The sequence below is a fragment of the Burkholderia sp. GW821-FHT14F03 genome (assembly GCF_058803765.1).
In genome coordinates, this window is record NZ_JBXAPG010000023.1 from 1 (window position 1) to 115,343 (window position 115,343).

The 115,343-nt window shown below is 67.8% G+C and carries 99 protein-coding genes and 1 pseudogene (1 of these 100 running past the window's edge); 64 read left to right on the forward strand and 36 right to left on the reverse strand.

Features of this window, described 5'->3' with window-relative positions; genetic code table 11:
• The 12 genes from AC1RQF_RS17085 to AC1RQF_RS17140 all read left to right on the forward strand — a co-directional run.
• Positions 1-840: ABC transporter permease (locus AC1RQF_RS17085; protein ID WP_492872563.1), on the forward strand; the 840-nt coding region annotated here is incomplete at its 5' end.
• Positions 841-883: 43 nt separating this feature from the next.
• Positions 884-1,654 (forward strand): outer membrane lipoprotein-sorting protein, encoded by a 771-nt coding sequence (locus AC1RQF_RS17090; RefSeq protein ID WP_443111489.1) that lies wholly within the window; start codon positions 884-886, stop codon positions 1,652-1,654.
• A 2-nt stretch (positions 1,655-1,656) separates the two neighbouring features.
• Positions 1,657-2,958 (forward strand): hypothetical protein, encoded by a 1,302-nt coding sequence (locus AC1RQF_RS17095; protein WP_443111470.1) that lies wholly within the window; start codon positions 1,657-1,659, stop codon positions 2,956-2,958.
• A 21-nt stretch (positions 2,959-2,979) separates the two neighbouring features.
• Positions 2,980-3,378, forward strand: a complete 399-nt coding sequence (locus AC1RQF_RS17100) for a DUF4345 domain-containing protein (RefSeq protein ID WP_273997199.1) — start codon at positions 2,980-2,982, stop codon at positions 3,376-3,378.
• Positions 3,379-3,477: 99 nt separating this feature from the next.
• Positions 3,478-4,200 carry a 4'-phosphopantetheinyl transferase family protein gene (locus tag AC1RQF_RS17105; RefSeq protein ID WP_273997200.1) on the forward strand — a complete coding sequence of 241 codons (723 nt, stop codon included), beginning with the start codon at positions 3,478-3,480 and terminating at the stop codon, positions 4,198-4,200.
• Between the two features lie 78 nt (positions 4,201-4,278).
• Complete coding sequence (locus tag AC1RQF_RS17110) at positions 4,279-5,382, forward strand: esterase/lipase family protein (protein ID WP_273997201.1); 1,104 nt, start codon at positions 4,279-4,281, stop codon at positions 5,380-5,382.
• 149 nt (positions 5,383-5,531) lie between these two features.
• A complete protein-coding gene (locus AC1RQF_RS17115) occupies positions 5,532-7,856 on the forward strand; it encodes a putative bifunctional diguanylate cyclase/phosphodiesterase (RefSeq protein ID WP_273998287.1) in 2,325 nt (774 codons plus the stop codon).
• 33 nt (positions 7,857-7,889) lie between these two features.
• Positions 7,890-8,630, forward strand: coding sequence for an iron-containing redox enzyme family protein (locus AC1RQF_RS17120; RefSeq protein ID WP_273997202.1), 741 nt, complete (start codon positions 7,890-7,892; stop codon positions 8,628-8,630).
• 400 nt (positions 8,631-9,030) lie between these two features.
• Complete coding sequence (locus AC1RQF_RS17125; protein WP_492872564.1) at positions 9,031-11,730, forward strand: type VI secretion system Vgr family protein; 2,700 nt, start codon at positions 9,031-9,033, stop codon at positions 11,728-11,730.
• Positions 11,723-12,721 (forward strand): hypothetical protein, encoded by a 999-nt coding sequence (locus tag AC1RQF_RS17130; RefSeq protein ID WP_492872565.1) that lies wholly within the window; start codon positions 11,723-11,725, stop codon positions 12,719-12,721. Before AC1RQF_RS17125 ends, AC1RQF_RS17130 begins: the two co-directional genes overlap by 8 nt.
• Positions 12,696-13,283, forward strand: coding sequence for a hypothetical protein (locus tag AC1RQF_RS17135; protein ID WP_273997204.1), 588 nt, complete (start codon positions 12,696-12,698; stop codon positions 13,281-13,283). The genes AC1RQF_RS17130 and AC1RQF_RS17135 overlap by 26 nt, the downstream gene beginning before the upstream one ends.
• A 420-nt stretch (positions 13,284-13,703) precedes the next feature.
• On the forward strand, positions 13,704-14,300 hold the full coding sequence (locus AC1RQF_RS17140; RefSeq protein ID WP_273997205.1) for an MlaC/ttg2D family ABC transporter substrate-binding protein: 597 nt from the start codon (positions 13,704-13,706) through the stop codon (positions 14,298-14,300).
• A 125-nt stretch (positions 14,301-14,425) separates the two neighbouring features.
• On the opposite strand, the gene AC1RQF_RS17145 is transcribed toward AC1RQF_RS17140, so the two are convergent.
• From AC1RQF_RS17145 to AC1RQF_RS17155, 3 genes are read right to left on the reverse strand one after another with little or no spacing between them, the layout of a single operon-like run.
• Positions 14,426-15,073 (reverse strand): response regulator, encoded by a 648-nt coding sequence (locus tag AC1RQF_RS17145; protein WP_273997206.1) that lies wholly within the window; start codon positions 15,071-15,073, stop codon positions 14,426-14,428.
• Positions 15,070-16,473 (reverse strand): cache domain-containing protein, encoded by a 1,404-nt coding sequence (locus AC1RQF_RS17150; protein ID WP_273997207.1) that lies wholly within the window; start codon positions 16,471-16,473, stop codon positions 15,070-15,072. Before AC1RQF_RS17150 ends, AC1RQF_RS17145 begins: the two co-directional genes overlap by 4 nt.
• Positions 16,470-17,888, reverse strand: coding sequence for an aminotransferase-like domain-containing protein (locus AC1RQF_RS17155; protein ID WP_492872566.1), 1,419 nt, complete (start codon positions 17,886-17,888; stop codon positions 16,470-16,472). The genes AC1RQF_RS17150 and AC1RQF_RS17155 overlap by 4 nt, the downstream gene beginning before the upstream one ends.
• A gap of 163 nt (positions 17,889-18,051) precedes the next feature.
• On the opposite strand from AC1RQF_RS17155, the gene AC1RQF_RS17160 reads away from it, so the two are divergent.
• The 3 genes from AC1RQF_RS17160 to AC1RQF_RS17170 are packed head-to-tail and all read left to right on the forward strand — an operon-like array spanning position 18,052 to position 19,781.
• Complete coding sequence (locus tag AC1RQF_RS17160; RefSeq protein WP_492872567.1) at positions 18,052-18,789, forward strand: AzlC family ABC transporter permease; 738 nt, start codon at positions 18,052-18,054, stop codon at positions 18,787-18,789.
• Positions 18,786-19,118, forward strand: coding sequence for a branched-chain amino acid transporter permease (locus tag AC1RQF_RS17165; RefSeq protein ID WP_273997210.1), 333 nt, complete (start codon positions 18,786-18,788; stop codon positions 19,116-19,118). Before AC1RQF_RS17160 ends, AC1RQF_RS17165 begins: the two co-directional genes overlap by 4 nt.
• Before the next feature lie 33 nt (positions 19,119-19,151).
• The gene (locus AC1RQF_RS17170; RefSeq protein ID WP_492872568.1) at positions 19,152-19,781 is read left to right on the forward strand and encodes a LysE family translocator; all 630 of its coding nucleotides are present in this window, start codon (positions 19,152-19,154) and stop codon (positions 19,779-19,781) included.
• Positions 19,782-19,803: 22 nt separating this feature from the next.
• Here the strand turns inward: AC1RQF_RS17170 and AC1RQF_RS17175 are convergent, their stop codons facing one another.
• The 4 genes from AC1RQF_RS17175 to AC1RQF_RS17190 all read right to left on the reverse strand — a co-directional run bounded on the left by AC1RQF_RS17175 (position 19,804) and on the right by AC1RQF_RS17190 (position 23,904).
• The gene (locus tag AC1RQF_RS17175; RefSeq protein WP_492872569.1) at positions 19,804-21,300 is read right to left on the reverse strand and encodes an MFS transporter; all 1,497 of its coding nucleotides are present in this window, start codon (positions 21,298-21,300) and stop codon (positions 19,804-19,806) included.
• A 115-nt stretch (positions 21,301-21,415) separates the two neighbouring features.
• Positions 21,416-22,576 carry a cysteine desulfurase family protein gene (locus AC1RQF_RS17180; RefSeq protein ID WP_443111490.1) on the reverse strand — a complete coding sequence of 387 codons (1,161 nt, stop codon included), beginning with the start codon at positions 22,574-22,576 and terminating at the stop codon, positions 21,416-21,418.
• A 14-nt stretch (positions 22,577-22,590) separates the two neighbouring features.
• Positions 22,591-23,355: a hypothetical protein gene (locus tag AC1RQF_RS17185; protein ID WP_273997214.1), complete on the reverse strand. Its 765-nt coding sequence runs from the start codon at positions 23,353-23,355 to the stop codon at positions 22,591-22,593.
• 207 nt (positions 23,356-23,562) lie between these two features.
• The gene (locus tag AC1RQF_RS17190; RefSeq protein WP_492872570.1) at positions 23,563-23,904 is read right to left on the reverse strand and encodes a hypothetical protein; all 342 of its coding nucleotides are present in this window, start codon (positions 23,902-23,904) and stop codon (positions 23,563-23,565) included.
• Positions 23,905-24,289: 385 nt separating this feature from the next.
• Between AC1RQF_RS17190 and AC1RQF_RS17195 the strand changes: the two genes are divergently transcribed.
• Positions 24,290-24,910 (forward strand): LysE family translocator, encoded by a 621-nt coding sequence (locus AC1RQF_RS17195; RefSeq protein WP_492872571.1) that lies wholly within the window; start codon positions 24,290-24,292, stop codon positions 24,908-24,910.
• 241 nt (positions 24,911-25,151) lie between these two features.
• Here AC1RQF_RS17195 and AC1RQF_RS17200 read toward each other — a convergent pair whose 3' ends face one another.
• Positions 25,152-25,697, reverse strand: coding sequence for an SLOG cluster 4 domain-containing protein (locus AC1RQF_RS17200; RefSeq protein WP_492872572.1), 546 nt, complete (start codon positions 25,695-25,697; stop codon positions 25,152-25,154).
• A gap of 204 nt (positions 25,698-25,901) precedes the next feature.
• The gene (locus AC1RQF_RS17205; RefSeq protein WP_492872573.1) at positions 25,902-27,092 is read right to left on the reverse strand and encodes an acyltransferase family protein; all 1,191 of its coding nucleotides are present in this window, start codon (positions 27,090-27,092) and stop codon (positions 25,902-25,904) included.
• Between the two features lie 1,389 nt (positions 27,093-28,481).
• Between AC1RQF_RS17205 and AC1RQF_RS17210 the strand changes: the two genes are divergently transcribed.
• From AC1RQF_RS17210 to AC1RQF_RS17320, 23 genes and pseudogenes are all read left to right on the forward strand, one after another.
• Positions 28,482-29,177, forward strand: coding sequence for an energy transducer TonB (locus AC1RQF_RS17210; protein WP_273997218.1), 696 nt, complete (start codon positions 28,482-28,484; stop codon positions 29,175-29,177).
• 75 nt (positions 29,178-29,252) lie between these two features.
• Positions 29,253-30,164, forward strand: a complete 912-nt coding sequence (locus tag AC1RQF_RS17215; protein WP_492872574.1) for a MotA/TolQ/ExbB proton channel family protein — start codon at positions 29,253-29,255, stop codon at positions 30,162-30,164.
• A gap of 12 nt (positions 30,165-30,176) precedes the next feature.
• Positions 30,177-30,599, forward strand: a complete 423-nt coding sequence (locus AC1RQF_RS17220) for an ExbD/TolR family protein (RefSeq protein ID WP_252984487.1) — start codon at positions 30,177-30,179, stop codon at positions 30,597-30,599.
• A 9-nt stretch (positions 30,600-30,608) separates the two neighbouring features.
• Entirely contained in the window at positions 30,609-31,040 is a 432-nt protein-coding gene (locus AC1RQF_RS17225) for an ExbD/TolR family protein (protein WP_273997219.1), read from the forward strand.
• Positions 31,041-31,060: 20 nt separating this feature from the next.
• Complete coding sequence (locus AC1RQF_RS17230) at positions 31,061-32,257, forward strand: tetratricopeptide repeat protein (RefSeq protein ID WP_492872575.1); 1,197 nt, start codon at positions 31,061-31,063, stop codon at positions 32,255-32,257.
• Between the two features lie 391 nt (positions 32,258-32,648).
• Positions 32,649-33,224, forward strand: a complete 576-nt coding sequence (locus tag AC1RQF_RS17235; RefSeq protein WP_252984498.1) for a helix-turn-helix domain-containing protein — start codon at positions 32,649-32,651, stop codon at positions 33,222-33,224.
• 178 nt (positions 33,225-33,402) lie between these two features.
• A complete protein-coding gene (locus AC1RQF_RS17240; RefSeq protein WP_273997221.1) occupies positions 33,403-33,531 on the forward strand; it encodes a hypothetical protein in 129 nt (42 codons plus the stop codon).
• Between the two features lie 64 nt (positions 33,532-33,595).
• The gene (locus AC1RQF_RS17245; protein ID WP_273997222.1) at positions 33,596-36,388 is read left to right on the forward strand and encodes a TonB-dependent receptor; all 2,793 of its coding nucleotides are present in this window, start codon (positions 33,596-33,598) and stop codon (positions 36,386-36,388) included.
• Positions 36,389-36,572: 184 nt separating this feature from the next.
• On the forward strand, positions 36,573-38,501 hold the full coding sequence (locus AC1RQF_RS17250) for an extracellular solute-binding protein (protein ID WP_492872576.1): 1,929 nt from the start codon (positions 36,573-36,575) through the stop codon (positions 38,499-38,501).
• 4 nt (positions 38,502-38,505) lie between these two features.
• Positions 38,506-39,558: a microcin C ABC transporter permease YejB gene (locus AC1RQF_RS17255; protein WP_273997224.1), complete on the forward strand. Its 1,053-nt coding sequence runs from the start codon at positions 38,506-38,508 to the stop codon at positions 39,556-39,558.
• A complete protein-coding gene (locus AC1RQF_RS17260) occupies positions 39,512-40,624 on the forward strand; it encodes an ABC transporter permease (RefSeq protein ID WP_273997225.1) in 1,113 nt (370 codons plus the stop codon). The genes AC1RQF_RS17255 and AC1RQF_RS17260 overlap by 47 nt, the downstream gene beginning before the upstream one ends.
• The gene (locus AC1RQF_RS17265) at positions 40,624-42,255 is read left to right on the forward strand and encodes an ABC transporter ATP-binding protein (protein ID WP_273997226.1); all 1,632 of its coding nucleotides are present in this window, start codon (positions 40,624-40,626) and stop codon (positions 42,253-42,255) included. The genes AC1RQF_RS17260 and AC1RQF_RS17265 overlap by 1 nt, the downstream gene beginning before the upstream one ends.
• Positions 42,252-43,685 (forward strand): TldD/PmbA family protein, encoded by a 1,434-nt coding sequence (locus AC1RQF_RS17270; protein ID WP_492872577.1) that lies wholly within the window; start codon positions 42,252-42,254, stop codon positions 43,683-43,685. Before AC1RQF_RS17265 ends, AC1RQF_RS17270 begins: the two co-directional genes overlap by 4 nt.
• On the forward strand, positions 43,685-45,046 hold the full coding sequence (locus tag AC1RQF_RS17275) for a metallopeptidase TldD-related protein (protein ID WP_273997228.1): 1,362 nt from the start codon (positions 43,685-43,687) through the stop codon (positions 45,044-45,046). Before AC1RQF_RS17270 ends, AC1RQF_RS17275 begins: the two co-directional genes overlap by 1 nt.
• A 12-nt stretch (positions 45,047-45,058) precedes the next feature.
• Positions 45,059-45,622, forward strand: coding sequence for a GNAT family N-acetyltransferase (locus AC1RQF_RS17280; RefSeq protein ID WP_492872578.1), 564 nt, complete (start codon positions 45,059-45,061; stop codon positions 45,620-45,622).
• Positions 45,612-46,163 carry a GNAT family N-acetyltransferase gene (locus AC1RQF_RS17285; protein ID WP_273997230.1) on the forward strand — a complete coding sequence of 184 codons (552 nt, stop codon included), beginning with the start codon at positions 45,612-45,614 and terminating at the stop codon, positions 46,161-46,163. The genes AC1RQF_RS17280 and AC1RQF_RS17285 overlap by 11 nt, the downstream gene beginning before the upstream one ends.
• 12 nt (positions 46,164-46,175) lie before the next feature.
• Positions 46,176-49,352: a multidrug efflux RND transporter permease subunit gene (locus tag AC1RQF_RS17290; protein WP_492872579.1), complete on the forward strand. Its 3,177-nt coding sequence runs from the start codon at positions 46,176-46,178 to the stop codon at positions 49,350-49,352.
• A 93-nt stretch (positions 49,353-49,445) separates the two neighbouring features.
• On the forward strand, positions 49,446-50,348 hold the full coding sequence (locus AC1RQF_RS17295; RefSeq protein ID WP_273997232.1) for a hypothetical protein: 903 nt from the start codon (positions 49,446-49,448) through the stop codon (positions 50,346-50,348).
• 69 nt (positions 50,349-50,417) lie between these two features.
• Positions 50,418-52,031, forward strand: a complete 1,614-nt coding sequence (locus AC1RQF_RS17300) for an amidase (protein WP_492872580.1) — start codon at positions 50,418-50,420, stop codon at positions 52,029-52,031.
• Positions 52,032-52,122: 91 nt separating this feature from the next.
• Complete coding sequence (locus AC1RQF_RS17305) at positions 52,123-53,298, forward strand: porin (RefSeq protein ID WP_273997234.1); 1,176 nt, start codon at positions 52,123-52,125, stop codon at positions 53,296-53,298.
• Between the two features lie 187 nt (positions 53,299-53,485).
• Positions 53,486-55,066, forward strand: a complete 1,581-nt coding sequence (locus tag AC1RQF_RS17310; protein WP_492872581.1) for a thioredoxin family protein — start codon at positions 53,486-53,488, stop codon at positions 55,064-55,066.
• Between the two features lie 292 nt (positions 55,067-55,358).
• Positions 55,359-55,789, forward strand: a pseudogene (locus AC1RQF_RS17315) (STM2901 family protein).
• Positions 55,789-56,142, forward strand: coding sequence for a DUF1493 family protein (locus AC1RQF_RS17320; RefSeq protein ID WP_492872582.1), 354 nt, complete (start codon positions 55,789-55,791; stop codon positions 56,140-56,142). Before AC1RQF_RS17315 ends, AC1RQF_RS17320 begins: the two are co-directional and overlap by 1 nt.
• Positions 56,143-56,194: 52 nt before the next feature.
• Here AC1RQF_RS17320 and AC1RQF_RS17325 read toward each other — a convergent pair whose 3' ends face one another.
• A complete protein-coding gene (locus AC1RQF_RS17325; RefSeq protein WP_492872583.1) occupies positions 56,195-57,019 on the reverse strand; it encodes a class I SAM-dependent methyltransferase in 825 nt (274 codons plus the stop codon).
• Positions 57,020-57,326: 307 nt separating this feature from the next.
• Between AC1RQF_RS17325 and AC1RQF_RS17330 the strand changes: the two genes are divergently transcribed.
• Entirely contained in the window at positions 57,327-59,774 is a 2,448-nt protein-coding gene (locus tag AC1RQF_RS17330; protein WP_273997239.1) for a penicillin-binding protein 1A, read from the forward strand.
• Between the two features lie 24 nt (positions 59,775-59,798).
• Here the strand turns inward: AC1RQF_RS17330 and AC1RQF_RS17335 are convergent, their stop codons facing one another.
• From AC1RQF_RS17335 to AC1RQF_RS17375, 9 genes are all read right to left on the reverse strand, one after another.
• Complete coding sequence (locus tag AC1RQF_RS17335) at positions 59,799-60,416, reverse strand: hypothetical protein (protein WP_273997240.1); 618 nt, start codon at positions 60,414-60,416, stop codon at positions 59,799-59,801.
• 59 nt (positions 60,417-60,475) lie between these two features.
• Positions 60,476-61,093 carry a cupredoxin domain-containing protein gene (locus AC1RQF_RS17340; protein WP_252982250.1) on the reverse strand — a complete coding sequence of 206 codons (618 nt, stop codon included), beginning with the start codon at positions 61,091-61,093 and terminating at the stop codon, positions 60,476-60,478.
• 106 nt (positions 61,094-61,199) lie between these two features.
• Positions 61,200-61,823 carry a hypothetical protein gene (locus AC1RQF_RS17345; RefSeq protein ID WP_273997241.1) on the reverse strand — a complete coding sequence of 208 codons (624 nt, stop codon included), beginning with the start codon at positions 61,821-61,823 and terminating at the stop codon, positions 61,200-61,202.
• Positions 61,820-62,362 carry a hypothetical protein gene (locus tag AC1RQF_RS17350; protein WP_273997242.1) on the reverse strand — a complete coding sequence of 181 codons (543 nt, stop codon included), beginning with the start codon at positions 62,360-62,362 and terminating at the stop codon, positions 61,820-61,822. Before AC1RQF_RS17350 ends, AC1RQF_RS17345 begins: the two co-directional genes overlap by 4 nt.
• A 34-nt stretch (positions 62,363-62,396) precedes the next feature.
• On the reverse strand, positions 62,397-63,500 hold the full coding sequence (locus tag AC1RQF_RS17355) for an extracellular catalytic domain type 2 short-chain-length polyhydroxyalkanoate depolymerase (protein ID WP_492872584.1): 1,104 nt from the start codon (positions 63,498-63,500) through the stop codon (positions 62,397-62,399).
• A gap of 603 nt (positions 63,501-64,103) precedes the next feature.
• Positions 64,104-64,613, reverse strand: coding sequence for a hypothetical protein (locus tag AC1RQF_RS17360; protein WP_492872585.1), 510 nt, complete (start codon positions 64,611-64,613; stop codon positions 64,104-64,106).
• Between the two features lie 20 nt (positions 64,614-64,633).
• Complete coding sequence (locus AC1RQF_RS17365; protein WP_492872586.1) at positions 64,634-65,080, reverse strand: lysozyme; 447 nt, start codon at positions 65,078-65,080, stop codon at positions 64,634-64,636.
• A complete protein-coding gene (locus AC1RQF_RS17370; protein ID WP_492872587.1) occupies positions 65,073-65,930 on the reverse strand; it encodes a DUF2589 domain-containing protein in 858 nt (285 codons plus the stop codon). The genes AC1RQF_RS17365 and AC1RQF_RS17370 overlap by 8 nt, the downstream gene beginning before the upstream one ends.
• A gap of 28 nt (positions 65,931-65,958) precedes the next feature.
• Entirely contained in the window at positions 65,959-66,654 is a 696-nt protein-coding gene (locus AC1RQF_RS17375) for a DUF2589 domain-containing protein (protein ID WP_273997247.1), read from the reverse strand.
• 275 nt (positions 66,655-66,929) lie between these two features.
• Between AC1RQF_RS17375 and AC1RQF_RS17380 the strand changes: the two genes are divergently transcribed.
• Positions 66,930-67,604, forward strand: a complete 675-nt coding sequence (locus AC1RQF_RS17380; protein WP_273997248.1) for a helix-turn-helix transcriptional regulator — start codon at positions 66,930-66,932, stop codon at positions 67,602-67,604.
• A gap of 270 nt (positions 67,605-67,874) precedes the next feature.
• On the opposite strand, the gene AC1RQF_RS17385 is transcribed toward AC1RQF_RS17380, so the two are convergent.
• From AC1RQF_RS17385 to AC1RQF_RS17395, 3 genes are all read right to left on the reverse strand, one after another.
• Complete coding sequence (locus AC1RQF_RS17385) at positions 67,875-68,864, reverse strand: hypothetical protein (RefSeq protein ID WP_492872601.1); 990 nt, start codon at positions 68,862-68,864, stop codon at positions 67,875-67,877.
• 87 nt (positions 68,865-68,951) lie between these two features.
• Complete coding sequence (locus tag AC1RQF_RS17390; RefSeq protein ID WP_492872588.1) at positions 68,952-69,539, reverse strand: ribosome-inactivating family protein; 588 nt, start codon at positions 69,537-69,539, stop codon at positions 68,952-68,954.
• Positions 69,540-69,699: 160 nt separating this feature from the next.
• Positions 69,700-70,242, reverse strand: coding sequence for a helix-turn-helix transcriptional regulator (locus AC1RQF_RS17395; RefSeq protein WP_273997250.1), 543 nt, complete (start codon positions 70,240-70,242; stop codon positions 69,700-69,702).
• A gap of 776 nt (positions 70,243-71,018) precedes the next feature.
• Between AC1RQF_RS17395 and AC1RQF_RS17400 the strand changes: the two genes are divergently transcribed.
• Positions 71,019-71,372, forward strand: coding sequence for a hypothetical protein (locus AC1RQF_RS17400; RefSeq protein ID WP_443111491.1), 354 nt, complete (start codon positions 71,019-71,021; stop codon positions 71,370-71,372).
• An 82-nt stretch (positions 71,373-71,454) separates the two neighbouring features.
• Here the strand turns inward: AC1RQF_RS17400 and AC1RQF_RS17405 are convergent, their stop codons facing one another.
• Positions 71,455-72,012: a GNAT family N-acetyltransferase gene (locus tag AC1RQF_RS17405; protein WP_492872589.1), complete on the reverse strand. Its 558-nt coding sequence runs from the start codon at positions 72,010-72,012 to the stop codon at positions 71,455-71,457.
• Positions 72,013-72,169: 157 nt separating this feature from the next.
• On the opposite strand from AC1RQF_RS17405, the gene ddlA reads away from it, so the two are divergent.
• The gene (ddlA, locus tag AC1RQF_RS17410) at positions 72,170-73,267 is read left to right on the forward strand and encodes a D-alanine--D-alanine ligase (protein WP_492872590.1); all 1,098 of its coding nucleotides are present in this window, start codon (positions 72,170-72,172) and stop codon (positions 73,265-73,267) included.
• 22 nt (positions 73,268-73,289) lie between these two features.
• Here the strand turns inward: ddlA and AC1RQF_RS17415 are convergent, their stop codons facing one another.
• Positions 73,290-74,009, reverse strand: coding sequence for a CDP-alcohol phosphatidyltransferase family protein (locus AC1RQF_RS17415; protein WP_492872591.1), 720 nt, complete (start codon positions 74,007-74,009; stop codon positions 73,290-73,292).
• A 606-nt stretch (positions 74,010-74,615) separates the two neighbouring features.
• Here AC1RQF_RS17415 and AC1RQF_RS17420 point away from each other — a divergent pair.
• Both AC1RQF_RS17420 and AC1RQF_RS17425 read left to right on the forward strand, forming a co-directional pair.
• A complete protein-coding gene (locus tag AC1RQF_RS17420; protein ID WP_273997255.1) occupies positions 74,616-75,665 on the forward strand; it encodes an aldo/keto reductase in 1,050 nt (349 codons plus the stop codon).
• Positions 75,666-75,982: 317 nt separating this feature from the next.
• Positions 75,983-78,136, forward strand: a complete 2,154-nt coding sequence (locus tag AC1RQF_RS17425) for a glucosidase family protein (RefSeq protein WP_492872592.1) — start codon at positions 75,983-75,985, stop codon at positions 78,134-78,136.
• 89 nt (positions 78,137-78,225) lie between these two features.
• Here AC1RQF_RS17425 and AC1RQF_RS17430 read toward each other — a convergent pair whose 3' ends face one another.
• Entirely contained in the window at positions 78,226-78,597 is a 372-nt protein-coding gene (locus AC1RQF_RS17430) for a hypothetical protein (protein WP_273997257.1), read from the reverse strand.
• A 329-nt stretch (positions 78,598-78,926) separates the two neighbouring features.
• Between AC1RQF_RS17430 and AC1RQF_RS17435 the strand changes: the two genes are divergently transcribed.
• The 9 genes from AC1RQF_RS17435 (at position 78,927) to AC1RQF_RS17475 (ending at position 91,294) form a co-directional block, all read left to right on the forward strand.
• The gene (locus AC1RQF_RS17435) at positions 78,927-79,781 is read left to right on the forward strand and encodes a mechanosensitive ion channel family protein (protein ID WP_273997258.1); all 855 of its coding nucleotides are present in this window, start codon (positions 78,927-78,929) and stop codon (positions 79,779-79,781) included.
• Positions 79,782-80,244: 463 nt separating this feature from the next.
• Positions 80,245-81,990, forward strand: coding sequence for a phospholipase D-like domain-containing protein (locus AC1RQF_RS17440; RefSeq protein WP_492872593.1), 1,746 nt, complete (start codon positions 80,245-80,247; stop codon positions 81,988-81,990).
• A 382-nt stretch (positions 81,991-82,372) separates the two neighbouring features.
• Positions 82,373-83,566: a porin gene (locus tag AC1RQF_RS17445; RefSeq protein ID WP_443111472.1), complete on the forward strand. Its 1,194-nt coding sequence runs from the start codon at positions 82,373-82,375 to the stop codon at positions 83,564-83,566.
• A 247-nt stretch (positions 83,567-83,813) separates the two neighbouring features.
• Positions 83,814-84,242 carry a PRC-barrel domain-containing protein gene (locus AC1RQF_RS17450; RefSeq protein ID WP_273997261.1) on the forward strand — a complete coding sequence of 143 codons (429 nt, stop codon included), beginning with the start codon at positions 83,814-83,816 and terminating at the stop codon, positions 84,240-84,242.
• A gap of 397 nt (positions 84,243-84,639) precedes the next feature.
• Complete coding sequence (locus AC1RQF_RS17455; protein WP_273997262.1) at positions 84,640-85,596, forward strand: queuosine precursor transporter; 957 nt, start codon at positions 84,640-84,642, stop codon at positions 85,594-85,596.
• 229 nt (positions 85,597-85,825) lie between these two features.
• Positions 85,826-87,904, forward strand: a complete 2,079-nt coding sequence (locus AC1RQF_RS17460) for a carbon starvation CstA family protein (RefSeq protein ID WP_273997263.1) — start codon at positions 85,826-85,828, stop codon at positions 87,902-87,904.
• Between the two features lie 13 nt (positions 87,905-87,917).
• Complete coding sequence (locus AC1RQF_RS17465; protein ID WP_273997264.1) at positions 87,918-88,124, forward strand: YbdD/YjiX family protein; 207 nt, start codon at positions 87,918-87,920, stop codon at positions 88,122-88,124.
• A gap of 353 nt (positions 88,125-88,477) precedes the next feature.
• Positions 88,478-89,032: a hypothetical protein gene (locus AC1RQF_RS17470; RefSeq protein WP_273997266.1), complete on the forward strand. Its 555-nt coding sequence runs from the start codon at positions 88,478-88,480 to the stop codon at positions 89,030-89,032.
• A 639-nt stretch (positions 89,033-89,671) separates the two neighbouring features.
• A complete protein-coding gene (locus AC1RQF_RS17475; RefSeq protein WP_273997267.1) occupies positions 89,672-91,294 on the forward strand; it encodes an NAD(P)/FAD-dependent oxidoreductase in 1,623 nt (540 codons plus the stop codon).
• Positions 91,295-91,481: 187 nt separating this feature from the next.
• On the opposite strand, the gene egtD is transcribed toward AC1RQF_RS17475, so the two are convergent.
• The 4 genes from egtD to AC1RQF_RS17495 all read right to left on the reverse strand — a co-directional run bounded on the left by egtD (position 91,482) and on the right by AC1RQF_RS17495 (position 97,188).
• Positions 91,482-92,492 (reverse strand): L-histidine N(alpha)-methyltransferase, encoded by a 1,011-nt coding sequence (gene egtD, locus AC1RQF_RS17480; protein WP_273998289.1) that lies wholly within the window; start codon positions 92,490-92,492, stop codon positions 91,482-91,484.
• Positions 92,485-93,705 carry an ergothioneine biosynthesis protein EgtB gene (egtB, locus tag AC1RQF_RS17485; protein WP_273997268.1) on the reverse strand — a complete coding sequence of 407 codons (1,221 nt, stop codon included), beginning with the start codon at positions 93,703-93,705 and terminating at the stop codon, positions 92,485-92,487. The genes egtD and egtB overlap by 8 nt, the downstream gene beginning before the upstream one ends.
• 409 nt (positions 93,706-94,114) lie before the next feature.
• Entirely contained in the window at positions 94,115-96,094 is a 1,980-nt protein-coding gene (locus AC1RQF_RS17490; RefSeq protein ID WP_492872594.1) for an acyltransferase family protein, read from the reverse strand.
• Between the two features lie 203 nt (positions 96,095-96,297).
• The gene (locus AC1RQF_RS17495) at positions 96,298-97,188 is read right to left on the reverse strand and encodes a prohibitin family protein (RefSeq protein WP_273997270.1); all 891 of its coding nucleotides are present in this window, start codon (positions 97,186-97,188) and stop codon (positions 96,298-96,300) included.
• A gap of 386 nt (positions 97,189-97,574) precedes the next feature.
• Here AC1RQF_RS17495 and AC1RQF_RS17500 point away from each other — a divergent pair, with 386 nt between their 5' ends.
• Positions 97,575-97,937 carry a hypothetical protein gene (locus AC1RQF_RS17500; RefSeq protein WP_273997271.1) on the forward strand — a complete coding sequence of 121 codons (363 nt, stop codon included), beginning with the start codon at positions 97,575-97,577 and terminating at the stop codon, positions 97,935-97,937.
• A 543-nt stretch (positions 97,938-98,480) separates the two neighbouring features.
• Here AC1RQF_RS17500 and AC1RQF_RS17505 read toward each other — a convergent pair.
• From AC1RQF_RS17505 to ispH, 3 genes are all read right to left on the reverse strand, one after another.
• Positions 98,481-98,834, reverse strand: a complete 354-nt coding sequence (locus AC1RQF_RS17505) for a DOPA 4,5-dioxygenase family protein (protein WP_273997273.1) — start codon at positions 98,832-98,834, stop codon at positions 98,481-98,483.
• A 174-nt stretch (positions 98,835-99,008) separates the two neighbouring features.
• Positions 99,009-100,169 (reverse strand): adenosyl-hopene transferase HpnH, encoded by a 1,161-nt coding sequence (hpnH, locus tag AC1RQF_RS17510; RefSeq protein WP_273997274.1) that lies wholly within the window; start codon positions 100,167-100,169, stop codon positions 99,009-99,011.
• Between the two features lie 12 nt (positions 100,170-100,181).
• The gene (ispH, locus tag AC1RQF_RS17515) at positions 100,182-101,123 is read right to left on the reverse strand and encodes a 4-hydroxy-3-methylbut-2-enyl diphosphate reductase (protein ID WP_273997275.1); all 942 of its coding nucleotides are present in this window, start codon (positions 101,121-101,123) and stop codon (positions 100,182-100,184) included.
• Between the two features lie 360 nt (positions 101,124-101,483).
• On the opposite strand from ispH, the gene AC1RQF_RS17520 reads away from it, so the two are divergent.
• Positions 101,484-102,671 (forward strand): glycosyltransferase, encoded by a 1,188-nt coding sequence (locus AC1RQF_RS17520; protein ID WP_273997276.1) that lies wholly within the window; start codon positions 101,484-101,486, stop codon positions 102,669-102,671.
• Between the two features lie 34 nt (positions 102,672-102,705).
• Here the strand turns inward: AC1RQF_RS17520 and AC1RQF_RS17525 are convergent, their stop codons facing one another.
• Both AC1RQF_RS17525 and hpnA read right to left on the reverse strand, forming a co-directional pair.
• Positions 102,706-104,133: a hypothetical protein gene (locus AC1RQF_RS17525; protein WP_492872595.1), complete on the reverse strand. Its 1,428-nt coding sequence runs from the start codon at positions 104,131-104,133 to the stop codon at positions 102,706-102,708.
• A gap of 104 nt (positions 104,134-104,237) precedes the next feature.
• The gene (hpnA, locus tag AC1RQF_RS17530) at positions 104,238-105,248 is read right to left on the reverse strand and encodes a hopanoid-associated sugar epimerase (RefSeq protein ID WP_492872596.1); all 1,011 of its coding nucleotides are present in this window, start codon (positions 105,246-105,248) and stop codon (positions 104,238-104,240) included.
• A gap of 160 nt (positions 105,249-105,408) precedes the next feature.
• Here hpnA and AC1RQF_RS17535 point away from each other — a divergent pair, with 160 nt between their 5' ends.
• Together AC1RQF_RS17535 and rarD are read left to right on the forward strand one after the other, a co-directional pair.
• On the forward strand, positions 105,409-105,705 hold the full coding sequence (locus tag AC1RQF_RS17535) for an acylphosphatase (RefSeq protein ID WP_492872597.1): 297 nt from the start codon (positions 105,409-105,411) through the stop codon (positions 105,703-105,705).
• A gap of 29 nt (positions 105,706-105,734) precedes the next feature.
• Positions 105,735-106,613 carry an EamA family transporter RarD gene (rarD, locus tag AC1RQF_RS17540; protein WP_273998290.1) on the forward strand — a complete coding sequence of 293 codons (879 nt, stop codon included), beginning with the start codon at positions 105,735-105,737 and terminating at the stop codon, positions 106,611-106,613.
• Between the two features lie 108 nt (positions 106,614-106,721).
• Here rarD and AC1RQF_RS17545 read toward each other — a convergent pair whose 3' ends face one another.
• A complete protein-coding gene (locus tag AC1RQF_RS17545; protein WP_273997281.1) occupies positions 106,722-106,928 on the reverse strand; it encodes a hypothetical protein in 207 nt (68 codons plus the stop codon).
• Between the two features lie 130 nt (positions 106,929-107,058).
• Positions 107,059-108,561, reverse strand: a complete 1,503-nt coding sequence (locus AC1RQF_RS17550; RefSeq protein ID WP_273997282.1) for a peptide MFS transporter — start codon at positions 108,559-108,561, stop codon at positions 107,059-107,061.
• Between the two features lie 700 nt (positions 108,562-109,261).
• Between AC1RQF_RS17550 and AC1RQF_RS17555 the strand changes: the two genes are divergently transcribed.
• The 6 genes from AC1RQF_RS17555 to AC1RQF_RS17580 form a co-directional block, all read left to right on the forward strand.
• On the forward strand, positions 109,262-109,843 hold the full coding sequence (locus tag AC1RQF_RS17555; RefSeq protein WP_252982212.1) for a cupin domain-containing protein: 582 nt from the start codon (positions 109,262-109,264) through the stop codon (positions 109,841-109,843).
• Positions 109,844-110,026: 183 nt separating this feature from the next.
• On the forward strand, positions 110,027-111,646 hold the full coding sequence (locus AC1RQF_RS17560; RefSeq protein WP_492872598.1) for a peptide ABC transporter substrate-binding protein: 1,620 nt from the start codon (positions 110,027-110,029) through the stop codon (positions 111,644-111,646).
• Between the two features lie 13 nt (positions 111,647-111,659).
• The gene (locus AC1RQF_RS17565) at positions 111,660-112,598 is read left to right on the forward strand and encodes an ABC transporter permease subunit (protein WP_273997285.1); all 939 of its coding nucleotides are present in this window, start codon (positions 111,660-111,662) and stop codon (positions 112,596-112,598) included.
• A gap of 10 nt (positions 112,599-112,608) precedes the next feature.
• Positions 112,609-113,511: an ABC transporter permease gene (locus AC1RQF_RS17570; RefSeq protein WP_492872599.1), complete on the forward strand. Its 903-nt coding sequence runs from the start codon at positions 112,609-112,611 to the stop codon at positions 113,509-113,511.
• Position 113,512: 1 nt separating this feature from the next.
• Positions 113,513-114,502 (forward strand): ABC transporter ATP-binding protein, encoded by a 990-nt coding sequence (locus AC1RQF_RS17575; protein WP_273997286.1) that lies wholly within the window; start codon positions 113,513-113,515, stop codon positions 114,500-114,502.
• On the forward strand, positions 114,499-115,343 hold the 5' portion of the coding sequence (locus tag AC1RQF_RS17580; RefSeq protein WP_273997288.1) for an ABC transporter ATP-binding protein. It continues 205 nt past the right edge of the window; the window shows 845 of its 1,050 coding nt (coding positions 1-845); its start codon is at positions 114,499-114,501; its stop codon lies beyond the right edge, outside the window. Before AC1RQF_RS17575 ends, AC1RQF_RS17580 begins: the two co-directional genes overlap by 4 nt.

Below are 115,343 nucleotides of genomic sequence, written 5' to 3' on the forward strand. Positions count from 1 at the left end.
AGCGCGGCGAGCGCGAGCGCGGCCGATGCGCCCGCCGACGTGCTCGCGCTCGCCGCCGACGAGGCGGCGGCGCAGCCCGCGCGCGCGGGCGCGACCCACCTCGAGGTGCTGGCCGCGAATGCCTACGGCGCGCCGAACGTCGGCGGCTTCACGGTGGTGAAAGCCGAGCAGCAGGGCGTGAAGGAACTCGACGACGTGTATCTGGCGCTGCACCTGGACCGCGCGCAGCGGCTCGTCTACGGCGGCGATACGCCGCGCGTGACGGCGATCGAACTGCAGCTGCGCCACAGCGCGCAGCTGCCGGCCGCGCGCGAGCGGATCGAACAGCTGCTGGGCGGCCGCTTCGAGGGGCAGCCGCTCGACCTGCTCGACTTCGCGGCGCTCAATCCGTTCTACGGCCAGACCAACCGCATGTTCTCGATGATCTTCGGGTTCGTGTTCGTGCTGATCGGCGCGATCGTGCTGTTCGTGATCAGCAACACGATGAGCACCGCGATTCTCGAACGCACCGTCGAGATCGGCACCTTGCGCGCGATGGGCGTGCGGCGCGGCGGGATCCAGGCGCTGTTCGTTTGCGAGGGCGCGCTGCTCGGCGTGGTGGGCGCGTCGCTCGGCGTGCTGGCGGCGCTGGCGCTCGCGTCCGCGATCAACCACAGCGGGCTTGCCTGGACCCCGCCCGCGCGCATCGATTCGGTCGCGCTCACGGTGCGGGTGTGGGGCGAGTGGCGCCTGATCGCGCTGACCTTCGTCGGGCTCGCGTGCGTCGCGGGGCTGTCCGCGTGGCTGCCGGCGCGCCATGCGGCGCGGCTGTCGATCGTCGACGCGCTGCGCTATGTGTGAGGACATTCGGATGAATACAACTGGGAGGTGGCGCGTGCGTCGGATGCTGGTGACGGGATGGATCGGCCTGTGCATGGCGGTGGGCGGCGCGTACGCGCAGACGCCGCCCGATCCGCAGAAGCTGCTGGCGGCGAGCGATGCGATCCGCACGCCGACCCGCTCGTTCGTGCTGACCGCATCGCTGACCGAGTACCGGGGCGGCAAGCAGGTCGACGGCAACACGCTGTCGATCTATTCGAAGCCGGACGCGCCGGGCGGCGCGTTCCGCACACTGGTGCGCTTTGTCGCGCCCGCGCGCGACACCGGCAAGCTGATGCTGAAGAACGGCAACGATCTGTGGTTCTACGACCCGGCCAACCAGGCGAGCATCCGCATCTCGCCGGACCAGCGCCTGCTCGGCCAGGCCGCGAACGGCGACGTGGTGACGGTCAATCTCGCGCACGACTACCAGGCCGAGCTGAAGGGCGAGGAAGACGTGACCGACGGCGATCGCCAGCCGCGTCATACGTACAAGCTGTCGCTGTCCGGCAAGGCGGCGGGCCTCACCTACCATCGCATCGAGATGTGGCTCGACGCGACCAGCAGCCGGCCCGTGAAGGCGAAGTTCTATTCGGAGAGCGAGCGGCTGCTGAAGACCGCCTACTACCGGCGCTACACGATGGAACTGGGCGTCGAGAGGCCGACCGAGACCGTCATCATCGACGGGCTCGACACGGCCTGGGTCACGGTGATGCGCTTTTCCGGCTACCAGTGGCAGGACATCCCGGATGCCTGGCTGCAGCGCGACTACCTGCCCCGCTTCCAGGCGCAATGAGGGTGGAGCGGGGCGGGTGGCGAAACGGCTCGCTCGCGTTGGCCGTTGCGTGGGCGTTGGCGTTGGCGCTGCCGGGTGGCGCGCGCGCGGCCGGGACGGACGATCCGGCCGCGGCCGCGCTCGACCTCGCCGACGCGACGCCCGTCACAGCGCCTGAAACCGCGCGTCCGTGGAAGTTCAGCGTGCAGGATGCAGTGCGCTACAGCGACTATCGCGACGCGGGCGCGTCGTGGCGCAACCAGCTGTCGCTCGAATTCCAGCTCGATCAGGCGCTGACGCCGTCATTCGCCGCGCATTTCTCGATGCGCTTCGACCGTTTCGATCCGTTGTCGACGGATGCGGCGTCGCATCGCGACGTGATGCTGGTGAAGGAAGCTTATGCGAGCTGGCGCGCGTCGCCGTACCTGATGATCGATGCGGGCCGGATCAACGAACGGGTCGGCGCGGCACTCGGCTACAACCCGACGGATTTCTTCAAGGCGGGCGCGGTCAGCCTCGACGTGCCGCCCGATCCCGACAGCCGGCATACCAACCGGCTCGGCACGGTCGCCGCGCGGGTGCAGCGGGTGTGGGACACCGGCTCGGTCGCGCTGATGCTGTCGCCGCGGCTCGCGAGCCGCAGCTTGCCCGGCGATCCGACGGCCGGCTCGGACCTGCAGCGCACCAACGGCGTCGATCGCTGGATGCTGGTCAGCAGCCAGCGCCTGAGCGATACGGTGCAGCCGCAGTGGGTGGTGTATGGTGAGAGCGGCCAATCGCCGCAATTCGGCCAGAATCTCAGCCTCCTGCTCGGCAACGCGGTGGTCGCGTATGGCGAGTGGGCGGGCGGCTACCGTCCGTCGCTGATCGGCCGCGCGACGGGCAGCAACGTCGACCGCGCGTTTCGAACGAGTTCGGCGTTCGGTGCGACCTGGACGCTGCCGATCGATCTGTCGCTGACGGCCGAGTTCCAGAGCAACAGCGGCGGCGCATCGGCGGGTGAATGGCGCGCGCTGCAGGCGGGCAATCCGCTCGCCTGGGGCGCGGCGGTGCGGACCTCGGTCGCCGCGCAGGAACTGCCGACCCGTCACGGGGTGTTCGCGATGGCGGTGTGGCGCAACGTCGGGGTCCGCCGGCTCGACCTGTCGGGCTTCGTGCAGGCCGATCTCGGCGCGGGGCGGCAATACTGGCTGGAATTGCGGCGGCGCTTCGACCGCTTCGACGTTGCCGTACAGTACCTGCGGCAGACCGGGCCGGCGTGGAGCCGCTTCGGTGCGATGCCGGAGTCGGGCAGCGTGCAGGTGCTGGGCATTTTTTATCGATAACGAAACGAAGGCTGACATTCCATGAGCAAACGCGCGCTGCAAGTCGCCACCGCGATCCTCGCGGCCGTTCCCACCATCACCGGCGTGCTGGGCATGCTGGGCGTCAACGATCCGCTCTATGCCTCGCTGGGCGTGCAGGTGCCCGCCGACGCGACGCTCGACAGCAACCTGCGCTTCTACGCCGGGGTGTGGCTGGGCCTCGGGCTCGCGGCTTTCTCGGTGATCCCCTCGATCGAACGGCAAGGCGCGTTGTTCCGTACCCTGTGGATCATGATCTTCATCGGCGGGATCGGCCGCCTGATCTCGCTCGCCGCGCTCGGGGCGCCGTTCCCGCCGTTCATCGGGTTCACCGCGCTCGAAATCCTCGGCGCGCCGCTGTTCATCGCGTGGCAGCGCAAGGTCGCGGCGGGCGCGGGCTGATCGCACGCCCTCGGAAGAGTCCGGTCGTCATTCAAACAATTGGCTCTACTGAGTAAGTAATCGATGTGTATTTGGCGGTAACAGAAATGGCAGGAAGTAATGAGTGAATGGGGTTTTACCGTGGCGCGCCCGTCGGCCGCCTTGATGCAGCGCGCGCTGGACGGCGAGGTACAGATCTGGCGTGCGCGTCTCGACGAGGCAGGCTCGTACCTGAAGCTCGACTGCCTGTCGATCAGCGAACGCGAGCGGGCGGCGCGGCTGCGGTGGCGCGCGCATCGCGAGCTGTTCATGTTTGCCCGAGGGATGCTGCGCGTGGTGCTCGGCGCGTATCTCGACGTCGATCCGGCGCGGCTCGTGTTCGACGTCGAGGCGGGCGGCAAGCCGGTGCTGTTCGGTCGCGAGCTGCAATTCAACGTGAGCCATGCGGCGGGCGGCGTGCTGCTGGCCATCGGCGGCCGGCAGCGGGTGGGCTGCGACCTGGAGTCGATGCAGCGTCGCATCGACCTCGACGCGCTCGCCGAGACCGCGCTGGTCGGTGCGGAGCGCGACGGTTTCGCCAGGATGCCGGCGGCGGCGCGCAAGGGCTGGCTGTTGCAGATGTGGACGCGCAAGGAGGCGGTGTTGAAGGCTCAGGGCATCGGTATTGCCCGCGATCGGCGCGAGCTGACGCTCGCGTGGCCGGTCGCGGCGACGCGCGGCGCGTGCGACGACCGGACGGGCCGCTGGACGGTCGCGGACATCGCGCTGGGACCGACCTGGCGGGCGGCGGTCGCGACCGAGCAGGCGGGTGCCGTGCTGCGGGGCTATTGCCTCGGCTGGTAAGCGCGGCGCAGGGAGGGCGGCGCGGCGCACGCGTCGGAATGCAACGCAATACGGACACCAAGAGGAAACCTGTCATCCATGTCGAAATTTTCCGGCGACCTGCCATTCCGACGCTGGGTCGCGCGCCGCTGCCGCGCCGTATTGGCCGCGGGCGCGACCGTACTCGCCGCGGCATCGTTCGCGCTCGCGCCCGTCGGCGGGGCGCGCGCGGCGCCGCCCGTCGACAACTACGCGGCGACCCGCTATCCGATCATCCTGGTGCACGGGCTCACCGGCACCGACGACTACCTCGGCGTGCTGCCTTACTGGTACGGCATGCAGCAGGATCTCGAACGGCACGGCGCGACGGTGTACGTGGCCAACCTGTCCGGTTTCCAGAGCGACCTGGGGCCGAACGGACGCGGCGAGCAGCTGCTCGCGTACGTGAAGCGGGTGCTGGCGCTCACCGGCGCGTCGAAGGTCAATCTGATCGGCCATAGCCAGGGCGGGCTGACCGCGCGCTACGTCGCGACCGTCGCGCCTGCGCAGGTCGCCTCGGTCACGACCATCGCGACCCCGCATCGCGGCTCCCAATTCGCCGACTTCGTGCTGGCCGCGTTGCGGCTCGACCCGACCGGATTGTCGACGCCGGTATTCGGCGCGCTGCTGAACGTGTTCGGGATTCTGACCAGCAGCTCGCACAACACGAACCAGGATGCGATCGCGGCCCTGCGCGCGCTCAGTACGGACGACGCGACGGGCTTCAACCAGCTGTTGCCGAGCGCGGGGCTGGGGCGCGCGGGCGCCTGCGCGACCGGCGCGGGCAGCGAGAGCGTCGCGGGCAACCGCCACCTGCTGTATTCGTGGACGGGCAGCGCGTATCAACCGGTGTCGCTGCTCGGTCTCGTCACGGGCGCGGTCGACACGAGCGTGATCCCGCTCATCGATCCGGCCAACGTGCTCGACCCGTCGACCCTCGTGTTCCTGATGGCCGGCAACATCATGGCCTTGCAGCACGCGGGCCCGAACGACGGCTTCACGTCGGTGTGCAGCTCGCTGTACGGCACCGTGGTGTCGACCGGCTACAAGTGGAACCACTTCGATGCGATCAACCAGCTGCTCGGCGTGCGCGGCGCGTACGCGGCCGATCCCGTCGCGGTGATGCGGACCCATGCGAATCGCCTGAAACTGCAAGGCACTTGACGGACGGGCCCCACGCCGCTCCGGCCTGGGGCCATTGTGGACGAAGGAAGAACGTGACTTCGAGCAAGCGCGATCAGGCGGACCACCGCCGTGGGGGGCGCGGCGCCGCGCGGCTGCGGCCCGCGCGTGACATCTGGCCGATCCTGCTGATGGTGACGGTGCTGGTGTGTGTCGTGATCATCACCCTCGCGGTGGTGTCGTTTCTGCGGGTGTACATCGGCGGCGAGAGCGCCTGGTCGAAATCGCAGAAGGACGCCGTGATCTATTTGAGCCGCTATGCGGAAACCGGCGACCCCGAGGCCTACCGCCGCTACGAGACGGCGATCGGCAAGCCCTATCTGCTCGGGCTCGCGCGCGCCGCGCTGCAACGGGATCCGCCCGATCGCGGGGCCGCGCGCCGCGCGATCGTCGCGAGCGGCATCGAGCCGAGCGACGCGGCCGCGGCGGTCTGGCTGTTTCCCGCGCTGAGCTGGGTCACCAAGGTCGACTACGCGCTGCGCTGCTGGACCCAGGCCGATCTCGAACTGGCCGAGCTGGGCACGATCGCGCACGAACTGCGCGATCTCGTGCAGCGCGGCAATCTCGGCGATCCGCGCATCAGGCAGCTCGAATACCGGATCTGGGATATCAACGAGCGCGTGTCGGGGCTGCCCGATCACTTTTCCAGCTCGCTGAGCGCGGAATTCCGGTCGAGCGTCGCGCTGCTGCTCGCCTGCTATGTCGCGGCGTCGCTGTTCCTGATGTACCTGACGCTCGTGTGGGCGCGCCGGCTCGCGCTGCAGCGCCTGTCGATTCAGACCGCGCTCGAACGCAGCGAGGCGCGTGCGGAGGCGGCGCTGAGCGCGGTGGCCGAGGCGGTGATCACGATCAGCGTCGCGAAGCAGATCGACTCGATCAACAAGGCCGCCGAGCAGCTGCTCGGCCACGCGTCCGCCGACTGTGCGGGCGCGCCGATGGCGGCGATGCTGATGCTGCTCGACAGGGAGACGGGCGCGGTGATCGACGTGGTCGACGAGTACCGGCAGAACGGCACGCGCGAGCCGGTGCGGCGCAAGGCGCATCTGCTGCGCCGGGACAACGCGAAGATCGTCGTGCAGACGCTGATCTCCGAGATGGGCGACGACGCGCGCGGCCACGTCGGCTACGTGCTGATCCTGCGCAACATGACGAGGGAGCAGCAGTTCCTCGAAAGCCTCGCGTGGCAGGCGACGCACGATGTGTTGACGGGGCTCGTGAATCGCGTCGAGTTCGAGCGGCGGCTGGAAACGACGCTGTTCGAGCCGGCCCGCGACGGCGCGACGCTGCTGATGCTCGATCTCGATCGTTTCAAGGAAGTGAACGACACCTGCGGCCATGCGGCCGGCGATGCGATGCTGCGCGAAGTGACGCAGCGCTTTCGCAACTGCCTCGACGACGACGACGTGCTCGCGCGGCTCGGCGGCGACGAGTTTGGCGTGTTGCTGCCGGGCGGCGCGGGCGCGTGGCCGTCGAAGAACAAGGCCGAGCGCCTGCGCCGCAGCCTGGAGGATTTCGTGTTCAGCTGGGAGGGCGAGCGGTTCCGCGTGAGCGTCAGCATCGGCATGCTGGAGCTTGAGCGCGCGCCGCACAGCCTCGAAGAAGCGGTGAAGCTCGCCGACATCGCGTGCTACATCGCGAAGGAGCGCGGCCGCAACCGGATCCAGCTCGCGGACCCGAGCGACCTGCAGCAGGCGCGCCACGTCGGCGACGTGCAGTGGAGCCGGCGCATCAAGACCGCGCTCGAAGCGGACGGCTTCCGGCTGTACGTCCAGCCGATCGTCGGGACCGATGCGTCGGGCGCGGTGCCCGAGCGGGCGGAACTGCTGCTGCGCATGGTGGGCGACGCGGGGCATGACGTGTCGCCCGCGGCCTTCCTGCCGGCGGCCGAGCGATATGGATTGATGGGGCTCATCGATCGCTGGGTGATCCGCACCGTGTTCCGCAAGCTGGGCGCGCTCGCCGCGCGCGAGTATCGCGAATACAACGTGAACCTGTCGGGTGCGTCGATTTCCGACGAACGGTTTCTCGAATTCGTCGTGACGGAATTGCTTGCGTCGGGGCTCGATCCGAAAGCGGTCTGCTTCGAGATCACCGAGACGATCGCGGTGAAGAATCTCGATCTCGCGTCGCGCTTCATCAACGAATTGCGCGCGGTGGGCTGCCGCTTCGCGCTCGATGATTTCGGTGCGGGGATGTCCTCGTTCCTGTACCTGCGCAACCTGCCGATCGATTACCTGAAGATCGACGGCGAGTTCGTGTCGAACATGCTGTCGGACCGGGTCAGCTACGGCGTCGTCAGCGCGATCAACGAAGTCGCGCACTCGATGCGCTGCGGCACGGTGGCCGAGCATGTGGAATCGGCGGCCGAACTGCGGGTGCTGCGCGAGCTGGGGATCGATTTCTACCAGGGTTACTACTTTGCGAAGCCGTCGCCGTGGCGCGAGGGCGGGTATTGACGTGAACACGTGAAGTCATACAAGGAGAGGAACGTGCACATTCCATTCGAAAGAGAGGGCGACCTGATGGATATCGCCAGCTATCCGCATTGGTTGGAGGACATGGTGGGCGAGGTGCGTGAGGCGCGCGACCGCGTGCGCTTCCACGAGGTGTTTACGTTGATGCGCGACGGCCGGCTCGGCGACGAGCAGGTGCGCGCGTTCTTCGTGAATGGCTGGCCGGTGGTCGAGCAGTTTCCGAAGTACATGTCGATGAACCTGTTGAAGGCGAACGGCGAGCAGTCGCCGGGCGAGGAGAAGGCGCGCCGCTATCTGATCCGCAATATCCGGGTCGAGCTGAACCATGTCGAGTACTGGGCGGATTGGGCGCAGGCGTGCGGCATCGAGCGGCGCGTGCTCAGCGACGGCGAGAGCCCGCCGGCGGCGCTCGCGTTGAGCCACTGGTGCTGGAAGAGCAGCAGCGTGGACTCGCTCGCGGCAAGCATCGCGGCGACCAATTACGCGATCGAGGGCGTGACGGGGGAATGGAGCGCGGATCTGTGCCGGTCGGAGGCGTACGAGCAACTGTTCGGCGCGGAGGTGCGCGGCCGCGCGATGCGCTGGCTGCGGCTGCATTCGAGCTATGACGACAAGCATCCGTGGGAGGCGCTGGATATCGTGGCGACGCTGCTTGGGCACGCGCCGAGCGCCGAGCAGGTGCGGGATGTCGCGGCAGGGGTGGAGCGGAGCTTCAGGTATTTCGAGATGAGCTTGGGCTGCTGTTTGGAGGGGTGAGGGGCTGGGTGGTTGAGTGGTTCTGGATGGGTGGCTTTTTGGGAGGTGCCGTCTCGAAAAGTATCCTTGCAAGGATGCGTTCCGCATGCGTTTCGATGGAAGCGTAGAAGGGGGGCGGAGTGCATCGCCGCGTATTCAGGCCGGATGACCGGCTGATCGATGGATGCGAGATCGCGGGGCCCATTTCCTGCATTTTTCCCGCGTTGGGTGGAATGGTTACTGCTGTTTGTGTGGTCGGCTTTAAGGATTGTTTGGGTTTTCGTGACGACTCCGCCGCATAGCCATCCTAAGTTCACGCAGAATCTCGTTCATCGATTGCGATCGTTTGTACAATCCGGCATGTGGGCCGGACAGCAATTTCTGTCGGCGATTATCTTAAATAGAACGAAAGGTATGCCCGATGGATGCGCACCAGCTGATGCTGAGCATCAGGAGTGGCCTGATCCAGCAAGACCGACTGTTGCGGCTGGATACACCGCTGCCGGCGAACACGTTCGTTCCCAGGCGCGCGTTGGCGGTCTCGGCACTCGGCCGTGATTTCAGCTGGACCCTCGATGTCGTGTCCGGGGCGGGCGACGTCGAACTGAAGAAGCTGATCGCGCAGCCCGTCACCGCATGGCTGCAGCAGGCCGACAAATCCTACCGCCCGTTCAACGGCTACGTGCACACCGCCCGCCGCCTGGGCGCGGACGGCGGCCTGACGAGCTATCAGCTGGTGTTCGCGTCGTGGCTGCACTTCCTGCGTTTCCGACGCGACGAGCGCATCTGGCAGGACCGTCCCGCCGACGCGATCATTGCCGACGTCTTCAACGAACACCCCCAGGCCCGGGGGCACTTCCAGTTCGCGCTGTCGAAGCCGCTGCCGTCGCGCTCCTACTGCCGCCAAAGCGAAACCGACTGGAACTTCGTGCACCGCCTGCTCGAAGCGGAGGGCCTGTACGGCTTCTGGCGTCACGCCGACGACGGCAAGTCGCATACGTTCGTCATCACCGACACGCCGCAGTCGCTCGATGCGATGACGCCGGACACGATCCGCTTCCACCGCGCCGATCTCGGCAGCGAGCGCGACGCGCTCACGCAGTGGGCCGGCTCGCGCACGCTGCAAAGCACCGCGTTCGCGTCGCGCACGTTCGACTACAAGCAGCCGTCGACGCCGCACAACCCGAAAGGCACGTCGCTGCCGACCAAGGCGAACCAGGGCGAGCTGCCGGGGCAGACCGAGGTCTACGAATACACGGGTGCGTATACCTACGGCCCGCAGACGAACGGCGACCGGCTGTCGGCGATCCGGCTCGAAGAATGGGAATCGCGCGCGAAGCGTTTCCACGGCGTGGGCGGCGTGCGCGGCGCGGACGCGGGCCGCCGTTTCCATCTCGCCGGGCATCCGGAGCACGACCGCGACGCGGCCGAGCAGCGCGAGTTCGTGATCATCGGGATCACGCGCGTGATCGAGAACAACCTGCCGCTCGGCGGCGGGGAGACGAACTTCCCGCACAGCCTCGCGGGCGTGATCGCCGAGGCGCGCGCGACGGGCGCATCCGCCGCGGCGAGCGTGCCGCACGCGGGCGATGGCGCGCAAGGGTTCTACCACGTCGAGATCGAGGCGCAGCGCGCGTCGGTGCCGTACCGCAGCGCGTTCGAGCATGCGAAGCCCGAGATGCACCTGGAGACGGCGATCGTGGTGGGGCCGAAGGGCGAGGAGGTGTATACCGACGACCTGAACCGTCACAAGGTGCAGTTCGTGTGGGACCGCCTGAACGCGGGCGACGAGCGCGCGTCGTGCTGGCTGCGCGCGGCGTTCTCGGACAGCGGCGCGGGCTACGGCGCGGTGCATCCGCTGCGGGTGGGCGAGGAGGTGATCGTCGACTACGTGGGCGGCGACTGCGATCGGCCGCTGATTACCGCGCGGGTTTACAACGGGGCGGTGAAGCCGCAGTGGCATTCGAACGGGATCCTGTCGGGCTACCGCACGAAGGAATACGCGGGCAGCGGCTACAACCAGATGGTGTTCGACGATGCGACGGGCCAGAACCGCGCGCAGTTGTTCAGCAGCCAGGGCAATACGCACCTGCATCTGGGCTACCTGATCCAGCAGGACGGGAATGCGCGCGGGCCGTTCCTCGGGCAGGGCTTCGACCTGCGTACGGACGCCTACGGCGCGGTGCGCGCGGGCAGCGGCCTGTACGTGACGACCTATCCGAAATCGGCGGCGAGCCAGCCGTTCGACGCGAGCGACACGCATCGTCAATTGGGCAACGCGCAGCAGTTGCTCGACGCGCTGTCTAACGCGAGCGCGACTCATCACGCGGAGAGTTTGAGCGAAGGGCGCGCGGCGCTGGGCGCGCTGACCGACGTGACGCGCGACACGAAGCCGGGCGGCGCGACGGGCGGGCGCACGGCGGGCGGCGGGACGGGCTCGGCGGCGGCGTTCAAGGAGCCGGCGATGCTGTTCGGGAGCCCGGCGGGGATCGGGCTGTCGACGCAGCAGAGCACGCAGATCAGCGCGGACCAGCACATCAACGTGGTGAGCGGACACAGCACGCACGTGGCGGCGGGGAAGTCGCTGATCGCGAGCGTGACGGAGAAGCTGAGCCTGTTCGCGCAGAACGCGGGGATGAAGCTGTTCGCGGGCAAGGGCAAGGTGGAGATCCAGGCGCACTCGGACAACATCGACCTGACGGCGCAGAAGACGGTGAAGATCCTGTCGGCGACGGAGACGATCGAGGTGGCCTCGCCGAAGGAGGTGCTGCTGACCTCGGGCGGCGCGTACGTGCGCATCGCGGGCGGCAACATCGAGATCCACGCGCCGGGCAAGATCGACATCAAGGGCGCGACGCACAGCTTTGACGGGCCAACCGCGCAAGGTTACGTGCCACCTAGCCTACCTCATGCCAGTGGCGTTCAGCGTTATCACGAACAGTTCCATTTGGTCGACGACGATGGAGAGACGGTATTGCCACACACTCGCTACGAGGTCGAGAGCGAGTCGGGACAGGTGTGGAGCGGCTTCAGCGATGCAAACGGATTGACCGAGCATATCCACACCGATCAACCGGAGTCACTTTCCCTGACGGTGTATAAGGAGATCGAGTATGACTGAGACGAAGAAGCATAAAACCGTGAAGCGTCATGTGAAGCATGCGTCGACAACTGGAACCGATCAAAATTCATTGGTGAAAGCCATCGTGAAGAACGACACTGGAGAGTGGGTTCGCCCCATGACAGGAAATAAGTTCTACATCGACGAGGCGGCACGATTTCCTGCGATTACATTCGAGATCAAGACAGATGCTGCGCCACCTTATGAATGGAAATGGATGATTGTATGGGATGCTCAGGTGAGTTCGTTGCGTGAATCGGAAAAGCGTGGAAGGAAGGTCAGGTCGTTCTCAGAGACTGGCTCATTCACAAGCAATGACACGATCTGGGAAGCAGGGCTGAACGAGAGGATCATTGGTGGCAAGCTATCCGTTGAAGTCAAGGCAGGGGCAGCCGAGTTCCGACGAACGGTGTTCATTCTGGGGAAAAACCCGTCAAAGGATGACGTTCTGACGTACCTCAAGGCAATTCCAAATACAGTGGGTTTCGAACTTATCCTTGAGAAGGAGAGTCGATTCAAAAACTTCATCAATGCAGATAGTGAACCAGTGGTCGCTGGCGATGAAGGCTATGGGATGACCCAAATGACGAATCCTGCGCCAAGTTACGAGCAGGTTTGGAACTGGAAAGAGAACATCAAGGCAGGCGCGTCGCTTTATCAGCAGAAACAAAGAGAAGCTATCAATGGCTTCAAAGGTCTGCCCTATACGGACGACCAGCTAAAACGCGAGACCTTTGCCAGATGGAACGGTGGTAGTTATTACGAAGCAAACAAGACCACAGGACAACTTGAACGTCGGGATGTGTTGTGTGACACGCAGACAGGTAACATTGGATGGAGCATGAAGGATCCCAAGAACGCTGGGAAAACCGAGGCCGAACTTCACGATCGAGATCTCGAACAGTACAAGAAAATGGATAAAGGTCAGGATAAAGAGCATCGTTGGATGTATTCAGGAATCTGTTATGTCGATCACATCTTTGGTAACTAAGTTTTTTGCCTGTATCGCGGCGATCGCGATGGCGGCAAGCGTCTTTGCGGACACGGAGGCACCAACCTCGGTACATCTCTCGAATGGACGCGAGTTGCAGCAGGATGGTAAGCGAATAGTTGAAGTGGACGGCGCACGCCATCGGACAAGCGCCGTGCAATTACCAACGACGCTTCGCCGGGCAGTGACTTCGGCATCGAGTATCGGGTTTCCTTCGGCGACATCAAAAGTGCTTGAGGGGAAGGAGTTCGTTTTGGTTGTGGTGAACCAGTCGTCGAGCAACCACCCTATGGGCTTCTGCGGTGCTGGAGAGGAAGGCACGCTGTACGCGCTTCAGATCAAGGACAGCGTCGCAGTATCAGCGTACTCGATGGTGGTGCAAAGTTGTTTGCATAGCGTGTCTCTCGACACCGACGTAAACAATCGATCACCATATCTTGCGATCGAGTGGCTCGACGATTCCGCCGGCTTCAAGATCTCTTGGACCAACATCGACGACTCCGGCCCTGCGACCCGTGAGTATCGGTACAACGGGAATACGTTCGTCGAGAATCGACGATAACGAACATCCGGAGAAATACAACTGTCGATGGCTTTGATCATGAGAGTGCGTACTAGCAGGGACGAGTAACGCGATGACGTTCACGAAATATACGATCACGAAGAGCGCTCGGACGGTGGATTGAGGGATGCATGGAGCATCGCCATCAGTGTATTTTCGCGCTTGCCGTTGTGATTGTGGTTGCATGTACCTGACCTGACCTGACCTGACCTGACCTGACCTGTCGACTGTGCGACTACGACGTCGCCCCCTTCGACATCCCCTCCGCCGGAACCCCCACCAGCCCACATCGCCCCTACCCCTAACCCCTTGACCCCCCTCCCCGCCCCAATCCACGCGAAGCCCCGCCGCGATTCGGTGTAAAATCCACGAACTCTTTGATAAATAAAGAGAATTTTTCCATCTCTTGGCTCTATACGCATGAAACGTCATCTGATTGCTTTTCTCGCCACGGCGGTGGTGTCCGTGTCGGCTTTCGCGCAGTCCACGCCGGTCGAGATCGTGAAGAACGCGGTCGAAGGCACCGTGAACGCGATGAAGACGGACCCCGGCGCGCGCAGCGGCGACATGGCGAAGATCACGCAGGTGGTGGAAGCGCGCTTCCTGCCGGCGACGAACTTCGAGCGCACCACGCGCATCGCGGTCGGTGACGCCTGGAAGCAGGCGACGCCGCAACAGCAGCAGGAGCTGTACAAGCAGTTCAAGATCCTGATGACGCGCACCTACGCGGCATCGCTCGCGCAGCTCGGCAGCCAGGACGCGAAGTTCTCGTTCCGCGCGGGCGGCGCAGGCGGCGCCGACGCGCTCGTGCAGTCGACGGTGACCACCCCGGGCGACAGCCAGAACGTCGGCTACCGGCTCGGCAAGGTCGACGGCGACTGGAGGATCTACGACATCGACATGTCGGGCGCGTGGCTGATCCAGGTCTACCAGGGGCAGTTCAAGAGCCAGCTCGCGCAGGGCGGCATCGATGGCCTGATCGCGTTCCTGACCAAGCACAACGCACGCGTGAACTAACGCGCGAATACCCCAGGACGCAAGAGGCCGGGCGACATGTCGCCCGGCCTCTTTTCATTTCCCGCTGCGTTGCAGCGCGCGCCCCGCGATGCACCACACCCGCACCCGTCCGAGACCCCCACGCCTCAACGCCGCCGGTGCTCGACCGCGAACTTGATCAGTTCCGCCTGCCCCTCGATGCCGAGCTTGCGTTTCAGGTTCAGCCGATGCGTCTCGACCGTGCGCACGGACAAGCCGTTCTGCAGCGCGATCTGCTTGCTGGACAGCCCCTCGGCGAGCGCATCGAGAATGTCGCGCTCGCGCGGCGTCAGCCGTTCGAGCGGAGGCGCCGATGCGTTGGCCTGGATCATCCGCGCGGCGAGCCCTTCGCTGAAGAAAGTCTGTCCGGCCAGCACCGCGCCGATCGCGCGCACGATCTCGCTCGCGGGCGAATCCTTGAGCAGATAACCGCTCGCGCCCGCGCGCACCGCCTGCGTCACATACTCGATGTTGTCGTGCATCGACAGCATCAGCACCCGGATCGCCGGAAAGCGTTCGTGGAAAACGCCCGCGAGCGTGATGCCGTTCATGCCGGCCATGCCGACATCCATCAGCGTCAGGTCGGGTTCGAGCGCATCGGCGAGCGTGAGCGCCTCGTCGGCGTTGCCGGCCTCGCCGACCACGCTGAGCCCGGGCGCGGCTTCGAGCCGCATCCTCAGGCCGTCGCGCACGAGCGGATGGTCGTCGACCAGCAGCAGGCGGGCGGCGCGGGCGGAGGAGGACGGAGCATTCATCGGGCAATTCCTGGTTGGGCGGTGGGGGCGGCGAGCGGCACGCGCGCGGCGATCACCGTATGGCCGAGCTGCGAACTGATCCTGAGCGTGCCGCCCAGCGCGTCGAGCCGTTCGCGCATGTTGCGCAGGCCGACGCCGCCGCGCGCGTCGGCGAGCACGAGGTCGGCGTCGAAGCCGCTGCCGTTATCCGAGATCGACAACGTGACGGCGCGCGTGGAGGCGTCGAGCGTGACGGTCGCGTGCGACGCATGCGCGTGGCGGATGATGTTGGTCAGCGCTTCTTGTGCGATCCGGAACAGCGCGGTCTTGACGGACGCCGGCAGCGGCGGCGCATCGGCCTGCGCGCGCTGCGAGAAGCTCAACTCGACGTCCGCTTCGCCGCCCAGCTCGCGCACGAGCTGGTCGAGCGCGGCCGCGAGGCCGAGGTCGTCGAGCATCGACGGCCGCAGCGCATGCGAGATCCGCCGCACTTCGCGCAGCGTATCGCCGAGCCGCGCGACGCCTTTCCCGAGCGCGGCCTCCGCCTCGGGCTGTCGCGCGGGGCCGTGTTCGAAGCGCGCGAGCGCCGATTCCAGCATGAGCTTCGCGGACACCATCATCTGGCTGATGCCGTCGTGCAGTTCGCGCGACAGCCGCGCGCGCTCGTGCTCCTGCGATTCGACCACCTGCTGCGCGAGCCGCTTGAGCTTGGCGTCGGTGCTGCGCGATTCGCTGACGTTCAGCACCAGCGCGCACAGCGCGATCACGCCCGCGCCCGCGAGCGCGATCGCGCTGATCCACGTCATCGTGCGCTCGATGTTCGCCGACGCGCGCTGATCGATGCGGTTGAGCGCGGTGTCGACGTCGTCGAGGTAGATCCCCGTGCCGAGCATCCAGCCCCAGCGGTCGAGCGCGACCACGTAGCCGAGCTTCGGCGCGAGGCGGCCGGTCGACGGGCGTTGCCAGAGGTAGCGCACGTAGCCGCCGCCATGCGACGCGGCGGCGGTCAGCTGCTGGATCGTCAGCACGCCCTGCGGGTCGCGCAGTCCCCAGAAGTTGTGCCCGACCCGTTCGGGCTCGCGCGGGTGCATCAGCGAATTGCCGTGCAGGTCGTAGACGAAGAAGTAGCCGTCCGGGCCGAAGTCCATCTTGCGCAGCATCGCGAGCGCCTGCATGCGCAGCATCGCATCGTCGCGCGCGTTGTCGCGGCCGGCTTCGTAGAGCGGTTCGATCGCGCTGGTCGCCAGCTCGACGTAATGGCGCAGCTCGACTTCCTTGCTCGACATATAGGCGGTCTGGATCGTCGCATGCTGGGTGCGCGCGAGCGCGGTCGCCTGCTGGCGCACGCCGAAGCCGATGCCCGCGATCGCGAGCAGGAACGGCACGATCGCGAGCAGGAAGATCTTGGCCTTCAGTTTCACGCGGCGTCTCCGCCGGCATGGCCGACCGCGGCGACGAAGGCGCGCGCGCGCGGATCCTGCAGATGCGCGAGATTGAGCCGCACCCAGGGCGTCGCCGCGCCGTCCGGCCGGTGTTCGCTGCCCGGCGCGAGCCGCAGGCCGTGCGCGCGTGCGGCTTCGGCGAGGCGGGCCGAATCGTCGACGCCCGGCGCGCGCGCCCAGGCGAACAGTCCGCCCGCCGGCGGCTCGTAGAGGGTCCAGCCGGCTCCGCCCAGCAGCGCGGCCGCCTGCGTGAGCGCCTCGCCCGCGCGGCGGCGCAGCCGCTCCAGATGCTTGCGATGCGCGCCACGTTCGAGCAGCGTCGCGATCACGCGTTCGGCGAGCCGCGAGCCGCCCATGCTGGTGAGCGCCTTCACGTCGACCAGCGCCTTGACGAGATCCGCGCGCGCAGCGAGATAGCCGAGCCGCAGCGAGGCCGACAGCGTCTTCGAGAATCCGCCGATGTAGATCACGCGATCGAGCTGGTCGAGCGCGGCGAGCCGCTGGGTCGGCAGGGTCTGGAAATCGGCGTAGACGTCGTCCTCGACCAGCATGAAGTCGTGCTGCTGCGCGAGTTGCAGCACCCGGAACGCGACGGGCGGCATCAGGTTCGTCGCGGTCGGGTTGTGCAGCGCCGAGTGGACGAAGAATGCGACGGGGCGATGGTGCGCGAGCGCGGCGTCGAGGGCGTCGGTGTCGGGGCCGTTCGCGCGGCGCGGGATGCCGATCACGCGGATGCCTTGCAGCTTGAGCAGGCCGAACAGATTGAAATAGCCGGGATCCTCGACGAACACCGTATCGCCCGACTTCAGCAGCAGCCGGACCACGAGGTCGAGCGCGTGCGTCGCGCTGTGGGTGACGAGCACCTGCTGCGCGGTCGTGTCGATGCCGAGCGGAACGAGGCGGTGCGCGATCAGCGCGCGCAGTTGGGCGTCGCCCTGCGGCGGTGCGTAGTCGATCAGGCTCGCGGGTTCGGCGCGCGCGATCTGGCGCACCGTCTGCGCGATGCCTTCGAGATCGCGCCAGGGGGCCGGCACGAAGCCGCTCGACAGCGCGGCGCCCGCATCGGCCGCCGCATCGAACTGGCTCAGGATGTGACCGGATGCGACCTCGACCGCGCGCGGATCGGTGCTGCCCACGGCGCGGTCGCGGCCGTCGGCGCGGCTCGTCACGTAATAGCCCGAACCGTGCTTCGGCTGGATCAAGCCGCGCGACGCGAGACGGTCGTAGGCCTCGATCACCGGAAAGCGGCTGATCTGCTGCTCGGCCGCGAGCTGGCGGATCGACGGCAGCTTGACGCCCGCGCGCAGATGGCGCGAACGGATCAGATCCTCGATCTGGCTCGCCAGCTGATCGGTCAGCGGCGCGCTGTCGGTGGTGTCGAGCGCAAGCTTCATCGGGTCTCCGGTGCCGAAGTGTTCGGCGAAATGGGCTGAACAGTTTCTAGTGATTGTTCGGTACTGTTCATTCCGCCGTCGGCATTCTAGCGGAATAATGGCCGCCAGCCCGTCGTGCGGCCCGCCGCGCGCCTCGTCCTCATCCTGCCCGAGCGGAGCCCGTGTGACCCCTGTCGAATCCTCCCGCGCGGCCGCGCCGGATCAGCCGTCGCATGCGTGTTATGCACGCGCGCTGCGGCTGTCCCTGCCGGTCGCGACCGCCTATGTGCCGCTCGGGCTCGCCTTCGGCGTGTTCGCGGTGACGAGCGGCGTGCATTGGTATTGGGCGCCGTTGTCCGCGCTGCTGATCTTCGCGGGCTCGATCGAGTTTCTCGCGATCGGGCTGATGGTGTCCGGCATGCCGCTCGCGCAGGTTGCGCTGACCGCGCTGGTCGTCAATTTCCGCCATGTGTTCTACGGCCTGTCGTTTCCGCTCGACCGGCTGCGCACGCGCGCGCAGCGCGCCTACGGCGTGTTCGCGCTGACCGACGAAATCTATGCGATCACCGCGGCTGGCGAAGGCGCGGCGCTCGACGGCCCCGAAATCACCGCGCTGCAGCTCGCGAGCCACGCATGGTGGGTCGCGGGCGCCGCCGCCGGCGCGCTCGTCGGGCTCGCGTTGCCGGGCGGCCTGCGGGGCTTCGGTTTCGCGCTGACGGGGATGTTCGCGCTGCTCGCGGTGGACGCGATCCGCGCGAACGGCACCCGCGCGCGGCTGGGCGCGGCGGGCGCCGCGTGCGTGGCCGCGTTCGCGAGCGAGCGCTGGCTTCATGAGCACTCGTTCCTGATCACCGGGCTGCTCGTCTACCTCGGGCTCGTGACGGCGGGCTACCTGTTCGGGCGGCGCGCATCGTGGGCATGACGAGCGACTGGCGCGCGCTGGCCGTGATCGCGACGATCTCGGCGGTGACGATCGCGTTGCGTATCGCGCCGTTCGCGCTGCTGCGGCGCGGCGCGGGGGAGGGCTACCTGCGGTATCTGCGCGATGCGATGCCGCCGGGCGTGATGCTGCTGCTGGTCGCGTATACGCTGCGCGATCTCGATCCGACCCGCTACCCGTACGGGTTGCCGGAGCTGGTCGCGCTCGCCTTGTCGCTGGGACTGTACTGGCGCACCGGGCGCGCGCTGCTGTCGATCGGCGTGGGGCTCGGGTGTCATCTGGTGTTCGTGAACGGGGTGGGTGTCGGCTGAACCCGTGAGCGTGTCGTTGCGAGGATGGGTTGAATGAATGATGTGTCCGGTTTCGGCGCGGCGCTCGCCGTTTACCTGATCGGTACCGCGAGCCCCGGCCCGGGCAATCTCGCGATCGCCGACGCGGCCCTCAACCATGGCCGCGCGCGCGGGATCGCGCTCGCGGCCGGCGTGATCAGCGGCTCGCTGTGCTGGGCGGTGATGGCGGCCGCAGGGGTGTCGGCGCTGCTGGTCGCCGTGCCGGGCCGGCTCGCGACCCTGAAGCTCGCGGGCGCCGGGTATCTGCTCTGGCTCGCGTGGCGGACCTGCCGCACGACATGGGGGCCGCCGCCCGCGTCCGCCGAGGCCGCCGCGCGCATGGACGGCGGCGGCGCGCGTTTCTATCTGCGCGGGCTCGGCATCCACCTGACCAACCCGAAGGCGGTGCTGAACTGGCTGGCGGTCACGACCATCGGGCTCGGCGCGGCCGCGGCGCCGTGGCGCACGTTCGCGCTCGTCGCCAGCTGCTGCGCGCTCGGCTTCGGCATCTTCATGGGCTATGCGCTGCTGTTCTCCTCGCGCCGGGCCGCGCCCGCATTGGCGCGCGCGCGCCGGCCGTTCGGCGTGGCGTGCGCTTGCGTATACGGTGCGCTCGCGGCAGGCATCCTGTTGTCGTTGACGTAGCGTCTCGCTCCAGAACGGCGGATCAGCGGAGGCCCGGCTTCTCCACGGCAGGTTGCTTCGCGACCTGGCCGCTTCGGTCGACGACGCCCGGTCGCGCCGGATTACCCGTCCGCTCGCGCACGCGGCGTCCGGGCGCATGCAGCAACGCCACGACAAGCTCGAGCAACGCCAGCGCCGCGAGGATCAGGATGAAGCTTGTCTTGCCCTCGGTCACGAGGATCCAGCCGCCGATGGCGGGAAATCCAAATATGCCGATGAAATAGGCGGCCACGAACCAGGTCAGCGCCGCGTGGCGATCTTCGAGACGGGAGTCGTTGATCGCCCAGGTCTGTATCACGGGATAAACCAGCCCGTAGCCGATTCCGGTCGAGATGGCCGCCGCGACCTGGAAGGCGGGGTGCACGGGCATGCCGAGCATGGCCAGCACGCCGACGATCAGGAACGACATCAGGACCACGACCAGCGGAATGCGCGGCATTGCCGACAGACGCCGGGCCAGCACCAGCCGGGAGACGATCACCGTCACCGCATGCACGGCGAAGAAGGTCCCTGCGTTCGCGCGGGTGCCTTCGACCAGCGATCCCTGGAACGACATCATGCCGGAGAAGACGCATCCGCCGAGCCCCACCATCACGACAGGACGGATCGCGCTGCCCGCGGCGATCCGGGTGATTTTTCTTACCCAAGGTCGAAGCGATGCTTCACGCCGGCCGCGCGGTTCCCGAACGCCAAAGGTCAGCAGCAGCCCCGACGCGATGATTCCCGCTGCCCCCACCGCCAGGAAAATTGTCCGGATGGGCAGCCCGATCTGTTGGATCGCCGCCGTGAGGAGCACGGGGCTGCCGCAGATTCCGGCCATTTGAAACGCGCTGAAGCGGGTAAACCACAAACCTCGATCGGTGTCCGTGACGCGTTCCGACAAAGCCATCGGCCCGCTGATATAGAACATGCCCCAACCCAGGCCGATCAGGAACGCGGCCGCGCGCGTCACGTCGGCCCGTTCGCCGGCGAGACCGCCAAAAATAAAATAGCCGCACGACATCGCCAGCGCCGCGAGCGATGCAAGGCGCGAGGCCTCGTATCGTCCGGCAAACCATCCGACCAGCGGCACGCCGATCAATGTGCCTGTCAGCGCCACGCCCAAGGTCGCGCCCGTATCGATGTCGCTGCCGCCCCGCGCGCGGAAATAGGCGGAAATCAGGAAGGTCGCGCCGTAACCGGCGGCCGTGAGCATGGTTCCGAAGAGCAGAAAGGGGGCCGATGTCGTTCGCATGAGTAGGGTGTGCCAGGGTGCGAGGGGGCCGTCGGGCGATCTCGTTTCGATCGCCCGCATGCCGTGAAATGCGCCGTTCAGCGAGGCGGCGCGCCGGAACGACCTCGCCGCGGCTCGCGCGGGCCTCCCGATCGGGAGGTCGAACCCGTCGCCGGAATCCGGCGGCGACGGAACGGGCCATGATGCGATGCGCGTCGAACGCGGCGACGCTATATGCCGCCGGGGCCGTCCGTTACGCCGCGTCATCCGGATCCGGACGCCGATGCGGTCGGGTCCGGTCGACAGCCGCAGGCCGCCTGAAACCTGGAACCTGCTCCGGCGGGAGACCGGCGCGCCTGCTTTTGTCGGGACGGACCTGGAATCATTTCGGCACCATCGCCCTCAGCTTGTTGACGGCTTCGCTCAACCGGCGGCCGACGTAGCGGATTTCCGCTTCGGTGTTGAACCGCCCCAGGCCGAAGCGCACGCTCGCCTGAGCCAGCGCATCGCCGACGCCGATCGCCTTGAGGACATGCGAGGGCGCCGCATTGGCCGACGTGCATGCCGAGCCCGACGACAGCGCGACCTCGTCGGACAGCTCCAGCAAGAGCGAATCCGCGTCGATGCCTTCGAACGATACGTTCAGCAGGCCCGGAAGACATTCGACGACGTCGCCGTTGATCCGGATGTCGGCGATGTTCTCGACGATGTACGCGCGCAGCAGATCCCGCAGATGACGGAGTTGCGTCGCCTCGGCAGCCAGGTTCCGGCAGGACAGTTCGACGGCGCGTCCGAAGCCTGCGATGCCCGGTACGTTGAGGGTTCCCGAGCGCAAGCCCCGCTCGTGCCCGCCGCCGACGATGAGCGGATCGAGCCTGATGTGAGGGTCGAGCGAATTGACGTAAAGCGCTCCCACGCCCTTCGGCCCATATATCTTGTGCCCGGAAAACGATGCGAGGCCGATGTTCATCCGCTGGACGTCGATCTCCACCTTGCCGAGGGCCTGCGTGGCGTCCGTATGGAAGGGAATGCCGCGCGCCTTGCAGATCGCGCCGATTTCCGCGATTTTCTGCAGGGAGCCGATCTCGTTGTTGGCGGCCATGATCGAGACGAGATAGGTATCGTCTCGGATGGCGCGCGCGATCGCGTCAGGAGAGACGATGCCGTTGCCCTGCGGGGCGAGATAGGTCACTTCGGCGCCCGTCGACTGGAGCCTGCCGCAGGAATCGAGAACCGCCTTGTGCTCGATCATGGACGTGATGACATGCCCTTTCCCGTCGCGGCTCTTGAGGCCCCCGATGGCGAGATTGATCGATTCGGTGGCGCCGGACGTGAAGATCACATCCGATGGACCGGCCGCGTTGATCGACGCGGCGATCGTTTTCCGCGCATCGTCGACGGCCGCCATCGCCTTCCAGCCAAACTCGTGGCTGTTGCTGGCCGCGTTGCCGTAGGCGCTGGTCAGATAGGGCATCATGTAATCGAGCACGTCGGGATCCAACGCGGTGGTCGCGTTGTTGTCCATGTATATCGGTTGCGCCATGTCTTGCATGATGTTCACCCTTGAAGAGCGGAATGCGTTGCTTGTTCTTCCGCGTGCGCGAGCGCATCGACCTTGACCAGATCGCCGCGGCTCACTTCGCCGTCCGCATTCACCATATTGAGCCGGATCGCGGTCGAGACGCCGAGCATGTGGCTGAGCTGCAAGCCGCGCACGTAGGCGAGACCTCTCGACCATGCGCTGTCCTCGAAGTACACCTCGAGAACGGCATCCCGGCCCGTGTTGTCTCCCGCCGCTTTCTCGAAGTATTCCTTCGTAATCGCCGCGCACGTCAGCTTTTGCGTGGGCTCGTCGCCGGCCGCGCCGCATGTCGCCGGTTTGCTGTCGGCCGAGGATCGGGACACCATCCGCCGCGATACGGCTTCCGGTATGTCGCCGGCGGCGAGGATGTGAACGATGTGCTGCCGGGCGGAGTCTTCGTGGATCGCATGTATTTCGCCGAGCGGAATCTGGTGCTTCTCGGCCAGAGGCTGGAACACCTGCATGATCGACGGGTGAAGATGGCTCAGGCGTGGGTTTCGCTTCTGGGAGTTGGACAGCTTCTCCGCAAGAAACTGGAGGCGAAATATCCCGCGATGATCGAACGCCACGGATAGCCTCGGCAACCGTCCGTGCTGATCCCGGCTGCGCTCGGCGAACTGCAGCGCCGCATCGAATGCCTTCAACTGCGGCTCGACAACGATCGAGCCTTCATGGTCGATGAAGACCCGTGAATTGCCCGCTAGTATGCTTACGCTCGTTTCCAGTTGATTGACTGTCATCAATGCCCCTTGAGGGTTCACGAAAGATCGGATTGATGCCGGGGGACGATTTCATCCAGGCGCCCGGAGCGCCGTTGTCGATCGCCACGCCCGTCTTTTGCCGCGTTGATCCTGACGGATGGTTGACTTGCATGAATCTATCGGCCTCACGCTGAGGAGCGTTTTTTGCATGACGATGTAAATCGTCACGGAGTCCTGATTAGGGTGTCAGCTTCGCGGGATCGCTGGCTTTTCAGGGCGTCCCACCGGCTTGCCGTTCATGTCGTCCATGGTCAAGGGGCGCAAAGCCGGATGCGCTCCCTTGATGAGCCGGTGAATCAGGCTCCCGTCGTATTCCCTCCCCGCGCTCCTGTTTCGAGCATGCTGTCGTGAGCCGCGATCGTCCAAGCAATCCGCATCGAGATTGGTCGGCTGACGCGCAAGCAACAGCGTTGGAAAGCCGGGGTTCCGATATCGAGCCCGCCCGGCCTGGTTGTGCCATGTCACCGCCCGGCCGGAGGCGATCGCCGGGCCGGAGCAATGGGTGTCTCCTTGACGTCGTTGTTCCATCTGCCGATGGGTTCTAAGTGCGTCTTTGTTGAGTGATTCGCAATGACGAGAAACCGGGTGACGCGATGCTCGTGTCTTGTCGTGAGATTGCCGAGAATCGCTTTCTACTATGAGTCATAAGCTATCCACAATTTGATATAAAGATAACTGCCAGAAATGGCAGGGAGCCCGGCGGACGTGTCGCGTGCGAGGCCGAGCGGTGATGCCGAGCAAAGGTCGCGCACTCGGGGGCGGCATCGACGCCCCGCACCGATGGCAGGATGGCCGACGCATCGCGAATACCGGGGCCGAATGGGGAGGGGCGGCGGGCAGGGCGCGAGGCATCCGGATTAAGATGCAGGGTTCCGCCTGATCCTCTTTCCTGTTGATTCGAAGGTGTTTCCCGATGAGCTATGTTCCGCAACTCGCCGCCGTTGCCGGCGTCATGCTGCTGGCCTGCGCCAGCCCCGGTCCCGACATGATCTCGGTGACCTCGCACGCGCTCGCGGGACGCCGCCCCGGCGTGCACGCGGCGCTCGGGATCGCGACCTCGCACGCGCTGTGGGCGACCCTCGCGGTATTCGGGCTCGGGCTGATCCTGACGGAACTCGCCTGGCTGTATGGCGCGATCCGGATCGCGGGCGCCGCCTACCTCGTCTATCTCGGCGTCAAGACGCTCATGGGGCTGCGCAAGCCGTCGGCGCGGCTCGACACGGGCGCGCCGACGGTGCGCGGCGGCCCACATGCGTATCGGCGCGGGGTGCTCGTGGGGCTCACCAATCCGAAGGCCGTCGCGTTCTTCGGCAGCCTGTTCGTGACGCTGCTGCCCGCGCACGCGCCGGGCTGGGTGCACGGCGCGACGGTGGCGCTCGTGGCGACGGTGTCGGTCAGCTGGTTCAGCGCGATGGCCGTGATCTTCTCGACCGCGCGCGTGCAGCGCGGGTATGCGCGCCTGCGCAAGCCGATCGATGCGGTGATGGGGGCCTTGTTGATCGCGCTCGGGGCGAGGCTCGCGATGGCGCGATGAGGGCGGGAGGGCCCACCGCCTTTGCCGCGCGCGCCGCGTTGCAGGACAGCCCGCCTTCGGCGGGCATTTTTATGCCTGGGGACGCGGACCTTGCTTGCCATCTTTGGATGGTGAGTGATCGCTTCGCTTGCCCGGCCGAGTGCCGGCCCGATAGAGCAGGAACGGCATAGGGTGCGGCGCAGCACGTCGTTATCCCGGTGCAGCCGAGCGCTATATGTGAGTACACACTGACATTTGCATCTCAGCGCGCGGCCAACGTGGACGGGGTTCGGGTGTGTGCCAGAACGAAGCGATAAACCTCTTCCAGCTGCGTACCGATCAAGGTTCCCGCCGGCACGGCCGCAAACGCAGTGTGAGGGCCCACACACATCAACGGCTTACCGAAGCGCACGGCGAGCCGGATCTCGTCGAGCGTGCCGCGGCTGCCCGGCAGCGCGATCACGACGTCGCTCGTCAGGATGTTCACGTAGTTGCGGTTCAGCGCCGTATCGGGCGAGTCCGCCTCCTTGCGAGGCAGCGGCGTGAGGAGCGGCAGGTCGATGTATGGATTCGGATAGCCCGCGCACGGCGCGAACCCTCTCACGGGATCAGGCTCGGTCGGCACTACGCCGATCGAACGCCCGGTGCGCCCCGGCGTCAACGCGAATGCGCGGGCGCAGCACAGCATCACCCCGCGTCCCGCGCCCGTCAGCAGATCATGACCTTGCTGCGCAATCCACGCGCCAAGCGGCGCGGCCAGTTCGGGCCATTCGGTCGTGCCCGAGCCCATGACGCCAATGATGGCCATGTCGAGTTCCGTGAAGCAGGTTGAGGGAGCCAGCAGACGGCGCGCGGATTATACAAGGGGCGGATCACGGGCTCGACGCGGATTTTATGCGCATAAATTTTTGAAACGCCGCGTTCTCACCGTGAAGCTGACGCGCCGGGGGAGACGGGATGCGCCGCGGGGCGCAGCGGCGAGCGGGAGGGACCGCGCCGGTCTTCGCGTCGCTCAGCGCGACGGCGGCGCGGCGCGCATCGAGCCGGCCGCCTCGCCGCCGGCGCCGGTCGCGTCGCGCCGCGCCGGCGTGAGCGCATGGGCGATGCGTACGGCCGGCGCTTCGCACCAGCGGTAGCTGAGCCACGACAGCAGGATTGCCGGTACGAGCGCCGTTGCCATGTAGAGCGCGAGCGGCCCGCCGGTCAGGTACCAGCGTTGGGCGGCCCAGAACACCAGATACAGCGGGACGCCGTGCAGCAGATAAACCGAATAGCTGATCTCGCCGAGCCAGGCGAGGAAGCGCGAGCGCAGCTTCAGCACGGTGGCGAACGTGATGAACAGGGCCAGCCCCGCCACATAGCCGAGCGACGTGGACACGTGGGCGAGGTCGCCGTGCCGCCAGTTCACGACCGCCATCGACAGCGCGACGAGGATGAGCAGCGCGGTCAGCAGGACAACCGCGGCGCGATACGTGATGGGCCGCAGCAGGTGCCCGATACCGGCCGACAGCGTGGCGCTCGACGCAGCGGCGCCCGACGCGTCGGCCGCCGCTGCGTCATAAGCCTGCCGGAAGCACGCGCCCCAGAACATGATCGCGAGGTGGAACAGCATGCCCTTGTATTGCCCGAGCGCGCTTGCCGGAATCAGGTGCAGTGCGCCCGTCGCGACGAACAGGAGGCACAGTCCGGCGCAGGTGGCGCACAGGACGCGCATCCGGTGCAGCCCGCCGAGCCGGAACAGCACGAGGCACAGCACGTAGAAGTACAGCTCGGTTTCGAGCGTCCAGTAGTGTCCCATCACCGGCTCGAAGCCGAACGCGGTCGGGATCATCGTGATGTTGGCGAGCAGGCCGGCTGCGTTCATCCGGTTGCCGAACAGCACCCAGTACACGAGATAGCCGAGCGGCAGCGACAGCCAGTAGGCGGGATAGAGCCGGAAGAAGCGGCGGATCACGAAGCGCCGTGTGCCGTCTCCGGCCGCGCCGCGCAGGCTGGTCGGGATCAGCATGCCGCTGATCCCGAAGAACAGCACGACGCCGACCCGGCCGAAATCGATCGAGCGCTGCAGCGTGTCGAGGTACAACTGGGAGCCGGCGATGCGGGCGAACAATTCCGCGTAGTGCGTCCAGATCACGAGCAGCACGGCGATCGCACGCATGGCATCCAGGTGGGCCAGGCGATGGGACGGGGCGGGATTTGGCATGGGCGGGGGCCGTGGACGGGCTGGCGGGTCGCGCGCGGCGCGGTCTGGGCCCGAAACCAGGCGATGGATCTGGGGAAAATCGCACGGTAGCGCACCAGGACGGTGCGTTCCGTGCGCTAACCTACTCAAGGTCGAGCGAGCGGCATATGCAGGCGGATGCGTGTCCCCTATGCGGTTGGGCAATATATGGATGCATATACGCGTGCCGGCTCAAGGCCGGATCGGAAAATTTATTCTGGAATCCATATGATCGGGTGGCGGCGGAGACGGGTTGAGATCGCCGGCATGGCATGCAGGGCGAACCGCGGATGCGGCCTGCCGGCGCGCGCGTCGTGTCGTCATGCGATCGCGGCGCAGCCGCAGAAGGGCGGGCGAGGGCGGCCCGTCGCGACACAGGGTGTCCATTCATTCATGCGCCCATCTTCCCGCCGGGTTCGCTGCGATCATTGAGACGTGCGTCTCACGAATTCAGGCGGTTTTCGCGTAACAAAGTGTAAAAATCGGGGCGCGAACCCAGGTGCGGGACAGGTCTTCGTGGCGTGAATCTGGCGCCGATCGGGCCAATTTCTGGCGCTGGAGAACGGTGATCGAGCGTGTTTGTCAGGTGGCGAATCCGTCCAACGCGGCGGGTCGGAACCTCCGCATGCCGCCAATCGCCATGCACGGTTTTTACGTCCGCCCGACAGCCCGGCAGCCGCGCGGAGACAATCCGCATCATTGGTTCAAAACTATCAGAGGAATGCTGAATGATGGCATTGCATCGATGTCGCTTATTGCCATGCGATGAATATCGAATACAATCGTGCCGCGCGAAAGCCGAGCTAATTAAAAAATAAATCCGAGATAATCGCTGCGCGCGCAAAGCGCATTGCATTGCACAATTTCAGTGCGCGGTTTGCGGTCCCGTTAATGCCGCAAATTCTTACATTTTATTTACTCCCATCAATACAAAATCCTTCAATTCCCTTACTGATGGATTTTGAACAAGTACTCCAAATTTTGTGTGGGTGTATCAAATAAAGTTTGACGCCCAATTTTTTTCCTTGCTATCTTCTGCCTCCAAGAAGCGCCGCATCATCACGGCTCAGCGGGAAGGCGACCAACTTGTCCCTCGTACGCATCCGTACGATTCTGACAAATTGCTTTCGCTCGATGCGGTTGGAGCAGCGATAGCGCCGCCCGAACTGCCTCAAATGAATTAGGGGTGCCGTATTCATCGTTTTTGTGTCGGCTCTTGATTTGCTTAATGAAAGCTGGATATCGAATTAAGCGAATAAATCGGGGTTTTCCCGTAATTCGGGTTTTCCCGTAAATAAGAGTCGTTAAGGCTGAACCGGATGTCGTGGCCGCGAATCTGGGCGATTCACGCTTGGGGGATTGAAGGTGGGTATGAAAGTCGAGGAAGGTTTGGCCGCTAACAACGGCGGGCTGGCGAGATTGGGCCGCCCGCGCGAATTCGGCAAGAAGCAACAGAATCCCGTCCGCCGGTTCGGCGGCATCGCGATCGTGCTGGTGCTGCACATCGTCCTGATCTACGCGCTGCTCAACGGCCTGGCCACCAAGGTCGTCCAGGTCATCCAGCATCCGATCGAAACCCGCATCATCGAGCCGGTGAAGCCGCCGCCTCCGCCCCCGATGCCGGTCGTCAAGCTGCCGCCGCCCAAGTTCGCGCCGCCGCCGCCGCCGTTCGTGCCGCCGCCCGAGGTGCCGGTCCAGGCGCCGCCGCAGGCCACCATCACGCACCAGTCCGCACCCGTGCAGTCCGCGCCCGCCGTCGCGCCGCCCGTCGCCGCTGCGCCGGCCGCCAAGCCGGTGAGCCATGAAGTCGGCGTGGTGTGCCCGAATTCGGATTCGATCCGTGCTTCGATGCAGTACCCGAAGGAAGCGCAGGAGAACAACATCACGGGCGACGTCATGATCGAGTTCGTCGTCGATGCGGAAGGCAACATCACGAATGAGCGTGTCGCGCAGTCGGCGGATCCGGTCCTCGATCGTGCCGCGTACAACACGGTCAAGCGATTCAAGTGCGTGGCGCAAGGGCAGTCGGTGCGCGTACAGGTTCCGTTCTCCTTCAACCTGAACTGATCGTCCGGGAGGGCGGTGACAGCAGAAGGATGATCGAGTCAATTTCGTAAGTTCAACGAAAGTTCTGGAGTGGGTATGAAGAAGCGTTCCCTGGCCGCGCTGGCGGCAAGCATGTTGATCTCCGTAACCGCGGTTGACGCGCTTGTTGCGCCGCAGCTGGCCTACGCTCAGGCAAGCGACGCAACCGCGGCCGCCTCGGCGCCCGCCACGGCGCCCGCAACGGCGCAGGCTCCTGCGCCCGCCGCCAACGAGCCGGCGCCGCCGCCGCCGCCCGCCACGAGCGAATCCGTCGAGAACCCCTACGGTCTCGGCGCGCTCTGGAAGAACGGCGACTTCGTGGCCCGCTTCGTGCTGATCCTGCTCGTGATCATGTCGATGGGCAGCTGGTACATCATGATCACCAAGTTCATCGAGCAGCTGCGCGCCAACCGCCGCGCCAAGGTCGCCGATGAGCAGCTGTGGACCGCGCCGTCGCTCGCCGAAGGCGCGAAGCTGCTCGACGAGGCATCGCCGTTCCGCTTCATCGCCGAAACCGCGATCGAAGCCGGCGAGCACCACGACGAAGCGCTGCTCGAAGCCGTCGACCGCAATACCTGGATCGACGTGTCGGTCGAGCGCGCCATCACCAACGTCTCGAACCGCCTGCAGGACGGCCTCGCGTTCCTCGGCACGGTCGGCTCGACGGCGCCGTTCGTCGGCCTGTTCGGTACGGTGTGGGGGATCTATCACGCGCTGACCGCGATCGGTATCGCGGGCCAGGCGTCGATCGACAAGGTCGCGGGCCCGGTGGGCGAGGCGCTGATCATGACGGCGATCGGTCTCGCGGTCGCGGTGCCGGCGGTGCTCGGCTACAACTTCCTCGTCCGCCGCAACAAGTCCGTGATGGAGCGCGTGCGCAACTTCGGCGCGCAACTGCATACGGTTCTGCTGGCCGGCGGCAAGCGCGGTGCGCGCAAGTCGCAATCCGCCGCGTCGCTGGTTCAGTAAGCGAGGTTCGCCATGGCCATGAGCGTTGGGCAAGAAGATAACGACGAGGTTATCTCCGCCATCAACACCACGCCGCTCGTGGACGTGATGCTGGTGTTGCTGATCATCTTCCTGATCACGATCCCGGTCGTCACGCACACGATCCCGCTCCAGCTGCCGAAGGAAGCGGTGCAGCCGCTGCAGACGACGCCGAAGAGCGTGGAAATCGCGGTCAATCGCGATGGCGATTTCTTCTGGAACGACGCGCTCGTGGATGCGCCGACGCTCCTGACGAAGCTGAAGGCCGTATCGGTCCAGATGCCGCAGCCGGACGTGCATGTGCGCGGCGATCAGAACACGCGCTATGAATTCATCGGCCGCGTGATCACCGCGTGCGAGCGCGCAGGGATCGCCAAGGTTTCATTCATCACTGAGCCGCCGGCGCGCGGCGGCTAGGAGTCGACGATGGGCATGAACGTATCTTCGGGTGGCGGGGGTGGCGAACCGGATGTGATGGTCGACATCAACACCACGCCGCTCATCGACGTGATGCTGGTGCTGCTGATCATGCTGATCATCACGATCCCGATCCAGATGCACTCGGTCAAGATGAACCTGCCGGTCGGCAATCCGCCGCCGCCGGCGGTACAGCCGGAGATCGTGCAGATCGATATCGACTTCGACGGCACGACCACCTGGAACGGCACCCTGGTGCCGGACCGTGCCGCGCTGGAAGCGAAGCTGACGCAGGTCGCGGCCGAGCCGGTGCAGGCCGAGATCCATCTGCGGCCGAACAAGCTGGTGCCGTACAAGGACGTGGCCTCCGTGCTCGCGTCCGCGCAGCGGGTGGGCGCGACCAAGATCGGTCTGATCGGCAACGAGCAGTACATGCAATAAAGAAAACAAGCGAGCTTTCCATGATCCAGCAACGATTGAAGCGCGCCGTCATCGCGGCCGCGCTCGGCGGAGTGTTCGCGTTCGCGACGCTGTCGTCCGCGGTGGCGGCCGATTCGCTGCGTCCCGATGTCTCGAAGCCGCTGAACGCCGCCCAGGACCTGTACCGCGCGCACAAGTATCGCGATGCGCTCGGCAAGATCGCGCAGGCCGCGGCGGTACCGAACAAGACGCCCTACGAGACCTACATGGTCGAGGAGATGCGCGGCGCGGCGGCGATGGCGGCCGGCGACACGGGCACGGCGATCCAGGCGTACGAGACGTTGCTGGGCTCGGGACGGTTGAGCGGCGAGGACGAGCAGCGCACGACGGCGGCGCTCGCGGGCATCTACTTCCAGCAGAAGAACTACCCGCAGGCGATCAAGATCGCGCAGCGCTATCTGAAGTCGGGCGGCGGCGATCCCGACATGCGCACGCTGCTCACGCAGTCGTACTACCTGTCCGGCGATTGCGGGCAGGTGGTCACGCAGCTCAAGGCGAGCGTCGACGCGCAGACCCGCGCGGGCCGCACGCCCGACGAGGGGCAGCTGCAGATGCTCGGCACCTGCGCGCAGCGCGTGAAGGACGGCGCCGCGTATCGCGATTCGCTGGAGAAGCTGGTCGCGTATCACCCGAATCCGGCGTACTGGGACCAGCTGTTCCAGGCGATCCGCTCGAAGCCCGGCTACCTGTCGTCGCTCGACGTCGACATGTACCGCCTGCGGCGCGCGACGGGCACGCTGACCACGGCCGACGACTACATGGAGATGACCCAGTTGTCGATCGTCGCGGGCACGCCGGTGGAAGGCAAGCAGGTGATCGACCAGGGCTTTGCGTCGGGCGTGCTCGGCCGCGATGCCGGCGCCGATCGCCAGAAGCGCCTGCAGGCGCTCGCCGCGAAGCGGGCGCAGGCGCCTGCCGATCCCGCGAATCCGGTTGCGCCGCTCGATGCGGGGATGAACCAGGTGTACGCGGGACAGGCGAAGCCGGGGCTCGCGGCGATGGAGGCGGCGATCGCGAAGGGTGGCATCGACCATCCGGATGCAGCACAGCTGCGCCTCGGCGAAGCGTATTACGTGGCCGGCCAGAAGGCCCGCGCCGTGCAGATCTTCAAGACGGTGAAGGGCGCGGACGGATCGGCGGAACTGGCGCGCTTGTGGGCGATGGTGGCGGCGAAGTGACACATGGCCGCGCGCGGGCCGGTGTGCTGCGGGCGCGACGCGCGGCTGGAAAATTCAGGCGGCAGGGGTTGGGGACGCAGTGATGGGCGCGTCGCGCGCCGGCGGCAGGATCGGCCGGCGCGGGGCGCGCCCCGCATGCGGGCGGTATGACTGACAGGGCATTTTCCTGACCGGACGAAGCGCCGGGAAAGCAACGGCGGGGAAATCGCCGTATCGATAAGTTGTGCGAATGGATATGTGCAATGTGCACCGCATGGGACCTGCGGTGCACGCGTGCAAAACGTTTGCCGGTTTCCGATACGGCACATATGCCCTGCTTCGGTCGCATCGTTCTCATCAAACACGATGCACTTATATCAAACAGATTTTGACCGCGGGATTCTGTCTTGCTATGGTTTTGCAAACCGACGAATCGGCACTGGTCACAGTCTCGATAGGAAACAAAATACGGGCGCTGCGCCAGCGGCTCAAGCTCACGCTTGACGAGGCGGCGGCAGCGGCGGGGATTTCCAAACCGTTTCTGTCGCAGGTCGAACGGGGGCGCGCGACACCATCCATTACCTCCCTGGTGGGAATCGCCAAGGCGCTCGGCGTCACGATGCAGTATTTCGTCGATACGCCGACGGAAGCGAAATCGGTTTGCCGCAGCGAGAAACTGCAGTATTTCAGTTTCGCCAATTCGGCCAGTTCGTTTGCGCGACTGACGAATCTTGCCGACGGACGCAAGCTCGATGCGATCCTCGTGAAGATGCCGGCCGGGCAGCCGGCGTCTGAAGTGACCACGCACGCGGGTGAAGAGTTTTTGTACGTGATGTCCGGCGAAGTGGCGCTGACGCTCGACGGGCGCACGTTCAGCCTGAAAGCGGGCGATACCGCGCATTACGAATCCACGGTGCCGCATGCGTGGGGCAATACCGCCAATGAAGAGGCGGTGATCGTCTGGGTGGGAACGCCCAGGTTGTTCTGAATGAACGGCAATAACGAATAACGAATAGCGAATAACAGCCTGACCATATCAAGCTTAATGTAAGGAATCCTATCAGTCGAGGATGCATCAAGCGGCCATGGCGACAACAGAGCCGCGGGACCACGGCGTGTCCGTTCCCGGAACAAGCTGCAAAAAGCTGACGCTCTTGGTGTGATCGATGAACCAGAAGAAGGATATGAAGCGATGGTCGGCGGCATCGGGACATGCCGCTTTATCGATGTTTCAGGCAGTAGAAGTGCAAGTCGGCAATAAAGGGAATGGCACACAAGTGCCCAGTACCGCGTGACGGGGAACTACAACAAGCTCGCGCGCGGAACGGGTGGGGTCTTACTGACGAGTGAGAGGGGAACATGAAGCAAAGAGCATTGGCGCTGGCCATCAGACGGATAATCTGGACTGAGCTGGCATTGACGGCGACGCTGGCGGGCCCGGCGTTCGCGCAGAGCCAGCCGCAACCCGGCCCGTCCGCGGTTGCGCAGGCCGTCGCGCAGAGCGCGCCGGCCGATACGACCGCCGCACCGGTTGCGGACGCACCCGCGGGCGCGTCCGGCGCAGCGGCGGCGAAGAAGACGCCCGTGAAGAACAACGTCGCGCAGATCAAGCGCTTCGAAGTGACGGGCTCGCTGATCCGCAGCGCCGACAAGGTGGGCTTCAACCAGGTCCAGACGGTCACCGCGAAGGACATCGAGGCCAGCGGCCAGAACAGCGTGGCGGACTACCTGCGCAGCACGACCGCGAACTCGGCGAGCAGCTGGGCGGAAGGCACGACCAACAGCTTCGCGCCGGGCGGCGCGGGCATCGCTCTGCGCGGCCTGTCGGAGAAGTACACGCTGGTGCTGATCGACGGTCAGCGCGTGGCGCCGTACGCGTTCGCGACGAACGTGACGGACCAGTTCTTCGATCTGAACACGCTGCCGCTCAACATCATCGACCGGATCGAAATCGTCAAGACCGGCGCGGTGTCGCAGTACGGCTCCGACGCGATCGCGGGCGTGGTCAACATCATCACGAAGAAGAACTTCCAGGGCCTGCAGCTCGACGGCAGCTACGGCGGCGCGACGCAGAACGGCGGCGGTGCGGGCACCACCAAGTTCAGCATTCTCGGCGGCTTCGGCGACCTCAACGCGGACCGCTTCAACGTGACGGCGGCCGCGAGCTTCTACCGCTTCAACGGCGTGTCGGCGGCGGATCGCGACACCACCGAAAATCAGAATTTCTCGAACTTCCCGGGCGGCCTGTACAACCAGTCGCCGTCATACTGGCGCAACCCGGCCGGCGCGAAAGTGCCGCTGAGCCCGTGCCCGTGGGGCGGCTCGGCGATCGCCGGCAGCGCCACCGCGCGGATCAACGGCCCGGGCACGATCTGCCAGAACAACACCGCCTACGCGACCTCGCTGTCGCCGTGGACCGAGCGCCTGAGCGCGAAGGTGCACGCCGACTTCAAGATCAGCGATTCGATGCAGGCGTTCGCCGATCTGTGGGAAAGCAACAACACGACGAATACCAACAACTTCGTCGGCGGCCTCGGCAACAGCACGCAAGCATATGACCCGGCGACGGGCGGCCTGCGCCTGATCTCGAACGTGGTGCCGGCGAGCAACCCGTACAACCCGTTCGGCGTGCCGTCGAAACTCGTGTACGCGTTCCCGAACACCCAGGGGGTGCGCACCAGCGCGAATTTCTGGCGGGCCGCGACGGGCGTGAAGGGCACGTTCACGGCGCCGTACGTGGGAGACCTGGACTGGTCGACCTCGTATACGCACTCGCAGGATACGGTCTCGAACACCTTCACGAACCGCATCAACGCGAACGCGCTGGAGAACATCGTGCAGAACGGCGTGTTCAACTTCGCGAATCCGTCGGCCACGCCGAACGGCCTCGCGGGCCTGTTCGGCTCGACCTCCAACCAGGCGATCACGAAGCTCGACGCGCTGGATGCAACGATGTCGGCGCCGTCGCTGTTCAAGTTGCCCACGGGTGACGTCGGCCTGGGCCTCGGCGCGCAGTTCATGCACCAGAGCCAGTATGTCGGCAACAGCGCGGGTTACGCGGACGGCACGTTCATCTCGCCGGCGCTGCAATCGGTGAGCGGTCAGCGCAACGTCGCGGCGGTGTACTACCAGATCGACATTCCGATCCTGAAAAACCTCACCTTCAGCCAGTCGGGCCGCTACGATCACTACAGCGATTTCGGCGGCGCATTCTCGCCGCGCTTCGCACTGCGCTTCCAGCCGGTTCGCGAGCTGACGATGTACGGTTCGTACAACCGCGGCTTCCGCGCACCGACGCTGATCGAGAACACGCCTTCGCGCAGCTTCAGCGCACAGGGCGCGGTCGATCCGCACGATCCGAACAATCCGGGCGCATACGGCCTGGTCGAGGAAGTGCAGACCGGCAACCGCAACCTGCAGCCGGAGCGCACGAAGAACTACAACGTGGGCTTCCAGCTCTCGCCGACCCGCAACACCGATATCGGCTTCGACTGGTACAAGATCCACATCGACAACGTGATCGGTACGGCGGACATCCAGCAGACTGTCAACCAGAACGATCCGACGCAGGTGGTGCGCAGCTCGAACGGCTCGATCGCGTACGTGCTGATGCCGTTCCAGAACCTGTCGTCGCTCGACACGGATGGCTTCGAAACCACCTTCCGCCAGTCGGTCCCGACCAAGCTCGGCACCTTCACGCTGTCGGGTGACTGGGCCTACGTGTGGCACTTCAAGATGCCGGTGGGCGGCGTGTCGACCGACTTCGCGGGCAACAACGGTTCGCTGAACCAGCCGTTCGGCGGCAGCTTCCCGCGCTGGAAGGGCAACACGAGCCTGGGCTGGAACTACCAGAGCAAGTGGAACGCGACGCTGACCTGGATGTATACGGGTCCGTACACGCAGGCCATTCTCCCGGCGGGCCAGTATCCGAACATGCAGGGCAGCGTGGCGTCGTACAGCCAGTTCAACCTGATGGTCAGCTATACGGGTATCAAGCACTGGACCATTTACGCGGGCATCGACAACATCTTCAATCGTGCGCCCCCGTTCGATCCGGTCTACATGAACTCGAGCTACCAGACGGGCTACGACTCGTCGCTGTACACGTATATCGGTCGCTTCGCGCAAATCGGCGCGACCTACAAGTTCTGATGCAGTACGTGGCTTGACCGGCCGCCGGCGGGCCGTGCTCTTCGCGATGCGTCGAGTGCGGCCCGCCTCCGGCCGGAGGCGGTACCAGGCGGTTCGACGCGCGTCGCGATCCGGCCGCCCGGCGCCGCGAACCAGATTGACCCAGCGCCGGCCACAAGCCGGCGCGTCCCTACGCAGGCTGAAGATGAGACTTGTGACGTTGCGTTTGCCGACGCTTTCGCGACCGGCGCCCACGGCGGCGCCAGGCGGACTGCCCCGGCGGATTGCCCGGATCCTGACCGTCGCGTGCGCGGCGCTCGCGGCGGCCGGGCTCGCGCCCTTGGCCGCGCACGCGGCCGCCGGGATCGCGCAATACGATCAGCCCAAATATCCCCCCGATTTCACGCACTTCGACTACGCGGAGCCCGATGCGCCGACCGACGGCATGCTCAGCTTCGAGAACTACGACCAGGCGCAGAGCTACGATTCGCTGAATCCGTTCATCACGCGCGGCTCGGCCGCGCCGGACATCAAGAACCTGATGTTCGACACGCTGATGCAGCGCAGCTGGGACGAGCTGGCCTCCGAGTACGCGCTGATCGCCGACGACGTGCAGGTCGCGCCCGACTACAGTTCGGCGACCTTCCACATCAATCCGGCCGCGCGCTTCTCGAACGGCGATCCGATCACGGGCGCCGACGTCAAGTATTCCTACGACACGCTGTCGGGCCCGCAGGCCTCGCCGATCGTCAGCGCGCAGTTCGCGGTGATCAAGCGCGCGGTGGTGCTCGACCGGCTCACGATCCGTTTCGATTTCAAGCAGGCCGAACGCGACGCGCCGCTGATCGCGGGCGACCTGCCGGTGTTCTCGCCCAAATGGGGCATGGGGCCGGACGGCAAGCGTCCGCCGTTCGACCAGATCGCGAACGTGCCGCCGATCGCGAGCGGCGCATACCTGATCGCGGAACGCAAGGACGACAAGCAGATCCTGTACCGGCGCAATCCCGACTACTGGGCCGCCAACCTGCCGACGCGGCGCGGCATGTTCCGCTTCGAGAAGGTGTCGTTCAAGCTGTATCTCGACCAGTACACGGCGCTCGAAGCGTTCAAGGCCGGCGATATCGACGCGCGCATGGAATACAGCTCGACCCAGTGGGCGCGCAAGTACGTCGGCAAGAACTTCAACAACGGGCTGCTGAAGAAGGGTCTGTTCCCGGACGGCCCCGCGCAGATGCAGGGCTTCCTGATCAACATGCGCAAGCCGATGTTCAAGGACGTGCGCGTGCGTCACGCACTGGCGCTGGCGTTCGACTACGATTGGATGAACCGGATGATGTTCTACGGCCAGTACCGCCGCACGAACAGCTTCTGGGACGCGAGCCCGTTCAAGGCGACCGGCGTGCCGAGCGACAAGGAACTGGCGCTGCTGGACCCGTTCCGCGCGGAGCTGCCGCCCGAGGTGTTCGGGCCGATGGTGCAGCAGCCGAGCACGCTGCCGCCGGGTTCGCTGCGCGCGAACCTGCGCCAGGCGCGCGACCTGCTCGAACAGGCGGGCTGGCACTACCGCGACGGCGCGCTGCGCGACAAGGACGGCAATGCGATGACGATCGAGTTCATCGACAACCAGCCCGGGATGGACCGCCTGATCCTGCCGTACATCCAGGCGCTCGGCATGCTCGGGATCCAGGCCCGCATGCACGAGATCGACAGCGCGCTGTACCAGAAGCGGCTCGACAACTTCGAATACGACATGACCACCTTCATCTACAACCCGGTGACGATCCCGGGCGTGGAGCTGACGCGCCGCTTCGGCAGCGCGGCGGCCTCGCAGGTGGGTTCGGAAAACTATCCGGGGGTGCGCTCGAAGGCGGTGGACGCGCTGATCCAGGCCGCGCTGACCGCGCAGACGCTCGACGAGCTGCAGACCGCGATGCATGCGCTCGACCGCGTGCTGATCAACATGTACATCCTCGTGCCGCAGTACTACCTGCCGAACGCGCGGATCGGCTACAAGAGCACGCTCGGGTTCCCGAAGGTCGTGCCGACCACCTACCAGTACGAGGATTGGATCATCGACTACTGGTACCAGAAGAAGCCGGCCGGCGCGCAGCCGGGCGGCGTCGTAGCGAGGTAAGACCATGCTTGCATATATCTTGAGGCGCCTGCTGCTGATGATCCCGACGCTGATCGGGGTGATCACCATCACCTTCGTCGTCACGCAGTTCGTGCCGGGCGGTCCGGTCGAGCAGGTGATGAACCAGCTGCGCCACGGCGCGGCGCGCGGCGGCGAGACGGGCGGCGGCGGGGGCGGCTATCACGGCAGCCAGGGCGTCGATCCGCAGCAGATCGAGCAGATCAAGAAACAGTTCGGCTTCGACAAGCCGCCGCTCACGCGCTATCTGATGATGGTGAAGAGCTACGCGACCTTCGATCTCGGCCAGTCGTATTTCGCGCACGACAGCGTGTGGAACGTGATCCGTTCGCGCCTGCCCGTGTCGATCACGCTCGGGCTGTGGACGGTGCTGCTCACCTACCTCGTCTCGGTGCCGCTGGGGATCGCCAAGGCGGTGCGCAACGGTTCGCGCTTCGACACGGTGACGAGCGTGCTGGTGCTCGGCGGCTACGCGATTCCCGGCTTCGTGCTCGGCGTGCTGCTGCTGATGCTGTTCGGCGGCGGCACCTTCTGGCAGGTGTTCCCGATGCGCGGGCTCACCTCCGACAACTTCGATTCCCTGTCGACCGTCGGCAAGGCGCTCGATTACCTGTGGCACATCGCGCTGCCCGTCACCGCATCGGTGGTCGGCAACTTCGCGATCGTCACGATCCTGACCAAGAACACTTTCCTCGAGGAGATTGGCCGCCAGTACGTGCTGACGGCCCGCGCCAAGGGCGCGCCCGAGCGCGACGTGCTGTGGAAGCACGTGCTGCGCAACGCGGCGATTCCGCTCCTGACCGGGCTGCCCGCCGCCTTCGTCGCCGCGTTCCTGAACGGCAACCTGCTGATCGAAACGCTGTTCTCGCTGAACGGGATGGGCCAGCTGTCGTACGACTCGGTGATCCGCCGCGATTACCCCGTGGTGCTCGGCTCGCTGTTCCTGTTCACGCTGATCGGCCTCGTTACCAAACTCATCGCTGACGTCTGCTATGTCCTCGTCGACCCCCGCATCCAATTCAACCGCCTGGACCACTGATCCGGCGAACGTGGCCTGCGCCGCGTCCGTGTCGCCCTGGCGGCGCACCTGGCTGCGTTTTCGCAGCCAGCCGCTCGGCTACTGGAGCCTCGTGATCTTCGCGACGCTGTTCGTGGTCAGCCTGTTCGCCGAGGTGCTGTCGAACGACCGGCCGCTCATGGTGCGCTACGAAGGGCACTACTACTTCCCGATCGTGAAGGAGTACCCGGAGACGCTGTTCGGCGGCGATTTCCCGGCGAAGACCAACTACCTCGATCCGTACATCAAGTCGAAGCTCGAGGCGAACGGCAACTTCGCGATCTATCCGCTGAGCCGCTACCACTACGACACGATCGACTATTTCGCGTCGCATCCGTATCCGGCGCCGCCGACGTCGAGCAACTGGCTCGGCACCGACCAGTTCGGCCGCGACGTGCTCGCGCGCCTGCTGTACGGCTTCCGGCTGTCGGTGCTGATGTCGCTCGCGCTGACCGTGTCGGGCGTGCTGCTCGGCGTGCTGTCGGGCGCGGTGCAGGGCTTCTACGGCGGCCGCACCGACCTGATCGGCCAGCGCCTGATCGAGATCTGGAGCGCGATGCCGGACCTGTACCTGCTGATCATCTTCGCCTCGATCTTCGATCCGTCGCTGTGGCTGCTGTTCATCCTGCTGTCGATGTTCGGCTGGCTCGTGCTGTCCGACTACGTGCGCGCCGAGTTCCTGCGCAACCGCTCGCTCGACTACGTGAAGGCCGCGCGCACCATGGGGCTGTCGAACTGGCAGATCATGTGGCGCCACGTGCTGCCGAACAGCCTGACGCCCGTGATCACCTTCCTGCCGTTCCGCATGAGCGCGGCGATCCTGTCGCTGACGAGCCTCGATTTCCTCGGCCTCGGCGTGCCGCCGCCGACCCCGAGCCTCGGTGAGCTTTTACAGGAGGGCAAGAACAATCTCGACGCGTGGTGGATCTCGGTGTCGGCATTCTCGGCGCTGGTGATCACGCTGCTGCTGCTGACCTTCATGGGCGATGCGCTGCGCAACGCGCTCGACACCCGCTCGCGCGGCTCGGCATTCGGCGGAGGCAAGTGATGGCGGCACCGTTGTTGGAAATCGACCGCTTCTCGGTGCGATTCGGCGAGAAAGTCGCCGTGCAGGAACTGAGCCTGTCGGTCGCGCGCGGCGAACGCGTCGCGCTGGTGGGCGAATCGGGCTCGGGCAAGAGCGTGACCGCGCTGTCGATCCTGCGGCTCGTCGCCCAGGCGCAGCTGTCGGGCCGCATGCTGTTCAACGGCGAGGATCTCCTCAAGAAGACCGAGCAGCAGATGCGCGGGATTCGCGGCAAGGACATCGCGATGGTGTTCCAGGAGCCGATGACGGCGCTCAACCCGCTGTACACCATCGGCAAGCAGATCGCGGAAAGCCTGCGGCTGCACGAGGGCCTGCGCCCGGGCGCCGCGCGCGAGCGCGGCATCGAGCTGCTGCGCCGGACCGGGATTCCCGAGCCGGAGCGGCGCATCGACAGCTTCCCGCACCAGCTCTCGGGCGGCCAGCGGCAGCGCGCGATGATCGCGATGGCGCTCGCGTGCCGGCCGCGTCTCCTGCTCGCGGACGAGCCGACCACCGCGCTCGACGTGACGGTGCGCCAGCAGATCGTCGACCTGCTGATCGAACTGCAGGAGCAGGAGGCGGCCGAGCGCGGCATGGCCGTGCTGCTGATCACGCACGACCTGAACCTGGTGCGGCGCTTCGCGCAGCGGGTCGCGGTCATGGAGAAGGGCGTGCTGGTCGAGACCAACACGACCGACGCGCTGTTCGGCAATCCGCAGCACCCGTACACCCAGCGGCTGCTCGACAGCGAGCCGCAGCGCGCGATCGAACCGGTGGCGGCCGACGCGGGCAAGATCGTCGACGTGAAGGATCTCGCGATCGACTACCGGGTGCCGGCGAAGGGCCTGCGCTCGCTGTTCGGCCGCACGGCGTTCCGCGCGGTGCACGAGGTCGCGCTGAGCCTGCGGCGCGGCGAGACGCTCGGGATCGTCGGCGAGTCGGGCTCCGGCAAGTCGACGCTGGCGTCGGCGGTGCTCGGGCTGCAGCGCCCGGCGTCCGGCAGCATCGAGATCGGCGGGCTGCCGCTCGCATCGCTGCGTTCGACCGACGAACGCCGCAAGCTGTATGCGCGCATGCAGGTGGTGTTCCAGGATCCTTTCGGTTCGCTGTCGCCGCGCATGACGATCGAGCAGATCATCGGCGAGGGGCTGGCCGTGCATCGGCCGGAGATCGCCGGGCCCGCGCGGCGCGCGCGGATCGCCGGGCTGCTGGAGGAAGTCGGGATGCCGGCCGAATCGATGCTGCGCTATCCGCACGAGTTCTCGGGCGGCCAGCGCCAGCGCATCGCGATCGCGCGTGCGCTGGCGGTCGAACCCGAGCTGCTGGTGCTCGACGAGCCGACCAGCGCGCTCGACGTTTCTATACAAAAACAGGTGTTGAACCTGCTGACGAATCTCCAGAAAAAGTACAAACTCAGCTACTTGTTCATTACCCACGATCTCGCGGTCATGCGCGCCATGGCGCACCGGGTGATCGTGATGAAAGCGGGGCGTGTAGTCGAGCAGGGTGACACGCTCGATGTGCTGCATGCGCCGTCGCATCCCTATACTCAGTCGCTGCTGGCGTCGTCGATGATGGCGCCGGACGGCGCGCTGCCCGAGAAGAGCCGATGATCGATGAGCGGTGGGCCGACGCGGCCCGCGGGTTGCGCAGCGAGGCCGATTTCTGGTCGCTGCGCATCGTGGACGAGCAGATCGACGAACACGCGGTGCGCAACGACGTCGCGCTGCCGCTGTCGAGCGTGCGCGATCGCGGCGCGATGCTGATCGCCTGGGCCGGCGCGGGCGCCGGCTACGCGGCCACCGTGAACCTGTCGCCCGCCGGCCTGCAGGCCGCGCTCGACGTCGCGACCGCGCGCGCGAAGGCGAGCGCCGCGCTGTCGCTGATCGATCATCGTGCGATCGCACGTCCTGAGGTGAGTGGCCACTACGCTTCGCCGGATCTCGACGAAGCCTTGCCGACCCGTCGCGAATGGATCGAGCGGCTTGCGCACGAATGCGCGGCGGCGGCCGTCGACGCGCGCATCGTCGAGCGCACGGCGAGCGTGCAGGTCGCGCATGCGGACCAGCTGTACCTGACGAGCGACGGGGTGCGGATCGCGCAGCGCTTCCGCTTCCTGATGCCGCAGCTGAGCGCCACCGCGCATGCGGACGGCGACACCCAGATCCGCACGCTCGGCGCGTACGGCACGCTCACGCAGGGTGGGCTCGACGTGCTCGCGCGCCACCAGTTCGACGGCGCGGGCGCGCGCATCGCCGACGAGGCGCTGCGGCTGCTCGCCGCGCCGAATTGTCCGTCGGGCAAGCGCGACCTGCTGCTGATGCCGGACCAGATGATGCTGCAGATCCACGAGTCGATCGGTCATCCGCTGGAGCTGGACCGGATCCTCGGCGACGAGCGCAACTTCGCGGGCTGGAGCTTCGTGAAGCCGGAGATGTTCGGTCATTATCAATACGGCTCGGCGCTCCTGAACGTGACCTTCGATCCGGGCGTGCCGGGCGAGGCGGCGTCGTACGCCTTCGACGACGACGGCAGCGCGGCCACCCGGCAGCACCTGATCCGCGACGGCGTGCTGGAGCGTCCGCTCGGCGGCGCGCTGTCGCAGCAGCGCGCGGGGCTCGCGGGCGTGGCGAATTCGCGCGCCTCGAACTGGAACCGGCCGCCGATCGACCGGATGGCGAACCTGAACATCGAACCCGGCACGCATTCGCTCGACCAACTGATCGCGGGGATCGAGAACGGCATCCTGATGCGCACCAATAATTCGTGGTCGATCGACGACCATCGCAACAAATTCCAGTTCGGCTGTGAATTCGGTCAACTGATCGAGAACGGCCGCCTGACACAGGTGGTCAAGCAGCCGAACTACCGCGGCATTTCCGCGAGCTTCTGGCGCAGCCTGCGCGCGGTCGGCGATGCGTCGACCCGCGGCGTGTACGGCACGCCGTACTGCGGCAAGGGCGAGCCCACGCAGGTGATCCGCGTCGGCCATGCGTCGCCCGCATGCGTGTTCGCCGACGTCGACGTGTTCGGAGGCGCGTGATGAGCGTCATCGACCTCGACGGCGCGGCGGGCGGCATTGGCTGGCACGCGCATTTCGGCCGGCTCGCGGACGACGCGGCACGCGTGGCGCGCGGCGACGAGACCGTGCTGCTCACGCTCGCGGCCGAGCAATCGGACTTCGTCCGCTTCAACGGCGGGCGCATCCGCCAGACCGGTCAGGTCGTGCAGGGCAAGCTGGGCGTGCGCCTGATCGACGGCGCGCGGCAGGCGTCGCTGTCGCTGACCATCTGCGGCGATGCGGATGCCGATCGCGCCGCACTCGCGGACGCGCTGACCACGCTGCGCGACAGCCTGCGCGACGCGCCCGACGATCCGCACCTGCTGTTCGACACGACGTCCTGGCAACGCGAAACCCGCCGCGACGGCCGACTGCCCGAGGCGGCCGCGCTCGCGCGCACGGTGGCCGAGTGCGCGCGGGGGCTCGACTTCGTCGGCTTCTACGCGGGCGGCACCTTGTCGCGCGGTTTTGCGTCGACGCGCGGCAGCCGCGGCTGGTACGCGGTCACCAATTTCGATTTCAGCTGGTCGCTGTACGACCCGAGCGGCCGCGCGATCCGCACGCGCTACACGGGCGACGACTGGCGCGACGCGGAATTCGCGCGCCGGGTCGAGGCGGCCGCGGCGCGGCTGCCGACCTTGCGGCTCGCGCCGAAGACGCTCGCGCCGGGCCGCTATCGCACCTATTTCGAACCGACCGCGCTCGAACAGCTGGTGGACGTGATGGCCGAGGACGGGTTTTCGGCGCGCACGCACGCGAGCGCGCGCAGCCCGCTGCACCGGCTGCATGCCGGCGACGCCGCATTCGATCCGCGCATCGCCTTCACCGAGGACCTGACGCTCGGCATCGCCCCGGCGTTCAACGCCGACGGCTACGTGCGCGACAACGTGCCGCTCGTCGCGGGCGGGCGCAGCGTGGGCCGGCTCACGAGCGCGCGTACCGCGCGCGAGCACGGGCTGACCCCGAACGGCGCGGAGGAGCCCGAGGCGCCGGTGTCGCTCACGATGGCGGGCGGCGCGCTCGCGGACGCCGACGTGCTCGCGACGCTCGACACCGGGCTGTACATCGGCAATCTCTGGTACGTGAATTTCTCGGACCGGATGAACTGCCGGCTGACCGGCATGACGCGCTTCGCGACGTTCTGGGTCGAGCACGGCCGGATCGTCGCGCCCATCGACGCCATGCGTTTCGACGACAGCCTGTACCGGCTGTTCGGCGAGGAACTGGAGCAGTTGGGCGAGAAGCCCGAGCTGTTGCTGGACGAAAACACCTGGGGCGAACGCGCGACGGGCGGGCTGTGCCTGCCGGGCCTGCTTGCGCGTGGTTTTGAGCTGACCTTGTAGAGAGGCAGCCGGATGAGCGTCGACCGCGCCGCCGCCGCCGCGCCGTTCGCCGGGCTGGCGCTGCGGCCGCTGTCGCTCGACGACGCGGCGGCGCTGCATGCGCTCGCGCAGCGGCCCGCGCTGGCGTACTGGGAACCGCGCGCGCCGCACCTGACGCTTGACGCGCGCCGCGCGTGGCTCGAAGTGGCGGTGCTGAGCCGGCACTTGCTGGCCGCGTGGGTCGGCGACACGCTGGTCGGCTGGGCGGAGCTGACGCCGGGGCGCTATCGGCGCGCGCACGTCGCGTCGCTTTCGCTCGTCGTGCACGACGACTGGCAGCGGCGGGGCATCGGCCGCGCGCTGCTGCTGGCGATGCTCGATCTCGCCGATCGCTGGCTCGGCCTGCGGCGGCTCGAAGCCACACTGTATGCAGACAACGAAGCGGCGAGCGCGCTGTTGTGCTCGGCCGGCTTCGAGATGGAGGTGCGCCAGCGCGGTTTCGCGCTGCGCGACGAGGGACTGGTCGACGGTTGTCTGATGGCGCGCCTGCGCGCGCCGATGCCCGTCGCGGCGGAACACACGACACATGACACATGATGCTGGCGTCCCGGCCTTGCCCGGCGACGTGACGATCCGCGCGCTCGAGGCGGGCGACGCGGCGGCGATCGCGGAGATCCGCAATCAACCGGGCGTGCTGCGCGAGACGCTCGCGCTGCCGTTTCGCGGCCGCGAGGCGGTCGACGCCTGGCTCGCGCGGCTGAGCGCGCGGCGCGCGGAGGGCGTCGAGCTGTGCGCGCTCGTCGGCGGGCGGGTGGTCGGTCATGGCGGCTTCGACGTCGCGCCGCCGCGCCGCTCGCACAGCGCGCCGCTCGGCCTCGGCGTGCACGACGCCTACGCGGGGCGCGGCGTCGGCGCGGCGCTGCTGGCGGCGCTCGTCGCCCACGCCGACCACGTGCTCGGCCTGCGCCGGCTTGAATTGACGGTGTTCGTCGCCAACGCGCGCGCGATCGCGCTGTATCGCCGCTTCGGCTTCGTCGAGGAAGGCCGCTCGCGCGCCTACGCGGTGCGCGACGGCGAGCTGGCGGACGTGCTGCACATGGCGCGCTTCGTCGACGCCCCCGCGCTCGCGCGCGCCTGAGCGGAGCCGCCCATGCCTTCCTTCTTCATCGACCGGCCGGTGTTCGCCTGGATCGTCGCGCTCGCGATCGTGCTCGCCGGCATGCTCGCGATCCCGCAGCTGCCGATCGCGCAGTATCCGCGCCTCGCGCCGCCGCGCGTGATCATCAACGCCAACTATCCGGGCGCGTCGACCGAGACGATCGATTCCGACGTCGCCAGCATCATCGAGGAAAGCCTCGACGGCGCGGACGGGATGCTCTACTACACGACGGGCAGCGGCGGCCACGGCGAGCTGGAGATCGACGTGACCTTCGCGCCGGGCACCAATCCCGACATCGCGCTCGTCGACGTGCAGAACCGCCTCAAGCAGATCGAGTCGCGGCTGCCGCAGCAGGTGGTGCAGCAGGGCATCGGCGTGTTCAAGGCCGCCAACACCTTCCTGATGCTGGTCGCGCTGCGCTCGACCGACGGCACGCGCGATTCGGTGCAGCTGAGCGACTACCTGAGCCGCTACGTGCTGCGCGAATTGAAGCGCGCGCCCGGCGTCGGCGCCGCGCAGCTGTGGGACGCCGACCAGGCGCTGCGGATCTGGCTCGATCCCGTCAAGCTGCGCCAGTACAACCTCGGCGCCGACGACGTGATCAACGCGGTCTCCGCGCAGAACGCGGCCGTCACGGCGGGCGCGCTCGGCGATGCCCCGACCGTCGGCGGCCAGCAACTGACCGCGTCGGTGATCGTGAAGGGCCAGTTGGTGTCGCCCGAGGAGTTCGGCTCGATCGTCCTGAAGTCGAAGCCCGACGGCGCGTCGGTGCGGCTGCGCGACGTCGCGCGCGTGGAGCTGGGCCGCGACGACTATACGTTCTGGTCGCGCCTGAACGGCAAGCCGGCCGCGACCGTCGGGATCCAGCTCGGGCCGCGCGGCAACGCGCTCGAAACCTCGAATGCGATCCGCGCGCGGCTCGCGGAGCTGTCGAAGACGCTGCCGTCCGGCGTCGCGGTCGAGATTCCGTTCGACGGCGCGCACTTCGTCAAGATCGCGATCGAGGAGGTCGTGCTGACGCTGTGCGAGGCGGTCGTGCTGGTGTTCTGCGTGATGTGGCTGTTCCTGCGCGACCTGCGCTACACGCTCGTGCCGACCGTCGTGATCCCGGTCACGCTGATGGGCGCGTTCGTCGCGATGTGGATGTTCGGGCTGTCGATCAACGTGTTCACGATGTTCGGCCTCGTGCTCGCGATCGGGATCCTGGTCGACGACGCGATCGTGGTGGTCGAGGCCGTGCACCGCGTGATGGAGGATGAAGGCCTGCCGCCGCGCGAGGCGACCCGGCGCGCGATGAAGCGCATCGGCGGCGCGATCGTCGGCGTGACCGCGGTGCTGACCGCGGTGTTCGTGCCGATGGCGTTCTTCCCGGGCGGGGTCGGCGGCATCTACCGGCAGTTCTCGGTGGCGATGATCGCGTCGATGCTGGTGTCGTCGTTCATGGCGCTGTCGCTCACTCCCGCGCTGTGCGCGAACCTGCTCAAGCCGATGGCCGACGCGCACGCGCCGCGCGCGGGCCGGCGGGAGTTCGGCGCGCGCTGGGCGGAATGGTTCGCGAACGGCTTCACGCGCGCGTCCGACGGCTATCGGCGGCTCACCACGCGCACGGTGCGGCGCGTCGGGCCGGTGCTCGGCATCTACGCGGCCCTGCTCGGCGTGGGCGCGATCATGTACTGGGCGCTGCCGGGCGGCTTCCTGCCGACCGAGGACCAGGGCCAGCTGCAGGTGATGGTGCAGTTGCCGGCCGGCGCGACGCAGGACCGCACGATGGCCGTGATGCAGCGGGTCGAGACCCTGCTGCACGCGCAGCCGGGCATCGCCAACGTGACCACGGTGATCGGCTGGAGCTTCGCCGGCAGCGGGCAGAACGTCGGCATGGCGTTCGTCGAGCTGAAGGACTGGAGCACGCGCAGCGTCGACGCGGTCACGCTGCGCGATCGCCTCAACGAGCGCTTCGCGTCGATCCTCGAAGGGCAGGTCGAGGCGTCGCTGCCGCCGTCGGTGCCGGGCATCGGCCACTCGGACGGCTTCACGTTCCGGCTGGAAGACCGCGGCGGGCTCGGCATCGCCGCGCTGAAGGACGCGCGCGCGCGGCTCGCCGATCGTGCGCGGGCCGACCCGGCGCTCGCGTCCGTGCACTTCGAGGATCTGCCGGACGCGCCGCGCGTGATGCTCGAAATCGACCGCGAGAAGGCCTATGCGCTCGGTGTGTCGTTCGACAAGATCGCGGCGCTGCTGGGCGGCACCTTCGGCTCGAACTACGTGGACGACTTCCCGACCAAGGGGCGGATGCGGCGCGTGATCATCGAGGCCGACGCGGCGACGCGCATGACCGACGCGCAGCTGATGGCGATGACGGTGCCGAACCGCAACGGCGACATGGTGCCGCTCGCGGCGATCGCGACGCCGCACTGGAGCGTCGGCCCCGTCGCGCTGAACCGCTACAACGGCTATCCGTCGCTCGACCTGAACGGGCGGCCGGCGAACGGCTACAGCTCGGGCGCGGCGATGGCCGAGATGGAGCGGCTCGCGGCTGGCTTGCCGACCGGAATCTCCTATGATTGGGTGGATGCGGCGCGCGAGGAAACCATCGCGGCGAAGCAGACGCCGCTGCTGATCGGCCTGTCGGTGCTCGCGGTGTTCATGGCGCTCGCGGCGCTGTACGAGAGCTGGACGATTCCGCTGTCGGTGCTCGTGATCGTGCCGCTCGGGGTGATCGGCGCGATCGCGGCCGCGCTGCTGCGTGGGCTGCCGAACGACATCTACTTCAAGGTGGGGATGATCACGGTGATCGGGCTGTCCGCGAAGAACGCCATCCTGATCGTGCAGTTCGCGCGCGACCTGCATGCGCGCGGCATGGCGCTGCAGCAGGCGGTGATCGAGGCGGCGGCGGGGCGTTTCCGGCCGATCGTGATGACGTCGATGGCGTTCCTGCTGGGCGTGGTGCCGCTCGTGCTCGCGACGGGCGGCGGCGCGGAGAGCCGCCGCTCGATCGGCACCGGCGCGTTCGGCGGGGTGCTCGCGGCCACCGTGTTCGGGCTCGTGTTCGCGCCCATCGCGTTCTATGTGGTGGCGTCGCTGCGCGCCGGCCGCCGCCGGCGCGGCGCGGCGCACGACGAGACACAGGTGTCCGCCGGCGCGGGCGGCGGGCAGGCGGCGGGCGACTGAGGGTCGTCCGTCCCGCAGTTCAGGTGCGGCCGCGCGACGCGGCCGCGAACGGGCCGTCGCGGCCTATCGCATCACCGTCGGGGAGCATGACGAATGGATGTGGACCAGGAAATCAACGCCATCATGGCGCTGCACGACAGCGCTCCCGCCGAGGCGGAAGCGCGGCTGTGGGCCGTGCTCGAACACGGCGTCGAGACGCGCTTCCAGGCGCGCGCGGGCTGGCTCGCGAATCATGTGATCGGCGAGCATTTCAAGCGCTGGGACGACGCGCTGCGCTTCCAGCGCCAACTGCTGACGGACGACGCGCCGCCGCTCGCGGTGCTGCGCAACGGCGCGGTCGCGGCGTCGCTGGCCGGGGATCCGGCCCAGGCGCATTACCTCGAACACCGGATGCAGCGCGACGGCGTGTCGGCGGCGCTCGCGGGCGCGGCGGTGCGGGTCGCGACGGCCGCGCACGCGCTGCCCGGCGGCCGCGCCGAGCACTGCGCGGCGAGCCTCCTGACCGCGCTCGACCAGCTCGATCCGCTGCCGCCCGCCGGGCCGGCCGACACGATGCTCGCGTCCGGCTTCAACAACGCGGTGTCGGCCTTGCTCGATGCCGACGGCGGCCCGCCGTTCGCGCACGCCACGGTGCGCGACGCGATCCGGCGCGGCGCGGAAACGAGCCGGGCGCTGTGGGCGCGGGCCGGTACGCCGCTGAACGCGGCGCGCGGCGACTACCTGTGCGCGCGTGCGCACCGCGCGCTCGGCCGGCATACGGATGCGCTCGCGGCGGCGGAGCGCGGCGCGGGGCTGCTCGAGGACGGTCACGCGGAAATCGATCGCGCGTTCCTGCTGGTGGAGATCGCGCACGCGCGCCACGGGCTCGGCGAACCCGAGGCGGGCGCGCGCGCGTTCGAGCAGGCGGAGGCGATCGCGGCCGGCTGGGAGGATGCGGGCCTGCGCGACATGTACGATGCGCAGGCGGCCGCGCTGCGCGAGGCGCGCGGCGCCTGATGCCTGATGCCTGATGGACGGGCGCGCGGCGCGCGCCCTGCCGAAGTCCCTCGACTGGAGAACACAAGGATGGAACGACGCCGCTTCCTGGCCGCGCTGGGCGCATTGAGTTCGGCATGGGGCGCCGCTTCGGCCCGCGCGGCGGCCGAGCGCCCGCTGCCGGGCCGCGCGAGCGAATTGTCGCCGGGGCCGGGCGCGTCCGGGGCCGCGTGGGCCGTGCAGCACGAACGGGAGCGGATCGAGACGCTCGATCGCGGCGGCCCGCGCCTGAGCAGCTTCATCGAACTCAATCCGGACGCCGCGTCGATCGCCGCCGCGCTCGACGCGGAACGCGACGCGGGCCGGGTGCGCGGGCCGCTGCACGGCGTCACGGTCGCGCTCAAGGACAACATCGCGACCGGCGACCGGATGGCGACGACGGCCGGCTCGCTCGCGCTCGACGGCGTGTCGGCCACGCGCGACGCGTTCCTGGTCGAGCGCCTGCGGCGCGCGGGCGCGGTGATCACCGGCAAGACCAACCTGAGCGAGTGGGCGAACTTCCGTTCGACCCGCTCGACGAGCGGCTGGAGCGGGCGCGGCGGACTGTCGCTGAACCCGCACGCGCTCGACCGCACGACGAGCGGCTCCAGCTCCGGCTCGGCCGCGGCGGTCGCCGCGCAGTTCGTCGCGATGGCGGTGGGCACGGAAACCGACGGCTCGATCGTGTCGCCCGCGTCGATCAACGGCGTGGTCGGGCTCAAGCCGACCGTCGGGCTCGTGAGCCGCGACGGCATCATCCCGATCTCGGCGAGCCAGGATACGGCCGGGCCGATCGCGCGCACGGTCGCCGACGTGGCGCTGCTGCTGTCGGTGCTGGCCGGGCGCGACGCGCGCGATCCGGCGGCGCGGCGCGCGGGCGCATCCGCGTTCGCGCCCGTCGACTACGTCGGCGCCTTGCATCCCGACGCGCTGCGCGGCGCGCGGATCGGCGTCGCGCGCGCGTACTTCACCGGCCATGACGAAGTCGACGCCCGCATCGAGCAGTCGATCGCGGTGATGTCGCGGCTCGGCGCGGTCGTGATCGATCCCGTCGATCTGCCGAAGCCCGACTACCAGGGCGACGAACTGGTCGTGCTGCTGCACGAGTTCCGTCATGGCCTGCCGCAGTGGCTCGCGCAGTTCGCGCCGCACGCGTCCGTGCGCAACGTGGCGGACGTGATCGAATTCAACTACGCGCAGCGCGCGAAGGAAATGCCGTACTTCGCGCAGGAACTGCTGTTGCAGACCCAGGCCGCGGGCGGCCTCGACAGCCCCGCGTACCGGCGCGCGCTGCGCGCCTGCCGCCGCGCGCGCGACGCGGGGCTCGCGCGGGTGCTGCGCGCGCATCGCCTCGACGCGCTCGTCGCGCCCACGGGCGGCACCGCCTGGCTGATCGACCTGATCAACGGCGACGCCGCGGGCGACGGCTTCTCGACGCCGGCCGCGGTCGCCGGCTATCCGCACCTGACGGTGCCGGCCGGGCTGGTGCGCGGCCTGCCCGTCGGCGTGTCGTTCGTCGGCGCGCCGTGGAGCGAGGCGCGCCTGCTCGCGCTCGGCCATGCGTTCGAGCAGGCGACGCAGTGGCGCGCGGCGCCGCGCTTCGTCGAACGCACGAACGTTCCGCCGCCCGACGCGCCGACGCCCAACGGAACGGACGCTTCATAACCATCTCAGAATTAATTGGTTTCCTGCCGGCCGGCGGCCCCGTATCGTGGCAGCCGGTCTGGAGAAACAATCAACAACAGGAAGCCATTTCATGAAGCACACCACGCGCCTCGCCCTGCTCGCGCTGCCCGCCAGCGCCTTGGTCGCCACCGCCGCCCACGCACAGAGCAGCGTCACGCTGTACGGCATCGTCGACGCGGGCATTGCCTACGTGCACAACGCGCAGGACGGCGCGGGCAAGAATCAGTCGTCGCTCGTCAAGTTCAGCAGCGGCAATCTGTCGGGCAGCCGCTGGGGCCTGAAGGGCAGCGAGGATCTGGGCGGCGGGCTGTCGGCGCTGTTCCAGCTCGAGAACGGCTTCAATATCGGCACCGGGGTGGCGAACCAGGGGCAGCGCGAGTTCGGCCGCAAGTCGGTGGTCGGGCTGTCGAGCACCGCCTGGGGCACCGTGACGCTCGGCCGCCAGTACGATCCGATCGTCGATCTCGTGCAGGGCCTCACCGCGGACAACTACTACGGCGGCGTGTTCGCGACGCCGGGCGATCTCGACAACTACGACAACAGCCTGCGCGTCAGCAATTCGATCAAGTACGTGAGCCCGCTGTACGCGGGCTTCCAGGTCGAGGCGCTGTACGGCTTCGGCGGCGTGGCGGGCGCGGCGGGCAACGGCCGCACCTACAGCTTCGCGGCGAGCTACGCGACCGGGCCGCTGTCGCTCGGCGCGGGCTTCTTCTACGCGAACGGCGGCAATACGGCCACGAGCGGCGTGCGCAGCTGGAACAGCAGCTCGGACACGCTGTTCAACACGGTGATCAACCAGGGCTTCTCGAGCGCGAAGTCGATCCAGATCGTGCGCGCGGCGGCCCAGTACGTGCTGGGGTCGGCCACCTTCGGGGTCGCGTATTCGAACACGCAGTACGGCGCGGATTCGCTGTCGGCGTTCACCCAGACCGCGAAGTTCAACAGCGGCTCGGCGTTCCTCGACTACCAGTTCTCGCCGGCGGTGCGCGCGGGGATCGGCTACAACTACACGGCGCTGTCGGGCCAGACGTCCGCGCACTACAACCAGGTGAACCTCGGCGCGGATTATTCGCTGTCGAAGCGCACCGACCTGTATGCGCTGTTCGGCTACCAGAAGGCCAGCGGCCGGACGCTCGGCGCGAACGGCACGGTGGTCAACGCGGCCGCGTCGATCGGCTCGTATGGCGTGAATTCGGGTACGGATTCGCAGGAACTCGCGGTGGTGGGCATCCGTCACCGGTTCTGACGAACCGTGCGCGACGCGCGGGCGAGGCGGGGCGGCGGATGCGCTGCCCCGCCTCGCCCGCGCTTGGATTATGCGATACCGTATCTATACTTCAGACGATTTGATTTAATACGTATTCCCATTCATCGATCATGACGCGCGTGGGCCGCAGCGGCCGGCGACGCGTCGGCGCTTCCGAGGGACACCCATGAACACGACGATTCGAACCATTGCGGCGGCCGCGTTGTTTGCGGTCGCGGGCGCCTGCCTGGCCGCCAACACGCCGCCCGCGCCGCCCGCGCCGGTCCACCTGCCGCCCGGCATCGCCTGGCAGCAGGGCGACGTGGATGCCGCGTTCGCGCAGGCGAAGCGGACCAACAAGCCGCTGCTGCTGTACTGGGGCGCGGTGTGGTGCCCCTCGTGCAACCAGGTGAAGGCGACCATCTTCAGCCAGCAGGCATTCAAGGACCGCTCGTCGTTCTTCGTGCCGGTCTACCTCGACGGTGACAACGAAAGCGCGCAGAAGCTCGGCGAACGCTTCAAGGTGCGCGGCTATCCGACCATGATCCTGTTCCGTCCGGACGGCACCGAGATCACGCGCCTGCCGGGCGAGGTCGATCTCGAACGCTACATGCAGGCGCTGTCGCTCGGCATGAACGCGGCCCATCCGGTGCGGCAGACGCTCGCGAACGCGCTCAAGGACGGCGCGAAGCTGACGCCGGACGAATGGCGGATGTTGGCCGACTACTCGTGGGATACCGACGGCGACCTGCCGGTGCCGAACGAGCGCGTCGCGCAGACACTGCAGACGCTCGCGCAGCGCGCGAAGGCCGATCACGCGAACGGCGAGGCGCTGCGGCTGGAACTGAAGGCGGTCGTGGCGGCGGCGGGGAGCAGCGGCGCGGGCGCGCAACAGGGCGAGATCGACAAGGCGGCGGGCCTGGCCGCGTTGCAGGACGTATTGCGCGACGCGGCGCAGAGCCGCAGCAATTTCGACGTGCTGGTCACGGCGCCCGCCGATCTCGTCGGCTATCTGGCGGGCAGGGACGCGGCGGCGCGCGCGCGTCTCGCCGGCGCCTACGATGCGGCGCTCGTGCGGTTGAACGGCGACCGTTCGCTGTCGCCGATCGACCGGCTCGCGGCGCTCGACGGGCGCGTCGCGCTGGCGCGTCTCGACACGCCGAAGGGCCCGCTCGCGAAACCGCTGCTCGACACGGTGCGCACGCAGGTCGCGGCGGCGGACAAGGCGACCACCAACGTCTACGAGCGGGCGGCGGTGATCAGCACGGCCGCCGACACGCTGACCGACGCGGGCCTGCTCGATGCATCGGATGCGCTGCTGAAGGCGGAGCTGCCGCGCTCGGCGACGCCGTATTACTTCATGTCGGGGCTGGCCGCGAACGCGAAGGCGCGCGGCGACAAGACGGCTGCGCTCGACTGGTACGAGAAGGCGTACAACGCGGCGAGCGGGCCGGCGACGCGGCTGCGCTGGGGCGCGAAGTACTTCACGAACGCGGTGGAGCTGGCGCCGGACGATACCGCGCGGATCCAGGGCATCGCGAACAGCCTGCTCACGCAGGTCGCGCAGACCCGCAACGCGTTCTACGGCGCGAATCGCCGCGCGTTGACGACGGTGGTGGCGCAGCTGGTGCGCTGGAACAAGGGCGGGGCGCACGAGTCGACCGTGAAGGCGGTGGTGCGGCAGTTCGAGGGCGTGTGCGGGAAACTGCCGGCCGGCGATCCGCAGGCGGGGACGTGCGGGAGTCTGATCCAGCCGGCCAAGGCTTGAGGCGGGAACGCGGGGGCTCGCGCGACGGCGCGGGCCTTCGCGAGGGGGCGGAGGGGATCGGGAGCTACCTGATAGATTGACGAAAGGATGATCTTTAGGAAAGTTCGGTATGCAGAAGAAAAATTTGCGTGGCTCAACGCTTCTCGAACGCGCGGCCTTGGATGCCGTTTATGCGTAGGCTAGATCAACAGTATTAAGATGGACGGTGGATAATGCGGATTAAGCTGCGTGTTGTTTTCAAAGATCGGTTTTCAAAGATCGTTTTCAACGCTCCGAGAGCGCTGAATGACACATGGCTAATACGTACCATTACGGAAATCATGAAAATCTGACGCCTGTCGAATGGCTTTTTTTGTTGCGATAGACGAGACCATGGAGGTCTTGGGCGTGAGTGACATAGTGGGTGTCGGAATGATCCTGGCAGGCGCTCGTTTCGTGCCGACGCGAGGGAAGTTTGCTGGCGCTGTCAAAGGAACATCAGTCTCGTCAAAGCTGTCCCGCTCCCTGCTTCCTTTTGAAATCAAGCATCGGATTTTGCCGACGTTTACTTCGCTGAAGAGTGTGGCTTTGTTGCGAGTGAAATATACGAATCACATTGGTGTGTTTGTCGGGCGCGCCATTCCAGGTGTCGGATGGGTGATCACGGCGTCTGATGCGGTGACGATTGGCTATCGGACCATGACGACATGCAATCGCCTCGTGAAACCAGAGGATCGTTTGTGATGGATGACCCGTGGAGCCACCTGCAAGCATTCATTCGCGAGGTGCGTGCACCTTCCTTGTTCGGCCTGGACGCGCAACTGACCCGCGACATGGATCTGTATCACGACCTGGACTGGGAACTGGCCAGGATCGCGTCGGTGATGCGCGCTTGGGCCGCGCGCTTCGATGTGGACCTCGGCGATTTCGCGGTCGAGGATTACGTTCCTTCCGCGAGCATGCGCCGGCGCGATGTTATGTGGGCCGCCTTGAAAGCGCCGTTCAGCGCGGCGGCGCGCGATGCGCTCGGCGGCCGGGCGCTGACGCTCGGGATGCTGGAGGCGGCCATGCGCGACGGGAAGTGGTCGCGAGAATAGCGCACAAGGAATAGGCATCCCATCACGTTGTGTTCATCACACCGCCGAATCCTCAGCAAGCCCGCGCGCGCACGAGGCGCAGCCCCCACGCCGTGTCGAGTCGCCCCTGCGCGTCGCATAGCGGCGCGAGCGCCGCAAGCAGGCGCTCCCGAAACGCCTGCCGCGCCGCCTCGGGCAGCCGGTCGGCGTCGTAGGTTTCGAGCATCGACTCCCACAATTCCTGCGGCGTCGGCGTCCATTTCACCTCCAGATCTTCGCAATGCGGCGCATCGAAGCCGCGCCCGACGCAGGCGGCCCAACCCTCCGGCGTGGACGTGCGCGCATCGCCGAAGCGCAGCGGCGACAGCGCATCGCGCGCGATCGGCCGGAACACGTCGAGCAGGACCTCGCCCGCTTCGCCGAGCAGGAAGCTGCGCCCGACCACGGTCGCGAACAGGTCGCCCGGTTTCAGCACGCGCCGGATCTCGGCCATCACCGTATCCAGATCGTCCATCAGCATCAGCGCCATGTGCGACAGCACGTAGTCGACCGTGCCGCTTTCGATCGGCAACTGTTGCGCGCGCGCGTGGAGCAGGTCGACCTCCGCAGGCAGCACGGCACGCGCGGCGGCGAGTTCGCCCCGGCTGAAATCGACGCCGACGAGGCGCGGCGGCGTGTCGTTCCGGGTGGCGAGCAGTTGCAGCAGCGGCCCGTCGCCGCAGGCGACGTCGACCACCGTCGGCGTGCCCGCATCGCGCGGCACGAGCGCGGCGAGCACGGCGTAGGACGACGCGTATTCGCCGCCAGCGGACCGGCACGGGTGGTGCGCGAACGCGCGGCGGGTCGCACCCGGCCGGCGCGCGTGGAAATCCTGCAGATAGTGTTCGGTGGCGGACATGACGGGGGCCGGGGCGAGAGAGTGAAGGTGCCTCGATCTTATCGATGGCGCGCACGGCCCGCCATGCGGAGCGTTCGGTATTGCGCGCGGAGCGAGGCGCGGCAGCGGCGTAACCCGCGTTGCGCAAGCGGGCGCGCCAACCCGTCGCACCGCACCGGCGGCCGCCGCATGCCCTACGCTTCCCGGTCCACCCCCCGCGTTTTGATACGATGCGGGCTTTCCACCCTTACTCCCGAGCCTCGTGTCGTCTTTCCGTGACCGGTGCGCGCAAGGATTCGCCGCCATTCGTTCCGTCGTCCGCGCCATCGTGGCCCGTGCGGCGCCCGTCATCCGTTCCGCGCGCGCCGCGCTGTGGGCGCGCGTGCGCCATCCGACCCGGCGCGGCGTGGCCGTCGCGTGCGCTGCGCCCGTCGCGCTGTTCGCGCTCTACGTGCTGCTGCTGATCCCGTTCACGCCGGGCATCGGCGACATCCGCAAGGCGCGCGTCGACGCGCCCGCCCGGATCCTGTCCGTCGACGGCAAGCTGCTCGCCGAGTTCAAGCCGGCGAACCGCGAATGGGTCGCGCTCGCGGACATCTCGCCGCACATGGTCGATGCGTTGATCGCGACCGAGGATCATCGCTTCTACGAACACCACGGGCTCGACTGGCGACGCACCGCGTCCGCTGCGCTGCACACCTTCTCGGGCAGCCGCCAGGGCGGCTCGACGATCACCCAGCAACTGGCGCGCAATCTGTACCCGGACGAGATCGGCCGCGCGCCGACCCTCACGCGCAAGCTCAAGGAAGCGATCACCGCGTTCAAGATCGAGGCCGTCTACAGCAAGCCGCAGATCCTCGAAACCTACCTGAACACCGTGCCGTTCCTGTACAACGCCTACGGCGTGGAGATGGCGGCGCGCACCTACTTCGACAAGTCGGCCGACCAGCTCGACGTGCTCGACAGCGCAACCCTCGTCGGGATGCTGAAGGGCAACAGCTACTACAACCCGGTGCTGAACCCGGAGCGCGCATTGCAGCGGCGCAATACGGTGCTCGCGCAGATGGTGAAGTACGGCAAGCTGTCGCCGGCCGCGTATGCGTCGCTGCAGAAGAAGCCGCTGCGCATCGACTTCGAGCGCCAGACCGAGCCGCCCGGCCCCGCGCCGCACTTCGCGCAGCAGCTGCGCAAGTGGCTGATCGCCTGGGCGGACCGCAACGACTACAACATCTACGCGGACGGGCTCGTCGTGCGCACGACGATCGACTCGCGCCTGCAGACGATGGCGAATGCCGCGCTCACGCAGCACGCGAACCAGCTGCAGGGGATCGCGAACGGCGCCTGGAACGCGGGCAGCGGCTGCGCGCCGCGCAATCCGCTGTTCCAGACCTTCATCCGCGAGACGTCCGACTATCGCGCGGCGCGCGACGCCGGGCAAAACGATGCGGACGCACTGAAAAAGCTCGGCGCGGACCGCGCGTTCACGCGCGCGCTGTGCAAGGCGAAGGCCGACGTGCAGGCCGGCTTCATCGCGATCGAGCCGGGCACCGGCTGGATCCGCGCGTGGGTCGGCAGCCGCGACTTCACGACCGAGCCGTTTGATCACGTGCAGCAGGCGCGGCGTCAGCCGGGTTCGACCTTCAAGCCGTTCGTGTATGGCGCGGCGTTCGCGTCGGGCGCGTCGCCCGGCGACACCATTCCCGATCAGGCCGTCGAGATTCCGCTCAAGGGCGGGGAGATCTGGCGGCCGAGCGACGAATCGCCGCCGAGCGGCCGTCCGGTCACGCTGCGCGACGCGCTTGCCTATTCGCGCAACCGCATCACCGCGCAGCTGATGGAGACGGTCGGCCCGGCCAAGGTCGCGCGGCTCGCGCGCGCGATGGGCGTGCGCGACAGCGCGCTGGACCCGGTGCCGTCGCTCGCGCTGGGCACGAGCCCGGTGACGCTGAAGGAAATGGTGGCCGCGTATGGGACGATCGCGAACTTCGGCGCCTACGTCGAGCCGCGCATGGTGACGCGCATCGAGGATCGCAACGGCGAGGTGCTGGCCGAGTTCGATCCGGCCTCGGCCGAGCGCGCGCTCGACGACCGCGCCGCGCGCACGCTGCTCGACGTGATGCGCGGCGTGATCGATCGCGGCACGGGCGCGAGCATCCGCTCGCGCTTCGGGATCCGCGCGGACGTCGCGGGCAAGACCGGCACCACCCAGGACAACACGGACGGCTGGTTCATCCTGATGCAGCCGCAGCTGGTGGCGGGCGCCTGGGTCGGCTTCGACGACGGCCGCGTGACGCTCGGCAGCGACTACTGGGGGCAGGGCGCGCGCAGCGCGCTGCCGATCGTCGGCGATTTCTATCAGCGCGCGTTCCGCGCACGCCTGATCGACGCGCGCGCGCGCTTCGCGACCGACGTGCCGCCGAGCGCGTTCGAGATCTTCCGCGAGAAGCTGCGCGACTGGTATCAGTATCTGTTCGGCAAGACGGAGCAGAAGGCGCCGCCGAAGATCGTGCGCGCGCCGCGCCCCGAGCCGGTCGAGGAGGCCAGCGCACCGGCCGCACCGGCGGCGTCGGAGGCTGCGTCCGCCGCGTCGGCGGCCTGGGCGGCGTCGGCGGTCGCCGCGTCCGGCGTTTCCGTGCCGGCGTCGCAACCGTTCGCGCCCGTCGCGCCGCCCGACACGGGCGGCGCGCTGCCGGCCGGGGACGTGCCGCTCGCGCCCACGCCCGCGCCGGACGCCCCGGCGCCGGCGTCGGCGCCGGCCTCCGTGAATGGCGGCTGAGCCGCCGTTCGCGAGGCGCCCGCTTCAGCACATGATCACGTTCGCCAGCTGGAACTGATACGGCACGGCGGCGGACCCGCCGCCGCCGCCCGTCATCACGATGTCGGCGCTCGCGACGCCGAGCAGCGTCAGTTCCGTGTTGATGTCGGAGATCACCGCCGAGTTCAGCGTCGCGCCTTCCTCGATCTGCGACGCGGTGCCGATCCACAGCGTCGGCTTGAACTCGAACACCGCCTTCTGCCCGGGCACGACGCCCGTCTTGCGCGCGAGCAGGCGGTTGTCCTTGAAGGCCGACACGCTGATCGCGCCCTTGCGCAGGTCGTTGCGCAGCTGGATCTCGCGCGAGCTGGACGACGCGCCCGCGAGGCTCAGCACGTTGCCGGACGCGCTGCGCGCGACGCTGAACATCTGGCCGTTCTGCGCGGGCCGCTGCGGCATGAAGTTGCCGTCCGAGTCGCTCGCGGTGAGCGTGGTGCGCACCGGGAACACGAACGGGTGGTTGTCGCCGCGCCCGCAATATGTGATGACTTTCCACGCGATCGCGAGTTCGTCGAAATCGGTCGCGACGTTCTTCTGAAAGATCACGATCTGGCTGTTGTTGACGTCGTTCGAGCGATTGATGAAATTGAGCTTGATGTCCATGATGGGTCCTTGTCGTTCGTGGGAGCGCGGCGGCGGCGCGGCCGCCGCCGGCCGTGGCGTCACGCCATCACGACGTTCTCGAGACGGAACGTGAACGGCAGCGAGCGCGGGCCCGGGCCGCCGCCCGTCATCACGATGTCGGCGCTCGCGAGACCGAGCAACGACAGCTCCGTGTTGATGTCGGAGATCACCGCCGAGTTCAGCAGCGCGCCCTGCTCGATCTGCGACGCCACGCCGATCCACAGCGTCGGCTTGAACTGGAACACCGCCTTCTGTCCCGGCGCGATCGAGGTCTTGGTCGCGAGCGCGCTGCCGTCCTTGTAGATCGTCGCGTTCGCGGCGCCGCTCGGCAGATCGTTGCGGACCTGTACTTCCGAGCTGTTGCCCGGGTCGGTCGCGAGCGTCAGCACGTCGCCCGAGTTCGAACGCACGACCTGGAACACCTGGCCGTTGGTCGCGATCTGCTGCGGCATGTAGTTGCCGTAGCTGTCGCTCGCGCTCACGCTCATGGTCATCGGGAACTTGAACGGATGGTTGTCGCCCTGCCCGCAGTTGCGGATCACCTTCCAGGCGATCGCGAGTTCGTCGAAGTCGGTCGCGACGTTTTTCTGGAAGATCACGATGCTCGAGTTGTTCGCGTCGTTCGAGCGGTTGACGAAGTTCAGCTGGATATCCACTTGCTTGCTCCTTGGGTTGAAAGACGGCAATCGGTTTGCCGCGCACCTTGCCACCGGCCCGCCGGCGGCGGGCCGTTACACCGGAAAGCGAAATCCGCGCGGCGCGTCAGCCGCGCACGACGTTGTCGAGCGTGAAGGCGAACGGCTGCGCGTCGGCGCCGCCGCCGCCGCCCGTCATCACGATGTCGGCGCGCGTCACGCCCGCGAGCGGCAGCATCGTGTGGTCGCTGGACAGCACGCCCGCGCTCAGCGCGCGGCTCTCCTGCACCTGCGACGCGAGGCCGATCCACAGCGCCGGGGTGAAGCGGAACACCGCCTTCTGGCCCGGCGCGACCGCGTGCTTGGCGGCGATCAGCCGGCCCGCGCTGAATGCGTTGACGTTGACCGCGCCGCGCGTCATCTGGTTGACGACTTCCAGCTCCCCCGTGACCGCGCCGTGCGCGGATGCGGGCACCAGGCGGCCGCGTCCGCCCGGATGGGTGTCGACGACGAAGCGGCCGGTATGGCCGGCGCGCAGGCGCGGCGAGAAATTGCCGTGCTCGTCGCCGAGCGCGAGTTCGATCGCGGTCGAGTAGGTGAACGGATGCAGGCAGTCGCGGCCGCAGAACCGGATCACTTTCCAGGCGAGCGCGAATTCGTCGAGATCCGGCACCACGTTGCGCTGGAACAGCACCACCTCGCTGTTGCCGCGGTCGTTCGAGCGGTTGATGAAACGCAGCGCGATGTTCATGACGTCTGCTCCGCGGCGTCGCCGGCCAGGTGCCGGTCCGCCCATTGCGCGAGCGCGGGGGGCACGCCGCCCGCGAGCGAGGCGAGATGCAGCGCATGGGCGCGGCTCTGGCCCTGCATGTCGACGGCGAGCCGGCCGAATGCGAGCAGGGCGTCGGACGGGTTGCGGCTGCGGCCGAGATCGGTCAGGTATTGCGCGGTCGCGCTGGCGAGCGCGCCGGCATGCTCGACATGCCCCTGCGTCGCACGGGTCGCGAGATCCGCGTTGAGCGCCGCGAGTTCCTTGACGGCCTCGCCGCTGCCCGCGAGCGCGAGCCGGTCGCGCTGCTCGCGCCAGCCGGCGTCGAGCGCGGATTCGCAGGTTTTCAGGTAGTGCTGGCTGGCTTGCAGCGCGGTGCGCAGCCAGGCGCGCCACGCGCCCGCATCGACGGCGGCGCCCGCGAGGCCGCCCGGATTGGCTGTTTGCGCGACGGCCTTGCCCAGCAGTTGGAACGCGCTGAGATTGGCTGCTTCCCATTGCGTGATGAAGTTCGAGAGCATGAGGGTTCCTCGATCGGTTCGGGATGGAGAGGGATCAGGGGCGCGCGGCGCCGAGGCGGCGGATCATCGCCATCACCGCGCGCATCTGCGGCGCTTCGCGGCTGTAGAAATTCGGCTGGTCGGGGTCGGGGCTCGAATAGCCCCAGAAATCCCAGCAGCCGAGCGGATTGACGGTCGATGTCGCGACCTGCGGGTACAGCACGATGATCCGGTTGGTCTCCGCGAGCGCGTTGTAGCCGCCGTCGCGCACGAAGCGTTGGCCGATCGCCGCGACGTCCTGCGCGCAACCGTGGAAGGCGACGTGCACGGCGCAGCCGGCCGCATCGCAGGCGGCGGGCACGTACAGGTAGCCGGTGTCCGCGAGCGACGCCTGCTCGCGCGGATCGAAGGCGCGCTGGTCGAAGGCGAGCAGGCGGCCGGCCGGGTGCTCGGCGGGCGGATTGAGCGGCGCATCGGGCGTCGCGTAGAGCCAGCGCAGGATGTCCTGCGCGAGATCGAAGCCGCAGTTGTTGAGGTAGGGGCTGCGGTTGGCGTCGCAGGGGTTGTCGTCGGGGTTGTCGGTGATCAGCGCGTGGCCGGCATCCGGATGGCGCTGGTAGTGGAGGTTCGCCTTCGGCACGCCTGCGAGCGCGTAGAAGCGCGCGGCCTGGTCGACGACGCGCGTCGCGACCACGGTGTCCTTCGCACCGCTGAACACATAGATGCGCTGCGTGCGCAGGGCCGCCGGATCGTCGATCTGGCCTGCCTGCGCGAAGCGCCGCGCGTCGCGCCACGCGCCTTCCGCCGACGGCGCGGCGCCGAGCGGGCGCATGCATTGCGTCATCGCGGCGGTGGCCGGGTCGAGCGCGGGCAGTTCGCCGGCGCAGTGGAATGCGCCGCCCGCGATGATGCCCGCGCCGATCAGGCGGCTCGACCACGCGACGTCGAACTGCGCCGCCATGAACGCGCCGGACGACAGGCCGGAGACCGAGGTCTGCCGCAGGTCGGCGGCCAGCGCGGGCAGGGGCGGGGCGTCGTCGGCGCGGGCTGGGCGGGGTGCGGCGGCGGCCGCGGCGGCGAGCAGCAGGGCGGCGAAAGCGCGGCGCGCGCCGGCGCGGACGATGGGAAGGGACGGCGGAGAGGCGTGGGCCGCGTGCATGCTGTTGCTCCTTGTATCGAGGGATGACGGGATGGGCTGCGTGCTGCGTGACGTGGCGTCCTGATGCCCTTGCAGCGTAAGGGCGCGGGGCGCGCGCTTGAATAGGGCGGCCGGGACGGTTGGTGGCCCATGACGGGCGGCCGGGGTGGACGCGGGCCGGCATGCGCGGGCGGCGACGGGGTGCGCGGCATGGAGGCGGTGACGGGCCGGGGAGGCTGCCTGCGAAGGCGATGTCGGCCTCGATCCGCGACGGGCGGGCGAGTCGAGGCGGCTGAATGGCGGAAGCGTCCCGTATGCGGTGACGGGCTGAAGGCGAGGCGTGCGCGCAGAGCGATATCGACAGGGATATCCGCGAACCGGGCGCAAAGCTTGCCGAGGAGGCATGTGTCGAAGGGGGCGCGCTGCGCCGTATCGCATCGCGCGTGGCGACGTCGTCATGTGCCGCCGATCGACGAGCGGGCCCGGTGCGGTGCATGCCCGCATCCGCCGTGGCGGACGGCGCGCGGCGCATCGCGCAGGCGTTGCCGCCGCGTGCGGAGTGAGGTCGGCCGGTGGGACGCCCGGGTGGGCGCGGTCATCGACCACGCACGCGGCGCGACCACGCTAACGCGGCGCGGCCGCGACGCAGCGCGTCACGGCAATCGTGACCGCGCGATCCGAAGTCGTCACGGCCAGCGGCCGGTTGCCGGTCGTATAGCGCAACCGGAGCGACCCGCGCGGGCCGTAGCCGCTGTCGATGTCGGCCAGCAGATCGGGGCCGTCCGGCTGGCCCGCGAGGCTCACGCCGCTCAGCATCGCGGGCCGGCGCTGCGGGTCGCTCCAGTCGGCCTGCCCGGCCGACTGGTAGAACGACGGCAACACGCCGTTCGTGTACAGACTCTCCAACGTGCGCGCGAGGCGTTCCGCGCAGCGCTCGCACAGCCCGGGCTGTTGCGCGCGTTGCAGCGCTGTGTCGAGATCGGCGACTTCCGCGCGGCAGGTCGGCGGCGCGCCGGACGGCTGCGCGCGCGCAGCCGGCGCGGCAAGGACGGCGAACATGGCGAGCGCCGCGCCCGCGACGCGGCGTCGGCTGGAACCCGCGCGGCCTCGCGGGCCGGTGTGTCGTGCATGCATGGCATTTCCTCCGGTTCGGATCAGGACAGGAACAGCTTGCGTTCCGCTTCGCGGCGTCGCGTGAGACCCGCGAGCGGTTTGCCGCCCGCCTTGTTCCACACGAGAAACTGGTCGGCCGCCTTCGCGTACGCGCCGGCGTTCAGGTAGCGGCCGAGCGTCGACGTGCGCAGCCGTCCGCCGCCCAGGTTGAAGACGAAGCAGATCAGCGCGTCGAACTGCTGTTGCGTGAGCGGCACGCGCACCAGCTGGTGGACCGCCTGCTCGGCGCCGCGCAGGTCGCGGCGCAGCAGCGCCTCCGCGGCGCTCGCGGTGAGCGGGCGGTCGAAGCGCTCGCTCGGCAGGATCAGGTGGCCGTAGCCGATCGTCGGCTTGCCGACGGCGTCGAGATAGCGATTCAGGCGCAGGCCCTCGAACTGCTTGATCAGGTCGACGCCCTGCGTACCGGTGTGCTTGGGATGGTCAGGCATGATTGGGCTCCTCGCCCTCGTGGCGTGCGCGCGGCACGAGGCGATGGGTGTATTCGTCGATCACGCGCATGATGGCTTCGGGCGGCGCGAGCGCCGCGAACTGCATCTCGATGTCGATGTGCTGGCTGTCGCGCGCGCTCGCGCGGCCCTGCGCCTGGCCCTGCGCATCGCCGCGCGCGGACGGCGGCGCGAGCGTCACGTAGAAGCGGCAGCGCTGGTCGTCGCCCGCGAAGCCGCCCGCGGGCAGGGCCTCGGTGAAGTCGCCGCGCACCGTCAGATGCACGACCATGCGATCGAGCGCGAGCCCACGCGGCGTCGCGAGCGCGACGAGCGGCACCGGCATCGTGTGCTCCGCGTCGAGCGCGACGTCGACCGTGCGCGGCGTCAGCAGCCCGTCCTCCGCGGCGTCGAAGAACTGGTCGAGCACCGCCGTGTACTGGTGCGCGAGCAGTTGGTTCGCCGCCGCCGCCGCGTGCTGCATGCCGCGCGCGATTTCGTCGAGCGCGAGCCCGCGCGGCGGCGGGGCGGCACCCGGCGGCGAACCGGGCGGCGAACCTGGTGGCGAACCGGGCGGTTCACCCGACGACGGTTCACCCGACGACGGTTCACCCGACGACGGCGCACCAGACGACGACACCCCCGACGACGACACCCCCGACGGCGGCGCACCGGGCGGGATCGGCTCCGGCGCGGGGCCGGCGGCTGCCGGGTGGGCCGGGCGGACCTGCGCGGGCGGGTCTGCCGGCGCGCCGGGCACGGCCTCGGCATCCGGTCCGCGCGCCCCGTCGGCGGCCGGAGCATCCGGCTGGGGAGGCGGCGCCGCGCGCCGCCGTTTCAGGAACTTGAACATGGGTGGGCCCGCCCGTCGCGATCAGCGCTTAGGGTTGGGGCTGCGGAGCCGGCGCGTTGCCGCTCGCGCCGTCGCCCGCTCCGGTTCCGCCGCCGGCGGCCGTGCTCTGGCCGATCAGCGTGCCGTCGGTCGGCGTGGTGGGCAGCGGCTTGACGTCCTTCGCCTTCGCGTCGGTGACGACCGGCTTCGTCGCGGCTTCGGTCAGGAAGTCGATGACCCGCATCAGCGCTTCGGGCGGCGCCTGGCGCTTGACCTGCGTGTGGATCGAATATTTCGCGCGGGTGTCGGTGCTGCGGGTCTGTTCCGACTTGTGCGACACGCGCCCCGACAGGCTGACGCTGATCGGCCCCCAGCCGAGCTTGGCCTGGAACGAGCCGCTGCCCTCGGTCGACGACGACGCTTTCTCCGATTGCGTGATCTCCATCTCGAAGTCGATCGTGCCCTCCTCGATCGCGATGATCGGGTGGACGATCGCCGCGAGCAGCGGAATGCGCATGGTCTTCTGCATCACGCCCTTCGACACGCCGCTCTCGTCCACCAGCGTCTCGTCGTAGTCGAATTGCACGGCCACCGCCTTGCCGTCCTGAATGCATACCTGCATCAGGAAATCGGCGTAGCTTTTCGCGGCCTGGGTCTGCGCGCTAATCATCGCTTTCAATGGACCTGCAATCATTTGATCCATCGGTAAAGCATTAATGACAGAACCGATAAAACTGGCGTCCATAACTGGCTCCTCGATGTAAGTCCGGCACCACGGATGTGTTGCCGATATTTAAATTACATAAGCGGGAAAGCACTCGATATGGCCTATCGGTCATGGTGGACGGCAGGTGCTGAAGATCTGAAAAATGACCAAATAATTCAATCGAAGCGTGGATTAGTACATTCTTCACGGAGCGACGTACCTAGTGCGGCTTTTTTGAAAGAGCGGTAAAAGCGAGCGCAGGAGACGCAATTAACATCACGCTTGGCGTCTCGTCACTGAGGGGTAAAGCGAAAATGAATGTCCTGATGATCGACAGCACGCCTTTATTCATTGCCGGGGTTGCCGATGTCCTGTGGAAACGCGACCGCAGCTGCCATGTCTGGCCGGCCCGCGATCCGGCGGACATCGACCGCATACGCGGCGCGTTGCCGCCGGACGGGGTCCGCGCGGTCACGCTCGAATGGGACGAGCGCGCGGCGCGGGTGGGGTGGCCGAAGCTGCTGCGCGATGCGTTCGGCGCGGCCCCCTGGTTGTTCGTCGTCAGCGCGGTGTGTCGCCAGACCGTCGCCGACGCGATGCTCGCGGGCGCGGCGGGCATCGTCGAGCGCTACGCCGATGCCGACGAATTCGCCGACGCGTTGTGCCGGGTTGCGTCGGGGGCGATCTACGTCCCGGCGCGCGACGGCCTCGGGCTGCATGCGGAGGACCGCTCGAACGGAGACCGCGCTTTCGAACGCCTGACGCCGCGCCAGCGCGAGGTGTTGCGGCTGCTGGCCGAGGGCAAGTCCAACAAGCAGATCTGCCGGGTGCTGAATGTCGCGGAAGGCACGATCAAGAACCATCTCTATGCGCTGTTTCGCCAGATCGGCGTCAGCAACCGGACCGAGGCCGCGTTGTGGCTGGCGCGGCACGTGACGATCGATATGCCGCGCCCGGCCGGCGCGCCGGGCGTCGCGGCGCGCGAGTGACGCGCGAGGAGCCGGCGCGATGCGCGTTCGCGCGGCCGGCCGTGGCGCAGTGCCTCCGCGGCGTCGGTCGCGCGGGATGCGCGTGTGCGGCGCATCGCGCGGGTGGGCGCGCCGCCGGGCGCGCTCGCACGAGCCGGCGCAGATCCGCGCGGGCCCGCGCAAACCAGTGCAAACCAGTGCGGACCAGTGCGGACCAGTGCGGGCCCGCGCGCGTCCCGGCGCGCCGCGCGACGCCGGCGGATCTTGCGCCTCATGCGCCGTCCGCGCTGCTCACTCCGCATCGACCTGCGGCGGCGCGTCCGCGCCGCGCGCCGGATCGCCGGCGAGCATCGCGCGGGTGAAGTTGGCGAGGCGCGCGCGCAGCGCATCGGCGGACCCGTCGCGATCGATCGCCTGCTGCAGGTCGAGCAATTGCGCGGCCAGCTCGCTTTGCCATTGCGTGCGGTCATGCGCCGCCTGCGCGTGGCGCGCCTGCAGCGCGGCGCGCGTATCGGCCGAGCGATCGCCGCGCACCAGCGTCTCGAGCGTCTCGACGAGCCGGTGCAGCAGCCGGTGCACGGCGGTGGCCGAGAAGCCGCCCAGCATCGCGAGCGCGGGCTTGCCGAAGCTGTGCATGCTGCCGTCCTCGAACAGATGCGGCGGCAGCATCTCGACGAGGATCAGTCCGGCCATCACGCCGAGGATCAGGCGCGCGCCGTACGATGCGTCGTACTTCGGATCGTAGGTCGACGCCGCGATGTAGCGGTGCGCCTGGAACAGCGTCGCGAACGACGCGCCGAGCCCCGCGCAGAACAGCAGGAACAGCGCGTTCCACAGCAGCAGGCTGCCGTGCGAATTGAGAAAGCCGCGATCGATGTTGTCGGAGGACACTTCGGACGACAGGCCGGTCGTGATCACCGCGACGAGAAACCCGAGCGCCGCGAGCGTCAGCATCCGGACGAGCGGCACCGGCCCGAGCCAGGCGAGCGGATGCCGGCGCCAGCGCTGCGCGTCGAGCAGCGTCACCGCCTGCGGCGTGGCGGGCGCGATGGTGGCGGCGAGCTTGCGATGGATCGTCGCGAGCGCCCGCGGCGCGTCGGCGGCCATGCCGCCCTGCGCGTCGATCAGGCGGCCCAGCTGCGCGATCAGCTCGGGCGCGACCGGCAGCCCGTGGTGCAGCGCGTAGCGGGCCATCGCGTCGCACTCGTCGCGCAGTTGCGCGCGCAGCGCGCCCGAGGCGGCCGGCGCGGGCCGAGGTTCGCGCGGCCCGGACGCGCGCATGAAGCGAGGGGCGCGCATCTCATGACCCGGCCGGTGCGCGCGCGGCGCGAAGGGGCCGTCGCGGCGCGGCGGCGGCGCGTCGCGCCTTCACAGGCCGATCCCGTGGCCCGACCCGTTGGTGAACAGCGCCTGGTGGCCGGCTGCGGTGGGGAAATAGGGCACGCCGTGATCGAGCGCGTCGACGATCGCCCATTCGGCCGTGGTGAAGCGGAGCGCCTCCGACAGCGCGATGATCGCGCGCGTCAGCGCATCGGCGACCGGCGTGCCGCCGCCGATCGGCACGGGGCCGTTGAAGCCGCTCAGCGTGAGCGCCGAGGCGGACAGGTTGGGCGCGGTCAGGCTGGGCAGCGGCGCGACCGTGTAGCCGAGGCTCGCGTAGGAGCCGCTCGCGCCGAGGTTGGTCGCCCCGACGGGCGGCGCCCACGGCAGCGGCGCCGCGGCCGCGAAGTAGAACGTGCCATGCGCCTTGACGAAGCCGAGCGTATAGAGCGACGCGGTGGGCGCGACCAGCGCGCCGCTGGCTTCATGCGCGAGATTGAGGATCAGCGACAGCGCGCAGCCGGGAGGCGTGTTCGGGATCTGGACGGGCACCGCCAGCGTGTTGGCGCGAATGGCGTTGCGCAGGGTCGGGAGGTCCGCGCTGTAGGCCTGGCCCTGAGTGCATCGTAGCGTCATGATCGTCGGTGAGTGTGCCGGAAGGGTCGCCGGGCGGCGCGACGCGGAAGGCGGCGCGGCGGGAGGCGATGCCACTGTGCGCGGCGCGCCCGCCGCGCACAATGCGGCGGACGTCACGGAGGCGGGTGGGACCAACGGCCCGGGGCGGGCGTCGCGCGCCTCATTCGTTCCCGAGCAGGTGACGCACGGAGAACAGCTCGAGATCGCGCGTGATGCCGGGCTTGCGGAACGCGGCCTGCTTCTGCGAACTGATGGTCTTGGGGCTGCGCGAGAATTTCAGCGCGATGTCCGTCACGCTCATGCCGGCGAGACAGCAGCGCAGCACCTCGTGTTCGCGCGGGCTCAGGTTCACGTCGTGCCATCCCGCGTGCGCGCGGCGGTCCGGCGCGGGCGCGTCCGGATCGTCCCGGCTGGCCGGCGACGGCCGCCCGCCCGGCGCGGCGGCGCCGACCTGCGGTGCGAGGTCGGCGCGCGGATACAGGTGGCCGTGCGCCACGCGCGGATCGCGCCGGTCAGTGCGCCGAGTCCTGCTGCTTGCCGAAGAACCCGCTCGCGCCCGAGCGCAGCGCGAGCGCCACGGTGGCGGGGCGGCGTCGAACGCCGACGACATGAGGATCCGGCAGGCCGGATGGCGCGCGCGGATCCGGTTGAGCCCGTCGATCTCGCCGGGCCCGAGCGCATAGTCGAACAGGTCCTTCCCCAATTGCGGTCGGTCAAGAATGCCGGAGCGAACTATCTTAATGGGCCGAAGTCTTACTGGTCCTCTTAGATAGCGGCGGGTGGTTTGTATGCGCATGATTTTCGCATTCCTGAGTTTGCTGATGTTTTCTGTGTATGCTGGCGCTCACGTTGCCAGCGGAAGCGTCGTACCGGACCCCTCTGGCACTCAGTTCAAGTCCCCCTTGGCGCGTAACCTTGATGGAGGCATATCCGCATCTTCATCGGAGTCGACGCCAACACGGTGCAGGGAACTCAGTTCCGCCATCAGCCAGGCCATCGCTTCTCCAGACCGCAAGAATATAGCTGTGCAAGGTATGGGCTCGGATGGTAAGCCTCGAAACGAGTTGCGACAGTACGATAAGCGGGCAAATCTCGAGTCGGAGTACCGACAGCTCGGGTGTCGATAGATAATTGGCATTTTTCAATTATCAAATGCCGTGAACGAACGCGGTCTTTACACAAGGATTTTGAAACTTCGGCATCCTTGGCGAGTTGTTTCAGTCAATCCAGATGAGCGTCGAAAGGTCGTGCTCGTCAGCGCGCGAATGTGCTCGCGTGCACGATTCGTCTGCCCCCCAATGCACTCGTCGTTGCCCACGTTGCGACATTCGAATACGGCAATGGCGTCATCTTGATACTTGCGAATATGAAACCGCCGTTCAGGCCCATTTGCCGCGCGTAGAGTGTCCTGAGCATGGTTGTTTGACCGTACAAGTACCGTGGACTGCCCACGGCAGTCGCTACACCAGCGCGTTTGAAATGCATGGGGTGGACTGGCTTCGCGAAGCATCGATTCAGGCTGTGAGCCGCCGGATGCGGCTGAGCTGGAATGCAATCGACTGCATCATCCAGCGAGCGGTAAGGCGCGGATTGACAAGATGTCCGCCAGCGCCGTCGAAGCATCTCGGTGTAGATGAGGTGAGCTTCAGCGGGCAGCATGAATACATCACGCTAGTCGGCAAGTCGCGCGAATGCGCGAAGACGCCGACCAGTTCGAGCCCCGGCGTATGCGCGAGATGGGCTTCCATCCCGCGCCGGACGAAGGCGTGGTCGTCGAGCGCGACGATGCGAATGGACGTCGGGTCGGGTCTCATCGAATGGCGTTCCTTCTGACTGCCGTGTGGTTCGCGCGGCATGGGCGGATGAAGCGGACCCCGGGCGCGGCGCCGTGCGGCAACCAGGATCGTCCCTATTTCTAGATTTCCCGATCCGGCGCGACCGCCGCGGAAAGGCCGGGCCGGTCGCCGCCCGGGCGGGCGTCGGCCCCGCCGGACGCGGCTCGGCCGGACGCCGGCGGGGCGACCCAGCGATAGACGAGGTCCGGGCAGCGCTCCTCGTTGTCGCTGCCGTCGCCGCGCCCGATCTCGACGAAGCCGTGCCGCTCGTAGAACGCGATCGCGGCGGCATTGGGCTGGAACGTGTGCAGCTGGAGCGCGACCGGCGTCAGCGCCTGCACGTGGGCCAGCAGGCGCGCGCCGATGCCCTCGCGCAGGCGCGTCGGGCACACGTAGAGCTGGTCGAGCCAGGTGAGCGGGCCGTCGTGCGTATGCGCGCTCATGCCGACCAGCGCGTCGCCGTCGTGCGCGACCGTGACGCCGCCCGACGGGATCAGCACGCGGGCGAGCCAATCGCGCACCGCGGCGGGCGCATGGGCGAGCGGCGCGTAGGCGGCCAGCGCGCCGCGCGAGCGCAGGTAGAGATCGCCGAGTGCGGCGGCGTCGGCGGGCGCGGCAGGGCGCAGGAGTACGGTCATCGGCGAGTTTTCGGTTGGGTGCGCGACCGCCCCGGCGATATCGGGCGCGGCGCGACGGATTCGGGTTGACGTTGGCATCGCGACGTCATACCGTATCACGCATTTTTTCACGCGCGGAGGCGGGAACGGTATGGGGCACGGAGCAGGAAAACTTCGGGTGGCGATCATCTTCGGCGGGCGCACCACGGAACATGAAGTATCGCTGCAATCGGCGCGCAACATCGTCGACGCGCTCGATCGCGATCGCTTCGAGCCGGTCCTGATCGGGATCGACAAGGCGGGCGCGTGGCACCTGTCCGAGGCGTCGTCGTATCTGCTGAACCGCGACGATCCCGCGCTGATCGCGCTGAACCGCTCGAACCGCGAGCTGGCGATGACGCCGGGCAAGACGCGCGAGCAGTGGGTCGAGCGCGGCTCGGGCGAGGCGATGCCGCAGATCGACGTCGTGTTCCCGATCGTGCACGGGATGCTCGGCGAGGACGGCGCGCTGCAGGGCTGGCTGAAGATGGCGAGCGTCGCGTTCGTCGGCGCGGACGTGCTCGGCTCGGCCGTGTGCATGGACAAGGACGTCGCGAAGCGGCTGCTGCGCGATGCGGGCCTGCCGGTCACGCCCTGGGTGACGCTGACCCGCCGCACGGCGGCCGCGACGTCGTACGCGCGCGTCGCGGCGACGCTCGGCGACGTGCTGTTCGTGAAGCCGGCGAACTCGGGTTCGTCGGTCGGCGTGAGCCGGGCGGCCAACGCGGCGGAGTATGCGGCGGCCGTCGAGCTGGCGCTGTCGTTCGACCACAAGGTCCTGGTGGAAAGCGCGGTCGACGGCCGCGAGATCGAATGCGCGGTGCTCGGCAACGACGAACCCGCCGCGAGCCATTGCGGTGAAATCGTCCTGACGCGCGGCTTCTATTCCTACGACAGCAAGTACATCGACGACGACGCGGCCCAGGTCGTGATTCCGGCCGCGCTCGACGCGGCGACGAGCGACCGGATCCGCGCGGTGGCCGTGGATGCGTTCCGCGTGCTCGAATGCGCGGGCCTCGCGCGGGTCGACTTCTTCCTGAAGGCGGACGGCACGATCCTCATCAACGAGATCAACACGCTGCCGGGCTTCACCAACATCAGCATGTTCCCGAAGCTGTGGGAGGCGTCGGGGCTGCCGTATCGCGAACTCGTCAGCCGGCTGATCGATCTCGCGCTCGAACGGCATGCGGCCGATACCGCGCTGAACCGGTCGCTGTCGGGGCCGGCACAAGCCTGAGGCGCGCGCCGGCATGGGCGCGTCATGCGCGCCCGCGGACCCGGCCGGCGAGCGCGCGGCCGGGGCCCGACAACGTATAGAGCAGCACCAGCGCGTACAGCGCCGCGCCCGCGCCGAGTGCAATGAACGCGCCGGCCACGCCGGTTGCAACCGCCAGCAGCGGCAACGGCCGCATGCGGATGCGCAGTTTCTTGGTGCTGACGTAGGTGAACGGGCTGATCATCAGCAGCCCCGCGAGCACCAGCGACCCATTGACGAAGGTGGCGAACCACGCGGGCGGGGTCGCGCCATACCGGTCGAACGCGACGCATACCGGCAGGATCACGAGCGTGGCGGCGGTCGGGCTGTTCAGTCCGAAGAACACCGATTTGTCGGGCTGGATGTTGAATCTGCCGAGGCGGATCGCGGCGCACGCCAGATACACGAACATCGCGGGCAGCAGCGCAGGCGCGCCCGCGTGGCCGCAATACGCCCAGGCGACGACGGGCGGCAGGATGCCGAACGATACGACGTCGATCAGGCTGTCGAGCCGTTCTCCGAACGGGCCGGTGGTGCCGCGCGCCCGCGCGACGAAGCCGTCGAGCCCGTCGCAGGCCAGCGCGGCGGCGAACAGCGCGCCGATCGGCGCGAAGTGCCCGGCGGCCACGAGGGACATCAGCATCAGGCTCGCGCTCAAGGAGCCGAGCGTGATCAGGTTGGCGAGGCTGAACAGCGCGGCGTCGGGACGCATGCCAGCTTTCATGTCGGTTGCCCTCTCGTTTTTATCGAAGGCCTGATTCTAATTGGCTCGCGCCCGTGATGGGCGAAGTCGCCGGCCGGCGCGCCCGGCGGCGTGCCGGAGGGGCGCTCGGCTCCGGCTCCGGGACCGTGGGACCCCCGCGAGGTCTCGACGGAGACGCGCGCGCACCGGCGTCGGTTCCGGCGCGAGGGGTGGGGTTCGAGCATCGAGGCGGCCGTCGGGGGCTTGGACCAGCGCCGCCGCGCATGTCTCGAACGCATCGATCAACTGATCGATATCGTTCGCCGTGTCCTGCGGACAGGCCCGCATCATGTTGTGAAGCGGTGTGATCAGCGCGCGGGCGCGCGCGAGATCGACTCCTTGACGATGGACCAAGCGGCACGCCTCGGCGGCGGCAATGAGCGGGCGCTTCGCATAGTCGCCGGCGCCGGCCGACCCGATGCGCGCGCGTCCGGCGCGCAAGCATGGAGAAACAGGCAGGAATGACGCAGGATCGGGCATCCGTCGCGCACCGCGGCGCTCGCATAATGAGTCACCCGCGGCGGCTGCGCCGGACACGTGTCCGGCGGGCCGTGCGCGATGGCATGTCTTGCAACGGGAGTGACCCTCATGCGTTACAAAAAACTCGGCAATACCGGCTTGTTCGTCTCGGAACTGTGTCTCGGCACCATGACGTTCGGCGGCCAGGGCCCGCTCTGGAGCCAGATCGGCAACGTGCAGCAGGAAGACGCGGAGCGGCTCGTCGGCGGCGCGCTCGACGCGGGCATCAACTTTATCGATACTGCCGACGTGTACTCGGAAGGGCGCTCGGAGATCATCACCGGACAGGCGTTGAGGAACCTCAAGGTGCCGCGCGAGAACGTCGTGGTCGCGACCAAGGTGTTCGGCGAAACCGGCACGCGCGGGCCGAACTCGCGCGGCCTGTCGCGCTATCACATCATGGAAGGCGTCAAGGCCAGCCTTGCGCGCCTGCAGCTCGATCACATCGATCTGTATCAGGTGCACGGCTTCGACGTGGCGACGCCGATCGAGGAGACGCTGGCCGCGCTCGATACGCTCGTGCAGCAAGGGCACGTGCGCTATGTCGGCGTGTCGAACTGGGCCGCGTGGCAGATCATGAAGGCGCTCGGCATCGCGGAACGGCGCGGCTTCTCGCGCTTCGCGTCGCTGCAGGCGTACTACACGATCGCGGGCCGCGATCTCGAGCGCGAACTGGCGCCGATGCTGCGCAGCGAAGGCGTCGGCCTCATGGTGTGGAGCCCGCTCGCGGGCGGGCTGCTGAGCGGCAAGTACGGGCGCGACGGCGCGTCGGAGGCGGGCGGCCGGCGCACCACGTTCGATTTCCCGCCGGTCGTGCTCGACCGCGCCTACGACGTGATCGACGCGATGCGTGCGATCGCCGCGCCGCGCGGCGTGTCGGTCGCGCAGGTCGCGCTCGCGTGGCTGCTGCATCAGCCGGTCGTGACGAGCGTGATCATCGGCGCGAAGCGTCCGGACCAACTCGCGGACAACGTGGCGGCCACCGCGGTGCAACTGAGCGCCGAGGAACTGGCGACGCTCGACAAGGCCGGCGCGCTGCCGGGCGAGTATCCGGGCTGGATGCTCGCGCGCCAGGGCGAGCCGCGCCAGCGGCAGGTGCTGGACGCGTCGCAACGCTGACCTGAACGGCGGCGCGCGGTCGCGCCGCCGCTGTTTGCCTCTACGACGCCGGCGCGCGCGGACCTCAGGGCCCGCGCGCGCCGCGCGCGTTCCGGCGGCCCCCGCCGCGCCTCATGGTCCGGCTGCGCGCGGCCTGACCAACACCGCCCGATCCCCCCGATCCCAAGTCCTTCCACGTCGCCTCCGCATGCTATCGGATTGGCTGCATCGATGATTCCATTCAATGTCGGCGCGCTGCTGTTTGCAATCCGTAATCCTCTGATTTAAGGTCACGAGGCAACAATCCGAATGATTCACGATAAAAACTGGAGGCACGGATGGATGTGAAACGCTCGCTCATATCGTTGCAGATATTGGCATTCCTAAGCGTTGGGCTGGCAGGTTGCTGGAGCGACGACGGCACGAGCACGCGGCCGTCGGCCGGCGACGGAGGAGGAGACGGCGGCGCGGCGGCCCTGCAGTTCAGGATCGACGAGGGCGGCCAGATCAATGCGTTCTACCGGCAGGACCAGGTGGCCGCGCACCTGCTCGCGCGTTCGTCCGCGAAGCCCAGGCTGCTCGCGATATTTCCGGCGGGCAACAGCGGCACCGGGCTGTGGTTCGACGATACGCCGCAAGCGGTGAACTGGACGCTCGACGCGCCGGTCGCGTCGGTGCACGTCAAGGACGCGAAGGGGCGTGACCAGTACGGGATCGGCGCGGATCTCACGGTCGACACCGATCAGCTGACGGTGCGCGCGGCGGTGCTGAGTTCCGTGCGCTTCCTGCGCGACTACAACGGCGGCGCGTCGATTCCCGACGCGATCGGCGCGACGCCGACCATCACGGGCTCGACCGTGAGCTGGGCGCGGGACCGCGTCGACGGCGCGCCCGGCTATGCGCTGCGCGTGAGCCTGCGCGAGGGCGGCGGCGTGACGGCGGGACCGGACGGCAAGCCCCGCCTGCGCGCGGCGGCCGGCGCGCGGGCCTTGCGCGTGCATGTGGAGGCGGTGACGGGCGAGACGCCGCTCACGCCCATCGACAAGTCGGCGCTGTTCACGTCGGCGGTCAATCCGGACGACCGCAGCCAGAACGTGCTGGCGTTCCTGAGCTACGAGGACAAGCTGCTCGCGGGCTCGTGGCAGTACGACACCTACTTCGGCCGCGATACGCTGATCTCGCTGCGGATGCTGATGCCGGCCTTGCAGCCGGTGGCGGTCGAGGCGGGCCTGAGCGCGGTGCTCGCGCGGCTGTCGACGGACGGGCGCGTCGCGCATGAGGAAGGGATCGGCGAGTTCGCGTTGATCGACAACCAGAAGCAGGGCCGCGCGAACGATCCGACGCCGACCTACGACTACAAGATGATCGACGGCGACTACCTGCTCGCGCCGATCCTGTCCGCGTGGCTGATCGACGATCCGCGCGGCCAGGCGCGCGCGCGCGCCTATCTCGCGGAGGTCGGGCGCGACGGCGTGTCGAACGGCAGCCGGCTGGTGCGCAACCTGATGCGGGTCGCGGGCAGCGCGCAGGCGTTCGCCGCGCAGCCGGTCGTGGCGAACCTGATCCAGCTGAGGCGCGGCGAGATCGTCGGCAATTGGCGCGACAGCACGGATGGCCTCGGCGGCGGCGTCTATCCCTACGACGTCAACGCGGTGCTGGTGCCGGCCGCGTTGCGCGCGACGGGCGCGTTCCTCGCGCGCGGGCTGCTCGATCCGTATCTGGACGCGGGGCAGCGCGCGCAGCTCGCGACCGCGGCCGCGTCGGCGGCGGTGTGGGAAGCCGAGGCGCCGAACCGCTTCCAGGTGACGGTGCCGGCCGCGCAGGCGGCCGCGCGGGTGGCGCGCTATGCGGCGCAGGTCGGCGTGCCGGCGGCGGCCGCGCCCGGCGGGCCGCTGTCGTTCTACGCGGTGTCGCTCGACGCGCAGGGGCAGCCGGTCGGCGTGATGAATTCGGATGGCGGGTTCGCGCTGGTGTTCGGCGCGCCGCCCGCCGACATGCTCGAACGCATCGCGACCGACATGATGCGTCCGTTCCCGGCGGGACTGGCGACGGACATCGGCATGCTGGTCGCGAACCCGGTCTACGCGGACGAGTCGCTGTGGCCGAAGTTCTCGAGTTCCGCGTACCACGGCACGGTGGTGTGGTCGTGGCAGCAGGCGTTGTGGGCGGCCGGGCTCGACCGGCAGCTCGCGCGCCAGGATTTGCCTGCCTCGACGCGCACGCTGCTCGAACAGACCCGGACCCGGCTGTGGCAGATGGTCGAGAACGCGAAGGAGATGCGGGCGTCGGAGATGTGGACCTGGTCCTACGTGGACGGACGCTATCGCAGCGACGCGTTCGGCACGCGCAGCACCGACGTCACGGAGTCGAACGCGGCGCAGCTGTGGAGCACGACGTATCTCGCGATCCATGCGCCGCAGCAGCGGGCGGGGCGGTACTGGTGGGCGCGTGACGGCGTGCGGACCGGCGCGGTGCTGGCCCGCGCGGACTGATTCGCGCACGGGAGGCGGCCGTCCGGCGATATCGACATCACCGGGCGGCCGTCGCGAAGCCTGCCGGCACGGGGGGAGCCCGGCGGGGTTCAGTCGATCGCGGCGCCGCCCTTCGCGCATGCGTCGCGCAGCGTCACGAAGACGCTGCCGTGCATCGGCATGCCCAGCGCTTGCGGATGGCCCGCGAGGTACTGATCGGCGAGCTTGACGAGCTGCGTGTCCGTCAGATGGAGGTTGGTCACGCACTCCTTCAGTTTGACCACGCGCGACAGGTTCTGATAGGCGAACACCGGGCCGAAATAGAAACCGTCGACGACGCCGTCGAGATAGCGCTGCTTCTCCAGCGCGCTGAATTTCTGATAGGCATTGCCATCCACGAAACCTTCGGGGATGCGAACGCCGTCGGCGAGACAGGGTGTCGAAGCGGCCAGCAAGGTCAGGGCAATCATTGTGTTACGCATGGATACTCCGTCATGGGTCGTGTCGTCGTTCGAAGCGGATTATCCCCGAATGCGCGGCCTCCGGGGATGGGAGCGGACGGGCCCCCTGTCATTGAGATTTGTCCGAATATGGCGGACCCAGTGAACTCTTCGCGCTGGAAGCACACCAACCCGGTTTTTGCTGGAAACGGCCGCCCGCGTCCGGCGGGGCGCCGCGCCCGCCGGAACCGCCTCGGGCGCGGGCCGCGGCCGGTTTCCAGCGTCCCGCCGCCCGGGCCCGCATCGCGCCCGGCGTCCGTTCCACCCGTTGCGGCCGCGCCGCGAGGATCCCGACCCTGAACGATCTCACCATGGAATCCCTGCTCTCCCATATTCATCCCGACCGCTGGACCTTCCTCTGGAACGCGCTGACGACCTTCGCGATCAGCCTGTGCACGAGCCTCCTGATCCTCGTCGTCGGCTGGTGGATCTCGAAGCGGGTGGGCCGCTGGCTCAACCGCGTGCTGACCCGTCAATCGCGCGTGGACGACACCCTGCGGCCGATCATCGCGGACGTGAGCGTCTGGAGCATCCGGATCGTCGCGATCGTCGGCGCGCTCTCGCAGCTCGGCATCCAGACCGCGAGCATCGTCGCCGTGCTGGGCGCCGCCGGCCTCGCGATCGGCCTCGCGCTGCAAGGCACGATGCAGAACATCGCGGCGGGCATCATGCTGCTGCTGTTGCGGCCGTTCAAGGTCGGCGACTATATCGACGGCGGCGGCGGCTCGGTGGCCGGCACGGTCGAGGAAGTGAGCCTGTTCACCACGCGCCTCACGAAGCCCGACGGCATCTGCGAATACGTGCCGAACAGCGCGCTGTGGAGCAATTCGATCCGCAACTACACGCGCAATGCCACGCGTCGACTCGATCTCGAGGTCGAGGTGTCGATGCGCGACGACGTCAATCGCGCGATCGAGGCGCTGCGCGCGCTCGCGGCGCGCAGCGAGGGCGTGCTGGCCGATCCCGAGCCGCGCGTGATGGTCATGCGCTTCGACGACAGCACGGCGGTGCTCAACGTGCGGGTCTGGTCGAATACCGACGCGTTCTGGGATGTGCGCTGGGCGCTGGCGCGCCGGGTCCGCAAGGCGCTGACCGATGCGCAGTGCGCGCTGCCGGTGCGCACGCGCGAGTTGCACATCGTGAAGGATGAGGCGAACCTGCAATGAGGTTGCCGTGGGCGTCGCGAAGAGCTTCGGTCGCTCACAGTGCGCGGCGCCGCACGCGCCCGCATGGCCGGCGGGCGCGCTTGTTTGTGGCGGCGGCTCGCGTGGGTTCGGCGCCGGAGCGCCGGGCCGTGTGACAGTACGGCGTCGAACATGGCGTTGTCACGCATGCGAGGTCAGGCGGCCCGCATCGCAGCCCGAACGATCGTCGCGTCGGGTGCGCGCCGAAGCGCCGCCGCGCCCACGGCATCGGCCGCCGTTCGAGCGGCACCGTCCTGCAGCACCCCTTCAATCCTTTCCCGCTGTTTCCCGATCATCACATTCGTGCCCTATCGGCTGCTTATGCTGGCGCGGCAATCGAGCCGATTGCCGCCGCGCGAGGGCGGCGCGCCATGCAAGGTCTTGCGATGGCCGCCGCCTGCCCGGCCGGATTTTTCTCCGTTGACGCCTCCATGAGGAACACGTGATGACACAAGTTTTCAATGCAACGGCCGCCGCGGGCGGATTGACGGTCAAGGCGTATGCCGGCGACCGCTGCGTGATGCTGGCGTTCAGCCTGGCCGATCACCTCGTCGACAAGCTCGCGGGCTTCGCGATCCGCCGCGCGCCCGCATCGAGCCAGCAATGGACGTGGCTCGGCAACCGGCTGAATTTCGCGGGCGCCTACACGAATCGGGCCGTCTCGAAGACGGGCAAGTTCTTCCCGTCGGATACGGCGCCGTTCCAGAAATTCTGGTGGCTGGATTTCCCGCCCGACGGGACGGCGGGCGCGTTCCGCTACGAGGTCGTCGTCAAGCGTTTCAAGGATGACGAAACGACCGACCTCGTCGACGACCAGCGCGTCGACCTTCGGATCGACGTGGGCCCGTTCAGGGAAGGCCCGATCGAAGTGGCGTTCACGCGCGGCTATCTGTCGTCGCAGGCCTACGCCGACAGGTTTCACAACGCGCCGTACGAACCGAAGCCGGGCGGCGACTGGCAGTTCGCGACCGGGCCCTTCAAGGAGGAGTGGACCTGGCTCGGCGGCCATGCGCGCCAGGCGATCGTCGATTTCCTCAACGATTGCCATGCCGACGCGGCCTGCACGCTCGATGCGTTCGTCTACGACCTGAACGAGCCCGATCTCGTCACCGCGCTCGAACTGATGGCGGGTGCGGGCCGCCTGCGCTTGCTGGCGGACAACGATCCGCGCCAGCATGGCGACGACACGGTCGCGGGCAAGGCCTTCGCCGCGATCGCCGCGGCGGCGGCCGACGGGCAGGCGGGGAATTTCAAGCGCGGCCGCTTCGGGCGGTATCAGCACAACAAGGTGCTGATCAAGCGCGACGCACAGGGCCGCGCGGTGCGGGTGCTGAGCGGCTCGACCAACTTCTCCATCACGGGCCTGTACGTCAATGCGAATCATGTCGTCGTGTTCGACAACGCGGCGATCGCGGGCGAATACGGTATGGCGTTCCAGGTTGCGTTCGATGCGGACCTGAAGCTCGGCCCCTTCGAGGCGAACGCGATCTCGCAAACGGAGCTGAACCTGACGGAGCCGGGCCTGCCGGCGGTGAAGCTGTCGTTCGCGCCGCACAGGTCGCCGACGTTCTCGCTCGACACGCTGCTGGAGGCGATCGAGCACGCGGACAGCTCGGTGATCTTCGCGGTGATGGAACTCAAGGGCGCGGGCAAGGTGCTCGAAGCGCTGAGCAAGCTGCACGACGATCCGAAGATATTCTCGTACGGCATTTCCGACGATGTCGATCCCGCGGACGACACGGTCGACGGCACGCAGGTCTTCACGCCGAATCGCGGCGGCGAGCTGGTCTATTCGAAGGCGAATCCGGAAACCTTCCCGCCGCCGTTCAATACCGAACTCGAAGTGCACGGCGCGGCCGCGCACGTGGTGCACCACAAGTTCGTGGTGATCGACTTCAACGGCGCGAACCCGGTGGTGTTCGGCGGCTCGTCGAATCTCTCGGAGGGCGGCGAGACCCATAACGGCGACAACCTGTTCGCGATCTACGACCGCGCGATCGCGACGGCGTTCGCGATCGAAGGGCTGCGGCTCGTCGATCACTATGCGTTCGCGGCCGCGCTGAAGCGCGTGGAAGCGGCGGGCAAGGCGGCCGCGCCGCTGTGCCTGAAGAAGAACCCGGCGAAGTGGTACGCCGCGTATTACCAGAATGGCAGCATTCGTCAAACGGAACGTTTGCTGTTCACGCGCTGACGCGCGCCGTGCGGCGATTTGCCGTTCGCCTTCGCGCAAACCGTCGTTTACCATCCCGGCCGGCATGAAATGCGTCGACGCCGCGAAGGCGGCGTCGACGCGCGGCGTGCCGATCGGGGTGCGCAACCCGGTACGCTTCGCGACGCGGCGAAGACGACGCCCGGCGCGTCGCGGACGAGGCCGGCAGGCCTTGCCGCGGGGCCTTGCCGGGCGCGTCGGGGCGGATTTTTCGATGGCGGCGGGGCATCGCGCCGGGTTGCGCGGGAGAGCGAGCCATAAGGGACAGTCGGCAGGATGACGCAAGGATTCCGGCGCAGCGGACGAACGGCGCGGCAGGCGATGCCGTGCGCGCGCCGCCGCGCGAACTGCCCGTTTTTATTGCATGAGAATGAAAATAAGTTTTACGCGCACAGGACAAATCGCGGCGTCGTTGGTGGCCGGCATGGTGGTGACGGACTACGCGAAGGCACAGAGCAGCATCACGCTGTACGGGTTGATCGACACGGCGATCGCCTACGTGAACAACCCGGGCAGCCATGGCAAGCCGCTCGGCAGCGGCTGGTCGATGGGCATGGGCGGCCTCAACGGCACGCGCTGGGGGATCCAGGGCAAGGAGGATCTCGGCGGCGGCACGGCGGCGATCTTCACGCTCGAGAACGGCTTCTCGCCGAGCAGCGGGGCGATCGGCAACGGCGGCGACATCTTCGGCCGCCAGGCGTTCGTCGGCCTGCAATCGAAGCGCTACGGCGCGGTCACGCTGGGCCGCCAGTACGATTTCATGATCGACTTCGTGTCGCCGCTCGGCGTGCCCGGCCCCGGCTGGGGCGGCAACCTCGCGGTGCATCCGTTCGACAACGACGACTCGATCAAATTCCAGCGCATGAACCACGCGGTCAAGTACGTCTCGCCCAGCTATCGCGGGCTGCGCGCCGGGGCGATGTATGCGTTCTCGAACCAGGCGGGGCAGTTCTCGAACAACCGCGCGTACAGCGCGGGCCTTTCCTATGCGAACGGGCCGCTGTCGCTCGGCGCGGCCTACGTGCAGATCGATCGCGACGCGAATCCGGCCAACGCGAATCCGAGCGGCGCATTGAGCACGACCGACGGCGGCGCGGCGATTCGCGGCGGACGCGAGCGCATCTGGGGCGTGGCCGGGCGCTACAGGATCGGCGCGGCGTCGGTGGGACTGTCGTGGACGCATTCGACCACGGACGACGTGACGGGCGTCTGGTCGGGCGGCAAGATCGCGCCGCTGAGCGGACGCACGCTCACGCTCGACAACTACTCGATCGACGGGCGCTACCTGTTCACGCCGGCCGTGTCGGCCGCCGTGGGCTACACCTACACCGACGGTCGTTTCGATGCGGGCGCGCGTTCCGCGCAGCCGAAATGGCATCAGGTCGTGCTCCAGGGGGACTACATGTTCTCGAAGCGCACCGACGTCTACGTCGAAGGTGTGTACAAGCGTTCGAACGGCGGCGGCAATCCCGTGTTCAACGCATCGGTGTACACGTTCGCGCCGTCGTCGGACAACGTGCAGGTGGTGGTGGCCGCGGGCCTGCGTCATCGTTTCTGAGCGATGCCGCGCGCCGCGGCACACGGCCGCGCTTCATGGCAGCCCGGCGCGAGACACGCTACCATGACAGGCGCGTGACGCCGGGCTTTCGGAAGCAGGACTCCGAACGACCGCGCGGCGCGCGACGGCGACGCGGTTCGCCGCCGCTTCATCGATGAAGCGTGAGCCGCCCGCCGGCCCGCGGCCTGGGGGCGCGGGATGCTGGCGGCATGTCTTCGAGGCCTATACCTGACCGGAGTGCATCAGCATGGCATACGACAAAACTATCGTGGCAATGGCAGTTCTGGCATCGAGCGTGAGCGCGCATGCGCAGATCGCGGGCGCGCAGCCGCTCAGCGTGACCGTCGAGCAGTCGCAGGCGCTGCTCGAAGGCTGGAGCGTGAAGAAGAGCGTGCTTGGCAAGGCGGTCTACAACGACGACAACCAGAAAGTCGGCACGGTGCGGGATCTGATCATCGCGCCGGACGGGTCGGTCTCGGCGGCGATCGTGTCGGCGGGCGGCTTCCTCGGCGTGGCGGCGCACGACGTCGCGGTGCCGATCGCGTCGCTCGACGTGCGCAACGGCAACATCTACCTGCCCGGCGCGACCAAGGATGCGCTGAAGGCGACGCCCGCGTTCCAGTATGCGAAGGTGCCGGCGCCGCCGAAGCCGAAGCAGGTCGACGCGAAGCATTGAGCGGCGCGCGCGCCGGGCGCGGACGTGCGCCGCGGTTCGTCGCGGCGCGTTCGGCCTGCGCGCCGGCGAGCGGGGCGCGGGGCGGCGGCGCTCGTGATCCGCATCGTCGCGACCGGGCGCTCGCGTGGCGACGGCGGCGGCTTCGCGCGATGATTCGGTGTGCGGTGATTCGGATTGTTGGAGAATGCGCGCGCCCGGACTTGTGATATATATCGCAGTCCGGCGCGGTGCCCGGCGCGGTGCGGCATGCCAAGTGCGAGACGCCGCGCGGCTTCGCGAGCCGGCCGGATCGACGACGAGGAGAGGCGTCGATCCCTGCGCGAGATGCGGTACACGCCCAGTCGCGATGGGCCCGATCCACCTCGATTCGACAACCACGCCGCCCCAATAGCCGATCATGGAATTTCCGTCCCACGAAATCGAGGCCGTCATCGAACCGATGCGCGAGAGCGATGAACTGCTCGTGCTCGTGCGCGAGCGGAACTCCGGCGCCACCTTCCGGATGGCGCCGCGCGACCTGAACGAAAAGGCCTGGCTCGACAAGTTCTCGCGCAAGGACGTCGCCCATATCGGCTTTCTCAACGCCGCCGCCTACACCGACCAGCTCGTCCCGCTGTCCTGCTTTCCCACGCGCAAGCAGCGGCTCACGCCCGCCGTGCTGCTGCTGTCCTTGATCTACGTCGGCTTCCTGATGTTGTCGAACGTGACGGGCGCGCGCGTGATCGAGATCCAGCTCGACTGGCTGCCGTTCCTGGGCACGGGCAGCGTCGGCATTCCCGCCGCGCTGATCGCGTTTCCGATGACCTACGCGTTCAGCACGATCATCACCGAGGTCTACGGCTACAGCGTGAGCCGCATGGTGATCTGGGGCGGGCTCGTGGTGAACCTGATGTTCGTCATCGGCATGTGGCTGCTGACGCTGCCGCCGGGCCTGCCCACCTGGGAAGCGGAGAACCCGACGCTGGCCGCGGCCTATCCCGCGCTCGCGCTCGAATTCGCGCGCACCTTCGTCGCGTCGACGGTGGCCTACTTCTGCGGCGAGTTCGTCAACACGACCTTTCTCGCCAAGCTCAAGGTCGCGAGCGCCGGCCGCCATCTGTGGGCGCGCATCGTGTCGAGCACGGGCCTTGCCGTCGTGATCGACAGCGCGCTGTTCTGCGTGATCCTGTTCTGGGGCCGTCTGCCCGATGACGTTGTGTTCACAATGATCGGCATCCAGGTCGCCGTGAAGCTGCTGTACGAACTGATCCTGCTGCCCGTCGTCACGGCCGCCTCGCGCCGGCTCAAGCAGATGGACCAGATCGACTACTACGACTACCACACGCGCTTCAATCCGTTTTCGTTCCGGAACTGAGCGCGCCGGCCGGCGTCCCCCGCCGGCCGCACGCGGGCGCCGGCCCGCGCCGAAGGCGATTCCCGCCCGATTCCCTACGTAATGATACGTATCGGCCATACGTAGTAATCCGCTTGTTCGCGTTGGCGTGAAAGCGAACAATAGCCGGTCCCGGCTCGCGCGCGCGAGCCGGGCGCATGTTTTCACCGCGGCCGCACGCCGCCTATTTCAATAAAAGACAGGAGACGTCATGAATCGGGCATCCGGATATCTGATATGGACAGCGGTCGCGCTGCTCGGCGCGTTCGCGTTCGGCACGATCGCGCTCGCGCACGGGGAGCGGATCAGCGCGCTGTGGATCGTGATTGCCGCCGTGTGCGTCTACTTGATCGCGTATCGTTTCTACAGCCGTTTCATCGCGAGCAAGGTCGTGCAGCTCGACGGCTTGCGGATGACCCCCGCCGTCAAATACAACGACGGCCTCGACTACGTGCCGACCAACAAGTACGTGCTGTTCGGCCATCACTTCGCCGCGATCGCCGGCGCCGGGCCGCTCGTCGGCCCCGTGCTCGCCGCGCAGATGGGCTACATGCCCGGGATGCTGTGGATACTCGCGGGCGTGGTGTTCGCGGGCGCGGTGCAGGATTTCATCGTGCTGTTCATCTCGTCGCGCCGCGACGGCCGCTCGCTCGGCGATCTCGTGAAGATGGAGCTGGGCACCGTGCCCGGCGTGATCGCGTTGTTCGGCGCGTTCCTGATCATGGTGATCATTCTCGCGGTGCTCGCGCTGATCGTCGTCAAGGCGCTGACCAATTCGCCGTGGGGCACGTTCACGGTCGCCGCGACGATTCCGATCGCGCTGTTCATGGGCGTCTATACGCGCTATATCCGTCCGGGGCGCATCGGCGAGGTGTCGGTGATCGGCTTCATCGGATTGATGGCCTCGATCGCGTTCGGCCAGTACGTGCATGATGCGCCGGCGCTGGCCGCGTGGTTCACCTTCAACGGCACGCAGCTCACGTGGATTCTGATCGGCTACGGCTTCGTGGCATCGGTGCTGCCGGTGTGGCTGCTGCTCGCGCCGCGCGACTACCTGTCGACCTTCCTCAAGATCGGCACGATCCTCGGCCTCGCGATCGGCATCCTGGTGGTCGCGCCGGAACTGAAGATGCCCGCGCTGACGAAGTTCATCGACGGCACCGGCCCGGTGTGGTCGGGCAACCTGTTCCCGTTCCTGTTCATCACGATCGCGTGCGGCGCGGTGTCGGGCTTCCACGCGCTGATCTCGTCGGGCACGACGCCGAAGCTGCTCGACAATGAAACCAATGCGCGTTTCATCGGCTACGGCGCGATGCTGATGGAATCGTTCGTCGCGATCATGGCGCTGGTGGCCGCGTCCGTGATCGAGCCCGGGGTTTACTTCGCGATGAATGCGCCGGCCGCCGTGCTGGGCACGACGCCGGAAGCGGTGGCGCAGACGGTGACGCAATGGGGCTTCGTGTTGACGCCCGAGATGCTGACCGAAACCGCGAAGGCGGTGGGCGAATCGACCATCATCGCGCGCGCCGGCGGCGCGCCGACGCTCGCGGTCGGGATGGCGCACATCCTGCATCAGGTGATCGGCGGCCCGGCGATGATGGCGTTCTGGTATCACTTCGCGATCCTGTTCGAGGCGCTGTTCATCCTGACGGCGGTCGATGCCGGCACGCGCGCGGGACGTTTCATGCTTCAGGATCTGCTCGGCACGTTCCATCCGGCGCTCAAGCGGACGGAGTCGCTGCCGGCGAACCTGATCGCGACGGCGCTGTGCGTGGCGGCCTGGGGTTACTTCCTGTATCAGGGCGTGGTCGATCCGCTGGGCGGCATCAACACGTTGTGGCCGCTGTTCGGCATTTCGAACCAGATGCTGGCGGCGATCGCGCTGGTGCTGGGCACGGTGGTGCTGTTCAAGATGAAGCGCGAGCGCTATGCGTGGGTCACGTTGGTGCCGACCGCATGGCTGCTGATCTGCACGCTGACGGCCGGATGGCAGAAGATCTTCGACGCGAACCCGAAGGTCAGCTTCCTCGCGCATGCGGCGAAGCTGCAGGCGGCGCTCGACGAGGGCAAGGTGCTGGCCCCGGCGAAGTCGCTCGCGCAGATGAAGCGGATCATCTTCAACGACTATGTCGATGCGACGCTGGCCGGCTTGTTCATGTTCGTGGTGTTGAGCATCGTGGTGTATGGCGTGCTGGCCGTGCTGCGCGCGCGACGCGAGGCGAAGCCGACCTCGCGCGAGACGCCGTTCGAGCCGATGCCGGCCGGGCAGGTGCTCGGCAGCGGCCGCTGACGGGAGGCCGGCGATGTTCTCCGATCTCGGCGGTGAACTGCGCAGCGCGGGCCGGTATCTCGGGCAGGCGCTGCGCCTGATGGTGGGCCTGCCCGATTACGACACCTATGTCGCGCATATGCGCGCGACGCATCCCGATCGGCCCGTGATGTCGTACGAGGAATTTTTCCGCGAACGGCAGAATGCGCGGTATGGGTCGGGGGCGGGGAAGTGCTGTTGATGTGACCGGGGTGCCAGCCGGATGCATCGCGTAGGATGGGTGAGCGCCATGACCAGGGTCATGGCGTTTTTTTTGCGTTCACCGAGGGCGTCCGGGGATATCAACGCCTGCTCGGAGCGCCCCCACGGAGTAGCTCGAAGGCGATCAGTCTGGCCGACGGAAACGTGTCGACGCAGGTCCATGATCGACACCCTGTCGATCCGCATTCCCCAGGGTTGAACGCATCGAATTTTTCGTGGAAATGCGAGATTGCAGAGGCGTACACCCGCATAATTGTTTCTTGTGGGTCACGCAGGAGCGCTGCTTACGGGGGGATCACAGTGGAATTTCATACGGCGTATGACCTGCTCCAAATGGCTTTCTGGTTGGTCGCAATCCTTGGCGGCGGATTCGCGATCTGGAAACACTTTGCCGAAAGCAGCGAACGACGAACCTGGGAGAGAGCCAAGCTGGCAAAGCAGATGCTCGATGATTTGGACGCCAATCCCAAGGCGCTCGCGGCCTCGTACATGCTCGGGGCGTGGATCGGGCGACGGTTTACCCGAGACGAGAAAGACGCGACCGAATCATTCGAAGTGACTGAGGAGCAACTCGTCGCGATCCTCAATATTGATCGAATACCGAAAACGTTGAACGAGGTCTATGTCCGGGACTGCTTCGACAACCTGCTCTACCATTTCGAACAATGCGTATCTGCCGCCGAGCGCTCATTGGTGGATTGGGCGGACCTTCGACCCATGCTGGCAACCCTGCTTGCTGGAACGCAGCGCACTACGATCAGGGCCTTGGTTCTGTACGCGGAATACCTGTGCTATTTCAAGATCGCGACAAGACTCGAAGAATTGTTCGAAGCCATCTATTCGGCACGGGCGGAAGTACGGAACATGCGTAGCGTTCATGCGCCTTAGCGTCGAAACCCGGGCGGAACGTCTCGAACCGTCGGGCCTCGACGGAGGTTCCGTTCGACGAGCAGGCGTCGCGGGAACGAGTCGATTGCGTGCGACGCGCGGCACTGACGTACGGTCCCGTCGATCGAGAATCCGCGTTTGGCCGCAGGAGAGATCCAATGGCGTCGGGGCCGACGCGGAGCCGGCCCAAATAGATTTGCAGCCCAGGTGACGCTTTCTTATAATCGCGGCACCACGGAAAGCGGGGCTGCGGGCGCAGCGCATCGCGCCTCCCTTTCCTCTGGCGGCCGGCCGTACGCTTGCGCGGCAGGGATATCGATGTGCTCCGCCGGCCCGTTCGGACAACCCGGGCGGTCAAGCCCGCATGGCGTGGTTCTCGCATGAACCACTCGCCGGTGCCGACATGACGAAGCACTTTTCGCTTCAAAATGGGTTGGAATCAGAAGAATATTCCCCGCACACGGCGCGCTGTATGCTCCGATATCCTGACGCGCCCGAGTGGTCGGGCCGGGTCGGTGCGCCGCCCCTCGTCGCGCTGTTCCCGCGATCAGAGAGGCCCACGTGGCGCCGCCGCCCGCATGCCGGCCTCCGCCTGTCTCAACACCGCCACGACGCCGTGGCGACCGCATTCCAGTACTCATGTTACGTCTAAGCGAAGTCAAACTCCCCCTCGATCACCCCGAAAGTGATCTCGAAGCCGCGATCCGGGCGCGCCTCGCGGACCTCGGCGTGGCGGCAGACGAACTCCTCCGCTATACGGTGTTCCGCCGTGCGCACGACGCCCGCAAGCGCGCCGACATCAAGCTGACGTATATCGTCGATGTCGAGGTCAAGAACGAAGCGGCCGCGCTCGAGCGGCTCGCCGGCAAGCCGCATTGCGGCGTGACGCCCGACATGGCGTACCGCTTCGTCGCGAAGGCGCCCGAGCATACCGAGGCCCTGCGCCCGGTCGTCATCGGCATGGGGCCGTGCGGGCTGTTCGCCGGGCTGATCCTCGCGCAGATGGGATTCCGCCCCATCATCCTCGAACGCGGCAAGGCCGTGCGCGAGCGCACCAAGGACACCTTCGGCCTGTGGCGCAAGGGCGTGCTCAATCCCGAATCCAACGTGCAGTTCGGCGAAGGCGGGGCCGGGACGTTCTCCGACGGCAAGCTGTACAGCCAGATCAAGGATCCTCACCACTATGGCCGCAAGGTGCTGGACGAATTCGTCAAGGCGGGTGCGCCGGACGACATCCTGTATCTGAGCCGGCCGCACATCGGCACGTTCCGCCTCGTCAGCATGGTGGAAAAAATGCGCGCGACCATCCACGAACTCGGTGGGGAAGTGCGCTTCGAGACCCGGGTCGACGACATCGAGATCGATCAGGGCAAGGTGCGCGCGCTCAAGCTCTCGAACGGGGAAACGCTGCGCTGCGACCACGTGGTGCTGGCGGTCGGCCACAGCGCGCGCGACACCTTCCAGATGCTGCACGATCGCGGCGTCTATATCGAAGCCAAGCCGTTCTCGCTGGGTTTCCGCATCGAACATCCGCAGGGGCTGATCGATCGCAGCCGCTTCGGCAAGTTCGCGGGCCACAAGCAGCTTGGCGCGGCCGACTACAAGGTAGTCCACCACTGCAGCAACGGCCGGGCCGTCTACAGCTTCTGCATGTGCCCCGGCGGCACGGTGGTCGCGGCGACCTCCGAGCCGGGCCGCGTGGTCACCAACGGCATGAGCCAGTACTCGCGGGCCGAGCGCAATGCGAATGCGGGCATCGTCGTCGGCATCACGCCGGAAGACTATCCGGGCGGCCCGCTCGCGGGCATCGCGTTCCAGCGCAAATGGGAAGAGCGCGCATTCGAACTCGGCGGCGGCGATTACTCGGCGCCCGGCCAGCTGGTCGGGGATTTCATCGCGGGCCGGCCGTCGACGTCGCTGGGTTCCGTGGCGCCGTCGTACAAGCCCGGCGTGCACCCGACCGATCTCAGCACCGCGCTCCCGGACTACGTGATCGAAGCGATCCGTGAAGCCCTGCCCGAGATCGACAAGAAGATCGCGGGCTTCGCGATGCACGACGCCGTGCTCACCGGCGTGGAGACGCGCACGTCGTCGCCGATCCGGGTTCGACGCAAGGACGACTATCAAAGCATGAACGTCGAAGGCCTGTATCCGGCCGGCGAAGGCGCGGGGTACGCGGGCGGCATCTATTCGGCCGCGATCGACGGCATCGAAGTCGCGCAGGCGGTGGCGCTCAATCTGACGTCGACGCGCGCATCCTGATGCGCCGGGCCTCGCTCGGCTCACGAAGGTTCGTGAGCCGGGTGGAGCCGGCTTTCGCGTGTCGGCCCGGGCGCGAGGCCGATGACCATCCAGGGCCGCTCCCGACCGGCCCGCCCCGATCCTCTCGGGCATTCCGTGGGGTGGCGCTTTTCACGAGGCGTCGCGCAACGCCACGCGCGTCACCCTTTCACGACAACGGCGTGTGCAAGGGCGTGTGCGGAGCCGGGCTGTCGAGCCAATGCACGCTGAACAGATGCGCGTCGTCGATCCAAACCGGCCCCGGCACGAACCCCGCCTCGCGCGCCAACGCATGAAATCCATCGATCGTGAACTTGTGCGAGTTCTCGGTGTGCAGCGTTTCGCCCTGCGCGAATCTGAAACGCCGGCCCGCGACCTGGACGGCCTGATCGCGGCGGCTCACGAGATGCATTTCGATCCGCTGCCGGATGCCATCGTAGAACGCGCGATGCGCCCACGCATCCAGCGCGAAATCCGCCGCCAGTTCAGCGTTCGCGCGCCGCAGCAGATTCAGGTTGAATGCGGCCGTCACGCCCGCCGCATCGTTGTAGGCGCGATGCAGGATGGCCGGGTCCTTCACCAGATCGACCCCGATCAACAACGCGCCGCCCGCGAGCAGCGCCGCCGCGTGACGTAGAAACGCCGTCGCCTCGGCAATCGAGAAATTGCCGATCGTCGACCCCAGGAAGCACCCGACGCGCCGTCCGTCCAGCTGCTCGAGCGGCCGCCACTGCGTCGGCTGCAGGTAATCGGCCACCACCGGCCTGACGTCGAGCGATGGGTAGGTCGCGCGCAACGTCAGCGCCTCGCGTGCAAGATGCTCGGCGGAAATATCCACCGGCAGATAAGCGCGCGGCGCGAGCCCCGCCGAGTTCAACGCGTCGAGCACGATGCGGATTTTCGCGAGCGAGCCCGCGCCGAACTCGATCAACTGCGCTTTTGCGCCGATCCGCGCCGCGATCTCGCCCGCATGCCGGCCGAGAATCGCGTATTCGGTACGCGTCGGATAATACTCGGGCAGCGCGCAGATCCGGTCGAACAGCGCGGACCCGGCCGCGTCGTAGAAATACTTCGGCGCGATGCTGCGCGGCGTGCGGCCGAGCCCTTCCAGCAGATCGCGGCCGAACGGGCTGGCGCGCATCGTATCGAACGCGTCGCGCGCGTCGAGGTCGTCAGGCATCCTTTGCAAGGCGTACTCCCGAGAACTGCCAGCGCGCTGCCGGCGGAAAGAAGTTGCGATAGGTCGGTCGCGCATGGCCGGACGGCGTCGCGACGCTGCCCCCGCGCAATACCTGCTGCCCGACCATGAACTTGCCGTTGTACTCGGCCGCGATGCCGGGCAGCGGCCGAAAGCCGGGATACGGCGCATAGGCGGAGCGCGTCCACTGCCATACACTGTCGCTGACCTGTGCGATGCCGGGCAGGATGCTCGCCGCCTCCCATTCGAATTCGGTCGGCAGGCGCGCCTGCGCCCATTCCGCATAAGCGGCGGCCTCATAGAAGCTCAGATGCGCGACCGGCGCCGTGCGATCGAGCGCGTGCGCGCCGCCGAGCCCGAACACGAGCCAATCGCCGCGCATGTCGCCCGGCTGCCAATAGAGCGGTGCGCGCCACGCTTCGCGCTGCACGGTCGCCCAGCCGTCGGACAGCCACAGCTCGGGGCGCGCATAGCCGTCGTCCGCGATGAAATCCGCGTATTCGCCGTTGGTGACGAGGCGGTTTCCGATCGAATAGGGCTGCAGCAGCACTGGATGGCGCGGCCGTTCATTATCGAAGGCGAACCCGCGCCCCGCATCGCCGACCTCGACCGCGCCGCCCGGGTGCGACAGCCAGCGCAGCGCGCCCGACGGCGCGACCGCGCGCGGCGCGGCGTGCGCGCGGTACGCGGGCAGCAGCGGATTGAGCGAGAACGCGTGCAGGATGTCGGTCAGGATCAACTCCTGGTGCTGCTGCTCGTGATGCAGGCCCAGCTCGATCTCGGCGGCGAACGCGCCGCGCGCGCCCTCCGGCGTGTCGTCCAGCAAACGCAGGAGCGCGGCGTCGACGTGCTCGCGGTAGCGTCGCACCTCGTCGAGCGACGGCCGCGACAGCAGCCCGCGCTGCGGACGCGCATGTCGCGGGCCGAGCGCTTCGTAATAGGAATTGAAAAGATAGGCGTAGTGCGCGTCGAACGGCGTGTAGCCGCGCGCGTGGCGTGCGAGCACGACGGTCTCGAAGAACCAGGTCGTGTGCGCGAGATGCCACTTGGTCGGGCTCGCGTCCGGCATGGACTGCAAGGCCTGATCCTCCGCGCTCAGCGGCGCGGCGAGCGCGGTGCTGTGCGTGCGCACATCCAGGAAGCGTCGGCGCAGGGCGTCGCCCGGCAGACGTGTCGGAGCTGCTCGTTCCGTCATCGGCTGTCATCCTGACTGGGGGGCCCGCTCGGCGCGCTCGCGGGCTGCGGCGACGCCTCCGTCGAGGCGTCGTCGGGCTTTCGGCGTGCGGCTCGCGGCGCGCACCGGTTCATCATAGGCGATGAACGCTCATCGCGTGATGACAACCCATGACAGTCGTCGCACGCGGGGCATGCCGTCGGGACGCGCGAAACCGGCTGGGCGTGAAGCCGGGCGGCGGGTCCGCGCCTGCGCACAACGCCGGGCGGATGTCGCGAACGCCGGTTTCGCGGGCTGACGTTTGACTTGCGGAAAATCGATGAGGTGGCGCGCGCCCGACGCGCGGGCGCGCGTCGGCGTGCATTGATATGACGTTTGAATGGGCTCACGGGCTCACGGGCTCACGCCGCGACCCGAGCCCGCGGCCCGCTCAGCGCGCGGCGGGCAGCCGCCGCGCGAGCGTGGCGGCCAACAGGTCCGCGCCCGCCGGCGTGAGGTGCGCGTCGTCGAAGGTGACGATCTTGCCGGGCTGGTCCGCCGACGCGTCGCCGCCGACGCGCGTCAGGCAGCCGCGCGCATCGCAGAACGCGTCGTAGCCGGACAGGTAGCGGATGCCGAGCGTCGCGGCGGTCGCGCGCGCCTCCTGGTCGATCGCGCGGACATCCGCTTCGAGGCCGAAGGTCGAGCGCTCCGGCAGCGGCGCATGTTCCGCGCGCCAGTAGCGCCAGTACACCTTCGGCAGCGAATCCTGCCAGCGCGGCACGGGTCCGATCAGCATGATGTCCTGCACGCCGGCGCGGCGGATGGCCGCGACGGTCGGCGCCAGGTTTGGCAACTGCTCGGGCAGCCAGCGGCCCGTCAGCACGACGGTGGCGGGATGCGCGGCGGCGAGCTGGCGCAGGATGCGCGCGTGGATGGCCGCGCAGCGCGGCGCGACCGCCTGCGCGCCGATCAGCGGAGGGCAGCCCGAGGCGGTGTATTGCGCGATCCGCATGCCGAGCACGTCGCGATGCTGCACGAGTCCCGGATACAGCGCGGCGGCGTGCGAGTCGCCCCACAGGAACAACAGGGGCGCGGCGCCGGCTTCCGTGCACGCGGGCGCGAACGGGCGATCATTGTCGGCGTCGCCTTCGAGGTAGCAGGCATGCCTGCGCCAATCGCGGTCGACATCGAGGTCGACGTCCTGCGCGAAACGCGTGACGGAATGCGACATCCGGAACGCGAGGCCGTCGCGCCGGTACGTGGTGTAGCCGGCGTAGGCGATGCCCGCCATCAGCACGACGAGCGCCGCGACCTTGAGCGGCGTGCGTGCGCGCCGGCGCAGCGGCTGCTCGATGAAGCGGTAGGTGAGCCAGGCGAGCGGCAAGCTGGCCAGCGCGAGCGCGGCGCGCAGCGTCCACGGCGGCGTCTCTCCCCACGTGATGCGCGCATAGGACAGCAGCGGCCAGTGATACAGATAGAGCGGGTAGCTGATGAGCCCGATCGATACCATCGCACGTTGCGACAGCAGGGTGCGGTTGATCCATGCCTGCGGGCCGGCGTCGATCAGCAGGCATGCACCGAGTGTCGGCAGCAGCGCCCACCAGCCCGGGAACGCCGCGTCCTTGTCGAGCACGCAGATCGACAGCGCGAGCAGCACGAGGCCCGCCGCGGATTTGCGGTTTGCCTGGGCGGACGATGCGCCGGGCGCGGCGTGATGGCGGATCGCCAGCATGCCGCCCATCATCAGTTCCCAGGCGCGGGTGAGCGGGGAGTAGAAGTCGGCCACCGGGTACAGCTTCACCGTCAGGACGTTGGCGAGGAACGACGCGAGGCCCGCGCCCGCGACGAGCAGCGCGATCGACATGCGCCGCCGCCAGGCGAGCCACAGCGCCATCGGCCAGAGCAGGTAGAACTGTTCCTCGACGCCGAGCGACCACAGGTGCAGCAGGGGCTTCAGCTCGGCCGAGGTGTCGAAGTAGCCGGCTTCCTGCCACTGCATGAGGTTGGCCACCGACAGCGCGCCGCCCATCAGGTGCTTGCCGAACGTCTTGAACTCGCTGTCGAGCAGGTTGAACCAGCCGAATGCGTAGCTCGCGAGGCCCATCAGCAGCAGCGCGGGGAACAGCCGCTTGACGCGCCGCGCGTAGAAGTCGCCGAACGAGAAGGTCCGCTGGTCCAGTTCGCGCAGCATCAGCGCGTGGATCAGGTAGCCGGAGATGACGAAGAAGAGGTCGACGCCGACGAAGCCGCCCCGCAACAGGCTCGGAAACGCATGGAACAGGACGACGGAGACGACGGCGACCGCACGCAGCCCGTCGATGTCGGGCCGGTAGGCGGGATGCCCGCCGCGTGCGTGGACGAGGGCCGCGGCCGGGCTTCGCGCCCCCTCCATCGGCACGACGACGCGTGAACCTTGAACTTGGTCCATCTGCTGATAACCCCGTAATGACGTTTTTGTTTTCTGCGAATCCGCGCACTATCGCGCGTGACTCAATAATCGAGCCCGGATTCTAGGGGCATTATTGAGATAAAACGAGCAATTGTTGCATCTCGGTTGACGGGCGCGATCTTCGGCGCGGGAGTGCGGGCGCGCCGCTGCGAACGCGGCCCGCCTGCGCCGGCCGCCGGCGCTTATTTGTTCGCGTCCGCCGAAAGACCGATGAAAGGCATGGGCGAGTGCGGCGACATGTAGGTCGGCAGTTTGCCGTCCCAGCGATTGATGGCCTGCAGGCGCAGATATTCGTCGCCGCCGTTGGTCTTGATCGCCTGGGCCTGGATCGCGATCGCCTTGGCCTCGCCTTCGGCCTGCGCGATCTTCTGGTCGGCTTCGAACTTGACGCGCTGCAGCTCGCGCTCGGCCTGTTCCGCCTTCTGGCTCGCGGTGACCTTGGCTTCGATCGCCTGGTCGAACGCTTCGCTGAACGCGAAGGCGGTGATGTTGATGTCCTGGATCACGAAGCCGTAGGGCTTGAGCTTCGCTTCGAGCGAGGCGAGGATGTCCTGCGACACGAGCTGCCGTTCGGTGACGAGCTGCTCGGCGGTGTAGCGCGAGACCACCGCCTTGAACACCTCGAACATCGCGGGCTGGACGTAGTCGGACTCGTAGGTCAGCGACGGCGCCATCGCGTAGAGCGCCCGCACGCGCGACGGGTCGACGCGATAGTTCATCGTGAGGTCGGTGTGCACGGATTGCAGATCCTTCGACGCCGCCTGGGCTTTCTCGACCCGCGCGACCGCGACGCCGACGAAGACTTCATGCACGTTCGACACCGGGCTGACCACATGCAGCCCCTCGGGCAGCGTGTCGGCCTCGATGTGGCCGAAGGTGGTGACGACGCCGTAGGTCGATTGCCGGACCTGCGTGAGCGACATGAACAGCAGCCCGGCCAGCGTGACGCCGACGAACGCGGCGATCCCGACGGACGGGCGCAGCTTCCTCGGGTTGGAGCGGGCGGCGAGGCCCGTGGTGAGCGCGACCGCGATGACGCCCGCGAAAATCACGATGAAGAGGATCTTGCCCATCTTGTGGTCCTTCTTATGGTCTCTCAGTGGTGTGTGTCCACCTCCGCGGCGTGGTACGCGCGGCGGCGTCGGCCAGTGTAGCGGAACGCGCGCCTTTTCTCATCGATCGTGGAAATTGTCTCGAATATCGGCAATGACCTATTGCGTGAGGTCACGGATGCCTATTTCCGACGTTTTGTTGAATGGGTTTAAAGCGACCGGCGGGCTCGCAGGCAAAGGCGTCGGCGCTGAATGGAGGGGATCGGAAGGGGGATTGGCGCATGCCGTTTTCGGTGCGACAACGTTGAATTGTGATTTCAAATATTCATTCGATTTGAGCGGCCCATTACGATGTTTTCAAGACATCGCGCCAGGGGGCGCGGTGGGACGTCATTCTGGAGGCCACGATGAAATCGCTCGTCCCCCTGCTCGCGCTGTCCGGCGCGCTCGCCGGGCTGCCCGCCGTCGCATTCGCGCAACCGGACGGCGGCGCGGGATCGTTCGGCTGGTGGGCGGCGCGCGCCGATACGGACCGGCAGCTGCTGCAGCTGCAGCGCGTCGGCTATCGCGCCACCTCGGCCGGCAACCAGCGCTATCCGCTCGACATGCAGCGCGCGCTCGCGCGCGTCCATCACCCGCAGCCGGACCGCTCAGCCGAAGCGCGCGCGGCGATGGAGGCGCGCGTCGCCGAGGATACGCAGTCCGGGCGTCCGGTGCGGGCGTTCTGCGTGAAGACCGCCTACTACCTGAAGGGCGAGAACACGTTCTGAGCGGGGCGGCGTGCGTCCGACGCGGCGTGCCCCGCACGGCTTAGGGAGGACGGGATGAAACACGGGAACAAGGGAAAGGGCCGCCGGCCCATGACGAAGGCGTGGCTGCTGCCGATGCCGCCCGCCCGGGTGCGGTCGATCTCCCTCAAATATCACCTGGCGCTCGTCGCGATGCGCGGCGGTCATGGCGATCTCGAGATGCTGCGGCGTTTGCAGACGGCCGTGTACCTGGTGTTCCTGCTCAGCGATCTGGCCGACGTGCCCGATGCGCAGATCGCGCTGTGCGTCGAGGCGGAGCGCGTGCTCGAACGCGCGGAGGCGCGCTGCGCGCTCGATGCGGCCGACAGCCCGGTGCTGGAACGCCTCGTCACGCTGCAGGACGATTACTTCGCGACCCTGCCGAGATATCGGCTGTCCGAACTGTGGCAGCACGTGTCGGCGTGCGCGACGAGCGGCGTGAAGCTGCCGGTCGCGGCGGCGCTGGCCGCGGCGGCGCGCGGCGGCCAGCGCCGCCTGACGCCAGCGGGCGCGGCCGTCTGCCCGCTAGTCGGTCAACCCGGCCAGATTCAACGTATACGAACGCCCGATCCAGGTCGCGCAGTCGCGATGGTCGCGCAGTTCGTCGCGGGTGTTCGGATGCAGGAAGATGTCGAGCGCGCCGTGATTCAGCACGAGCCACGGCACGATGGTGTCGAAGTGCTCGCGCCCGAACGCGAGCTGGTACGACCAGACCGGATGCGGGCCGACCGGCTGCTCGTGGAAGCGGCCGAGTTGCAGCCGCGCGCCGAACTGCTGGTCGACGACCTCGCGGAAGGCCCAGGCGGCATCGCGATGGGCGGCGTCGAAATAGACGTGCGCGTGCCAGCTTTCGATGGCGGCGGGATCGAGCAGGGACATGACGGTTCTCGGGCGGGAGGGATGCGCGGCATCGTGGTGCGCCGCGGATGAAACGAGGATAGTAGCGCGTGCGCGCGAGACGCGTGCGGCGCACCAGCAAAAAGGGCGTCACGGACCGAGTCCGTGACGCCCCTTGCGTCGGTCAGGCTGCACGGCGCGCGCGGCGCCGCGCGGTCAGGCCGCCGCGGCCGACTTGGTCGACTTCTGCAGCTTGCCCTTGCCGGCGCGCTGGATTTCCTCGAGCTTGATCTCGACGTGGCGCGAGAACACGTACTCGGCGGGGCGCTGATTGTCGATCGGGATATCCGGCGCGAACGCGCCTTCGGTCTTGATGCCCTTGCGGCTCACGGCGAACGCCTTCAGCGGATGCGCGATGGTATCCATCACCGCCGTCGCCTCGAAGCCGCAGTGGACCATGCAGTCCGCGCACTTCTCGTAGTTGCCGACGCCGTAGTTGTCCCAGTTGGTGTCTTCCATCAGTTCCTTGAAGGTCTTCACATAACCTTCGCCGACCAGATAGCACGGCTTCTGCCAGCCGAACACGGTGCGCGCGGGGTTGCCCCACGGCGTGCACTTGTAGGTCTGGTTGCCGGCCAGGAAGTCGAGGAACAGCGACGACTGGCTGAACGACCAGCGCTTGCCGCCGTCGCCGCGCTTCAGGATCTCGCGGAACAGGTTCTTGGTCTTGTCGCGGTTCAGGAAGTGCTGCTGATCCGGCGCGCGCTCGTACGCGTAGCCCGGCGACACCGTGATGCCGTCCACGCCGATCGGCTTGAGCGTGTCGAAGAACTTCGCGACGCGCTCGGGGATCGCGTCGTTGAACAGCGTGCAGTTGATGTTCACGCGGAAGCCGCGGCGCTTCGCTTCCCTGATCGCCGCGACCGCCTTCTCGTACACACCGTCCTGCGACACGGCGTGGTCGTGCATGTCCTTGTCGCCGTCGAGGTGGACCGACCAGACGAAGTACGGGCTCGGCTGGTAGTCGTCCATCTTCTTTTCCATCAGCAGCGCGTTCGTGCACAGGTACACGAACTTCTTGCGCTTCATGATGCCGCGGACGATCTCCGGCATTTCCTTGTGCAGCAGCGGTTCGCCGCCCGCGATCGAGACCACCGGCGCGTTGCACTCGTCGACGGCCTGCAGGCATTCCTCGACGGACAGGCGCTGGTTCAGGATGGGATCCGGATAGTCGATCTTGCCGCAGCCGTTGCAGGCGAGATTGCAGCGGAACAGCGGTTCGAGCATCAGCGCGAGCGGGTAGCGCTTGTTGCCGGAAAGGTGCTGGCGCACGATATAGGCGCCGACGCGGACTTGTTGGAGCAGCGGAATAGACAAGAGATGTCCTCCTTAGACTTCGCGGGCGACAGCTTGCAACAGCTTCGCCGGCAACTTGAATTCAACTTTTTCTTCCCGGCCCGCCATCGTGACGACGTCGACGGGACCCAGGGCGCGCAAGGCGCCGATCACATCCTCAACCATTTCCTCCGGCGCCGATGCGCCGGCCGTCAGGCCCACCGTGGTCGCGTTCGCGAACCATTCCGGGCGGATCTCGGAGCCGTCCGCGACGAGGTAGCTCGGCACGCCGCTTTCGGTGCCGATCTCGCGCAGGCGGTTCGAGTTCGAGCTGTTGGTCGCGCCGACCACGAGCAGCACCTCGACCTGCGCGCTCAGCTCGCGCACCGCCGCCTGGCGGTTTTGCGTCGCGTAGCAGATGTCGCGCGTGTCCGGGCCGACGATGTCGGTGAACTTGCGCGTCAGCGCCTCGATGATGCCCCGCGTGTCGTCGACCGACAGCGTGGTCTGCGTCACGTACGCGACCGGCGTGTCGACCGGCAGCGTCAGCCCGTCGACCTCGGCCTCGCTCTGGACGAGAACCACCTCGCCCGGAATCTGGCCGATCGTGCCCTCGACCTCCGGATGGCCGGCGTGGCCGATCAGGATCAGGCGGCGGCCGGCGGCCACGTACTGGCGGCCTTGCACGTGCACCTTGGTCACGAGCGGGCAGGTCGCGTCGAGCACGTCGAGGCCGCGGGCCTCGGCGTCGCGCTCGACGGTTTGGGCGACGCCGTGCGCGCTGAAGATCGCGACGGCGCCGTGCGGCACCTCGTCGAGTTCCTCGACGAACTGCGCCCCTTTATTTCTCAAGTTTTCCACGACGTGCCGGTTGTGGACAATTTCATGCCGCACATAGACCGGCGCGCCATGCTGTTGCAGCGCGCGATCGACGATCTCGATCGCGCGGACAACCCCCGCACAAAAGCCGCGGGGCTGGGCAAGGATGACTCGCATATTTGGGCGAACTCCGACGACAGACGCGGGGTTCGAGAGAGCCGTGCAGGCCGGCCCGATCGCCCCAACTTAGATGTTATGAATGCGGGAACGGAACCCGGCACCCCGAATTAATCGCGCATTTTAACCCTATCGGCCTTTGCGTGCTTTACCGTTCCTGACGATGTTGCAACCGGCACAACCCCGAGGCTCGGCGCCGGGCCGCGCGGAACCCAGTAAACTACGCGGTTTTGCAACCGTCCGCGCGGCGTCTGGGCGCGCGGACCCGAGGGCAGGCTTGATGGACGTCGATATTTACAAAACTTACAGCCGCGCGGCGACGCATGCCGCGCACCGCTCCCCGGCGGCGGGGGAACGCGCATGACGCTCGTGATCGTGTTCCTGCTGTCGTGCCTGTCGCTCGTGATCTGGCTCGTATTGTTGTTCGCGCGCGGCGGTTTCTGGCGCGCGCGTCCGGCGCGCCGCCTGCCGCCCGAGGCGCGCGGCGCGGCGGCCCGGGACGGCTGGCCGGCCGTGGCGGCCGTGGTGCCGGCCCGCAACGAGGCCGACGTGATCGCGGCGGCGGTCACCTCGCTGCTCGAACAGGATTATCCGGGGGCGTTCCACCTGATCGTCGTCGATGACCACAGCACCGACGGCACGGCCGACGCCGCGCGCGCGGCGGCGCTCGCCATCGGCCGCGCGGAGCGCCTGACGGTGCTGGGCGCGCAGCCGCTGCCGGCCGGCTGGTCGGGCAAGGTGTGGGCGCAGTCGCAGGGCATCGCGGCCGTGCGCACGCTCGGGCTGCCGGCCGACTACCTGCTGCTGACCGACGCCGACATCGGCCATCCGCCCGACGCCGTGGCCCAGCTCGTGACGCGCGCGCAGGCCGAGCAGCGCGATCTGGTGTCGCTGATGGTGCGGCTGCGCTGCGATTCGTTCTGGGAGAAGGCGCTGATTCCGGCGTTCGTGTTCTTCTTCGCGAAGCTGTATCCGTTCTCGTGGATCAACGATCCGCGCAATCGCACCGCCGGCGCGGCGGGCGGCTGCATGCTGGTGCGCCGCGCGGCGCTGGAGGAGGCGGGCGGGATCGAGTCGATCCGCGGCGCGCTGATCGACGATTGCAGCCTGGCCGCGCAGATCAAGCATCGCGGCGAGGGCCGGCATCCGATCCGGCTCGATCTCGCGGATCGCAGCGTGTCGCTGCGCCCGTACGACAGCTGGCGCGACATCTGGAACATGATCGCGCGCACCGCGTTCACGCAGCTGCGCTATTCGCCGCTGATGCTCGTGGGGACGCTGTTCGGGATGGCCGTCATCTACCTGCTGCCGCCGGTTGCCGCGCTCGCCTACGGCGCGCGCGCCTGGCCGGCGTGGCTCGCGTGGGCGTCGATGTGCACCGCGTATGCGCCGATGCTCGGCTATTACCGCCGTTCGCCGCTGTGGGCGCCGGCGCTGCCGCTCGTCGCGCTGTTCTATGTGGGCGCGACCTTCGCGTCCGCCGTGCGCTACTGGCGCGGCAAGGGCGGCCAGTGGAAGGCGCGCGTGCAGGCGCCGGTGGAGCGCTGAACGCGCGGGGCGGCAGGGCCGCCCCGCCGTCCGCTCACTTCTGCGTGAGCAGCATGTAGAGCTGGATCACCACATCAGGCGAGAACGTGAACGGCACCCAGCCGTAGCCCGTGTGCCGCGCGATCAGCAGGCGGTCGCCGTTCGACTGCTTCTGCACCGCCATCATCGGATTCTTCGTCGACACGAAACGCCAGCCGGACGGCACGCCCGCCGGCTGTTCGACGCTCATCGACGCACGCGCGTGCGACAACTCCTCGATCAACTGGCTCAACTGCGCCGGGTGCAGCGATACGGCATGGTGGTGGATCGTTAAAGTGAGCTCATCCTGGGTGGGGCGATTGACCCGCAGCGTCGGGCGCTCGTCCGTCTCGGCCGGTTGCTCGGCGTGGGATCGGGCGAGCGTCGGCGCGGCGTCGCGGTCGGCGGCGGCCTGCGCGGCGAGCGTTTCGGCGGCCGACTTGTCGGCGGCGGCTTGCGTGCGCGCCGTTTCGGCGAGGTCGCGATCGGCCGCGGCCTGGGCCGCGGCGGCCTCGGCCGAGGCGCGGTCGGCGGCGGCTTGCGCCGCGAGCATTTCCGCCGCCGCGCGATCTGCGGCGGCTTGCGCGGCCAGCAGTTCGGCGCCGGTGTGTTGAGAGGCGTCGGCGGCGGCGCGGGCGTCGGCGTTTTGCGCGGCCAGCGCTTCGGCCACCGCGTGTTCGTTCGCGCGTTGGGCGGCTTCGGCGGCGGCGCGATCGTCGGCGGCCTGCGCGGCGAGCGCCTCGGTTGCGGCACGTTCGTCGGCGAGTTGCGCGGTGGCGGCTTCGGCGGCGGCGCGATCGTTGGCGGCCTGTGCGGCGAGCGCCTCGGCTGCCGCGCGTTCGTCGGCGAGTTGCGCGGTGGCGGCGTCGGCGGCGGCGCGGTCGTTGGCGGCCTGCGCGGCGAGCGCCTCGGCTGCCGCTCGCGCGTCGGCGAGCTGCGCGGCGGCGGCTTCGGCCGTGGTGCGAGCGTCGGCAGCTTGGGTGGTCAGCGCTTCGGCGGCGGCACGATCGTTGGCGGCCCGCGCGGCGAGCGCCTCGGTTGCCGCGCGTTCTTCGGCGAGCCGCGCGGAGGCGGCGTCGGCGGCGGCGCGATCGTTGGCGGCCCGCGCGGCGAGCGCCTCGGCTGCCGCGCGTTCTTCGGTGAGCCGCGCGGTGGCGGCTTCGGCCGCCGCGCGCTCCTCGGCGGCCTGCGCCGCCAGCATCTCGGCGTGCGAGCGATCGGTGACGGCCCGCGCCGCGGCCGCTTCGGCAGCGGCCTGCACCGCCTCGGCCTGCTCGGCGAGCGCTTGGGCCGCAGCCTTGTCGGCGCTCGCCAGTTCATGAGCGGCCTGGGTCGAGACGGCGGCGTCGTTGGCCGCCCGCGCGGCGCGCGCGACGTTGCGCGCGGTATGGATGAGCTGATCGATGCCGCCATCGAGCGCATCGATCTGTTCGTTCAGGTTCATGCGGTATTTCTCTACGTAAGACCGGGGATTTTACCCGTTGCGTCCCGGCGGGCAGACGATTGCGTGTAACAAAATGCGCATCGCGCGAGCCGCCCGGGCAGGCGTCACGCGTTCAGGTAGCCCGCTTCGCGGAACCACGCGAGCGCATCCTCGAGACCCTGCCGGTACGGCCGCGCGCGGTAGCCCAGCTCGCGTTCCGCCTTCGCCGATGTGAAGTACATCTTGTTCTTCGACATCCTCAGACCATCGATCGTGACGAACGGTTCGCGCTTCGTCACCTTCGCGACCAGTTCCGCGCCCGCCGCGAGCGGATACAGCGGCCAGCGCGGCAGCGCGATCGTCGGCGGCTTGCGGCCGGTGAGCTGCGCGATGTCCGCGAGCATCGTCTGCAGCGGCAGGTTCTCGCCGCCGAGGATGTAGCGCTCGCCGATCCGGCCGCGCTCGAGCGCGAGAAAATGACCGTGCGCGACGTCGTCGACGTGCACGAGGTTCAGCCCGGTATCGACGAACGCGGGAATCTTGCCGAGCGCGGCCTCGACGATGATGCGGCCGGTCGGCGTCGGCTTCACGTCGCGCGGGCCGATCGGCGTCGACGGGTTGACGATCACGGCGGGCAGCCCGTCTTCCGCGATCATCTTCTCGACCGCGCGTTCGGCAAGCACCTTGCTGCGCTTGTAGACGCCGATCGCCTGGTCGGCCGCGAGCGGCGCGGTCTCATCCGAGGCGTGCCCGGACGGGGTGACCTTCAGCGTCGCGACGCTGCTCGTGTAGACGATCCGCTCGACCCCTTCCGCGCGCGCCGCGCGCATCGTCGCGAGCGCGCCCTCCAGGTTCGCGCGTTCGATCTCGCCCGGATCGGGCGCCCACAGCCGGTAGTCGGCGGCGACGTGCAGCAGGTAGCGCACGCCGCGCAGCGCGCGGCGCATCGACGCCTCGTCGCGCATGTCGCCCGTGACGATCTCGGCGTCGAGGTCCGCGAGGTTGGTGCGCGGGCTCGTCGCGCGCACCAGCACGCGCACCGCGTAGCCCTTCTCGCGCGCGATGCGCGCGACGGCGGAGCCCACGAAACCGGATGCGCCGGTGACCAGAACGAGATCGCGTGGTGTATCAGTCATGCCTGTCCTCATGGCGGCGCGGCCCGGGGCCGCGCCGCGGTTGCGTGTCGGACGGGATTGTACGTGCTTGTGCGGGTTTGCCCCGGGGCGCCGTGCCTACGGGATGCACGCGGCGCGACTACAATGCCGGGCTTGGATGATATCGGTACAGGGGAAGACGATGGGCAGCAACGATCTGGACGAACGGATCGAGACATATTACGTACGGGTGCGCGGCATCGTGCAGGGCGTCGGATTCCGTCACGCCACGGTGCGCGAGGCGCATGCGCTGAAGTTGCGCGGCTGGGTGTCGAACCTCGAGGACGGTTCGGTCGAGGCGATGATCCAGGGCCCCGCGCCGCAGATCGATCGCATGCTCGCCTGGCTGCGGCACGGGCCGCCCGCCGCGCGCGTGACCGAGGTCAGCTTCGAGGAACGGCCCACCGGCCGGCGCTTCGAACGCTTCCAGCAGCAGTGAGCGCCGTTCTGCCGGAATCGTCGGGCGCCATGCGCGGCGTCGCGCTGTCGGTGGCCGCATCCGCGCTGTTCGCGCTGCTGTCGGGCTATGCGCAGCTGCTCGCGCCGCTGACGGGCCTCGACATCTTCGCGTGGCGCGTCATCTGGACCGTGCCCGGCGCGCTCGCGCTCGTCGCGCTGCGTGGCAATGGGCCCGCGCTCGGCGCGCTGGCGGCGCGCCTGCGCACCGAGCCGCACACCGCGCTGATGCTGGTCGCGGGCGCGGCGCTCCTGGGCGTGCAGCTGTGGCTCTTCTTGTGGGCGCCGCTGCACGGCCGGATGCTCGACGTCTCGCTCGGCTACTTCCTGTTGCCGCTGACCATGGTGCTGGTCGGGCGGTTCCATTACCACGAGCGGCTCGCCGGCCTGCAGTGGCTCGCGGTCGCGTGCGCGGCGGCGGGCGTCGCGCACGAGCTGTGGACGACGCGCGCGTTCGCATGGCCGACCCTGGTGGTCGCGCTCGGCTATCCGCCGTACTTCATGTTGCGCCGGCGCATCCAGGCCGATTCGCTCGCGCTGTTCGCGGGCGAGATGCTCCTGCTGTTGCCGATCGCGGTGGCGACGCTCGCCGCGAGCCCGACGCACGTTGCCGCGCATCCGGCGCTGTGGCTGCTGTTGCCCGGGCTCGGCGCGCTCAGCACGATCGCGCTCGCGAGCTACCTGAAGGCGAGCCGCCTGCTGCCGATGACGCTGTTCGGCATCCTCGGTTATGTCGAGCCGATCCTGCTGGTCGTGGTCGCGGTGCTGTTCCTCGGCGAGCCGCTCACGTCCGCGCGGCTCGCGACCTATGGGCCGATCTGGCTCGCGGTCGCGCTGACCGCGTGGCACGGCGCGGCGCATCTGCGGCGGCGCGGTCGCGTCGCGCGCTGACGATGCGTCGACAGGCGGCCGGGCGTCGGGGCAAACCCGGACGCCGGGGCGGGGCAGACACAAGGAGAACGATGCGCCCGTGCGGGCGGCGCGTGACGACGGACGCCGTCAGTGAGGTGAGCTGATACGGGAGCGGATCGTGAGTGCGGCGTCGTCGAAACGTTGCGCGTCCGCGTCGTCCGGATCGGGCTCCGAGGGCTCGGCCAGCACCGCGTCGGCTTCGGCCGATGCGGCGGCGGCGCGTAGCGCGGTGCACCGCTGCGCATGCCGGATGTCCGACAGAATGCGCAGCAGCCGCGTGGTTCTGTTTTTCATCGTGGTTCCCCTCGTCGTGGTGCGTCGTGGTCCGATGGACTCTATGCATCCAGTGTAGGACGGGTGCGCACATTTGGCAGCGGAATGGCGCGCGACGAGGGAATTCACTGAACAGGGAAATTACTGAGCGTTACTGCGGCGCGGCCTGCGCGTTGCGCTGTTCGTTCACGCAGCGATGATGCTCGTGCGACAGCCGGCGCATCAGCGGCAGCAGCAGAAGCGAGACGCCCATGCCGCCCGCGGCGAGCCAGCCGAGCCACATGAACAGGTTCGTGTACAGCGGCAGCGACGCGCTGGCCGGCAGGTCGTGCGACGGCATCTGCGCGAAGTTCGCGATCACGCTGCCCAGATACTGGGACACGCCGGTCGCGACGAAGTACGCACCCATCATGAAGCCGCTCATGCGGGCCGGCACGTAGCGCGCGATCATCGCGAGGCCGAGGCCGCTGACCAGCAGCTCGCCGAGCGAGTAAAGCCCGTAGCCCCACACCATGAACCACGACGACACCCGCCCGTCGACCGCGAAGCGGCCGCTGATCGAGAACACCAGGTAGCCGATCGCGACCGAGCCGAAGCCCACCGCGTATTTCACCGCGACCGGAATGTCGTGGCCCGCTTTCGAGAAGCGGTTGTAGAGGATCACGAGCAGCGGGCTCAGCAGCATGATCCAGATCGGATTCAGCGCCTGGAATTGCGCGGCGCTCCACGTAAACAGCGTCGTGCCGAACAGGATGAAGCGCGGATCGACATTGCGCAGCGCGAACAGCGTGAGCGAGGTCGACATCTGCACGTAGAAGATGAAGAACAGGATCACCTGGGCGATCAGCACCAGCGCGGCGATCAGGCCCGCGCGCTCCGAGCTGTCCGATTTCGCGATCATGTACGCGAAGATCGCGAGGATCGCGAACGCCGCGGTCCACACGCTCGCGACCGCGAGCGCCTTGTGTTCGAGCACGTACATCGTGATCAGCGCGAGCGCCGCGCCGCCGGCGACGACCGCGATCGCGCGCCGCCAGTGCACCGGCTCCGCGTCGGGCGGCGAGCCGATGTCCGCGAGCGTGCGGTGCATGAGCACGAAGTTCAGGATCGCGAGCAGCATGCCGGCGCTGCACACCGCGAAGGCCGCGTGCCAGCCCCAGTGGTCCTTGATCCACGGCGTCGCGAGAATCGAGGTGGTCGATCCGATGTTGACCGCCATGTAGTAGATCGTGAACGCGCTGTCGATGCGGCTGTCGTCGCCTTCGTAGATGCGGCGCACGAGGTTCGCGGCGTTGGCCTTGAACAGCCCGTTGCCGACCACGATCACGCCGAGCGAGCCGTACAGGTAGGCAAGATGTTCGTTCGGCATCGCGAGCATCAGGTAGCCGACGCACAGCACGACCGCGCCGACGATCATCGTGCGGCGCGTGCCGAGCACCTTGTCGCCGATCCAGCCGCCGATCGACGGCGACGCGTAGACGAGCGCGGTGAACGCGCCCCAGGTCAGGTTCGCATGGCTGTCGGTGAAGCCGAGCTGGTTGACCATGAACAGGACGAGCAGGGCCGCCATCCCGTAGTAACCGAAACGCTCCCACATTTCGATCAGGAAGACCGTCGTAAACGATCGTGTCTGCGAGACACGTGCTGTATTCATCATGGACCTCTGTTTGAACGGGGGGCCGGCGCGCGCGGGCGCGGCCTGCCTTGAATGATGCGCCGATGCGCCGATGTGCTGATGCGCCGGTCCCGGGTGCGGGACGCGCGCCGGGGCGGGCGGAATGGACGAGCCGCTAGGTGCGCGGCGGATCGGCGTGGCCGTGGGCGCGCCGCTGCGTGGGCGCTGCCGCCGGCGGGACGGCGGCGGTAGGGGGGCGCGCGGCGCGCGCCGGTCGAGCAAGTACGGTCATTTCAGTGCGACTGCGGGGGCGCCGGGTCGCGGCGCGCCATCGGCCCGCGCGCGCCGCGGACAGGCCGCGCGTGCGGATCGGTAGAACAGGAACCGACCCCTGGCATGAATAAGGGGTCGCGGAACGGCCGCGATTCTCGCGGCGAGTGGCGAATTCGTCACTCAGGGTATTCCCGGAAATCCAGCGGGTTTTCCCCAGTGGCGATGTCGTCAGACGATTGAGCCTGTTGGGCCGGCCGCCCTCCGCCAAAACCCTCGAAGCCTCACCGTGGCTGCCTGTGAAGGTTTTGAGTCTGGCAAGATAGCGCGTTGCCGCCAGTATGGCCTGGCGGTCTTGGCCCGGTTTTCATCTTGATGACATCAATCAGCAAGACGAAGACTAAGCCATATTCATCAAACTTAGTTATTTTCCATCAAACAATTTTTGACGATCAGATTTCGGCCTGCTATGGTTCCTCCCACTGAAAACACGCGGCCTGCCAATGCGGCAATTGCGCTTGGCGGCAAGATCCGGGCGTTGCGACAGCGCTTGAAGCGCACGCTCGACGAAACGGCCACGGCCGCGGGTATTTCCAAGCCGTTCCTGTCGCAGGTCGAGCGCGGTCTGGCATCGCCGTCCATCACGTCGTTGGCCGGCATTGCCCATGCGCTGGGCGTCACGGTGCAGTATTTCGTCGAGACGCCCAGTGAAGAGCGCTCGGTTTGCCGCGGCGATCAGCTGCGCTTTTTCAGTTTTGCCGATTCGGCCAATCTGTTTGCGCGCCTGACCAACGTGCCGGAAGGACGTCAGCTCGAGGCGATTCTCGTGCGGATGCCGCCGGGCCAGAAGCGGTCGGAGGTGACGACGCATGCAGGCGAGGAATTCCTGTATGTGATCGACGGAGAAGTGTCGCTGACGCTGGAAGGCAAGACCTTCGTCCTGCACGCCGGTGACAGCGCGCATTATCAGTCGACCGTCCCCCATAGCTGGGTCAACACTGCGAAAATCGAATCAGTGGTAGTCTGGGTCGGGACGCCGAGGTTGTTCTAATGCGTGGGGATTCCTCATTTCGTTTTCGAATGGAATGCCCATCGAAAGAAATGTAAGGAATACTAAAATGACGAGACATCAGCATCAGGGGCCGCCTCCGTCGTTGCAGCCCTAAGCGTCTCAGGCGCCCGGCGCGTTCGCGTCGCGCGTTCTCTCCGTTAATTCAGCCAACTCTGCATATCCATGAAACTTACGCATGCCATGACGGCCGTGCTGGCCGCGCTCGCCCTGACGACGATGCATCCGGCATCCGCCGTGACCGTTCCCGCCAACGTCGCGCTTGCCGACCAGCAGGATCTGACGCGGCAGGTGCCTGCCGAGGTCGAGTCGCTCGACCCCGCGCACATCGAGTCGTGGACGGCCAACACGGTCAGCCTCGATCTGTTCGAGGGGCTCACGCGGATCGCGGCGGACGGCTCGGTGGTGCCGGGGGTGGCGCAGTCATGGGAGCGCAAGACGCCGGAGACGTGGGTGTTCAAGCTGCGCCGCGATGCGAAGTGGAGCAACGGCCAGCCGGTGACGGCGGCGGATTTCGTCTATGCCTGGCAGCGCGTCGCGGATCCGAAAACAGGTTCGAAGTACACGATTCTGATCGAGTTCGTGAAGAACGCGACCGACATCATCGCCGGCAAGCAGCCGGTGTCGAACCTGGGCGTGCGCGCGGTCGACCCGTATACGCTGGAAGTGACGACCACGGTGCCCGTCGCGTACTTCCCCGAGCTGACCGCGATGGTGACGCTCGTGCCGATCAACAAGGACGTCGTCACGCGCCTCGGCGACGCCTGGACCCGGCCGAAGAACATGGTCAGCAACGGCCCGTACACGCTGGTCGACTGGCAGCCGAACAACCGCATCGTGGCCGCGAAGAGCGACAAGTACTGGAATGCGCGCAACGTCGTGATCCGCAAGGTGACCTACCTGCCGATCGAGAGCGACGATACCGCGATGCGCATGTACCAGTCGGGGCAGATCGACTACACGTACTCGATTCCGGCGGGCGTGATCAAGCAGGTGAGCACGCAGTTCGGCAAGGAGCTGCGCCAGGGCCTGCAGCTCGCGAGCTATTACTACTACATGAAGAACAGCGAGCCGGTGTTCAAGGACAAGCGCGTGCGCCAGGCGCTCGCGATGGTGCTCGACCGCGACATCCTGACCTCGAAGCTCACGCAGGCGGGCGAGGTGCCGATGTACGGGCTGATGCCGGCCGGCACCAAGGGCATCGATCATCCGTTCAAGCCGGACTGGGCGAGCTGGCCGATGGCCAAGCGCGTCGAGTACGCGAAGAGCCTGCTGAAGCAGGCCGGCTATTCGGATGCGAATCCGCTGTCGTTCACGCTGACCTACAACACCAGCGACCTGCACAAGAAGGTCGCGCTGTTCTCGGCATCCGAGTGGCGCACCAAGCTCGGCGTGAACGCGAAGCTCGAGAACGTCGAATTCAAGGTGCTGATGAAGCTGCGGCATGACGGCAAGGTGCAGATGGCGCGCGACGGCTGGTTCGCCGACTACAACGACGCGATGACCTTCTTCGACCTGCTGCGCTGCGGCAGCCCGCAGAACACGGTCGGCTACTGCAACCCGAAGGTCGACGCGCTCGTTGCCGAGGGCAACCAGAAGCTCGACGACAAGGCGCGCTCGGCGCTGCTCACGCAGGCGCACGACCTCGCGATGAACGACTACCCGATGCTGCCGCTGTTCCAGTACACCGCGGACCGGCTCGTCAAGTCGTACGTCGGCGGCTACTCGCTGACGAACTTCATCGACATGCGCGCGTCGCAGGACCTGTACCTGATCAAGCACTGAGGGGAGCGCACCCATGCTGGCCTATGCCTTGCGTCGCACGCTCTGGGCGGTGCCGACGATCCTCGCGGTGATCACCGTCTGCTACCTGCTGCTGCACTTCACGCCGGGCGGGCCGTTCGACGGCGAGAAGCAGCTGTCCGCCGCGACGCTCGCGAACCTGAACGCGAAGTACCACCTCGACCAGCCGCTGTGGAAGCAGTACCTGATGTACCTGAACGCGCTGCTGCACGGCGACCTCGGGCCGTCGTACCGCTACGTCGACTGGACGGTCAACGATCTCGTGCGCAAGGCGTTTCCGGTCAGCCTCGGGGTCGGCGGCATCTCGATCCCGATCTCGATCGGGTTCGGCGTGCTGCTCGGCACGATGGCCGCGGTGTGGCGCGACAGCTTCGTCGATCGCATCGTGATGCTGATCGGCAACTTCGGCAACGTGATCCCGCCGTTCGTGCTCGGCCCCGTCCTGGTGCTGATCTTCGCGATCCTGCTGAAGACGGGCGAGGGCAACGGCTGGCTGCCGGCCGGCGGCTGGGGCGACGGCGGCTGGCGCTACCGGGTGCTGCCGATCCTGCTGCTGACCCTGATCAACGTGTCGCAGCTCGCGCGCGTGATGCGCGGCTCGATGATCGAGACGCTGTCGAGCAACTACATCCGCACCGCGCGCGCGAAAGGGCTGCCGCGCCGCACGATCGTGCTGCGCCACGCGCTCAAGCCGGCGCTGATGCCGGTGGTGTCGCTGGTCGGCTCGGTGTGCATCTCGTCGATCACCGCGGCGGTCGTCACCGAATCCGTGTTCGCGCTGCCGGGCCTCGGCCAACTGGTCGTGAACGGCGCGATCAACCGCGACTACACGCTGGTGCTCGGTCTCGTCGTGCTGACGACGGTGGTCGCGGTGTTGTTCAATCTGCTGGTCGACCTCACGTACGCGTGGCTCGATCCGCGCATCCGTTATTGAGGAGGCGCCCGTGACGCTTGCTACTCCCTCCGTCGAGCTGCCCGAGCACAGCGATGCGCCGCCGCGCTCGCGCACGCCGCTCGAACTGGCGCTGCGCCGCTTCAGGCACAACCGCGCCGCGATGCTGAGCCTCGCGATCCTGGTGCTGATCGCGCTCGCCTGCGTGTTCGGGCCGATGCTGCTGGCGAACGATCCGACCGCGAGCGACTGGTCGTCGATCAGCCTCGCGCCGACCTGGGCGAACCAGCATTGGTTCGGCACCGACGAACTCGGCCGCGACCTGCTGGTGCGCACGCTGATCGGCGGGCGCGTGTCGCTCGAGGTCGGCCTGCTCGGCACGCTGGTGTCGGGCCTGTTCGGCGTCGCGTGGGGCGCGACGGCCGGCTTCGCCGGCGGCCGGATCGATTCCGCGATGATGCGCGTCGTCGACATGATGTACGCGATCCCGTACCTGCTGATCGCCATCCTGATGATGACGCTGTTCGGCCGCTCGTTCATGCTCGTCGTGCTGACGATCAGCGCGTTCTCGTGGCTCGACATGGCGCGCGTGGTGCGCGGCCAGACGCTGTCGCTGCGCAATCGCGAGTTCGTCGATGCGGCGCGCGCGATCGGCGTGAGGCCCGCCTCGATCGTGGCGCGCCATATCGTGCCGAACCTGCTCGGCGTGGTGGTCGTGTACGCGACCGTCAGCGTGCCGGGCGTGATCCTGACCGAATCGGTGCTGTCGTTCCTCGGGCTCGGGGTGCAGGAGCCGATGACGAGCTGGGGCGTGCTGATCCAGGACGGCGCGCAGAAGCTCGATGCGATGCCCTGGCTGCTGCTCGCGCCGGCGATCCTGCTGTGCGTGACGCTCTACTGCGTGAATTTCGTCGGCGATGGCCTGCGCGACGCGCTCGACCCGAAGGATCGCTGACATGGCCCTGCTCGAAGTCAATCAACTCGGCGTGCGCTTCACGCGCAAGGATGCGCCGCCCGTCGACGCGGTATCCGGCGTGTCGTTCGCGCTGGAGGCCGGCAAGACCCTCGGCATCGTCGGCGAATCCGGCTCCGGCAAGAGCCAGACCGTGATGGCGCTGCTCGGCCTGCTCGCCGCCAACGGCTCGACCACCGGTGAGGCGCGTTTCCACGGCGAGAACCTGCTCGCGATGAACACGCGCCAGCTCAACGCGGTGCGCGGCAACCGGATCGGCATGATCTTCCAGGATCCGATGACCTCGCTGAATCCGTTCCTGACGATCGAACGCCAGATGACGGAAAGCCTGCAGCTGCACCGCAAGCTGTCGCGCCGCGCGGCGATCCGGCGCGCGATCGAGGCGCTCGAAGCGGTGCGGATTCCCGACGCCGCGCGCCGCATCCGCATGTATCCGCATGAATTCTCGGGCGGCATGCGCCAGCGCGTGATGATCGCGATGACGCTGCTGTCGGAGCCGGAGATCCTGATCGCCGACGAGCCGACCACCGCGCTCGACGTCACCGTGCAGGCGCAGATCATCGAACTGCTGCGCGAGCTGAACCGCGAACGCGGCACCTCGATCGTGCTGATCACGCACGACATGGGCGTGGTGGCGGGGCTCGCCGACGACGTGATGGTGATGTACGCGGGCCGCACCGTCGAATACGCGAGCGCCGAGGCGATTTTCGCCGCGCCGTCGCATCCGTACACGATCGGCCTGCTGAACGCGCTGCCGCGTCTCGATGCGCCCGACAACGCGCCGCTGATCGCGATTCCCGGCAATCCGCCGCTGCCCGGCCAGATTTCGCAGGGCTGCGCATTCGCGCGGCGCTGCGACTATGCCTCGGCGCATTGCCGGACGGATCGTCCCGAACTCACCCGCTACTCGGAGGCGGGCGCGGTGCGCGCCTGCCATCGGCCCGTGGCGGATATCTCCGGAGGACTGCGATGAGCGCGGCCGGTCTTACTTCCCCGGCCGCGGCGCCCGCTCCGGCCGGCGCCGCGCGCGGCGACGACGCGCTGCTGTCGGTGCGCGACCTCAAGGTGCATTTCCGCGTGCCGCTCGGTGGCTACCCGTGGTCGCGCAAGGGCACGCTGCGCGCGGTCGACGGCGTGTCGTTCGACGTGCGGCCCGGCGAGACGGTCGGGCTCGTCGGCGAATCGGGCTGCGGAAAATCGACGCTCGCGCGCGCGCTGATCGGCCTCGCGCCGATCACGGCCGGCAGCGTGGCGTGGCGCGGCAAGCCGCTCGTGCAGGGTGCGCGCCGCGATATCCGCACCCTGCGCAGCGAAATGCAGATGATCTTCCAGGATCCGCTCGCGTCGCTCGATCCGCGCATGACGATCGAGCAGGTGGTCGCGGAGCCGCTCGTCACGCATCAGCCGCAGCTCGGTCGCAACGAGATCCGCGTGCGCGTGCTCGCGATGCTCGAACGCGTCGGCCTCAATTCGCATCACCTGCTGCGTTATCCGCACGAGTTCTCGGGCGGCCAGTGCCAGCGCGTCGGGATCGCGCGCGCGCTGATCGCCGAGCCGCGCCTCGTGATCTGCGACGAGCCGGTGTCGGCGCTCGACGTATCGATCCAGGCGCAGATCGTCAATCTGCTGCGCGACCTGCAGCGCGAACTGTCGCTCTCCTATCTTTTCGTCGCGCACGACCTGGCGGTGGTGAAGGCCATCAGCCAGCGCGTGCTCGTCATGTATCTCGGCCGCGTGATGGAGTTCGGCGAGCGGCGCGACGTGTACGGCGCGCCGCAGCATCCGTATACGCGCGCGCTGCTCGCCGCCGCGCC

Bases quoted from the DNA above. Each gene is read 5' to 3' on its own strand.
- AC1RQF_RS17190 (WP_492872570.1), bottom strand. From the start codon at position 23,904: ATGGAACAACGACGTCAAGGAGACACCCATTGCTCCGGCCCGGCGATC.
- egtB (WP_273997268.1), bottom strand. From the start codon at position 93,705: ATGACGGAACGAGCAGCTCCGACACGTCTGCCGGGCGACGCCCTGCGC.
- AC1RQF_RS17090 (WP_443111489.1), top strand. From the start codon at position 884: ATGCTGGTGACGGGATGGATCGGCCTGTGCATGGCGGTGGGCGGCGCG.
- AC1RQF_RS17200 (WP_492872572.1), bottom strand. From the start codon at position 25,697: ATGGCCATCATTGGCGTCATGGGCTCGGGCACGACCGAATGGCCCGAA.
- AC1RQF_RS17135 (WP_273997204.1), top strand. From the start codon at position 12,696: ATGTCGATCACATCTTTGGTAACTAAGTTTTTTGCCTGTATCGCGGCG.
- AC1RQF_RS17295 (WP_273997232.1), top strand. From the start codon at position 49,446: ATGGATGTGGACCAGGAAATCAACGCCATCATGGCGCTGCACGACAGC.
- rarD (WP_273998290.1), top strand. From the start codon at position 105,735: ATGCGCGGCGTCGCGCTGTCGGTGGCCGCATCCGCGCTGTTCGCGCTG.
- AC1RQF_RS17130 (WP_492872565.1), top strand. From the start codon at position 11,723: ATGACTGAGACGAAGAAGCATAAAACCGTGAAGCGTCATGTGAAGCAT.
- AC1RQF_RS17265 (WP_273997226.1), top strand. From the start codon at position 40,624: ATGGCGGCACCGTTGTTGGAAATCGACCGCTTCTCGGTGCGATTCGGC.
- AC1RQF_RS17100 (WP_273997199.1), top strand. From the start codon at position 2,980: ATGAGCAAACGCGCGCTGCAAGTCGCCACCGCGATCCTCGCGGCCGTT.
- AC1RQF_RS17195 (WP_492872571.1), top strand. From the start codon at position 24,290: ATGAGCTATGTTCCGCAACTCGCCGCCGTTGCCGGCGTCATGCTGCTG.
- AC1RQF_RS17555 (WP_252982212.1), top strand. From the start codon at position 109,262: ATGGTTCCTCCCACTGAAAACACGCGGCCTGCCAATGCGGCAATTGCG.
- AC1RQF_RS17290 (WP_492872579.1), top strand. From the start codon at position 46,176: ATGCCTTCCTTCTTCATCGACCGGCCGGTGTTCGCCTGGATCGTCGCG.
- AC1RQF_RS17495 (WP_273997270.1), bottom strand. From the start codon at position 97,188: ATGGGCAAGATCCTCTTCATCGTGATTTTCGCGGGCGTCATCGCGGTC.
- AC1RQF_RS17320 (WP_492872582.1), top strand. From the start codon at position 55,789: ATGGATGACCCGTGGAGCCACCTGCAAGCATTCATTCGCGAGGTGCGT.
- AC1RQF_RS17370 (WP_492872587.1), bottom strand. From the start codon at position 65,930: ATGTTCAAGTTCCTGAAACGGCGGCGCGCGGCGCCGCCTCCCCAGCCG.
- AC1RQF_RS17365 (WP_492872586.1), bottom strand. From the start codon at position 65,080: ATGCCTGACCATCCCAAGCACACCGGTACGCAGGGCGTCGACCTGATC.
- AC1RQF_RS17250 (WP_492872576.1), top strand. From the start codon at position 36,573: ATGAGACTTGTGACGTTGCGTTTGCCGACGCTTTCGCGACCGGCGCCC.
- AC1RQF_RS17230 (WP_492872575.1), top strand. From the start codon at position 31,061: ATGATCCAGCAACGATTGAAGCGCGCCGTCATCGCGGCCGCGCTCGGC.
- AC1RQF_RS17520 (WP_273997276.1), top strand. From the start codon at position 101,484: ATGACGCTCGTGATCGTGTTCCTGCTGTCGTGCCTGTCGCTCGTGATC.
- AC1RQF_RS17355 (WP_492872584.1), bottom strand. From the start codon at position 63,500: ATGCACGCGGCCCACGCCTCTCCGCCGTCCCTTCCCATCGTCCGCGCC.
- AC1RQF_RS17310 (WP_492872581.1), top strand. From the start codon at position 53,486: ATGAACACGACGATTCGAACCATTGCGGCGGCCGCGTTGTTTGCGGTC.
- AC1RQF_RS17550 (WP_273997282.1), bottom strand. From the start codon at position 108,561: ATGAATACAGCACGTGTCTCGCAGACACGATCGTTTACGACGGTCTTC.
- AC1RQF_RS17420 (WP_273997255.1), top strand. From the start codon at position 74,616: ATGCGTTACAAAAAACTCGGCAATACCGGCTTGTTCGTCTCGGAACTG.
- AC1RQF_RS17185 (WP_273997214.1), bottom strand. From the start codon at position 23,355: ATGACAGTCAATCAACTGGAAACGAGCGTAAGCATACTAGCGGGCAAT.
- egtD (WP_273998289.1), bottom strand. From the start codon at position 92,492: ATGCCTGACGACCTCGACGCGCGCGACGCGTTCGATACGATGCGCGCC.
- AC1RQF_RS17235 (WP_252984498.1), top strand. From the start codon at position 32,649: ATGGTTTTGCAAACCGACGAATCGGCACTGGTCACAGTCTCGATAGGA.
- AC1RQF_RS17335 (WP_273997240.1), bottom strand. From the start codon at position 60,416: ATGGACATCAAGCTCAATTTCATCAATCGCTCGAACGACGTCAACAAC.
- AC1RQF_RS17565 (WP_273997285.1), top strand. From the start codon at position 111,660: ATGCTGGCCTATGCCTTGCGTCGCACGCTCTGGGCGGTGCCGACGATC.
- AC1RQF_RS17245 (WP_273997222.1), top strand. From the start codon at position 33,596: ATGAAGCAAAGAGCATTGGCGCTGGCCATCAGACGGATAATCTGGACT.
- AC1RQF_RS17375 (WP_273997247.1), bottom strand. From the start codon at position 66,654: ATGGACGCCAGTTTTATCGGTTCTGTCATTAATGCTTTACCGATGGAT.
- ispH (WP_273997275.1), bottom strand. From the start codon at position 101,123: ATGCGAGTCATCCTTGCCCAGCCCCGCGGCTTTTGTGCGGGGGTTGTC.
- AC1RQF_RS17425 (WP_492872592.1), top strand. From the start codon at position 75,983: ATGGATGTGAAACGCTCGCTCATATCGTTGCAGATATTGGCATTCCTA.
- AC1RQF_RS17455 (WP_273997262.1), top strand. From the start codon at position 84,640: ATGGAATTTCCGTCCCACGAAATCGAGGCCGTCATCGAACCGATGCGC.
- AC1RQF_RS17175 (WP_492872569.1), bottom strand. From the start codon at position 21,300: ATGACGCGGCGTAACGGACGGCCCCGGCGGCATATAGCGTCGCCGCGT.
- AC1RQF_RS17535 (WP_492872597.1), top strand. From the start codon at position 105,409: ATGGGCAGCAACGATCTGGACGAACGGATCGAGACATATTACGTACGG.
- AC1RQF_RS17415 (WP_492872591.1), bottom strand. From the start codon at position 74,009: ATGAAAGCTGGCATGCGTCCCGACGCCGCGCTGTTCAGCCTCGCCAAC.
- AC1RQF_RS17260 (WP_273997225.1), top strand. From the start codon at position 39,512: ATGTCCTCGTCGACCCCCGCATCCAATTCAACCGCCTGGACCACTGAT.
- AC1RQF_RS17205 (WP_492872573.1), bottom strand. From the start codon at position 27,092: ATGCCAAATCCCGCCCCGTCCCATCGCCTGGCCCACCTGGATGCCATG.
- AC1RQF_RS17350 (WP_273997242.1), bottom strand. From the start codon at position 62,362: ATGCTCTCGAACTTCATCACGCAATGGGAAGCAGCCAATCTCAGCGCG.
- AC1RQF_RS17225 (WP_273997219.1), top strand. From the start codon at position 30,609: ATGGGCATGAACGTATCTTCGGGTGGCGGGGGTGGCGAACCGGATGTG.
- AC1RQF_RS17560 (WP_492872598.1), top strand. From the start codon at position 110,027: ATGAAACTTACGCATGCCATGACGGCCGTGCTGGCCGCGCTCGCCCTG.
- hpnA (WP_492872596.1), bottom strand. From the start codon at position 105,248: ATGACTGATACACCACGCGATCTCGTTCTGGTCACCGGCGCATCCGGT.
- AC1RQF_RS17465 (WP_273997264.1), top strand. From the start codon at position 87,918: ATGTTCTCCGATCTCGGCGGTGAACTGCGCAGCGCGGGCCGGTATCTC.
- AC1RQF_RS17140 (WP_273997205.1), top strand. From the start codon at position 13,704: ATGAAACGTCATCTGATTGCTTTTCTCGCCACGGCGGTGGTGTCCGTG.
- AC1RQF_RS17115 (WP_273998287.1), top strand. From the start codon at position 5,532: ATGGTGACGGTGCTGGTGTGTGTCGTGATCATCACCCTCGCGGTGGTG.
- AC1RQF_RS17490 (WP_492872594.1), bottom strand. From the start codon at position 96,094: ATGGACCAAGTTCAAGGTTCACGCGTCGTCGTGCCGATGGAGGGGGCG.
- AC1RQF_RS17460 (WP_273997263.1), top strand. From the start codon at position 85,826: ATGAATCGGGCATCCGGATATCTGATATGGACAGCGGTCGCGCTGCTC.
- AC1RQF_RS17240 (WP_273997221.1), top strand. From the start codon at position 33,403: ATGAACCAGAAGAAGGATATGAAGCGATGGTCGGCGGCATCGGGACAT.
- AC1RQF_RS17125 (WP_492872564.1), top strand. From the start codon at position 9,031: ATGGATGCGCACCAGCTGATGCTGAGCATCAGGAGTGGCCTGATCCAG.
- AC1RQF_RS17325 (WP_492872583.1), bottom strand. From the start codon at position 57,019: ATGTCCGCCACCGAACACTATCTGCAGGATTTCCACGCGCGCCGGCCG.
- AC1RQF_RS17285 (WP_273997230.1), top strand. From the start codon at position 45,612: ATGACACATGATGCTGGCGTCCCGGCCTTGCCCGGCGACGTGACGATC.
- AC1RQF_RS17210 (WP_273997218.1), top strand. From the start codon at position 28,482: ATGAAAGTCGAGGAAGGTTTGGCCGCTAACAACGGCGGGCTGGCGAGA.
- AC1RQF_RS17470 (WP_273997266.1), top strand. From the start codon at position 88,478: ATGGCTTTCTGGTTGGTCGCAATCCTTGGCGGCGGATTCGCGATCTGG.
- AC1RQF_RS17255 (WP_273997224.1), top strand. From the start codon at position 38,506: ATGCTTGCATATATCTTGAGGCGCCTGCTGCTGATGATCCCGACGCTG.
- AC1RQF_RS17475 (WP_273997267.1), top strand. From the start codon at position 89,672: ATGTTACGTCTAAGCGAAGTCAAACTCCCCCTCGATCACCCCGAAAGT.
- AC1RQF_RS17505 (WP_273997273.1), bottom strand. From the start codon at position 98,834: ATGTCCCTGCTCGATCCCGCCGCCATCGAAAGCTGGCACGCGCACGTC.
- AC1RQF_RS17435 (WP_273997258.1), top strand. From the start codon at position 78,927: ATGGAATCCCTGCTCTCCCATATTCATCCCGACCGCTGGACCTTCCTC.
- AC1RQF_RS17270 (WP_492872577.1), top strand. From the start codon at position 42,252: ATGATCGATGAGCGGTGGGCCGACGCGGCCCGCGGGTTGCGCAGCGAG.
- AC1RQF_RS17180 (WP_443111490.1), bottom strand. From the start codon at position 22,576: ATGGCGCAACCGATATACATGGACAACAACGCGACCACCGCGTTGGAT.
- AC1RQF_RS17440 (WP_492872593.1), top strand. From the start codon at position 80,245: ATGACACAAGTTTTCAATGCAACGGCCGCCGCGGGCGGATTGACGGTC.
- AC1RQF_RS17280 (WP_492872578.1), top strand. From the start codon at position 45,059: ATGAGCGTCGACCGCGCCGCCGCCGCCGCGCCGTTCGCCGGGCTGGCG.
- AC1RQF_RS17430 (WP_273997257.1), bottom strand. From the start codon at position 78,597: ATGCGTAACACAATGATTGCCCTGACCTTGCTGGCCGCTTCGACACCC.
- AC1RQF_RS17110 (WP_273997201.1), top strand. From the start codon at position 4,279: ATGTCGAAATTTTCCGGCGACCTGCCATTCCGACGCTGGGTCGCGCGC.
- AC1RQF_RS17275 (WP_273997228.1), top strand. From the start codon at position 43,685: ATGAGCGTCATCGACCTCGACGGCGCGGCGGGCGGCATTGGCTGGCAC.
- AC1RQF_RS17525 (WP_492872595.1), bottom strand. From the start codon at position 104,133: ATGAACCTGAACGAACAGATCGATGCGCTCGATGGCGGCATCGATCAG.
- AC1RQF_RS17385 (WP_492872601.1), bottom strand. From the start codon at position 68,864: ATGCGCGCGTCCGGGCCGCGCGAACCTCGGCCCGCGCCGGCCGCCTCG.
- AC1RQF_RS17405 (WP_492872589.1), bottom strand. From the start codon at position 72,012: ATGACCGTACTCCTGCGCCCTGCCGCGCCCGCCGACGCCGCCGCACTC.
- AC1RQF_RS17450 (WP_273997261.1), top strand. From the start codon at position 83,814: ATGGCATACGACAAAACTATCGTGGCAATGGCAGTTCTGGCATCGAGC.
- AC1RQF_RS17300 (WP_492872580.1), top strand. From the start codon at position 50,418: ATGGAACGACGCCGCTTCCTGGCCGCGCTGGGCGCATTGAGTTCGGCA.
- AC1RQF_RS17545 (WP_273997281.1), bottom strand. From the start codon at position 106,928: ATGAAAAACAGAACCACGCGGCTGCTGCGCATTCTGTCGGACATCCGG.
- AC1RQF_RS17220 (WP_252984487.1), top strand. From the start codon at position 30,177: ATGGCCATGAGCGTTGGGCAAGAAGATAACGACGAGGTTATCTCCGCC.
- AC1RQF_RS17400 (WP_443111491.1), top strand. From the start codon at position 71,019: ATGCATGGGGTGGACTGGCTTCGCGAAGCATCGATTCAGGCTGTGAGC.
- AC1RQF_RS17165 (WP_273997210.1), top strand. From the start codon at position 18,786: ATGACGAGCGACTGGCGCGCGCTGGCCGTGATCGCGACGATCTCGGCG.
- AC1RQF_RS17170 (WP_492872568.1), top strand. From the start codon at position 19,152: ATGAATGATGTGTCCGGTTTCGGCGCGGCGCTCGCCGTTTACCTGATC.
- AC1RQF_RS17500 (WP_273997271.1), top strand. From the start codon at position 97,575: ATGAAATCGCTCGTCCCCCTGCTCGCGCTGTCCGGCGCGCTCGCCGGG.
- AC1RQF_RS17105 (WP_273997200.1), top strand. From the start codon at position 3,478: ATGAGTGAATGGGGTTTTACCGTGGCGCGCCCGTCGGCCGCCTTGATG.
- AC1RQF_RS17305 (WP_273997234.1), top strand. From the start codon at position 52,123: ATGAAGCACACCACGCGCCTCGCCCTGCTCGCGCTGCCCGCCAGCGCC.
- AC1RQF_RS17445 (WP_443111472.1), top strand. From the start codon at position 82,373: ATGAGAATGAAAATAAGTTTTACGCGCACAGGACAAATCGCGGCGTCG.
- AC1RQF_RS17345 (WP_273997241.1), bottom strand. From the start codon at position 61,823: ATGAACATCGCGCTGCGTTTCATCAACCGCTCGAACGACCGCGGCAAC.
- AC1RQF_RS17145 (WP_273997206.1), bottom strand. From the start codon at position 15,073: ATGAATGCTCCGTCCTCCTCCGCCCGCGCCGCCCGCCTGCTGCTGGTC.
- AC1RQF_RS17380 (WP_273997248.1), top strand. From the start codon at position 66,930: ATGAATGTCCTGATGATCGACAGCACGCCTTTATTCATTGCCGGGGTT.
- AC1RQF_RS17390 (WP_492872588.1), bottom strand. From the start codon at position 69,539: ATGACGCTACGATGCACTCAGGGCCAGGCCTACAGCGCGGACCTCCCG.
- AC1RQF_RS17215 (WP_492872574.1), top strand. From the start codon at position 29,253: ATGAAGAAGCGTTCCCTGGCCGCGCTGGCGGCAAGCATGTTGATCTCC.
- AC1RQF_RS17360 (WP_492872585.1), bottom strand. From the start codon at position 64,613: ATGCATGCACGACACACCGGCCCGCGAGGCCGCGCGGGTTCCAGCCGA.
- AC1RQF_RS17155 (WP_492872566.1), bottom strand. From the start codon at position 17,888: ATGAAGCTTGCGCTCGACACCACCGACAGCGCGCCGCTGACCGATCAG.
- AC1RQF_RS17575 (WP_273997286.1), top strand. From the start codon at position 113,513: ATGGCCCTGCTCGAAGTCAATCAACTCGGCGTGCGCTTCACGCGCAAG.